The organism is Ancylobacter amanitiformis (assembly GCF_030814815.1).
Taxonomy (GTDB): Bacteria; Pseudomonadota; Alphaproteobacteria; order Rhizobiales; family Xanthobacteraceae; genus Ancylobacter; species Ancylobacter amanitiformis.
This window is the reverse complement of sequence record NZ_JAUSVR010000008.1, coordinates 56,972-171,847: the sequence shown is the minus strand read 5'-3', so window position 1 is coordinate 171,847 and position 114,876 is coordinate 56,972. Positions and strand designations below refer to the sequence as shown.

General features: G+C 68.7%; 95 protein-coding genes (2 of these 95 only partly in view). 43 read left to right on the top strand and 52 right to left on the bottom strand.

What is annotated here, in order from left to right; all coding sequences use genetic code 11:
• The 5 genes from QOZ99_RS13715 to QOZ99_RS13695 form a co-directional block, all read left to right on the top strand.
• On the top strand, positions 1-601 hold the 3' portion of the coding sequence (locus tag QOZ99_RS13715; RefSeq protein ID WP_306890548.1) for an amino acid ABC transporter permease. The gene continues 77 nt to the left of window position 1, outside the view; 601 of the gene's 678 nt are visible here — the last part of the coding sequence; its start codon lies off the left edge, out of view; it ends in the stop codon at positions 599-601.
• A gap of 14 nt (positions 602-615) precedes the next feature.
• Positions 616-1,794 carry a mandelate racemase/muconate lactonizing enzyme family protein gene (locus QOZ99_RS13710; protein WP_306890547.1) on the top strand — a complete coding sequence of 393 codons (1,179 nt, stop codon included), beginning with the start codon at positions 616-618 and terminating at the stop codon, positions 1,792-1,794.
• Positions 1,795-1,866: 72 nt separating this feature from the next.
• Positions 1,867-2,712, top strand: coding sequence for a fumarylacetoacetate hydrolase family protein (locus QOZ99_RS13705; RefSeq protein ID WP_306890546.1), 846 nt, complete (start codon positions 1,867-1,869; stop codon positions 2,710-2,712).
• A gap of 14 nt (positions 2,713-2,726) precedes the next feature.
• Positions 2,727-3,479: an SDR family NAD(P)-dependent oxidoreductase gene (locus tag QOZ99_RS13700; protein ID WP_306890545.1), complete on the top strand. Its 753-nt coding sequence runs from the start codon at positions 2,727-2,729 to the stop codon at positions 3,477-3,479.
• A 218-nt stretch (positions 3,480-3,697) separates the two neighbouring features.
• Positions 3,698-4,786, top strand: a complete 1,089-nt coding sequence (locus QOZ99_RS13695) for a linear amide C-N hydrolase (protein ID WP_306890544.1) — start codon at positions 3,698-3,700, stop codon at positions 4,784-4,786.
• A 57-nt stretch (positions 4,787-4,843) separates the two neighbouring features.
• On the opposite strand, the gene QOZ99_RS13690 is transcribed toward QOZ99_RS13695, so the two are convergent.
• The 11 genes from QOZ99_RS13690 to QOZ99_RS13640 form a co-directional block, all read right to left on the bottom strand.
• The gene (locus QOZ99_RS13690) at positions 4,844-6,565 is read right to left on the bottom strand and encodes a nitrilase-related carbon-nitrogen hydrolase (protein WP_306890543.1); all 1,722 of its coding nucleotides are present in this window, start codon (positions 6,563-6,565) and stop codon (positions 4,844-4,846) included.
• 151 nt (positions 6,566-6,716) lie between these two features.
• Positions 6,717-7,709, bottom strand: a complete 993-nt coding sequence (locus QOZ99_RS13685; protein WP_306890542.1) for an acetamidase/formamidase family protein — start codon at positions 7,707-7,709, stop codon at positions 6,717-6,719.
• A gap of 64 nt (positions 7,710-7,773) precedes the next feature.
• The gene (locus tag QOZ99_RS13680; protein ID WP_306890541.1) at positions 7,774-8,487 is read right to left on the bottom strand and encodes an ABC transporter ATP-binding protein; all 714 of its coding nucleotides are present in this window, start codon (positions 8,485-8,487) and stop codon (positions 7,774-7,776) included.
• Positions 8,480-9,247, bottom strand: a complete 768-nt coding sequence (locus QOZ99_RS13675; protein ID WP_306890540.1) for an ABC transporter ATP-binding protein — start codon at positions 9,245-9,247, stop codon at positions 8,480-8,482. Before QOZ99_RS13675 ends, QOZ99_RS13680 begins: the two co-directional genes overlap by 8 nt.
• Positions 9,247-10,311 carry a branched-chain amino acid ABC transporter permease gene (locus QOZ99_RS13670; protein ID WP_306890539.1) on the bottom strand — a complete coding sequence of 355 codons (1,065 nt, stop codon included), beginning with the start codon at positions 10,309-10,311 and terminating at the stop codon, positions 9,247-9,249. The genes QOZ99_RS13675 and QOZ99_RS13670 overlap by 1 nt, the downstream gene beginning before the upstream one ends.
• Before the next feature lie 36 nt (positions 10,312-10,347).
• A complete protein-coding gene (locus QOZ99_RS13665) occupies positions 10,348-11,220 on the bottom strand; it encodes an ABC transporter permease subunit (RefSeq protein WP_306890538.1) in 873 nt (290 codons plus the stop codon).
• A 309-nt stretch (positions 11,221-11,529) separates the two neighbouring features.
• Entirely contained in the window at positions 11,530-12,780 is a 1,251-nt protein-coding gene (locus QOZ99_RS13660; protein WP_306890537.1) for an urea ABC transporter substrate-binding protein, read from the bottom strand.
• 24 nt (positions 12,781-12,804) lie between these two features.
• Entirely contained in the window at positions 12,805-13,455 is a 651-nt protein-coding gene (locus QOZ99_RS13655) for an ANTAR domain-containing response regulator (RefSeq protein ID WP_306890536.1), read from the bottom strand.
• The gene (locus tag QOZ99_RS13650; RefSeq protein WP_306890535.1) at positions 13,455-14,600 is read right to left on the bottom strand and encodes a transporter substrate-binding domain-containing protein; all 1,146 of its coding nucleotides are present in this window, start codon (positions 14,598-14,600) and stop codon (positions 13,455-13,457) included. The genes QOZ99_RS13655 and QOZ99_RS13650 overlap by 1 nt, the downstream gene beginning before the upstream one ends.
• Before the next feature lie 294 nt (positions 14,601-14,894).
• On the bottom strand, positions 14,895-15,806 hold the full coding sequence (locus tag QOZ99_RS13645; protein ID WP_306890534.1) for an NAD(P)-dependent oxidoreductase: 912 nt from the start codon (positions 15,804-15,806) through the stop codon (positions 14,895-14,897).
• A gap of 40 nt (positions 15,807-15,846) precedes the next feature.
• On the bottom strand, positions 15,847-16,554 hold the full coding sequence (locus QOZ99_RS13640) for an enoyl-CoA hydratase/isomerase family protein (protein WP_306890533.1): 708 nt from the start codon (positions 16,552-16,554) through the stop codon (positions 15,847-15,849).
• A 149-nt stretch (positions 16,555-16,703) separates the two neighbouring features.
• Here QOZ99_RS13640 and QOZ99_RS13635 point away from each other — a divergent pair, with 149 nt between their 5' ends.
• Genes QOZ99_RS13635 through pcaC form a run of 3 tightly spaced genes read left to right on the top strand, consistent with a single transcriptional unit; the run spans position 16,704 to position 18,574 of the window.
• The gene (locus QOZ99_RS13635) at positions 16,704-17,477 is read left to right on the top strand and encodes an alpha/beta fold hydrolase (protein ID WP_306890532.1); all 774 of its coding nucleotides are present in this window, start codon (positions 16,704-16,706) and stop codon (positions 17,475-17,477) included.
• Complete coding sequence (locus tag QOZ99_RS13630; RefSeq protein ID WP_306890531.1) at positions 17,478-18,179, top strand: GntR family transcriptional regulator; 702 nt, start codon at positions 17,478-17,480, stop codon at positions 18,177-18,179.
• On the top strand, positions 18,176-18,574 hold the full coding sequence (gene pcaC, locus QOZ99_RS13625) for a 4-carboxymuconolactone decarboxylase (RefSeq protein ID WP_306890530.1): 399 nt from the start codon (positions 18,176-18,178) through the stop codon (positions 18,572-18,574). The genes QOZ99_RS13630 and pcaC overlap by 4 nt, the downstream gene beginning before the upstream one ends.
• A gap of 160 nt (positions 18,575-18,734) precedes the next feature.
• Here pcaC and QOZ99_RS13620 read toward each other — a convergent pair whose 3' ends face one another.
• From QOZ99_RS13620 to QOZ99_RS13590, 7 genes are all read right to left on the bottom strand, one after another.
• On the bottom strand, positions 18,735-19,778 hold the full coding sequence (locus tag QOZ99_RS13620) for a 2,5-dihydroxypyridine 5,6-dioxygenase NicX family protein (protein WP_306890529.1): 1,044 nt from the start codon (positions 19,776-19,778) through the stop codon (positions 18,735-18,737).
• A 62-nt stretch (positions 19,779-19,840) separates the two neighbouring features.
• Positions 19,841-20,395, bottom strand: a complete 555-nt coding sequence (locus QOZ99_RS13615) for a flavin reductase family protein (RefSeq protein ID WP_306890528.1) — start codon at positions 20,393-20,395, stop codon at positions 19,841-19,843.
• Entirely contained in the window at positions 20,392-21,696 is a 1,305-nt protein-coding gene (locus QOZ99_RS13610; protein WP_306890527.1) for an amidase, read from the bottom strand. Before QOZ99_RS13610 ends, QOZ99_RS13615 begins: the two co-directional genes overlap by 4 nt.
• Positions 21,693-23,183, bottom strand: coding sequence for an amidase (locus QOZ99_RS13605; RefSeq protein ID WP_306890526.1), 1,491 nt, complete (start codon positions 23,181-23,183; stop codon positions 21,693-21,695). Before QOZ99_RS13605 ends, QOZ99_RS13610 begins: the two co-directional genes overlap by 4 nt.
• Positions 23,180-23,659 carry a nuclear transport factor 2 family protein gene (locus QOZ99_RS13600; protein ID WP_306890525.1) on the bottom strand — a complete coding sequence of 160 codons (480 nt, stop codon included), beginning with the start codon at positions 23,657-23,659 and terminating at the stop codon, positions 23,180-23,182. The genes QOZ99_RS13605 and QOZ99_RS13600 overlap by 4 nt, the downstream gene beginning before the upstream one ends.
• Before the next feature lie 95 nt (positions 23,660-23,754).
• Entirely contained in the window at positions 23,755-25,239 is a 1,485-nt protein-coding gene (locus tag QOZ99_RS13595; RefSeq protein ID WP_306890524.1) for a 4-hydroxyphenylacetate 3-hydroxylase N-terminal domain-containing protein, read from the bottom strand.
• 479 nt (positions 25,240-25,718) lie between these two features.
• On the bottom strand, positions 25,719-26,222 hold the full coding sequence (locus QOZ99_RS13590; protein ID WP_306890522.1) for a hypothetical protein: 504 nt from the start codon (positions 26,220-26,222) through the stop codon (positions 25,719-25,721).
• Positions 26,223-26,260: 38 nt separating this feature from the next.
• Here QOZ99_RS13590 and QOZ99_RS13585 point away from each other — a divergent pair, with 38 nt between their 5' ends.
• From QOZ99_RS13585 to QOZ99_RS13570, 4 genes are all read left to right on the top strand, one after another.
• On the top strand, positions 26,261-27,289 hold the full coding sequence (locus QOZ99_RS13585) for a putative B6 ABC transporter substrate-binding protein (RefSeq protein ID WP_306890521.1): 1,029 nt from the start codon (positions 26,261-26,263) through the stop codon (positions 27,287-27,289).
• A gap of 154 nt (positions 27,290-27,443) precedes the next feature.
• Positions 27,444-29,075, top strand: coding sequence for a putative B6 ABC transporter ATP-binding protein (locus QOZ99_RS13580; protein WP_306890520.1), 1,632 nt, complete (start codon positions 27,444-27,446; stop codon positions 29,073-29,075).
• Complete coding sequence (locus QOZ99_RS13575; RefSeq protein WP_306890519.1) at positions 29,072-30,157, top strand: putative B6 ABC transporter permease subunit 2; 1,086 nt, start codon at positions 29,072-29,074, stop codon at positions 30,155-30,157. The genes QOZ99_RS13580 and QOZ99_RS13575 overlap by 4 nt, the downstream gene beginning before the upstream one ends.
• 13 nt (positions 30,158-30,170) lie before the next feature.
• Positions 30,171-31,106: a putative B6 ABC transporter permease subunit 1 gene (locus QOZ99_RS13570; protein WP_306890518.1), complete on the top strand. Its 936-nt coding sequence runs from the start codon at positions 30,171-30,173 to the stop codon at positions 31,104-31,106.
• Positions 31,107-31,126: 20 nt separating this feature from the next.
• On the opposite strand, the gene ppaT is transcribed toward QOZ99_RS13570, so the two are convergent.
• Entirely contained in the window at positions 31,127-32,302 is a 1,176-nt protein-coding gene (gene ppaT / locus QOZ99_RS13565) for a pyridoxamine--pyruvate transaminase (RefSeq protein WP_306890517.1), read from the bottom strand.
• 404 nt (positions 32,303-32,706) lie between these two features.
• Between ppaT and QOZ99_RS13560 the strand changes: the two genes are divergently transcribed.
• The 3 genes from QOZ99_RS13560 (at position 32,707) to QOZ99_RS13550 (ending at position 36,647) form a co-directional block, all read left to right on the top strand.
• A complete protein-coding gene (locus QOZ99_RS13560) occupies positions 32,707-33,462 on the top strand; it encodes a FadR/GntR family transcriptional regulator (protein WP_306890516.1) in 756 nt (251 codons plus the stop codon).
• 203 nt (positions 33,463-33,665) lie between these two features.
• Positions 33,666-35,213, top strand: coding sequence for a GMC family oxidoreductase (locus tag QOZ99_RS13555; RefSeq protein WP_306890515.1), 1,548 nt, complete (start codon positions 33,666-33,668; stop codon positions 35,211-35,213).
• 114 nt (positions 35,214-35,327) lie between these two features.
• Positions 35,328-36,647, top strand: coding sequence for a PQQ-dependent sugar dehydrogenase (locus tag QOZ99_RS13550; RefSeq protein ID WP_306890514.1), 1,320 nt, complete (start codon positions 35,328-35,330; stop codon positions 36,645-36,647).
• Between the two features lie 60 nt (positions 36,648-36,707).
• Here QOZ99_RS13550 and QOZ99_RS13545 read toward each other — a convergent pair whose 3' ends face one another.
• The gene (locus QOZ99_RS13545; protein WP_306890593.1) at positions 36,708-38,081 is read right to left on the bottom strand and encodes an aminotransferase-like domain-containing protein; all 1,374 of its coding nucleotides are present in this window, start codon (positions 38,079-38,081) and stop codon (positions 36,708-36,710) included.
• A gap of 346 nt (positions 38,082-38,427) precedes the next feature.
• On the opposite strand from QOZ99_RS13545, the gene QOZ99_RS13540 reads away from it, so the two are divergent.
• Positions 38,428-39,288 (top strand): DMT family transporter, encoded by an 861-nt coding sequence (locus tag QOZ99_RS13540; RefSeq protein ID WP_306890513.1) that lies wholly within the window; start codon positions 38,428-38,430, stop codon positions 39,286-39,288.
• 8 nt (positions 39,289-39,296) lie between these two features.
• Here the strand turns inward: QOZ99_RS13540 and QOZ99_RS13535 are convergent, their stop codons facing one another.
• The 7 genes from QOZ99_RS13535 to QOZ99_RS13505 all read right to left on the bottom strand — a co-directional run bounded on the left by QOZ99_RS13535 (position 39,297) and on the right by QOZ99_RS13505 (position 46,970).
• Complete coding sequence (locus QOZ99_RS13535) at positions 39,297-40,028, bottom strand: helix-turn-helix domain-containing protein (protein WP_183190765.1); 732 nt, start codon at positions 40,026-40,028, stop codon at positions 39,297-39,299.
• Positions 40,029-40,110: 82 nt separating this feature from the next.
• Positions 40,111-41,106, bottom strand: a complete 996-nt coding sequence (locus QOZ99_RS13530) for an ABC transporter ATP-binding protein (RefSeq protein WP_306890512.1) — start codon at positions 41,104-41,106, stop codon at positions 40,111-40,113.
• A complete protein-coding gene (locus QOZ99_RS13525) occupies positions 41,106-42,104 on the bottom strand; it encodes an ABC transporter ATP-binding protein (protein WP_306890511.1) in 999 nt (332 codons plus the stop codon). The genes QOZ99_RS13530 and QOZ99_RS13525 overlap by 1 nt, the downstream gene beginning before the upstream one ends.
• A gap of 2 nt (positions 42,105-42,106) precedes the next feature.
• Positions 42,107-42,895: an ABC transporter permease gene (locus tag QOZ99_RS13520; protein WP_306890592.1), complete on the bottom strand. Its 789-nt coding sequence runs from the start codon at positions 42,893-42,895 to the stop codon at positions 42,107-42,109.
• A gap of 104 nt (positions 42,896-42,999) precedes the next feature.
• A complete protein-coding gene (locus QOZ99_RS13515; protein WP_306890510.1) occupies positions 43,000-44,016 on the bottom strand; it encodes an ABC transporter permease in 1,017 nt (338 codons plus the stop codon).
• A gap of 17 nt (positions 44,017-44,033) precedes the next feature.
• Complete coding sequence (locus tag QOZ99_RS13510; RefSeq protein ID WP_306890509.1) at positions 44,034-45,668, bottom strand: ABC transporter substrate-binding protein; 1,635 nt, start codon at positions 45,666-45,668, stop codon at positions 44,034-44,036.
• 69 nt (positions 45,669-45,737) lie between these two features.
• Positions 45,738-46,970, bottom strand: a complete 1,233-nt coding sequence (locus tag QOZ99_RS13505; protein ID WP_306890508.1) for an aminotransferase class III-fold pyridoxal phosphate-dependent enzyme — start codon at positions 46,968-46,970, stop codon at positions 45,738-45,740.
• 181 nt (positions 46,971-47,151) lie between these two features.
• On the opposite strand from QOZ99_RS13505, the gene pncA reads away from it, so the two are divergent.
• The 4 genes from pncA to QOZ99_RS13485 all read left to right on the top strand — a co-directional run bounded on the left by pncA (position 47,152) and on the right by QOZ99_RS13485 (position 49,921).
• A complete protein-coding gene (pncA, locus tag QOZ99_RS13500) occupies positions 47,152-47,802 on the top strand; it encodes a bifunctional nicotinamidase/pyrazinamidase (RefSeq protein WP_306890507.1) in 651 nt (216 codons plus the stop codon).
• A gap of 74 nt (positions 47,803-47,876) precedes the next feature.
• Positions 47,877-48,653, top strand: coding sequence for an SDR family NAD(P)-dependent oxidoreductase (locus QOZ99_RS13495; protein ID WP_306890506.1), 777 nt, complete (start codon positions 47,877-47,879; stop codon positions 48,651-48,653).
• Positions 48,654-48,884: 231 nt separating this feature from the next.
• On the top strand, positions 48,885-49,394 hold the full coding sequence (locus QOZ99_RS13490; RefSeq protein WP_306890505.1) for a redoxin domain-containing protein: 510 nt from the start codon (positions 48,885-48,887) through the stop codon (positions 49,392-49,394).
• Positions 49,391-49,921 (top strand): DsbA family protein, encoded by a 531-nt coding sequence (locus QOZ99_RS13485; RefSeq protein ID WP_306890504.1) that lies wholly within the window; start codon positions 49,391-49,393, stop codon positions 49,919-49,921. The genes QOZ99_RS13490 and QOZ99_RS13485 overlap by 4 nt, the downstream gene beginning before the upstream one ends.
• On the opposite strand, the gene QOZ99_RS13480 is transcribed toward QOZ99_RS13485, so the two are convergent.
• On the bottom strand, positions 49,912-50,808 hold the full coding sequence (locus QOZ99_RS13480) for a LysR family transcriptional regulator (protein WP_306890503.1): 897 nt from the start codon (positions 50,806-50,808) through the stop codon (positions 49,912-49,914). The genes QOZ99_RS13485 and QOZ99_RS13480 overlap by 10 nt on opposite strands.
• Before the next feature lie 298 nt (positions 50,809-51,106).
• Here QOZ99_RS13480 and QOZ99_RS13475 point away from each other — a divergent pair, with 298 nt between their 5' ends.
• The 13 genes from QOZ99_RS13475 to QOZ99_RS13415 all read left to right on the top strand — a co-directional run bounded on the left by QOZ99_RS13475 (position 51,107) and on the right by QOZ99_RS13415 (position 69,089).
• Positions 51,107-52,231, top strand: a complete 1,125-nt coding sequence (locus QOZ99_RS13475) for an MFS transporter (protein WP_306890591.1) — start codon at positions 51,107-51,109, stop codon at positions 52,229-52,231.
• Between the two features lie 20 nt (positions 52,232-52,251).
• Positions 52,252-53,376, top strand: coding sequence for an FAD binding domain-containing protein (locus QOZ99_RS13470; RefSeq protein ID WP_306890502.1), 1,125 nt, complete (start codon positions 52,252-52,254; stop codon positions 53,374-53,376).
• Between the two features lie 157 nt (positions 53,377-53,533).
• Complete coding sequence (locus QOZ99_RS13465; RefSeq protein WP_306890501.1) at positions 53,534-54,142, top strand: DUF308 domain-containing protein; 609 nt, start codon at positions 53,534-53,536, stop codon at positions 54,140-54,142.
• A 232-nt stretch (positions 54,143-54,374) separates the two neighbouring features.
• Positions 54,375-56,030, top strand: a complete 1,656-nt coding sequence (locus tag QOZ99_RS13460) for a Na+/H+ antiporter (protein ID WP_306890500.1) — start codon at positions 54,375-54,377, stop codon at positions 56,028-56,030.
• A gap of 267 nt (positions 56,031-56,297) precedes the next feature.
• A complete protein-coding gene (locus QOZ99_RS13455; protein ID WP_306890499.1) occupies positions 56,298-57,359 on the top strand; it encodes a catalase family peroxidase in 1,062 nt (353 codons plus the stop codon).
• A complete protein-coding gene (locus QOZ99_RS13450; RefSeq protein ID WP_306890498.1) occupies positions 57,356-57,964 on the top strand; it encodes a cytochrome b in 609 nt (202 codons plus the stop codon). The genes QOZ99_RS13455 and QOZ99_RS13450 overlap by 4 nt, the downstream gene beginning before the upstream one ends.
• 291 nt (positions 57,965-58,255) lie before the next feature.
• The gene (locus tag QOZ99_RS13445) at positions 58,256-60,556 is read left to right on the top strand and encodes an FdhF/YdeP family oxidoreductase (RefSeq protein WP_306890497.1); all 2,301 of its coding nucleotides are present in this window, start codon (positions 58,256-58,258) and stop codon (positions 60,554-60,556) included.
• Between the two features lie 2 nt (positions 60,557-60,558).
• Positions 60,559-62,022: a cytochrome ubiquinol oxidase subunit I gene (locus tag QOZ99_RS13440; RefSeq protein WP_306890496.1), complete on the top strand. Its 1,464-nt coding sequence runs from the start codon at positions 60,559-60,561 to the stop codon at positions 62,020-62,022.
• Positions 62,023-62,025: 3 nt separating this feature from the next.
• Positions 62,026-63,081 (top strand): cytochrome d ubiquinol oxidase subunit II, encoded by a 1,056-nt coding sequence (locus QOZ99_RS13435; RefSeq protein WP_306890495.1) that lies wholly within the window; start codon positions 62,026-62,028, stop codon positions 63,079-63,081.
• 235 nt (positions 63,082-63,316) lie between these two features.
• Complete coding sequence (locus tag QOZ99_RS13430) at positions 63,317-64,594, top strand: glycosyltransferase family protein (RefSeq protein ID WP_306890494.1); 1,278 nt, start codon at positions 63,317-63,319, stop codon at positions 64,592-64,594.
• A gap of 1 nt (position 64,595) precedes the next feature.
• Positions 64,596-66,011, top strand: coding sequence for a glycosyltransferase (locus QOZ99_RS13425; protein WP_306890493.1), 1,416 nt, complete (start codon positions 64,596-64,598; stop codon positions 66,009-66,011).
• Positions 66,012-66,015: 4 nt separating this feature from the next.
• Positions 66,016-67,140, top strand: a complete 1,125-nt coding sequence (locus QOZ99_RS13420) for a glycosyltransferase family 4 protein (protein ID WP_306890492.1) — start codon at positions 66,016-66,018, stop codon at positions 67,138-67,140.
• Positions 67,137-69,089, top strand: a complete 1,953-nt coding sequence (locus QOZ99_RS13415; protein ID WP_306890491.1) for a glycosyltransferase — start codon at positions 67,137-67,139, stop codon at positions 69,087-69,089. The genes QOZ99_RS13420 and QOZ99_RS13415 overlap by 4 nt, the downstream gene beginning before the upstream one ends.
• On the opposite strand, the gene QOZ99_RS13410 is transcribed toward QOZ99_RS13415, so the two are convergent.
• The 8 genes from QOZ99_RS13410 to QOZ99_RS13375 all read right to left on the bottom strand — a co-directional run bounded on the left by QOZ99_RS13410 (position 69,071) and on the right by QOZ99_RS13375 (position 80,617).
• Positions 69,071-69,499: a class I SAM-dependent methyltransferase gene (locus QOZ99_RS13410; protein ID WP_306890490.1), complete on the bottom strand. Its 429-nt coding sequence runs from the start codon at positions 69,497-69,499 to the stop codon at positions 69,071-69,073. The two genes, QOZ99_RS13415 and QOZ99_RS13410, sit on opposite strands and share 19 nt — an antisense overlap.
• A gap of 14 nt (positions 69,500-69,513) precedes the next feature.
• Positions 69,514-70,656, bottom strand: coding sequence for an ABC transporter permease (locus tag QOZ99_RS13405; protein WP_306890590.1), 1,143 nt, complete (start codon positions 70,654-70,656; stop codon positions 69,514-69,516).
• A gap of 65 nt (positions 70,657-70,721) precedes the next feature.
• Entirely contained in the window at positions 70,722-71,720 is a 999-nt protein-coding gene (locus QOZ99_RS13400; RefSeq protein ID WP_183190958.1) for an ABC transporter permease, read from the bottom strand.
• 5 nt (positions 71,721-71,725) lie between these two features.
• Positions 71,726-73,696: an ABC transporter substrate-binding protein gene (locus QOZ99_RS13395; protein ID WP_306890489.1), complete on the bottom strand. Its 1,971-nt coding sequence runs from the start codon at positions 73,694-73,696 to the stop codon at positions 71,726-71,728.
• Positions 73,697-73,703: 7 nt separating this feature from the next.
• The gene (locus QOZ99_RS13390; protein WP_306890488.1) at positions 73,704-75,611 is read right to left on the bottom strand and encodes an ABC transporter ATP-binding protein; all 1,908 of its coding nucleotides are present in this window, start codon (positions 75,609-75,611) and stop codon (positions 73,704-73,706) included.
• Between the two features lie 3 nt (positions 75,612-75,614).
• Positions 75,615-77,357, bottom strand: coding sequence for an adenylate/guanylate cyclase domain-containing protein (locus QOZ99_RS13385; protein ID WP_306890487.1), 1,743 nt, complete (start codon positions 77,355-77,357; stop codon positions 75,615-75,617).
• A 9-nt stretch (positions 77,358-77,366) separates the two neighbouring features.
• Positions 77,367-77,885, bottom strand: coding sequence for a cyclic nucleotide-binding domain-containing protein (locus QOZ99_RS13380; RefSeq protein ID WP_306890486.1), 519 nt, complete (start codon positions 77,883-77,885; stop codon positions 77,367-77,369).
• Positions 77,882-80,617 carry an ABC transporter transmembrane domain-containing protein gene (locus tag QOZ99_RS13375; RefSeq protein ID WP_306890485.1) on the bottom strand — a complete coding sequence of 912 codons (2,736 nt, stop codon included), beginning with the start codon at positions 80,615-80,617 and terminating at the stop codon, positions 77,882-77,884. Before QOZ99_RS13375 ends, QOZ99_RS13380 begins: the two co-directional genes overlap by 4 nt.
• 104 nt (positions 80,618-80,721) lie before the next feature.
• Here QOZ99_RS13375 and QOZ99_RS13370 point away from each other — a divergent pair, with 104 nt between their 5' ends.
• A complete protein-coding gene (locus QOZ99_RS13370; protein WP_306890484.1) occupies positions 80,722-81,765 on the top strand; it encodes a polysaccharide lyase family 20 protein in 1,044 nt (347 codons plus the stop codon).
• On the opposite strand, the gene QOZ99_RS13365 is transcribed toward QOZ99_RS13370, so the two are convergent.
• The 4 genes from QOZ99_RS13365 to QOZ99_RS13350 form a co-directional block, all read right to left on the bottom strand.
• A complete protein-coding gene (locus QOZ99_RS13365; protein ID WP_306890483.1) occupies positions 81,755-83,107 on the bottom strand; it encodes a nucleotide sugar dehydrogenase in 1,353 nt (450 codons plus the stop codon). The genes QOZ99_RS13370 and QOZ99_RS13365 overlap by 11 nt on opposite strands.
• Positions 83,108-83,195: 88 nt before the next feature.
• Complete coding sequence (gene glyA, locus QOZ99_RS13360; RefSeq protein WP_306890482.1) at positions 83,196-84,491, bottom strand: serine hydroxymethyltransferase; 1,296 nt, start codon at positions 84,489-84,491, stop codon at positions 83,196-83,198.
• 36 nt (positions 84,492-84,527) lie between these two features.
• Positions 84,528-85,469, bottom strand: a complete 942-nt coding sequence (locus QOZ99_RS13355; protein WP_306890481.1) for an aminotransferase class IV — start codon at positions 85,467-85,469, stop codon at positions 84,528-84,530.
• A 145-nt stretch (positions 85,470-85,614) separates the two neighbouring features.
• Positions 85,615-86,676: a DUF2778 domain-containing protein gene (locus QOZ99_RS13350; RefSeq protein ID WP_306890480.1), complete on the bottom strand. Its 1,062-nt coding sequence runs from the start codon at positions 86,674-86,676 to the stop codon at positions 85,615-85,617.
• Between the two features lie 485 nt (positions 86,677-87,161).
• Here QOZ99_RS13350 and QOZ99_RS13345 point away from each other — a divergent pair, with 485 nt between their 5' ends.
• The 3 genes from QOZ99_RS13345 to QOZ99_RS13335 all read left to right on the top strand — a co-directional run bounded on the left by QOZ99_RS13345 (position 87,162) and on the right by QOZ99_RS13335 (position 91,645).
• Entirely contained in the window at positions 87,162-87,575 is a 414-nt protein-coding gene (locus QOZ99_RS13345) for an Hsp20/alpha crystallin family protein (protein WP_183190798.1), read from the top strand.
• A gap of 16 nt (positions 87,576-87,591) precedes the next feature.
• A complete protein-coding gene (gene lon / locus QOZ99_RS13340; protein WP_306890479.1) occupies positions 87,592-90,030 on the top strand; it encodes an endopeptidase La in 2,439 nt (812 codons plus the stop codon).
• Between the two features lie 169 nt (positions 90,031-90,199).
• On the top strand, positions 90,200-91,645 hold the full coding sequence (locus QOZ99_RS13335) for a phospholipase D-like domain-containing protein (RefSeq protein ID WP_306890478.1): 1,446 nt from the start codon (positions 90,200-90,202) through the stop codon (positions 91,643-91,645).
• A gap of 223 nt (positions 91,646-91,868) precedes the next feature.
• Here the strand turns inward: QOZ99_RS13335 and QOZ99_RS13330 are convergent, their stop codons facing one another.
• Entirely contained in the window at positions 91,869-92,903 is a 1,035-nt protein-coding gene (locus tag QOZ99_RS13330) for a glutamine synthetase beta-grasp domain-containing protein (RefSeq protein WP_183190801.1), read from the bottom strand.
• A 451-nt stretch (positions 92,904-93,354) separates the two neighbouring features.
• Here QOZ99_RS13330 and QOZ99_RS13325 point away from each other — a divergent pair, with 451 nt between their 5' ends.
• On the top strand, positions 93,355-93,543 hold the full coding sequence (locus QOZ99_RS13325) for a DUF2735 domain-containing protein (RefSeq protein WP_306890477.1): 189 nt from the start codon (positions 93,355-93,357) through the stop codon (positions 93,541-93,543).
• Between the two features lie 148 nt (positions 93,544-93,691).
• On the opposite strand, the gene QOZ99_RS13320 is transcribed toward QOZ99_RS13325, so the two are convergent.
• A complete protein-coding gene (locus tag QOZ99_RS13320; RefSeq protein WP_370876856.1) occupies positions 93,692-94,666 on the bottom strand; it encodes a glutaminase in 975 nt (324 codons plus the stop codon).
• Positions 94,667-94,934: 268 nt separating this feature from the next.
• On the opposite strand from QOZ99_RS13320, the gene QOZ99_RS13315 reads away from it, so the two are divergent.
• The gene (locus tag QOZ99_RS13315; protein WP_306890475.1) at positions 94,935-97,277 is read left to right on the top strand and encodes a Tex family protein; all 2,343 of its coding nucleotides are present in this window, start codon (positions 94,935-94,937) and stop codon (positions 97,275-97,277) included.
• A gap of 227 nt (positions 97,278-97,504) precedes the next feature.
• On the top strand, positions 97,505-99,040 hold the full coding sequence (locus tag QOZ99_RS13310; RefSeq protein WP_306890474.1) for a DUF1254 domain-containing protein: 1,536 nt from the start codon (positions 97,505-97,507) through the stop codon (positions 99,038-99,040).
• 43 nt (positions 99,041-99,083) lie between these two features.
• On the opposite strand, the gene serA is transcribed toward QOZ99_RS13310, so the two are convergent.
• The gene (gene serA / locus QOZ99_RS13305; RefSeq protein ID WP_370876855.1) at positions 99,084-100,352 is read right to left on the bottom strand and encodes a phosphoglycerate dehydrogenase; all 1,269 of its coding nucleotides are present in this window, start codon (positions 100,350-100,352) and stop codon (positions 99,084-99,086) included.
• A gap of 322 nt (positions 100,353-100,674) precedes the next feature.
• Between serA and QOZ99_RS13300 the strand changes: the two genes are divergently transcribed.
• Entirely contained in the window at positions 100,675-101,742 is a 1,068-nt protein-coding gene (locus QOZ99_RS13300) for a dipeptidase (RefSeq protein WP_306890473.1), read from the top strand.
• 63 nt (positions 101,743-101,805) lie between these two features.
• On the opposite strand, the gene QOZ99_RS13295 is transcribed toward QOZ99_RS13300, so the two are convergent.
• The 6 genes from QOZ99_RS13295 to pdxR form a co-directional block, all read right to left on the bottom strand.
• Entirely contained in the window at positions 101,806-103,437 is a 1,632-nt protein-coding gene (locus QOZ99_RS13295) for a GMC family oxidoreductase (RefSeq protein WP_306890472.1), read from the bottom strand.
• Positions 103,434-104,300 carry an ABC transporter permease gene (locus QOZ99_RS13290; RefSeq protein ID WP_306890471.1) on the bottom strand — a complete coding sequence of 289 codons (867 nt, stop codon included), beginning with the start codon at positions 104,298-104,300 and terminating at the stop codon, positions 103,434-103,436. Before QOZ99_RS13290 ends, QOZ99_RS13295 begins: the two co-directional genes overlap by 4 nt.
• Positions 104,301-104,303: 3 nt before the next feature.
• Positions 104,304-105,221 (bottom strand): ABC transporter permease, encoded by a 918-nt coding sequence (locus QOZ99_RS13285; protein WP_306890470.1) that lies wholly within the window; start codon positions 105,219-105,221, stop codon positions 104,304-104,306.
• The gene (locus QOZ99_RS13280) at positions 105,218-106,348 is read right to left on the bottom strand and encodes an ABC transporter ATP-binding protein (protein ID WP_306890469.1); all 1,131 of its coding nucleotides are present in this window, start codon (positions 106,346-106,348) and stop codon (positions 105,218-105,220) included. Before QOZ99_RS13280 ends, QOZ99_RS13285 begins: the two co-directional genes overlap by 4 nt.
• Before the next feature lie 127 nt (positions 106,349-106,475).
• Positions 106,476-107,546 carry an extracellular solute-binding protein gene (locus QOZ99_RS13275; RefSeq protein ID WP_306890468.1) on the bottom strand — a complete coding sequence of 357 codons (1,071 nt, stop codon included), beginning with the start codon at positions 107,544-107,546 and terminating at the stop codon, positions 106,476-106,478.
• Positions 107,547-107,671: 125 nt separating this feature from the next.
• A complete protein-coding gene (gene pdxR / locus QOZ99_RS13270; RefSeq protein WP_306890467.1) occupies positions 107,672-109,177 on the bottom strand; it encodes a MocR-like pyridoxine biosynthesis transcription factor PdxR in 1,506 nt (501 codons plus the stop codon).
• Between the two features lie 147 nt (positions 109,178-109,324).
• Between pdxR and QOZ99_RS13265 the strand changes: the two genes are divergently transcribed.
• On the top strand, positions 109,325-110,431 hold the full coding sequence (locus QOZ99_RS13265) for a mandelate racemase/muconate lactonizing enzyme family protein (RefSeq protein ID WP_306890466.1): 1,107 nt from the start codon (positions 109,325-109,327) through the stop codon (positions 110,429-110,431).
• Complete coding sequence (locus tag QOZ99_RS13260; RefSeq protein WP_306890465.1) at positions 110,428-111,951, top strand: aldehyde dehydrogenase family protein; 1,524 nt, start codon at positions 110,428-110,430, stop codon at positions 111,949-111,951. The genes QOZ99_RS13265 and QOZ99_RS13260 overlap by 4 nt, the downstream gene beginning before the upstream one ends.
• Before the next feature lie 51 nt (positions 111,952-112,002).
• Here the strand turns inward: QOZ99_RS13260 and QOZ99_RS13255 are convergent, their stop codons facing one another.
• The 3 genes in view from QOZ99_RS13255 to QOZ99_RS13245 are tightly spaced (at most 37 nt apart) and all read right to left on the bottom strand, a layout consistent with a single transcriptional unit that may run on beyond the window.
• Positions 112,003-113,463 carry an NAD-dependent succinate-semialdehyde dehydrogenase gene (locus tag QOZ99_RS13255; RefSeq protein ID WP_370876854.1) on the bottom strand — a complete coding sequence of 487 codons (1,461 nt, stop codon included), beginning with the start codon at positions 113,461-113,463 and terminating at the stop codon, positions 112,003-112,005.
• Positions 113,464-113,500: 37 nt separating this feature from the next.
• On the bottom strand, positions 113,501-114,496 hold the full coding sequence (locus QOZ99_RS13250) for a proline racemase family protein (protein ID WP_306890463.1): 996 nt from the start codon (positions 114,494-114,496) through the stop codon (positions 113,501-113,503).
• Between the two features lie 14 nt (positions 114,497-114,510).
• Positions 114,511-114,876, bottom strand: partial view of a GMC family oxidoreductase gene (locus tag QOZ99_RS13245; RefSeq protein WP_306890462.1) — the 3' end only. It continues 1,332 nt past the right edge of the window; 366 of the gene's 1,698 nt are visible here — the last part of the coding sequence; its start codon lies off the right edge, out of view; it ends in the stop codon at positions 114,511-114,513.

Genomic DNA, 114,876 nt, shown 5'->3' with positions numbered 1-114,876 from the left:
CACCGTCGTGGTGATCCTGCTCGCCGGCGTCCTGGCCATTCCCATCGCGCTCGCCCGGCTGTCGCCGCGACGCTGGATCCGCTGGCCGGCCGACTTCTATGTCGAGTTCATCCGCGCCACGCCGCTGATCCTGCAGCTGATCTATATCTATTACGTGCTGCCCAGCGCCGGCATCCGGCTGGAGCCGATGACCGCTGCCATCATCGGCCTCACCGTCAACTATTCCGCCTTCATGAGCGAGGTCTACCGTTCCGGCATCCAGGCGGTGCCGAGAAGCCAGTACGAGGCGGCGCAGAGCCTCGGCCTCAAGCCGACCGTCACCTTCGTGAAGGTCGTCTTCCCGCAGGCCTTCCGCGTCGTCCTGCCGGCGCTGGGCAATTATCTGATCGCGCTGTTCAAGGACACCGCGCTGGCCTCGGTCGTCACCGTGCAGGAACTGATGTTCTCCGGCCAGATCATCGCCGCGCGCAACTACCAGTACTTCACCGTCTATACCGTTACCGCGATCCTCTACTTCTCCGTCGGCTACCCCGCCGCGCTCATGGTCCGGCGGCTGGAGCGCTGGTCGCAGCGCGGCTGGGCGTCGGCGGGCCGCAAATGAACAGGAGCCATCCGTTGAGTGCCTCTTCCCTGCCCGCCTTGCCCAAGGTGACGATCCGCTCGATCCATGTCGCCCCGCTCTTCGGCGAGAGCCCGAAAGGTGGCTGGTCGGCGGAGATCCGGCCGGAGGATTCCGTGCATGCGCTCATCGCCGTGCACACGGAGGAAGGCCTCACCGGCCATGGCAGCGTGTTCACCGACGGGCGGCTGGTCGCGGCGGCGGTGGAGGTGCTGGAGCCGCTATGGCGCGGGGAGAACGCGCTGGAGCCGGAGCGCGTCACCGAGAAACTGCACCAGAACACCTTCTGGATGGGACGCGGCGGCAGCCTGACCCATGCCATCAGCGGCATCGACATCGCGCTGTGGGACATTCTCGGCAAGGCGCTCGGCCAGCCGGTCGGCCGGCTGCTGGGCGGCACCTATCGCGAGCGGGTGAAGCCCTATTGCTCCCTGCTCATGGAGGAGCCCGCGCGCATGGCCGATGTCATCGCCCCCCATCGCGAACGCGGCTTTCGCGCCTTCAAGATCGGCTGGGGTCCGTTCGGCCGCCGTGACGATGCCCGGCTCGACGAGGCGATCGTGCGCGCGGCGCGCGAGGCAGCCGGGCCCGATGCGCAGCTCTTCGTCGATGCCGGCGCCTCCGATGCACAGTGGCCGCAGGGGCTGAAATGGGCGCTCAACACCGCGCAGATGCTCAAGGACTATGGCGTCGGCTGGTTCGAGGAGGCGCTGCGGCCGGACGCGCTGGAGGATTTCTGCGTGCTGCGGCGCGCCAGCCCGGTGCCGATCGCCGGCGGCGAGGTGCTCACCCGCCGCCAGAGCTTCCTGCCTTGGCTGGCCAAGGGCGCCTTCGACATCGTCCAGCCCGATGTCACCAAGGTCGGCGGCATCAGCGAGCAGCGCCGCATCGCCTGGCTCGCCGACGAGTTCGGCGTGAAATATGTCGGTCATGGCTGGAACACCGCGCTTGGCCTTGCCGCCGACCTGCAGCTGGCGAGCGCCATGCCCCATTGCGACCTCGTCGAGTTCATCGGCGGCAGCCCCTATGTCGACGGCATCGTCTCCGAACCGTTCACCGTCGATGGCGAGGGCTACCTGCGCATTCCCGCCCGCCCCGGCCTCGGCATCTCGCTCGACCCGCACGCGCTGGCCCGCTTCACCCACGCGCCGGCGGCGCTGTTCGCCCCCGCGTGAAGGCGTGTTCAATTGGCAGACCGATAAGCGCGCCCGCACGGCCGCGACGAAAATAATGAGGAGGAAGATTCGATGAAACTGGTTCGCTATGGGGCAATCGGCGCGGAGCGCCCGGCGCTCCTCGACAGCCAGGGCGTGCTGCGCGATCTCGGTGCGCATGTCCCCGACATTGCCGGCGCCGCGCTGCTGCCGGAAACCCTCGCGAAGCTGCGCGCGCTCGATCCCGCGACGCTCCCGGCTGTCGAGGGCACGCCGCGCATCGGTGCCTGCGTCGGCTCCGTCGGCAAGTTCGTCTGCGTCGGCCTCAACTATTCCGACCATGCCGAGGAGGCGGGCATGGCAATCCCGACCGAGCCGGTGCTGTTCATGAAGCCGCCGAACTGCATTGTCGGCCCCCATGACAACGTGGAAATTCCGCGCGGCTCGGAAAAGACCGACTGGGAGGTCGAACTCGGCATCGTCATCGGCAAGCCGGCGAAATATGTCGGTGTCGAGGAGGCCTATGATCACGTGGCCGGCTATTGCATCGTCAACGATGTGTCCGAGCGCGCCTTCCAGATCGAGCGCGGCGGCCAGTGGGACAAGGGCAAGGGCTGCGACACGTTCGGCCCCATCGGCCCGTGGCTGGTGACCACCGACGAGATCCCCGACCCGCACGTGCTCGACATGTGGCTGGAGGTGGACGGCAAGCGCTACCAGAACGGCTCCACGCGCACGATGATCTTCAGCGTGCCGTTCATCGTCTCCTATATCAGCCAGTTCATGAGCCTGCAGCCCGGCGACATCATCACGACCGGCACGCCGCCCGGCGTCGGCCTCGGGCAGAAGCCGCCGGTCTATCTGAAAGCCGGCCAGACCATGCGCCTCGCCATTTCCGGCCTCGGCGAACAGCAGCAGACGACCGTTCCGGCGGTCTGAAGGGAAGACAGGTTATGAACGTCATCGACCTGAACGGGCGCGCGGCCATCATCACCGGCGGCGCACGCGGCATCGGCTATGCCGCCGCCGAGCGCTTCCTCGCATCCGGCGCCCGCGTCGCTTTGTGGGACATCGACCGCGCGCGGCTCGACGAAGCGGCGGCGGCCCTCCAATCCCGCGGCACGGTGTCGACCCACGTCGTCGAACTCACGGACGAGACCTCGGTGCAGGCCGCGACCGCCGCCACGGCCGCAGCCCATGGCAAGATCGACATTCTGGTCAACAATGCCGGCATCACCGGTGGCAACGGCAAGCTGTGGGAGCTGGACAGCCAGACCTGGCGACGCGTCATCGATGTCAACCTGGTCGGGCCGTTCCTCACCGCCAAGGCGGTGGTGCCGCATCTTCTGGCCAATGGCTGGGGGCGCATCGTCAATGTCGCCTCCATCGCCGGCAAGGAAGGCAACCCGAACGCCTCGCATTATTCCGCGTCGAAGGCGGGGCTGATCGGGCTGACCAAGTCGCTGGCCAAGGAACTGGCGACGTCCAACGTGCTGGTCAACGCCATCACCCCGGCGGCAGCCAAGACCGAGATCTTCAGCCAGATGAGCCAGGAACATATCGACTTCATGCTCTCGAAGATTCCGATGAACCGCTTCCTCGCGGTGGACGAGGCGGCCGCGCTGATCGCGTGGCTGTCCTCCGAGGACTGCGCCTTCTCGACCGGCGCGGTGTTCGACATTTCCGGCGGACGCGCCGTCTATTGAGGAGGCCGACCCGATCCGGACGCGGGGGAGCCCTCGCCAGCGTTCAAGCCGCAACCGTCAGGTTGTCCGGGCGATCCAGGCTCTGCCGATCGCCCGGAATGCGCCCTGCATGGCTCAGCGAGAAATCGACCGCGCGGCGCGGGGGTGGTAATCCTGTCGCGCCATATTCGTGGCGATGTGCCAACTCTGTTGGACACTTGAACAAGGCGGTATGAGTCATGAGCCGGATTTCACGTTTCGCAGCCGCGGCATCCGCGCTTGCCTTTTCCGTCGCGTCACTGACGCCGGCATTTGCCTGCACCCGCGCCATGTATGTGGCCGATAACGGCCTCGTCATCACCGGCCGGTCGATGGACTGGGCCGAGGACATGCACACCAACCTGTGGGCCTTCCCCCAGGGCATCACGCGTGACGGCGCCGGCGGCGCCAACACGCCGAAATGGACCTCGAAATATGGCAGCCTGATCGCCTCCGGCTACGATGTCGGCTCGGCGGACGGCATGAACGAGGCCGGCCTCGTCGCCAATCTGCTCTATCTCGCCGAATCCGACTATGGCCAGCCGGACGGCAAGCCCGCCATCTCGATCAGCCTGTGGGCGCAGTATGCGCTCGATAATTTCGGCACCGTCGCGGAGGCGGTGGAAGCGCTGTCCAGGGAACCGTTCCGCGTCATCGCGCCGAAGCTGCCCAATGGCCAGGGCGCGCAGCTCCACCTCGCCATCTCTGACGCGACCGGCGATTCCGCGATCTTCGAGTATATCGGCGGCAAGCTCGTGGTGCACCACGGCAAGCAGTTCAACGTGATGACCAACTCGCCGAGCTTCGACCAGCAGCTGGCGCTCAACGCCTACTGGAAGGGCATTGGCGGGCTCACCTTCCTGCCCGGCACCAACCGCGCCGCCGACCGCTTCGCCCGCGCCTCGTTCCTCATCGACGCGATCCCGACCAAGGTGGACCCGAACTATATCAGCGCGGTGCCGGAGCAGAAATTCGAGTATCAGGCGGCGGCCAGCGTGCTCAGCGTGATGCGGTCGGTCAGCGTGCCGCTCGGCATCACCACGCCGGGCCAGCCGAACATTTCGTCCACGCTCTGGCGCACCATTTCCGACCAGACCCACAAGATCTACTTCTTCGACAGCTCGACCAGCCCGAACTCCTTCTGGGTGCCGCTCGCCGATCTCGACCTGAAGGAAGGCGCACCGGTGAAGAAGCTGACCATTGCCGGCGGCAAGGTCTATTCCGGCAATGCGGCCGACAGGTTCGTCGCCACGCCCGCCTTCACCTTCCTGCCCTCGACCGGCCTGTGAGGGCTGAGTGACCCGCGCGCCGGGCGGCGATCTCCGCCCGGCCGCCTCGGTGACCGCTCAGCGGATCAGCGGCAGATAGTGGTGCGGCTGGCGCATCGTCACCAGATCCTTGCGGCGCACCACATTGGTGGGGTAGCGCGTATCGAGGTTGGTGGTGTCGATGTCGCTGGCGACCACGCCCTCCCCCTCGTCCCGTATCGCCTCGCGACGCGGGAATTCGAACGTGTCCGGCCCGAACACGCCGCTCTTGCCGTGATAGCCGGCGCCCTCGTCGATGACATTGGCGAAGGCGAGGAACACGTTGTTCTCGCCGGCGCGGGCGCGCATCAGGTGCCAGTGATGGGGATCGGCACCGGTCGGGATCGGGTAGTTCTGCGCCACGGTTGAGCCGGCATGCGCGGCGGTGAGGCTGCCGCGCAGCGCCGCCGGGCAGAGTATGAGGTCGCAGCCGCGCAGCGCCAGCACGCGCCCCGCTTCGGGGAAGGCGGCATCATGGCCGATCAGCACACCGACACGGCCGAACATCGTGTCGAACACGCCCCAGTCCGCGCCCGGCGTCGCCCAATTATGGTCGGACGCGTCGAGATGCAGCTTGCGATAGCGGCCGACAACACCCTGCGGGCCCACCAGCACGGCGCTGTTGTAAAGCCCCGCGCCATCCTCCTCCGCCAGACCCGCGATGATGTGCACCCGGTGGCGGGCGGCGATCGCGACCAGCCGTGCCACCGCCGGCCCGTCCAGCGGCACGGCGGCGGGGGCGTCGAGGCCGGTGAGCGCGCGCTCGGGAAATACAACCAGTTCGGCCCTCTCCGCGCGCGCGGCCGTCGCCGCCAGTTGCTCGATGCGCGCGAGATTGGCGCTCACATCGCCGGTGGGGGCGAACTGCGCCGCCGCGATGCGCGAGCGCCGGCCGGGCGGCAGCGGCCGGTGGCCGTACAGGCCGAAGAAGTCGAGCGGATTCCAGCTATGGGTGTGGGTCGGCAGTTCCATGTAGAGTTCGGGCCGGCGCTGCTCGAACACGCTCTCGCCGAACATGCGCCGCGCCCGCGCCCGCTCCAGGTCGATATCGGCGGTGGCGATGCCGTCGCCGTCATCGATCACCGCCTCGATCGCGCCATCCGGCCCGATCACGCAGCTGCCGCCGGAAAACTGCACCGTGCGCTCCAGCCCCCAGCGATTGGCTTCGATGAGATAGCAGCTATTCTCCACCGCGCGGGTGATCCAGTAGGGCGCCGGCGTGCGCTCGGCCAGCCAGTTGGAGATGTGGCAGATGATGTCGGCCCCGCCGAGCCCGGCCAGCCGCGCGGTCTCGATGAAATGGATGTCCATGCACACGAGCAGCGCGATACGGCCGATCGGCGTGTCGAAGACCTGATGGCCGAGATCGCCCGGCGCCGACCATTTCGGCTCCGAAATATAGGGATGCGTCTTGCGATGGGTGCCAACCACGCCCGACGGCCCGATCAGCACGGCGGCATTGTAGTAGAGCCCCGTCGCGGGATCGACTTCCGGCATGCCGATGACGATGTAGCACTCCTGCTCGCGCGCCAGTGCGGCGAACCGATCCGTGGTCGTACCGGGAATCGGCTCGACATAGGGCGCCACTTCCGCGCGGTCGAACCAGCAATAGCCCGTTGTGCCCATTTCCGGCGTCACGATCAGCCGCGCACCCTCCCGCGCGGCCTGCGCCACCATGTCGAGAAGGCGCGCAATGTTGCGCTCCTTCTCGAACAGCGTCGGTTCGAACTGAACGGTGGCGACCTTGACGAGGCTTGACATGGCGGTTCTCCGGGCAAGGCACGGCCATGCTCTCCCTTCGCGGGGAAAGGCGGCGGACCAGGCAGGCTGATGAGGGAACGCGGGGCGGGGCGAGGCCGGCGCCTCGATCAGCCCCCTCCCCGCCAGGGGAGAGGGCATTTGCCGCGAATGATCAGGGCGTCAGATACGATTTCAGGATGGAGGCGCCCATGGTGTATTTCGGATCCACCATGTTGCCGAGCCGCACGCGGCCGCACTGGGTCAGCAGCATATAGGCCTCGATCTCCTCGAAGCCGTAATCGGCCGCCATCCAGCGGATGAGGTCGCGATAGGCCATGCGGGTGGCATCCTCCATCGGCCGGGTGGAGCCGATCGACATGATGAACTCTTCCGTCTCCAGCCGCGGGGTGGAGATGGTCCAGCCCTTGATGAGGTCGATCTGGATGGTGGTGACGGTCGGGTGCTCCAGCGCGACGCCGCACAATTCGCCATCGCCCTGGGTGGCGTGGCAATCGCCGAGATAGACGAGGCCGCCCTTGGTGTTCACCGGCAGGTAGACGACGGCGCCGACGCCGACATCCGGCAGGTCCATGTTGCCGCCGTAATAATCCGGCTGCAGCGAGGTGATCGCCTCGATCTCCGGCGAGGTGCCGATGGTGCCGATGAAGGGCACGTAGGGCAGCGTGATCTTGTCGCTCCACTTCGTGCCGGTCTGCGCATCCACATGCAGCTTCTTCACCCGCACCGGGAGCGGCGTGTTGAGCATCGCCGTATCCTTGGTCGGCACCAGCCCGCCAAAGTCCGGCATGATGAGCGTGGTGCCCACCGGCTGCTCGCCGCGCGGCACGATGCTCTTGATGTAGACGGCGATGGTGTCGCCCTTTTCCGCGCCCTTGACGTAGATCGGCCCGTTCTGCGGGTTGAGATAGGGGAAGTTGAGGATCTCCAGCGGGTTGTCGGTCTCATGCCGGATCTTGCCCTCGAACGCGTCATGCGTCTCGGCGGCGACCACCGCGCCCGGCTCGATCTCCAGAACGGGAGGAACATAGGGGCCGTAGACATAGTGATAGGTGCCCTGCTCCGCCTCGGTCAGGGTGTGGGACGCGCCCGGCTGGCCCTTGGCGAGGCCTTTGCGCGCCATGATGGAAGTCTCGAGCCAGGACATGGTGTTCTCCTTGGTTGCTGGCTGTCGCGATCAGACGGCGAGGCCGCGACGCATCGCGTCGCGATCAGACGGCGAGGTGGCGGCGCATGGCCTCGCCATCGGCGAGCGCCTCGCGTTCGAGCTTTGCGACGATGCGGCCCTTGTCCAGCACGTAGCAGCGCTGCGCCATCGCCCGGATCATGTCGATATTCTGCTCGACCAGAACGATGGTGACGCCGGTATCCTTGTTGAGCTGCACCATGATGCGGGCGATATCCTGCACGATGTTGGGCTGGATACCCTCGGACGGCTCGTCGAGCAGGATGAGCGAGGGGTTCGCCACCAGCACGCGGCCGATGGCGAGCTGCTGCTGCTGGCCACCCGAGAGAGTGCCCGCGCGCTGGCTCCAGCGCTCCTCCAGAATGGGGAAATAGCCCAGCACGCGGCGGCGGTCCGCCTCGGAGACGCCCCCTTTGCGCATGCCGCCGACCGCGATGTTCTCGCCCACCGTGAGGCGGGGGAACACGTCGCGGCCCTGCGGCACGTAGCCGATGCCGAGCCGCGCCCGCTTGAACGCGGACAGGTCCTCCACCGGCTTGTCGCGATAGATGATCGAGCCTTCCATGGCCGGCACGAGGCCGATCAGGCTCTTCATCAGCGTCGACTTGCCGACGCCATTGCGCCCGATCACCGCGACGATCTCGCCCTCGCGCACGTCAAGGTCGAGGCCCTGCAGCACCGGCTTGCCGCCATAGCCGGCCCGCAGGCCCAGCGTGGAGAGCATGGTTTCCTTACGCATGGACGCCCCCGGTCTGCGCATGAGACGTGTCGTGCGCCGCCTCTTGCGCCGTCGCCTGGCCGAGATAGATGGCCGCAACCCGCTCATCGGCGACGATCGCGTCGATGGTTCCTTGAGCGAACACCTTGCCCAGATGCAGCACCGTGACCTGATCGGCGACCTGACGCACGAAAGCCATGTCGTGCTCCACCGCCAGCACCGTCATGCCCTCGGCGTTGAGCCGCTTGACCATCTCGCCGGTGGCGTGGGTCTCCTCCGGCGACATGCCGGCGGTCGGTTCGTCGAGCAGCAGCAGGCGCGGCTTCAGGCTGACCGCCATGCCGATCTCCAGCCACTGCTTCTGCCCATGGCTGAGATTGCCGGCGAGCCGGCCCGCGTCGGCGGTGAGGTTGAGGAAGTCGAGCAGCGCGCCGATCTCCTCGCGGAGCGTCGCCGGGTCGTAATGGTGCTGCATCGCGATTTCGAGATTTTGCCGCACGCTCAGCGCCTTGAAGATGCCCGGCACCTGGAATTTCACGCTCATGCCGCGGCGGATGCGCTGGAATGGCTTGAGCGCGGTGATGTCCTCGCCGGCGAACAGGATGGCGCCGGAGCTGGGCGGATGCTCGCCCAGGATGAGCCGGAACAGCGTCGACTTGCCCGCGCCGTTCGGCCCGATCAGGCAATGCACCTGCCCGACCTCCAGCGCGAGGTCGACATTGTTGGTCACGTGCAGGCCGCCGAACCTCTTGTTGAGGGCGCGTGTCTCCAGAAGCGGCATCACACGTCTCCCGGCTGGCGCTTGGCAAAGGGGCGGGCGACGAGCCGGGCCAGCGCGAAGATGAGCCCGCTCGGCGCCAGCAGCACGGTGAGCACCAGCATCGCCCCCATCACCACGAGCGCGTACTGGCTGCCGTGGATGGTGAGCGCCTGAAACACCGCGAGCACGGTCACGGTGCCGATCAGCGTGGTGGTGAGATCCGAGCGCCCCCCGACCGCGACCCACACGATGGGCAGGGCGGCGGCGGTCATGCCCATGCTGGAGGGCGTGATGTACTGGCCCCATGACGTATAGAGCACGCCCGAAAGCCCCGCGAGCGCCGCACCGATGACGAAGGTGCCGAGCTGGTACTTGCGGATGTCATAGCCCAGCATCTCGGCGCGTTCGGGATTCTCGCGGATGGCGACCAGCACGTTGCCGAAGCGCGAATTCACCAGGATGCGCAGGGCGAGGTAGATCACCACCAGCATGGCGAGCACGACATAGTAAAGCTCCACATCGGGAAACAGCACGATGTCGCCGCCCGGCCAGGGAAGGGTGAGCGGAGGCATGTTGCTCATGCCGTTGAAGCCGTTCAGGCGGGCGCTGCCGATCTTCCATTCCGGGCCGGCGGTCTGCGCCATGAAGCGCTCCAGAACCAGCGTCACCGACAGGGTGACGATGCCCAGGAACACGCCGGAGATCCGCCCGAAGAACAGGAAGTAGCCGATCAGCGCCGCGAACAGCGCCGCCAGCATCACCGCGAAGACCAGCGCGATGAAGGTGAAGCCGTAGGCGGCGCCGAAATTGATGGTCAGGATGCCGTAGCTGTAGCCGGCAATGCCGAAGAACGCCGTCTGGCCGAAACTCAGCGAGCCGCCATAGCCCCAGATCAGGCACAGGCCCAGCGCCATGAAGATCCAGGTGAAGAAATACACCGTGTTGCCGACTGTATAGCCGTCGGAGACCAGCGGGTAGGCCATGGCGCAGGCCACGGCGACGACGAAGCCGAGCCAGAACAGCGGCCCCCGGCCCAGTGTCTGCGGGCCCTCCAGGCGGCGAAAGAAGCGGGTGAGCGCATTCATCGTGTGATTCTCGTGTCCCAGTTCCCGTATGTGCGCTCAGGCGCGCTCGCGCAGCAGCAGCCCGGATATGCCGCGCGGCAGGACGCGGATGACGATGATGACGGCAACCAGCAGGCCGATCTGGCCGAACAGCTGGCCGTACCAGGAGGTCATGGTCGCCTTCACCACGGCGAGCAGCGCCGCCGCCGGCGCGGTGCCGAGGAACACGTCGGCGCCCCCCACCACGACGGTCACGAAGGCTTCCATGATGAAGGTCGTGCCCATGGTCGGCACCAGCGTCATGGTCGGGGCATAGAGCCCCCCGGCCAGCCCGGCGAGCCCGGCGCCGAGCGCGAAGGTGAGGCTGTAGACGAGGCGCGTGTCGACGCCGAGCGCCGCCGCCATGTGCGGCACCTGGATGGTGGCGCGGGCCATGACGCCGAAGCGCGTCCAGTTGAACAGCGCGTAGAGGCCGCCAAGCACCACCACCGCCATGACGAACAGCACCAGCCGATAGACCGAATAGGAATAGCCGCCCACGGAGAAGCTGCCGAACGGCGTGCCCACCCCGGCCATGGTGGAGCCGAGCAGGATGAGCGTTCCCTGCGTGCCGATGAGGCTGAGGCCCCAGGTGGCGACGATGGTATCCAGCGGCCGGTCATAGAGATGACGGATGACGACGATCTCGACCACCGCCCCGACCAGGCCGGAGACCACAGCCCCGAGAAGAATGGCGAGCGGCAGCGGCACGCCCGCATGCGCCGCGGAGACCGTGACATAGGCGCCGCACATGATGAATTCGCCATGCGCGAGGTTGATCACGCCCATCATCCCGAAGATGACGGCCAGCCCGCAGGCCGACAGCACCAGAAAGGCGAAGGCGTCGCCGAACTGGTAGAGCGCGGAGAAGGCGAGGGTTCCGACATCCATGCGGTGGGGGCCTTGCGGTTCAGTTGTTTGCGTCGAGAGACGGTGGCGCGAAGAGAGACGAAAACGGACATGGAGCACGGCCTTAGTCCCTCTCCCCAATGGGGAGAGGTGGCCCGCGTCGCGGGTCGGTGAGGGGTGCCTTGCAAACCTTGCGAGGGCCCCTCACCCCCAAACCCTCTCCCCGACCGGGAGAGGGAGAAGGCGACCGCACCGGGCAGAAAGCACCGCCCCGGCTCGGAGGGGGTCCGCCGGGGCGGTGTTGGCGGATGCCGCCGAAGGGACACGGCGGCATCCGCCTGATTCAGCCGATCAGGGCTTCGGCGGCGGGTTGGACGGGGTGTACTGGGCGCTCGGGTCGCTCTTGGTCAGGTCGCAACCCGCCTCGCCGAGCCAGTAGGGCTTGATGTCGGCCCACACCTTCGGGAAGGAGATCGAATGATCGGCTTCCACCTTGGCGAGGTAGATGGTGTGCGACATGTGCTGGCTCTTGGGGTCGATGCAGACCTTGCCTTCCGGCGCGTCCATGCAGACATCGCCGGCGGCGATCACCTTGCGGATATCCTCGCGCTTGGTCGACTTCGCGCGCTCCACCATCTGCTTGTAGAGATAGACCGCGAGGTAGGAATTCTCGGCTTCCTGGTTCACATAGGGCTCGTTGGGGAACTTCGCCTTGAACTTGGCGACGAACGCCTTGGATTCCGGCGTGTCGACCTCTTCGATATAGTTGGTGGTGACGTACATGTCCTTGAGCGATGGCGGCTTGAAGCGCTTGTGCTCATAGCCCTGGCCGACATTGACCGAGGAGGCCATCGGCAGGTTCACGCTGGCGGCGGCGGCCTGCTCGTAATAGGAGGCCTGCGCGGTGCCGACCAGCAGCGTCACCACGAAATCGGGCTTGGCCTTCTGGATGTTCTGGATGTTCTGCGAGAACTGCGAGACGCCGAGCGGGATGAAGTCCTCGCCCACCATTTCACCGCCATGTTCCTTGACGATGTTGCGCACCCACTCGGCCGAAATCTGGCCGAAATTGTAATCGGCGGCGAGCGTGTAGACCTTCTTGCCGTATTTCTCCATCATCCACGGGATGAGAGTGGAGAATTGCTGCTCGGGCACCGCGCCGGTGACAACCATATTGGCGTCGCACACGCCGCCTTCATACTGGTTGTTGTAGAAGGCGAAGCCGTCGAACTGGTTGACGATCGGGCGATAGGCCTCGCGCGAGGCCGAGGAGAAGCCGGCGAACACGGCATCGACCTTGTCGCGCTGGAGCACGCGGCGCATGAATTCCTGGTAGCGGGTATTGTCGGACTGGGTATCGTAGATCACCAGTTCCAGCGGGCGGCCATCGATGCCGCCGGCCTTGTTGATCTCTTCCGCCGCCAGCTGGATGGCATGCACCTTGCCGATGGTCGCGGCGGCGAAGTCGCCGGATTGATCCTCCAGCACGCCGAGCTTGATCGGGTCGGCGGCGAAGGCGGGGGTGAATCCTTGGGCGACGCTGAGCAAAAGCGTCCCCGTGAGGGCTGCGGCACGCAGCCCCCGCATGGTCTTCCCAGACATATCTAACTCCTGTGAAAGGTTATATTATTTCCGCGCCACGCCCCGGAGGGGTTCGTTGCCCGGTTGTTCGAAGGCTGGCGCCCTCTTTTTCATGAATGCATCGCAGTAATCTTCGAGATTCTGCCGCGAGCGCATGCTTTCGCGACGGAGCCACTCATAGGCTTCGTCATCATCGACGCCCGCATCGGTCATCCGGGCGATGATGGCCTTCACGACCGCACGGCGACCCCGCCGACGGCGATCCATGTCGTCGAGCCGCGCCCGAAGGTCGCCGCGCAACAGGAACTGGTTGATGCCGAGAAACAGCGCGGTGTAGACCGCGCCGCCCTGCACCGGCTTGCGCAGGAATGCCGTGGCGCCGAGATGGACCAGCTGCTTCAGCCGGCTCGGGGCTTCCACCCCGACAAGGCCGATCACCGGCACCGCCGGCTGGCGCGCGCCGGCATCGATGTCGAGCGCCAGCGGGTTGTCGAGGTCGCCATCGACGAAGAGAATGTCGCGGTCCGCCTGCAACGCCGCGAGGTCGATGCCGGCGCGCCCATTGACCAGCTCGACGATGCTCGCGCTGACCCCGAGCTTGCCGAGCGTGGCCAGCAGCGCCTCCACCGCCGAGGGACTGGCCGTGACGATGTGTGCCCGGCCGCCGTTGAAATTCTGGAGCAGTCGAGGAGCCATCACTTAACCACCCTCAGCGTCGAGTTGCGGGAAGCGACCGCGTAGCGCGGCGACGACTGGACGAGATAGGGATCGGGCGGCACCGGCCCCGCCGCCTCGACAAGGATGTCGAAGCGGGCGTCGCCATTGGAAATGCCGATGCGCGGCGTGAGATAGGCATGCAGGGTCTGCGGATCGATGCGCACCTCGCCCTGCGGGGCGAGGAGATGCTGGCGCGTCACGGCGGCCTTTACCGCCTCGACATCGTCGGTGCCGGCCTCGGCAAGGGCCAGCATCAGCAGTTTCATGGCGATATAGGAGGCTTCCGCATCGGCCGAGGTGGATGGCCCCTCCGGAAACGCCTCGCGATAGGCGCGGGTAAAGGCTCGGTTGGCCGGCGTGGCGAGCGAGGAGAAATACACGCTGGAACTGAGATGCCCCTCCACCGCGCCCTCGCCGATCTCCTCCAGCTCCGGCTCGGACAGCGTGCAGCTGACCACCGGGAACGTGCGGGGCTGGTCGATGCCGCGCGCATTGCAGGCGGCGCGGAAGGCGCGGAAGAAGGCGTAGTTGCTGGTGCCGATCAGATTGTTGAACACGAAGCTCGGCCGCGCCTCCAGGATGGCGTCCACCACCTGGTCGATCTCGGTGTCGCCCACCGCCACGTAACGCTCGGCCAGCACGCGGGCGCCGCGCGCCGTCATCGCCTCGCGGAAGATACGGGTATTCTCCCACGCCCAGATGTAGTTCGAGCCGATGCAGAAGGCGCGCGGGCCGACATGGGCCAGCATGTGATCCACCAATGGAAGCACATGCTGGTTGGGCGAGGCGCCGGTATAGATGACGTTGTTGGAACTCTCGAACCCCTCGTAATGTGAGGGGTACCACAGCAGGGCGTCATGTTTCTCGAAGCACGGGATCACCTCCTTGCGGCTGGAGGAGGTGTAGCAGCCCACCACATGGCGGATGCCCGATTGCAGCAATTCCCGGCTCAGCGCGGCATAGGCGGCGAGGTCGCCCCCCGGATTGACCACCACCGGCTCGACCGTGAGGCCCGGCAGCGCCTCGCGCACCGCCAGCAGCGCCCCGTTCAGCATGGAACGGGGAACGACGCTGTAGGGTCCCGTGGTCGAGAACATGACCCCTATGCGGTAGTGCCTGGACACGTTAGCGCTCCACCCAAAAACAAAAAACGCCCGCCGGTCGAAGGACCGTGGGCGTCGTTGCCGCCAACCTGCAGCGCCCGATGAGAAGCGCCGTCGTTGGAAATGTTCGTCGAGACTGCTGCGACATTGGGCATCCTTGCCCGCCGCTCTTTAATTAGGCTGAAGCGAATGCCGGCCTTTGTCAAGCGCTTTTCCGACACGCGCCGGCTCATCCTGTGACAGGGTGATGACGGCACGTATCCGGAAGTTTCGTATCCGGCAGCTTGGTGTCCGCGAGCCGGCAGGACATAAACGTCAGCCTTCCTCCGCCGCCGCCGGGTCGAGGATCGAGCCTTCGCCGTGGCCGCTCTCGCCGATCAGCCGGGCGATGGCGGTGATGTCCTCCTGTCCGCCGAGCCGGTCACGCGCGGCGGACCAGAAGGCGAACAGGGCGTCAAGGGTCGGCGTCTCCACCTGCGCGCGCCGGGCGAGATCGGCGGCGATCGAGATATCCTTGCAGAACAGCGTCAGCGTCTGGCCGAAATCATAGGTACCGGTCAGCACGTGATCGGGCAGTTTCACCTGCGTGGCATGGCTCGTGCCCGAGCCGGCGCTCCATACTTTGAGCATCACCGCCGGATCGAGGCCGAGGCGCTGGCCGACGATCAGCGCCTCGCTGGCGCTCCACAGCGTGGCGGCCGACAGGTAATTGTTGAGCGCCTTGATGACATGGCCGGACCCGAGCGGCCCGACATGGATCACCTCGCCGCACATAGGCGCCAGAAGCGGGCGCACCCGCGCGAAGGCCTCGGCGTCGCCGCCCGCCATGGCGGTGAGCGTGCCGGCGCGCGCGCGCGCCATGCCCCCGCTCACCGGCGCATCGAGCACCCTCGCCCGGTCCCCGAGTTCGGCGGCGAGCGCGAGGGTGCTGGCCGGGGACGCGGTCGACATGTCGACCACCACCGCGCGCGGCTGGCGGGTGCAGGCGCCCCCCTCCCCCAGCAGCGACTCGCGCACATGCGCATCGGTCGGCAGCATGGTGATGACCACGCTGCCGGGCAGATCGGCGGCATGGTGGCCGACCGGCAGGCCGCGCGCGCGGAAGGGGGCGAGCGCCTCCTCCGAGAGGTCGGCCACGGCCAGTTCCACGCCGGCATCGGCCAGCCGGGCCGCCATCAGGCCGCCCATCCGCCCGGCGCCGATGAAGAGCACGCTATCCCCGTTCATGACCGCCTCCTCGACGCCACGCTGATGCACGCCACGCCCCTCAATGAGCGCGCGCGGCGAGCGCGATCGCCATGGTGGCGACGCCATTGCGCGCCTCGCTATCGTCGCCGAGCCCCGCGACCCGGCGGGAGAACTCGCGCAGCAGCGTCACCGATTCGGCATCGAGCGCGGCAATGATCCGGGCGAACTCGATGGCCCTCGCCAATGCGCTGCCGGGAGCGACGATCTCGGTGACGATGCCGATTTCCTTCGCCTCGGCCGCGCCGAAATGCCGGCTGGTCAGGGCCAGTTCGAACGCCTTCTTGAACGGCACGAACGTGGTGAAATAGGACAGCACGATGAGCGGCGGCAGCTTGTGCGACATCTCGGGCAGCGCGAACACCGCATCGTCAGCAGCGATCGTGATGTCGCACTGGGTGGAGAAGCCGCAGCCGAAGCCCAGCGCCTTGCCTTCCACCGCCGCCACGAACGGCACCGGCGACGAGCGCAGGCGGTTGTTGACCTCCAGGATGAGGTTGAGATCGGCCTGCACGTCGGCGGCCGAGGTCAGGCCCTTGGCGCCCACGCGCCCGGCGCAGAAATGCTCGCCCTCGCCCGAGATCACCACGGCGCGAAGGTCGGGCTTCGCCAGCACCTGATCCAGCGCGTGCGCGAATTCGATCAGCTGAGCCGAGGAGACATGGTTGCCATCGGCGGTGCGGGTGAACTCGACGCCGTAAATGCCGTCGCCATGCGCTTGGATCTTCATGAGGCTCTCCTTGAGGCTGCGATGCCCGCCGCGGTCCCGTTGCCGGGCCGGGTGGTGCGGTGTTTGACTTGTATTAATGTACGACGATAATACACAAACGATTGAATCATGCGGCCCGGCCGCACCCTGCACGACGAGGAGCCCGCCCGATGGCGTCGATCGACCTGAACGGAGAACGTCTCGGCTTTGACCGCGCCGGGAGCGGCGAGACGCTGCTGCTGATCCACAGCCTCGGCACGGCCTCCTGGCTGTGGCGCGAGCAGATCCGCCGCTGGTCCACGCATTTCGACGTGATCGCGGTGGATGCGCGCGGCCATGGCCGCTCCAGCCGCAATGGCGGCTTCACCGTGCGCAACGTCGCCGCGGATATGGCCGCCGTGCTGGAGGCTTTCGGCGGCACGCCGGCCCGCGTGGTGGCGATCTCGATGGGCGGGCCGATCGCCGCGCATCTCACCGACATCGCCCCGCATCTGGTCTCGCGCCTCGTCATCGCCGACAGCTTCGCCAACCAGGGCGAGGCCGGCGCCACCCGCGCCGCCGCGATCGCCACGGCGATCGGCGCGGGCTCGATGGCGGCCTATGCCCGCCAGTACACCGCCGACACGCTGGTCGAGGATGGCGACCCCGCCCATGCCGGGGAACTCACCGCGAGCATCGCCGGCATGAGCGCGGAGGCCTATATCGAGGCGGCGCAGTCGGTGTTCACCGCCAATGTCGTCGACCTCTACGCGAAGATCGCGGTGCCGACCCTCGTCGTCGTCGGTTCGCGCGACAACCGCACCCCGCCCAAGCTCTCGCAGGAGATCGCCGCGCTCATTCCCGGCGCCGGCTATGCCGAGATCGAAGGCGCCCGCCATCTCGCCAATCTCGACCGGCCGGAGGCCTTCCACGCCGCCATCGACCCGTTCCTGCTGGCCCGCTGAATGAACGCGCCCCTCGGCATCGGCCCACTCGGACAGGAAAGCGCCCCGCTGCGCCGCAAGCTCACCGCGACGCTGCGCCGGCTGATCGAGACCGGGCGGCTGCCCGCCGGCCAGCGGCTGATCGAGAAGGACCTGACCGCCGAGCTCGGCGTCAGCCGCACCGTGCTGCGCGAAGCGCTGCGCGAGCTGGAAGCGGACGGACTGCTGGTGGCCGGCGCGCGGGGCCTCTCGGTCGCCGTGCTCAGCCGGGCGGAAGCGGAGAACATCTATGCCGTGCGCGCGGCGCTGGAAGCGCTGGTCGCGCGTCAGTTCTGCGCGCGGGCGGATGAGGGGGCGATGCAGGTTCTCTCCGCCGCCCATGCCGCGCTCGCCCGCGCCTACGCGGCCGGCGCGCTGGGCGACATTCTCGACGCCAAGCTCGACTTCTACCGCGCTTTGTGTGCCGGCGCCGCCAACCCGGTGGCGCGCGACCTGCTCGACCGGCTGAACGCCCGCATCCGCCTGCTGCGCGCGCGCTCGCTGGCCGACCCCGCTCGCCTGCCCGCCTCGCTCGCCGAGATCGATGCGCTGATGGAGGCCATCGGCCGGCGCGAGGGAGAACAGGCGGCCGAACAGGCCGGGCGCCATGTCGCACGGGCGGCAATGGTCGCCCTCGGTACCCCGCCCACTTCCCCGCTCAAGGACCCGGAGACCTCTCAATGACCGACGACCTCTATGACAAGGGACTTTCCATCCGCCGCGCCGTGGTCGGTGCCGCCTATGTCGACAAGTCGCTGGCGGAAGCCGACGATTTCACCCGTCCGCTGCAGGAACTGGTGACCAAATATTGCTGGGGCGAGGTGTGGGGCCGCGAGGGCCTCGCGCGGCGCGACCGCTCGCTGCTCAATCTCGGCATGATCGCCGCGCTGAACCGTCCGCACGAACTCAAGCTCCATGTGCGCGGCGCCCTCAATAACGGGCTAACGCGCGACGAAATCCGGGAGGTGTTCCTCCAGGTGGCGATCTATTGCGGCGTGCCGGCCTCGCTGGACAGTTTCCGCATCGCCCGCGAGGTGTTCGCCGAGGAGGACGCCAAGGCCGCCGCGGCGAAAGTGTGAGCATCGAGCGTTGCGTAGCGGAGCCCACCTTTCCCTCTCCCCGTCGGGGAGAGGTGGCCCGCGCAGCGGGTCGGTGAGGGGGGGGGCCCGGTCGCGGAGCGGCCGAAGGCCTCTCACCCCACCCCTCTCCCCGGCGGGGAGAGGGAGAAGTGGCCTCCCCTTACTTCTGGTCCTCGGGGATCACCCGGCCGTCGATGGTCATCGGCTCGCCGTCGAGAAACAGCGAATGGCCACGCAGCGGAATGTCCATGTGGCAGGGCGTGTCGCGGGTGCCGCCGGCCTCGGTGTTCGGGCCGCTCGACCACAGGAAATTGCCGTAGAACGAGCGCGCATCCATGGAGAGCCCCGCCTCCCGGTCATAGAGGCCGAGCGTAGTCCAGTGCGCCTTCTTGTGCAGGCCCCAGCCGACATGCGCCATGGCGTAGGCGTCCGGGTCGTTGAAGCTCTCCATATAGCTGCGCAGGTATTCCGCCTCGAAGCCGCCGACGATCCTGCGGATCCAGCCGCCCTCGATCTCGATGCGGATCGGCTCGCGGGCATAGCGCTTGAACGGCAGCAGGATGTCGCCGGTATCGATGACGATCACGCCCTCGCAGGAACCCTCATTCGGCCAAGTGGCGACGAAGCAGCTCGGCCAATGGTCCCAGCCGCCCTTGACGTCGACGAAGCCCTGCTGCTTCAGCACCGGATATTGCCCCACCGCGCAGCGGAAATCGGTACCCGCCTTCGAGGTGACGGTGAGCGTCTTCGCCGTGGCGAGGCGGGCGGCGCCGGCGCTGGCGCGGCGGGCGTCGTCCAGTGTCGGCTTCATGCGCAGCATGACTTCCGGCGGCTCGCAGGCCAGCAGCATGCGCGCGCCGGTCTTCAGAATCTCCTCCTGCTCCGGCGAGAACAGCAGCATCATCGTGTCGATGACGAGGTCGGAATGCTTCATCGCCTCCAGCGCCGGGCGGTTGCCCCGCAGCGCGGTGTGGCCGACATAGCCCGACTTGTCGCGCGAGAGCGCCACGTCGCCATTGAGCGGGGGCAGCTGCAGGATGGTGAGCACGCCGCCGAGCTGGCCGACCGCGATGCGCGCGGTGGAAACGAGCTGCGGGTTGCTGTCGTCGCTCACCAGCAGCGAGACCTGCTCGCCCGCTGTAAGCTTCGACAGGGTGAGCACGTCCTTCCACGCGTCGATGAGCGCCAGGTCACTGATTGCCATGATTGCCTTCCCTTTTGGGAATCCTCAGGAGGTTGGACGAAAGATCGCCCCGGGCGCCGGCCTCAGGCCAGCGTGCGATAGGCGCGGTCGAAATGGACGAGAGGCGGGGCTTCGGTGCCGAGACGCACGGCGCGCACCGTCCCGAAGAACACCGTGTGGGTATAGGCATCGACGCATTCGGCGACGCTGCAATCGATGCTGACCAGCGCATCGCCCAGCGCGGGGGCGCCGGTGGCGAGCGACAGCCAGTCATCATCGGCGAATTTCGAAGCCCCCGCATGGCCGTGACGACCGGCGAAACGGTCGGCGATCGGCCGGTCGTGCTCGGCCAGCACGTTGACGCAGAAGGCACCCGCCTCGGCAATGGCGCGGTGGGCATCGCCCTGGCGGTTGACGCAGACCAGCAGCGTCGGCGGCGCCATGGAGACGCTGCACACGGCGGTGGCGGTGAGCCCGCGCGCCTCCGGCCCATGGCCGGCGGTGATGACGCTCACCGCGCCGGCAAGGCGCCCCATCGCATGGCGAAAGGCCTCGGTCAGCGCCGGGTCGGCGTGGTGGGAATGGGCGGGCGCCATCGTCCCGCCGGCGGCATGGTCACGCGGCGCGCGCAGGGTCATGATGCCTGCGCCTTCAGCGCGTCCTCGATGAAGGCCGCCGCCGCCAGCGTGCCGACATCATCGCCGATACGGCCGACCACCTGCACCCCGACCGGCAGGCCGCTCGGGCCGAGGCCGGCGGGAACGGACAGCGCCGGCACATGCAGCAGCGTCCATACCTTGTTGAAAACCGGATCGCCGGTGGCGCCGAGGCCCGCCGGCGCCTCGCCCGGCGCCGCCGGCGTGATCAGCACGTCGCAGCCCTCGAGCAGCTCCTCGACCCGCGCCTCGCGGTGCTTCAGGACCGCCAGCGCAGCGTCGTAGTCGTCACGGGTCGCGCGCGCCAGCGTCGCGATGAAGCCGAGCGTGAGCGGCGAAAGGCGCGCGCCCAGACTGTCGCGCTCATAGGCCAGCGTGCGGGGCGTCTCCCAACCCATCACCGCGTCGAACAGCGCGAAATAGCTCTCGAAGCTCTCCGGCACGTCCAGTTCACGCACCGTGCCGCCGGCCGCCTCGATGGCGGCGGCCGTGCGCACCAGCGCGGCGCGGGTCGCGGGCTCGGCCTGCTCCCAGCGCGAGGTGCGGAACAGGCCGACGCGCAGGCCCGGTCCCGCCATGCCTTCCGCCAGCGCCGGCTTCTCCGCCAGCGCGGCGACCGCGAAGGCCGCGTCGCGCACGTCGCGGGTGATGAGACCGAGATGGTCGAGACTGTCGGAGAGCGGCTTCATGCCGGCGCGGTTGAGCGTGCCGAAGCTCGGCTTGTAGCCGACCACGCCGCAATAGGAGGCCGGACGCAGGATCGAGCCGGCGGTCTGCGTCCCGAAGGCGACCTGCACCATGCCCGCCGCCACCGCCGCGCAGGAGCCCGAGGAGGATCCGCCCGGCGTGTGGGCGGGATTGTGCGGGTTGCGGGTCTTGCCCGGGCTCGACATGGCGAATTCGGTCGAGACGGTCTTGCCCATCACCACCCCGCCGAACCGCCTGGTCAGCGCGACGATCGGCGCATCCCACGGCGGCCGGCTGCCCTCATAGGCCGCCGAGCCATAGCCGGTCGGCATGTCGGCGGTGTCGATCACGTCCTTGACGCCGAAGGTGACGCCGGCCAGCTCGCCCCCGCGATTGGTGCGCGCCTCTGCGAGCACCCGGTCGCGGTCGAAATGGGCGAAGGCCTGCACATCCGGCTCGCGAAGGGCGATACGCTCCATGAAGGCGGCACTCACCGCCTCGGCGCTCAATGTGCCGGCAGCCACAAGCGCCGCCGTCTCGCGGGCGGATAGATCGGCCGGGCCGGCGCCTTCGGAAAACGATGCCGTGTTGCTCATCCGTGATCTCCGCGACGGACGAGGGACGGGCGGCGCCCGAACCAGGGCCGCGCCCTTTCCAGTTGGCCGGCCAGCTGGAACAGCAGCCCGTCCTTGCCGAACCCGGCGCCGAAATGCGCGCCCACCGGCAGCGGGGCCGAGGAATCCCCAGTGGCAGAGGTGCCGAGCGGCACGCTCATGGCCGGGCAGCCGGAGGCATTGAACACGCAGGTGAACGGCGCATGCGTCCAGAACGCGTCATAGAACAGGTCAAGGCTCTTGCCCGCGCTGGCCAGCGTGCCGAGCGGGGGCGGCAATTCGCCGGCGGTCGGCGACAGCAGCACGTCATAGCTCTGGAAGAAGCGGCCGAGCGCGCGTGCGGTCTGGTGCAGCACGTTCACCGCGCCGACATAGGCGGTGGCCGGCAGGCCGCGCGCTTCCTCCACCCATTCGGCATTCACGCCTTCGAGATAGCGGAGCGGATCGGCAAGGCCCAGTGCCTGCCCGCGCATCGCCACGGCCGGCGCGACATTGGCGCCGACGATGATGCGCCACGCGGCTTTCAGCGCATGGGCATCATAGCCGGCATCGCAGATCTCGACGGTATGGCCGAGTTCCTCGCACAGTGTCGCTGCCTCCTGCGCCACGCGCACGCAGTCGGGATCGACCGGCGTGCCGAGCGGCGAGACGGGGGTGAAGCCGATGCGCAGAGGGCGCGGCTCGCGCGCCACCTGCGAGAGGTAGCTCTCCGTGCCGATAGGCGCGAGATAGGGATCGCCGATATCGGGCCCGCCGCTCGCGTCCAGCAGCGCGGCATTGTCGCGCACGGTCCAGCTCGCCGCATGCGGGGTCGACATGCCGGCAATGGCCTCCACCGCGACGGGGCCGAGCGGATTGACCATGCGGCTCGGCTTGAAGCCGAACAACCCACAATGCGATGCCGGCAAACGGGTGGAGCCGGCGCCATCGGAGGTGTTCGCCATCGGCACATAGCCGGCGGCGACGGCGGCGGTGGACCCGCCCGAGGAGCCGCCGGGGCTGAGCCGCGTATCCCACGGGTTGCGCGAGGGCCCGAACGCTTCCGGCTCGGTGGTGAAGCTCAGGGCGAATTCCGGTGTGTTGGTCTTGGCGATGATGACGAGGCCGGCCGCCTTGTAGCGGGCGACCAGCGTGCTGTCGCGCACCGACACCACATCCCTGAACAGCCGCGAACCGGTGGAGAGGATGGTGCCGGCCATCTCGAAGCCGGTATTCTTGAGAAGGAACGGCACGCCGGTGAACGGCCCGGCGGGCAGGCCGTCCTCGATCGCCTGACGCCCCTTCTCCTCGAAGCGATGGACCAGCGCGTGCAGCTGCGGCTCATGCGCCTCGATGCGCGCGATCGCCGCATCCAGCAAGTCGCCCGCGCTCACCTCGCCGGTGCGCACCAGATGCGCGAGGCCGGTGGCGTCGTAGGATTCATAGTCGGCGAAGCCCCCATGACGGGGCGCATCCTCCGGCGGGCTCATGCCGTCATCTCCGCGATCTGCCGCTGGAACGCGGCGGGGTCCCAATAGTCCCGCGTGCCGCGAAGGACCCCGTCGGCGAGGTCGAACAGGTGCACGCCCTTCAGCGTGATCGGCCGGCCGCGGGTCGGCAAGCCCTTGATATCGACGCCGAGCGTGCCGGTGAGCGTGTACACGACGGCGACATGGGCGCCGGCGTCGATGCGCTCGCGCGGCTGCCAATGCGCCTGCGTGACGAAGCCGAAGAAACGATCGAGCCCCGTCTGCAGCGCCTCGCGCCCCTGGCGACGCGTGCCGTCATGCGCTTCCTCATGCCAGCCATCCCCGGCATAGAGCGCCGCGGCGGCGGCGGCATCGTGGCCGTTATAGGCCGCGTAGAAGGCCTCCACCAGATCGGCCGCGCCCATATCGGTTGCGCCCGGCGCGGCGGAGGGCGCGGTCGTGGCTGAGGTCTTGCTGTCGGCTACGTGGTTGGCCACGTCGAGCCTCCGGTCATGCGTCGGCGGGAGCCGGCGTCGGCGAAAGGGGGGGGCCGGACCGCCCGGGGGGTGGCGGCCCGGCGAGGGCCCGCGGATCAGGGCATGCCCGCGAGGGTCTTCACCTGCTGGGTGAAGCGATCGCGCTTCACCTCGTTGTAGAGACGCTCGCGCAGGCGCGGCGCGGGGCTGGCATTGACGTTCTCGAACAGCGCCACGCGCCCCGCGAGGGACGAGGAGGTCATGTCCCACACGAAGTTCATCAGCTGCTCCTTGACCGCCGCGCTGACGCCCTTGCCGGGCAGCAACTCGTCGAGGTGGTGGCCGATTTCCGGGTTGTCGAACGCCGCCTTGCCGAAGCGCATGACGAGGCCCTGGCCGCACAATTCCTGCAGGATGTGGATGATGCGCGGATATTCCTCGATCGAGTAGAGCCGGCCGGCGGTCAGCATGCCGACATCGGGGGCCATCACCTCGCCCTCGGTGGGCTTGGCCAGCGCTTCGGCGGCGGTGATGAAAGCCCGCAGCGTCTGGGCGTACTGGATGATCTCGCCCAGCATGCCCTGCACGGCCGGGATATGCGCGGTGCCGAGCACGTCCAGCACCAGCTGGCCGGCGCCGACGAACAGCTCCGCCTTCACCGCGAGGCGGGTCAGCACGTGCCAGTGCGCGAACACGCAGACCGGCCCGTAATAGGACATGGCGGTCGGGTCGCCGAGATTGAAGATGCGGTCCTTCGGCACGAAGACATTGTCGAAGATGATCAGCTGGTCGGCTTCCTCGCCCAGGCGGGCGACCGGATGATCGAACGGATCGGCGCCGGGATGGGACACCATCTCGCGCGAGATCAGCTTGATGCCCTCGGAGTTGATCGGCACGGAGGCCCAGATGCAGGCTTCCGCCGGCGTGTCGCGGATGCCGCCGAGATTGGTGAAGAAAATCTCGTTGGCCTGCGCCGAGATCGAGCCCACCGTCTTGGCGCCGGAGACGCGGATGCCGCCGGCCTCGACGCTCTTCACCTTCAGCAGCGAGGCTTCCGCGCCCTTTGGCGACGAGCGGTCGTTCTGCGGGCCGGTCAGGCTCTCGGACGCGGTGAGGTTGTTGTCGCGGCCATAGGCGACATAGCGCTCGATATTCTCGCCGAAATCGGGCGAACAACCCTCGATCAGCGACTTCTTCGCCTGGAAGGTCGGGAGATAGGCGAGCAGGCCGACCGCGATGGCGGGCGCCAGATCCGGCGGGCGGCCGAACGTGCCGGCGGTCTTGAGGCTGGTATACTCGATCATCTTGCGACGGTCGGCGAGGTCCGCCTGCGTGCGCGGCACCTGCCACGCGCGGCTCGCCACCGCGCCGCTATCGTCGATATAGGTGGTGGCGTCCGCGAATTCCGGCTTGAACTGGTCGTCGAACATCGAGGCGATGAGATCGACACCGGCCGACAGCGCCGGATCGTCGAACACCTTGGCAATGCGCTTGCCGCCGACCCACAGCGCGCGACCGTCGTCGAGCGACTTCTTGAATTCATCACCGGTCTTGAGCTTGTGGCCTACGGGAAGTTCCCGCTTCGGCGTCTGCGCGTTCATCGTCCGCTCTCCTCTGAAGGACCCGTTTCCCAAACGCGTTCTGATGATGTCGTCGGGCCTTTCGGCGGGACGGCACGCCGACGATGGATCATCGGCAAGCGCCCCGTGTCGGTTCCGGGTGGCGGCAATCCAACCATTGAACCACCGAAATGGTCAAGCCCCTCCCGAGCGGCATTTGACCGCCCAATATTCATTCACTCTGCCACGATACAGAACAATATTGCGCTGCACACACCCGATAATGGCGAAAATTATAAGAGTTCACCCCAGAACAATGCCATTGTGCTGCATAAAACTTGTGCACGCAAACCAGACTCGGCCTTCGCAACCAAAATCGGTTGACCATTTCCGCCGCCGATTCGCTTGACCAAAACCGGTGGTTCTGGCTTTTTTGGTTGAAAGACGACGGACGCCGGGTCACGGCGAGCGCCTTCGCGGGAGACGTCGGCATGATGAGCGCCGGACCAGCACCCGACCAGTCATTGCGCGCCCGGCCGGCAGGCGAGCGCTGCCGTCCCGCCAGCGCGGCCGCATACAAGGTCGATGGCCGGCTCGGGCGCTCCGGCGCGGCGCGCCAGCGCGATCTCGCTGCGCGTCGAAACGTCCTCGCCGAGATAGCCGCACCACAGGCGCTGCACCGGCATGCGATCCTGCGTGGCGTTGAGCAGGAACACCTCGCCGCTCGCCGGCTTCGACCAGAGCGAGGCGTCCAGCCGCCCGTGCGGCGCGGCGGTGCCGATCTGCGCCGAGTACCAATGCGCGATCGCAGCAGAGCAGACGACCGGGCGATCGGTATCGTTGGCGATGCGGAAAGGGACGGCGGCCAGCCCCTCGACGCCCCGCTCGACCACGAGGACCTCCTCCGCCTGCGCGGGGAGCGCCATCGAAGGCAACAAAATAAGAATAACTGCAATAACAAACTTCAGCATCCGCCAAAACTCCGAGTTTTCGTCGCTTTCTGATAGAATAATTCTCTCAACCATGGAACATAAATTCCATGCAGCCAATAAAGGAACCTTCCATGAGAAAGATCATCCTGCACAGCTTCGCGCTGGCGCTGCTCGGCTCGGTGTCGATCGCGCATGCGGCGGATATCAAGTCGATCGCCATACTGACGCCCGAGCCCGGCACGGATTATGGCTGGAACCAGCAGGGCGTCGATGCCGCCAAGGCCGCCGGCAAGGCGGCTGGCGTCGAGGTGCTGGTGGCCGACAATCTCGGCTATGGCGACGTGCGCCCCACCCTGCGTGAAATGGCGCAGGACGGCGCCGGGCTGCTGATCGCCCATGCCAGCGGCTACAACACCTCCGCGCCGGAAATCGGCGAGGAGTTGAAGGTGCCGGTCGCCATCGTCGACCGTCCGGACGCCAGGAAGCCCGGCGCGGTGGCCGACTACACCGCCAGCGGCCATGAGGGCGCCTATCTCGCCGGCCGTCTCGCCGCCAAGACCAGCGAGACCGGCACGGTCGGCATCGTGGTGTCGGGCGAGCCGCCGTCGTGGAATTCGCAGTCCGCCGCCTTCGCGGAAGGCGCCAAGGCCGAGAAGCCGGGCATCAACGTGCGCTACGCGGTGATCGGACCGGCGGCCTATTCGGACGCCGCCGGCGGCAAGCGCGTCACCGAGGCGCTGATCGCGGCCGGCGCCGACGTCATCTTCGGCCAGGGCAACGGCTCCAGCTTCGGCATGCTGCAGGCGGTGGAGACCAACAAGGCGACCAATGGCGGCAAGGTCTATTTCATCGACGTGATCGGCGACAAGACCGCCATCGACAAGGGCAACCTGCTCTCCTCCGTGGTGTGGAACCTCACCCCCGTCTACGCCGCGATGATCGCCGACCTGAAGGCCGACAAATACGGCTCGCGCAACTACGACATCAACCTCAAGGACGGCTCGGTCACGCTGCTCAAGACCAGCCATATCCCGGCCGATGTCTGGACGCAGATCGAGGCGATCAAGAAGGACATCATCGACGGCAAGATCAAGGTGAGCGCGCATTACGATGCCGACACCGTGCACAAGATGGTCACCGCGCTGCCGACCACGCCGTGATGTCCCGTTCCGGCGCGGGGGCTCCCCGCCGCGCCGGAACGCCACGAGACCCATCGCCCATCCTTGTCGTAACGCCCGTCATCCACGGGCCCCCGCTTGCCGCACGCCCGGGTTTTCACGCCGGCGGCAGGCGGAGCCGGGCATTGTTCGGATCATGACCCAGACCCTCAACGCTCACGCGGCCACGGCCAACGCGAATGGCAAGGCTCTTTCGCACGGCCCGGCGCCTTCGCCCGGCCCGGCCTCCTCGCATGGCGCGGCCCGGCCGATCGTCACGCTCGACCATGTCACCAAGCGCTTTCCCGGCGTCGTGGCCAATGACCGCGTCTCCTTCGACCTGTGGCCCGGCGAGGTGCACGTGCTGCTCGGCGAGAACGGCGCCGGCAAGTCGACGCTGGTCGGCATGCTCTCGGGCCTGCAGCTGCCGGACGAGGGCGGCGTGCTGATCGATGGCCACGAGGTGCGCATCTCCTCGCCCGCCCGCGCGCTGGAACTCGGCATCGGCACCGTGTTCCAGCATTCCATGCTGGTGCCCTCGCTCAGCGTCGTCGACAACATGGCGCTCGGCGGCCGCTGGTGGTCGCGCCCCGACCGCGAGGGCCTCGCGCGCCGGATGGCCGCGGTCTGCGCCGATATCGGCGTCACCATCGATCCCCACGCCAAGGTCGGCGCCCTCTCGCTGGGCGAACAGCAGCAGGTGGAAATCGTGCGCGCGCTGATGCGCGGCTCGCGCGTGCTGATCCTCGACGAGGCGACCGCCATGCTCACGCCCAAGGGCGCGGAGGATCTCGGCGCGCTGATGGGCCGGCTGGTCAAGCTCGGCATCGCGGTGGTCTTCATCACCCACAAGCTGAACGAGGCGCTCGCCTTCGGCCATCGCATCACCGTGCTGCGGCTCGGCCGGCGGGTGGACGAGATTTCCCCCGAGCGGCTCGCCGCGCTCGGCCCCGCCGCCGCGACCGCCGAGATCATCCGGCTGATGTTCGGCGCGGATGCCGCCGCGCAGGCCACCGCGTCGCACCCGCGCCGCGCCCCGTCCACCCAGCCTTTGCTGCAGATCGAGGGGCTCGCCGTCGACGATGATTCGGTGCCGCTCGCCGGCATCGACCTTGAGGTTTCGCCCGGCGAGATTGTCGGCATTGCCGGCATTGACGGCAATGGCCAGAAGCAGTTCGCCGAGGCCGTGGCGGGCCAGCGTCGGCTGGCGGCCGGCCGTATCCGCCTCGGCGGCCAGCCGATCGAGCGGCTCGATGTCGGCGGCCGACGCCGGCTCGGCCTGCGCTACGTCACCGACGACCGGCTCGGCGAGGGCACGGTCGGCACCTTCCCGATCTCGCTCAACCTCCTGCTCAAGCAGGTGGGCGAGGCCCCGTTCTGGCGCCACGGCATCGACCAGCCCGAGACCATCGCCACCCATGCCCGGCGCATGGTGAGCGAGTTCGACGTGCGCACCCCGGGCATCGAGACCGCCATCGGCAAACTGTCCGGCGGCAACATCCAGAAGGCGCTGCTGGCGCGCGAGCTTTCCGGCAAGGCGCGGGCGGTGATCTTCGCCAAGCCGACCTATGGGCTCGACGTGCAGAACATCCGCGCCACCCGCCAGCGCATCCGCGAAGCGGCCGATGCCGGGCTGGCGGTAATCCTGATTTCCACCGACCTCGAGGAAGTTCTCGAACTCTCCGACCGCATCGCCGTGATGTCGCGCGGGCAAGTGGTCGGCATGGTTGGCAATGATGCCGCCGCCCGCAGCCGGGTCGGCGAACTGATGAGCGGCGCAACGCCATGAGCGACACCACACAGATCGGCAGCGATGCCCTCCCCGCCCCGCGCAGCGGCGTCTGGCGCGACCGCGCGCGCCTTCTCGCCCTGGCGCTCGGCCCGGTGCTCGGCGCGGTGCTGCTGTCCGGCCTCGTGCTGCTGGCGCTCGGCGTCAACCCGTTCGCCTATTACGGCTATGTGGTCGATCGCGGCCTGCTCAACCCCTATGGCCTGCAGGCCACGCTGACCCGCATGGGCCCGCTTCTGCTCATCGCGGCGGGGCTCATCGTCGCCTTTCGGGCGGGTATCTGGAACCTGGGCGGCGACGGCCAGTTCCTGCTCAGCGCGGTGATCGTCGCCGCGCTGGGGCCGCTGCTGGCGCCCCATATGCCGGTCTGGCTGGTGCTGCTCATCGGCCTCCTGGTCGGCGCGATGGTGGGCGCCGCGTGGTCGGTGCTGCCGGCGCTGCTCAAGGCCTATCAGGGCGTCAACGAGATCATCACCACGCTGATGATGACCTTTCTCGGCGTCTCGCTCGCCAATGTGCTGGTGAAGCTGTTCTTCCGCGACCCCGCCACCACGGTGCCGCAGACCCGCACGCTGATCGTCGCCGACCGGCTGCCGCGCCTGTTCGACACCACGATTTCCAGCGGACTGATCATCGGCCTCGTCGCCATCATCGTCGTGCACCTCGTCATGACCCGCACCGCCTTCGGCCTGAAGCTGCGCATCGTGGGGGCGAATCCACGCGCGGCCATCCATGCCGGCCTGTCGGTGCCCGCGCTCACGGTGGCGACCTTCGCCATCTCGGCGGCGCTGGCGGGGCTGGCCGGCGCGGTGGAGATCATGGGCGTGCAGGGCAATGTGCGGGCGGACTGGAACCCGGCCTACAGCCTCACCGTGGTGCCGCTGGTGTTCCTGGCGCGCTTCAACGGCTTCGCCTCCATCGCCTTCGTGTTCCTGTTCTCGGTGCTGTCGATTGGCGGCGAGAGCGCGGCGCGGCGCACCGGCGTGCCGAATTTCTTCACTCTCGTGGTCGTGGCGATCCTGCTGATCATGCTCGGCATCACCGAATATCTCGACCAGCGCCGCCGCGCGGCCGGCAAGTAGAGGGGGAGACGCGATGACCGCCCTGTTCACCGACGCCTTCCTCACCTCGCTCGTGCTCGGCGCGCTGACCGCCGGCCTGCCGCTCATGCTCGCCGGTCTCGGCGAACAGATTTCGGAAAAGGCCGGCGTGCTGAATATCGGCATCGAAGGCATGATGCTGTTCGGCGCCTATCTCGGCTTCCTCGTCGCCTACGATACCGGCTCGATCTGGCTCGGCTTCCTCGGCGGCGGCATTGGCGGCATGCTGGTGGCCGCGCCCATGGCGCTGTTCTGCATCCGCCTCGGCCTCAGCCAGATCGTGATCGGCATCGCCCTGACTCTCGGCGCCGAGGGACTGACCGCGCTTCTGCACCATTTCCAGTTCGCGCAGAGCTATCCGCGCCTGCCGGCGGTGGCGACACTGGCCATTCCCGGCCTGTCGAGCCTTCCCGTGCTCGGCCCGGCGCTGTTCGACCGCCCGCCCATCGTCTATCTCGCCATGCTCGCGGTGGCGGTGACGGCCTATGTGTTCCGCTACACCCAGGCGGGCCTCGCGTTGCAGGCGGCGGGCGACAAGCCGGCGGCGCTGGATGCGGCCGGCGTCGATGTCGGCCGCGTGCGCACCCTCGCCGTGCTCACCACGGGCTTCCTCGCCGGCATTGGCGGCGCCTTCATGTCGCAGGTCGGCGCGGGCATCTTCGTGCCGTTCATGACCAATGGCGCGGGCTTCATCGGCATCGTGCTGGCCATGCAGGCGCGCGGGCGCCCGCTCTTCGTGCTGGCCGGCGCGCTATTGTTCGGCGCCTGTCTTTCCGCCACCACCGCGCTGCAGGTGGCCGGGGTGAGCATCCCGACCGACGTGATCCAGATGCTGCCCTTCGCCGCCGTGCTCGCAGTGCTGGTGCTGTTCGGCCGCCGTGCCAGCCTGCCGCCGGCGCTCGGCACCCATTACGTACGGGGCGCGCGATGAGCCCGCCCCGCCTGGGCCCCTCAGCCCGCGTCGATCACGGCCAGCGCGGCGGCGGCGCCGGCGCCGACATCGACACCGTGGCCGAGCGCGCCCAGCGCCCCGCCGAGCGCGGTGAGCGCCACCACGGCATAGAGCGGCTGCGCGGTCGGGCCCATATGGCCGATGCGGGTGAGCCGGCCGAGCGTCTCGCCGCGGCCGGAGGACAGCACGACGCCGTAGCGGGCCCGCACCTGCGCCCGCAATTCGGCCTCGTCGATGCCATCCGGCGTGCGCACGGCGGTGGCGGTGGGCGAGGCGAAGCTCTCATCAGCCGGCCAGATGGCAAGCCCCATCGCCTTCAACCCGGCGCGGCAGGCGCGCGCGGTGAGCGCGTGCCGGGCCCAGACCTTCTCCGCTCCTTCCGCGAGATAGAGGTCGATGGCGGCTTCCAGCCCGTTGATCTCGGCGACCGAGGGGGTGAAGGGGAACGGCTGGTCGGCGCGCCAGGCGTCTTCCCAGTCGAGAATCGACAGGATGGACGCGCGCGGCGCCTGCGGATTGGCCTTCATCTTCGCCCAGGCGCGGTTGGACACGCCGAGGATGGTCAGGCCGGGCGGGCAGCCCAGGCACTTGTTGGGGCCGGTGACGAGAAGATCGATGGCGGCCGATTCGGCATCGACCTTCATGCCGCCGAAGGACGACACCGCATCGACCAGGAACAGCGCGCCATGCGCCTTGACCACCGCCCCGATCTCGGCGACCGGGTTGATGGTGCCCGAGGGCGTGTCATGGTGGCAGAGAGCGACCACGGTCACATCCGGGCGCGCGGCCAGCGCGCGGGCGACCGCGGCGGGATCGATCACCTCGTTATACGGCACGGCGAGTTCGACGATCTCGGCGCCCGAGCGCGCCGCCCAGGGCGCGAAGCCCTTGGAATAGACGCCGGAGACGAGGTTCAGCACCACGTCGTCGCGCCCGATCAGCGACACCGCCGCCGCCTCCAGCCCGAGCACCGGCTCGCCCTGCAGCAGGACCGGCATGGTCTCGCTCTTCACCATGCCGGCGAGCTTCTCGGTGACGCGCTGGTAGGTCGCCTGGAAGGCCGGATCATAGTCGTAGAGAACCGTGGCGGCGAGGCCGCGCAGCACGGCGGGATAGGCGTCGACAGGGCCGGTGGTGAGGGTGAAGACCGGCAGGTCGCTGGGCGCGTAACGCATGGCTTTGCTCTGGATGGTTGTCGGGACTGCCGGTCCTCCGGTGGCGCGGCTGGCATTTCCAACCAAAACACGACCGAAATGCCGACAATGGTTCGAGATTGGCACCACCCGCTGCTGAGAGCAACAGGCTTGGCACCGCGAACCTCAACCCGCGCAGGGCGCTGGCCGCTTCGCTTTTGCCGCGGGCGCGCCGTCGCGTGGGGCCTTTGCGCCGGCGACGAGACGGAGCGCCATCCACAACGCCCGGGGTGTATCGGCAACCAAAGAGTGCCGCGCGGCCTCGACCAGCCGGCAACCAATATTGTAAATGGGCGATCCCGCCCGTACATTTCGCGGCGGGGCCGATCCACGCTGCCCGATCCGACAGAATCGCAGCGGCCGGCGGCTCCCACACGAGAATGGACATGACCTCGATGGACGCGATAGCGGACAAGACCGGGCGCAAGCCGCGCCGGACACCCGAGCCCCAGAGCCGCGGCGCCGCCGCCGAAACCGGCGCTCGGGAACCGGCGGGCATTGAGGAACTGGTCGATTCGATTCGCGCCATCCTGGCCCGCAGCGGCAGCATGCCGCCGGAGCGGACGGTGGCCGAGGAACTGAACGTGAAGCGCCACACGCTGCGCCGCGCGCTCGGCGTGCTGCGCGCGCGCGGCGAACTGGAGCCGGCGCGCGCGGGCCGGCGCGCCTCGACCACGCCTGGCATCGACAGCAGCCGCAACCTCATCAACTCGACCAACCCGCTGGAGGTGATGGAACTGCGGCTGATGCTGGAGCCCTCGCTGGCGCGGTTGGCCGCGCTCCGGGCCAGCCCGGTCGAGATCGACCGCATCGTGCGCGCGGCCACCACGGCGCCGGATGCCGACCCGATCGCCGCCGACATGATCTTCCACAAGGCCATCGCCGCCGGCGCGCGCAATGCTCTCGCCTCCGAGCTTTATGTGCTGCTGCACCGGGTCGCGAGCGACGGGCGGCTGCGCTACACCGACAGCGACGCCACGCTGGTGCCCGAGCGCGTGCGGCTGCGCGATTGCGAGCACCAGCAGATCGCCGACGCGATCGCCTCGCGCGACCCGGAGGCGGCCGAGCGGGCCATGTGGCAGCACCTCGCCACGCTGCAGCAGAAGATCATGGGCCGGCTGGCGCCCGGCGGCTCCCCGTAGAGCGCTTTCGAGCGACATGGATGCCCGCTCGCGTGACGAAACGCGTCGAGAAAACCATCTGGCGCCATTCCGCTGAACCGGGATTGCGCGGGATGGCTCCAGAAGCGGCACCTGCGCCTTGACGTTCCATCTCGCGATGCTCCGCCGGCGCTCCGCCGCGCGGAAACGCCCCCTCCTTGCCTGATATCCGTGGAGAGACTGCGATGAAATCCTTCGATGTGCTGGTCATCGGCGCCGGTTCGGCGGGCTGCGTTCTCGCGGCGCGCCTCTCGGAGGATCCCGATCTCAAGGTCGGGCTGATCGAGGCGGGCGAGCACCCTTCCGATCCCGACATCGCCGATCCACTGAAATGGCCGGTATTGCAGGATCGGCCCTATGACTGGGCCTATCGCACCGTGCCGCAGCCGGGCACGGCCGGGCGCATCCATCCCTGGCCGCGCGGGCGCATCGTCGGCGGGTCGAGCTGCCTGCACGCCATGGCGCATGTGCGCGGCCATGCGGATGATTTCGCGCCCTGGGCCGCCGCCACGGGTGATGCCCGCTGGTCCCATGCCGGCCTGCTGCCGGGCTTTCGCCGCAGCGAGCGCTTCTCGAAGGGCGCGAGCGCCCAGCACGGCGCCGATGGTCCGCTCACCGTCTATCTCCCGGGCAAGGAACTCAGCCCGGTCGTGACGGCCTACATGGCCGCCGGCCTCGCGCGCGGCGTGCCATTCCTCGGCGAGCACAATGGAGGCCCGCTCAATGGCGTGGCGCCCAATTCCCTCACCATCCGCGAGGGCCGCCGCGTGAGCGCGGCCGACGCCTATCTGACGCCCGCGCGGGGTCGGCCAAACCTGACGCTCATCACCGGCGCGCGCGTGCACCGGCTCATCATCGAGGGCACCCGGATCACCGGAGCGCTCGTGGAGATCGGCGGCGAAACGCAGGCGATCCATGCCGAACGCCTGCTGCTCAGCACCGGCGCCATCGCCTCGCCGCTGCTGCTGATGCGCTCCGGCATCGGCCCGGCGGCGGAGCTGAAGGCGGCCGGCATTGCCTGCCGCGCCGACCGCAAGGACGTCGGCGGCAACCTGCACGACCATCTGCTCACCGCCGGCAATGTCTATCGCGCCCGCCGCCCGGTGCCCCCCTCGCAGTTGCAGCACTCCGAATCGCTCATGTATCTCAACGCCGACGACCCCACCCGCGCGGATGGCGCGCCGGACGTGGTGCTGGGCTGCGTGGCGGCGCCGACCGTGTCGGAATGCTTCGCCGCGCCGGCCTATGGCTCGGCCTACACACTGCTGTCCGGCGTCACCCACCCCACCTCGCGCGGGCGCCTCACCGTCACCGGCCCGGATCTCGCCGCGCCCCCGCTCATCGATCCCGCCTATCTCCAGACCGGGCATGACCGTCGGCTGGCGCGGCGCGCGCTCGAACTGGCGCGGGAGATCGGCCATGCCAGCGCGCTGGACGAGTGGCGGGCGGAGGAGATCTATCCGGGCATCGACGTGCGCGGCGAGGAGGCGATCGATGCCTTCCTCGCCCGCGCGGTCATCACCCATCACCACCCCGTCGGCACCTGCCGCATGGGGGCGGATGCCGACGCGGTGGTGGATGCCAATCTGAAGCTCAACGGTTTCGAGGGGCTGCACATCGTTGATGCCTCGGTCATCCCCACCATCACCTCGGGCCCCGTGCACGCCGCGATCCTCGCCATCGCGGAGACCTTCGCCGCGAATGTCGGCACGAGCGGCACGAGCGACGCGTAGCCGGCTACAACTCTCCGGCAGGGGAGTGTTTTCTCGGGAATGTTGTCTCGGGAAGGCTTGCGCGGGCCCAGGCATCCGAGTCAGATGGCGTGTCATTCGCAGCAGGAGCCGGCCATGGCCAACTATGTCAAGATCGCCGGTTTTCTGGGCGCCTGCGTCACCGGCGCGGCCCATTTTCTCGCCGATCTGCGCAAGACACCCGCCCTCGCGGAAGAGGCCGGCTATGGCGATGTTCCGAACCTGCCGACGCCCAAGCCGACGCTGATCCCCATCATGAAGGTCGCCGCCGCCGTCGGCTGGTCCGCGGGCCAGAAGCCCCGGCCCGCGGCTGGCTTCAAGGTCGGAGCCTTCACCGACAACCTTGCCCATCCGCGCTGGGTATACGAACTGCCGAATGGCGACATCCTCGTCGCGGAGACCGCCGCCCCGCCTTCCCCGCCCGGCGTGTTCAGCCTGCGCTGGTGGGTCATGGGCTGGGTCATGGCGCGTGCCGGCGCGGGCGTTGCCAGCGCCAACCGCATCACCCTGCTGCGCGACGCGGACGGCGACGGCGTGGCGGAGATCAAGACGCCCTTCATCGAGAACCTGTTCTCGCCCTTCGGCATGGCGCTGATCGGCGACCAGCTCTATGTCGCCAATGCCGATTCGGTGGTGCGCTTTCCCTATGTGGCGGGCGCGACCCGCATCACGGCCGCGCCGGTCAAGATCTGCGACCTGCCGGCCGGGCGCAACCACCACTGGACCAAGAGCCTGGTGGCCAACAAGGCCGGTACCAAGCTCTATGTCGGCGTCGGCTCCAACTCCAACGTCGCCGAATTCGGCATGGCGGAGGAGGAGAACCGCGCCGCCATTCTCGAAGTGGACATTGCCAGCGGCGCGGTGCGCGTGTTCGCCGGCGGCCTGCGCAACCCGGTCGGCATGGACTGGAACCCGGTGACGGGCGAACTCTGGACCAGCGTCAACGAGCGCGACGAGATCGGCGACGACCTCGTGCCCGACTACATGACCTCGGTGAAGGACGGCGCCTTCTATGGTTGGCCCTATTCCTACTGGGGCGTGGTCGACACGCGGGTGAGCCCGCAGCGTCCCGACCTCGTCGCCAAGGCGCTCAAGCCCGACTACGCGCTCGGCTGCCATACCGCCTCGCTCGGTCTCACCTTCGTCGACGACGGCCGCTTCGGCGCCCGCTTCCGCGATGGCGTGTTCATCGGCCAGCACGGCTCGTGGAACCGCAACCCACCGGCCGGCTACCGCGTGATCTTCATCCCCTTCGCGGAGGGCAAGCCGGCTGGCGCGCCGGAGGAAATTCTCGGCGGCTTCCTGGTCAACGGCAAGGCGCTGGGCCGTCCGGTCGGCGTTCTGGTCGACAGGCGCGGCGGCCTCCTCGTGGTCGACGATGTCGGCGATTGCATCTGGCGCGTGACTGCCGCCTGAACGGCGACGGGCGACAACGGGCGCTGTCGGGCGGCGCGCCGGGAGCGACCTCGATCGCCGTCAGCGCAGCGCCCGGCCGAGGACGCGCAGAACGTCCGGGTTCATCTGCGCCACGTTGAAGCGCATGAGATCGCCGGCCGACTGCGTGACGCTGAACGCGTTGCCCGGGGCGAGCACGACCCGCTCGGCCAGCGCGGCGCGTGCCAGTTCAGCCGCATCCCGCCGCTCCGGCAGATGGCACCAGAGGTAGAACCCGCCGCGCGGCAGGGTCCAGGCGTTGAAGCCCAGTCCCTCCAGCGCGCCCAGCATTTCCCGGCGCCGCCGTGCCAGCCGGCCGCGCAGCGCGGCGAGATGCTTGCGGTAGCTGCCATCGCCGAGCGTGCCGAGCACGAGTTCGGCCGCCACGGGGCTCGGCCCGCCGAAACTGGTCGCCACCTGCAGGTCGACCAGCCCTTCGATCCAGTCCGCCCGGGCGACGATGTAGCCGCAGCGTATCGAGGCGGACAGCGTCTTGGAGAAGCTGCCGATGCGGATCACGCGGTTGAGCCCCTCCAGCCCAGCAAGGCGCGGGGAGGGTTCCGGCTCGAAATCGGCGAAGATCTCGTCTTCCACGATGGTCAGGTCATGCGCGGCCGCGGCGGTGAGCAGGCGATGGGCGGTCTGCGGCGACAGCGTCGCCCCGGTCGGGTTATGCAGCGCGGAATTGGTGATGTAGAGGCGCGGGCGGTGGGTGGCGAGCGCCTCTGTGAAGCGTGCCACGTCCGGTCCCACGGGGGTGTAGGGCACGCTGACGATCTTCGCGCGGCTGGCACGAAGCAGCGCCTGGAAATTGAAATAGCAGGGATCGTCGACGAGAACCGTATCGCCGGGATTGAGCAGGAAGCGGCAGAGAAGGTCGATCGCCTGCGTGCCCGAGGCGGTGAGCAGGATCTGGTCGGTTCCCACATCGAGGCCCTCGGTCGCGCATCGGCGTGCCAGCAACTGGCGCAGCGCGCGGGAGCCCCGCGTGCCGCCATATTCCGTCAGCACGCTGTCATCGGCGCGGGCGAGCGCGCGGATCGCCCGGCGGATGGCCGGCCCGGGCATCCAGTCCGCCGGCAGCCAGCCGCAGCCCGGCCGCACCATATCCGGCGGCGCATCCAGCGATTGGCGCGACACCCATAACGGATCGATCGCCCGGTCGAGCCGAGGCCCGGCATCCGCCAGCGCGACGGGCGGCACGCCACCCGCGACGAAGAAGCCGGAACCGGCGCGCGAGCGGATCAGCCCTTCGGCGGCGAGCCGGTCATAGGCCTCAACGACGGTCGAGGGCGAGACCCGCATCTCGCGCGCGAACCGCCGAATGGAGGGCAATTTCTCCCCGGCCGTGAGGCTGCGACCCGCCAGCCGGCGGCGGATTTCGGCCATCACCGCTTCGGTGCGGGACATCGCCATGATGCGCGGCGCCAGATTGCCCCTTGCCTCGGTGCCGGTGGCCTCGGTGCCGGTGGCCTCGGTGCCGGTGGCCTCGGTGCCGGTGGCCTCGGTGCCGGTGGCCTCGGTGCCGGTGGCCTCGCTGCGGGCCGCGCGGTCATCTGCCGCCATCTCCAACACCTCCATGTTCCCCGCCGCCCGTCTCGCGCGTGGATCCTTCCAACTGTATGGCACTCCTCCACCACACTGTTCGGCCTCACCGTATGGGAGCGTGCCTGTCGCCGCAATGCATGCCGCGCTATTGGCCGGGCGGAGAGTGACGCCGGAGCGCAAATGGGCGCACCCAGCGCGACAGGGGGAGGCGAGCATGCCGCGCACGAGCGAGGGATGGGGCAGCGGCCTCATTGGCGTGCTCATTTTCAGCGGCTCGCTGCCGGCGACGCGGGTGGCGGTCGGCGGGTTCACGCCGCTGTTCCTCACCTCGGCCCGCGCGGTGATCGCCGCGCTTCTCGGCGCGGCGCTGCTGCTGGCCCTGCGCCAGCCGCGCCCGGCGCGGGCGGATCTCGCTCCGCTCGCGGTGGTGGCGCTCGGAGTGGTGGTCGGCTTCCCGCTGCTCACGGCGCTGGCGCTGCAGCACATAACATCCGCCCATTCGGTGGTGTTCATCGGCCTGCTGCCGCTGGCCACCGCGCTGTTCGGCGTGATGCGGGCGGGGGAGCGGCCGCGGCCGGCCTTCTGGCTGTTCTCGCTGCTCGGCGCCGCTTCGGTGGTCGGCTTCGCGCTGGCCAATGGCGGGGCCGCCTCGCCCGCCGGCGATCTGCTGATGATCGCGGCGATCCTGCTCTGCGGGCTCGGCTATGCCGAGGGCGCCCGGCTGTCGCGCCGGCTGGGCGGCTGGCAGGTGATCTCCTGGGCGCTGGTGCTGGCGCTGCCGGCCATGGCGGTCGTGGCGGCTCTCACCCGCCCAATGGCCTGGAGCGGCATTGGCGGGCCGGCCTGGCTCGGGCTGGGCTATGTCTCGGTGTTCAGCATGCTGATCGGCTTCGTCTTCTGGTATCGCGGCCTCGCGCTGGGCGGCATTGCCGGCGTCGGCCAGTTGCAATTGCTGCAGCCCTTCTTCGGCCTGGCCCTGGCCGGGCTGCTGCTCGGCGAGCCGGTCGCGGGCTCCATGGTCCTGGCGACGGGAGGGGTGGTGCTCTGCGTCGCCGGCGCCAAACGCTTCGCCTGAGGCCCGTTTCAGGAAACGGATGCGGGCTCGTCGCCCATGCCGGCGAGGCGTGTCGAGAGCATGGTGCGGTTGGACACGTCGAGCTTCTGGAACACGTGCAGAAGATGCGTCTTCACCGTGCCGAGGCCGATGTCGAGCGTGCCGGCAATGTCGTGGTTGGTCAGCCCGTTGCTGATCAGTTCGGCAATCTCGATCTCCCGGCCGGTGAGCCCGTAGACCACGCGCAATTGCTGCTGGCGCCGGTGGTCGCGGCGGCGCGGATGGTTGCCGAGGTTGAATTCGAGATAGGGCTGCAGCGACGAGGCGATCCGCAGCGTTTCCTCGGTGATCGAGGGATCGCCGGGCGCCTTGAGGATGCCGAGCCCGGCGAAGGGCTCGCCATCGCGCCAGAACACGAAGTCGAGCACATCGCTCACCTCGCTGTCGCGCAGGTAGCCGCAATAATGCTCGAACTCGCTGGCCGGTGCGAGGTGCCGGTCCTGGCTCATCGTGGCGATGCGCTTGCCCGACGAGACCAGACGTTCGATGTTGAGCGGGTCGAACGGCTTCATGTCGCGGATATAGCGATCGATATGGCGCAGGCCCGGCCCCACGATATCGGCCACCACCATGTGGCGGCGGTCGTCGATCCAGTACAGCACCGCCGACGACGCCTGGAACGTGCCCAGCGCGACGCCGCGTATATGGGCGACCTGCTCCTGCGCGGCGCACGGGGACACAGATCCCGACGGATGGGACATGATCTTCCTCCGTATCGAGCGAACAATCCCCCGCATCAAGCAAGAAGGCGGCCATTCGGCGACAGCCGGGCGGGCCGCGCGCTCACCCCGGGAAGTGGCAGCACACCTGATGGCCCGGCGCGCGCTCGGCGGGGGCCGGATCGACCTCGGCGCAGACCGCCTGCGCCCGGGGGCAGCGGGTGCGGAAGCCGCAGCCCGAGGGGCGCTCGGCCGGATTGGGAACGTCCCCGGTGAGCACCAGGCGCTGCCGCGCGCGCTCGCGCACCGGGTCGGGGATGGGCGCGGCGGAGAGCAGCGCCTGCGTATAGGGATGGGCGGGCGCGCGATACAGCCGGTCGCGCGGCGCGCTCTCGACGATCCGCCCGAGATACATCACCGCCACGCGGTCCGACATGTGGCGGATGACGGCGAGGTTATGGGCGATGAAGATATAGGCGATGCCGGTGCGCAGCTGGATGTCCTTGAGCAGGTTCAGCACCCCCGCCTGCACCGAGACGTCGAGCGCCGAGACCGGCTCGTCCAGCACGATGAGCTCGGGCTCGACCGCCAGCGCGCGGGCGATGCCGATGCGCTGGCGCTGGCCGCCGGAAAAGGCGAAGGGATAGCGGTCGGCCTGCTCGGGCAGCAGTTGCACCTGCTGCATGGCACGCACCACCCGCCGGTCGCGCTCCTCCCGCGGCAGGCCCAGCATGCGCAACGGCTCGGCGATGTTGCGATAGGCGCTCATGCGCGGGTTGAGGCACGCATAGGGGTTCTGGAACACCAGCTGGATGTCGCGGCGATAGGGCCGCATCTGCGCCGCCGTCAGGCCGACCAGATCCGTGCCGCGAAACAGGATGCGCCCCGCGCTGGGCGACACCAGCCCCATGATGGCACGGGCGAGCGTGGATTTGCCGCAGCCGGATTCACCGACAATGCTCAGCGTCTCGCCCGGCCGCACCGCCAGCGACACCCCCGCCACCGCGCCGATGGCGCCGACCTTGCGCGGAAAGACGAGGCCGCGCCGCACCGGGAACTCGACCCGCAGGTCCTCCACCGCCAGCAGCGGAACGTCATCGATGCGTGCGGCGGCGCCCATCAGGCCGGCTCCTTCAGCCGCGCGGCGAACGCGGGATCATTGGCTCGGTGGCAGGCCACGACCGAGCCGCCGACGCGCGTGAGGTCCGGCTCGCTCGCCCGGCATGCCGGCACGGCGAAGTCACAGCGCGGGGCGAAGGCGCAGCCCGGCGGACGCTCGCTGAGCGAGGGCGGCGTGCCGGGAATGGCATGAAGCCGCTCGCTGACATCGTCGATCGAGGGCACGGCGGCGAGCAGGCTCGCCGTGTAGGGGTGACGCGGAGCCGCGAAGAGCGGGCCAACCGGTCCGCGTTCCGCGATGCGTCCGGCATAGAGCACGCTCATGCGATCGGCGAGGCCTGCGACAAGGCCGAGATCATGCGTGATCAGCACGATCGCCATGCCGCGCTCGGCCCGCAGCCCGGCGAAAATCTCCATGATCTGCGCCTGGATGGTCACGTCCAGCGCGGTGGTCGGCTCGTCGGCGATCAGCAGGTCGGGATCGTTGGCGATGGCGATGGCGATCACCACGCGCTGGCGCATGCCGCCGGAGAACTCGTGCGGATACTGGTCAAAGCGCCGCTCCGGCGCGGGAATGGCCACCGCTTCAAGCAGTGAAAGCGCCTTCTGCCGCACCTGCGCCCGCGACATCCCGGCATTGTGCAGGCGGATCATCTCGGTAATCTGCGCGCCGATGGTCTGCACCGGGTTGAGCGCCGTCATCGGGTCCTGGAAGACCATGGCGATGCGCCGGCCGCGCAGCGCCCGCAGCCGCCGCTCGGGCGCGCCGGCAATCTCCTCGCCGTCGAAGCGGATGGAGCCGGAAACTCCGAACTGCCGCGGCAGCAGCCCCATCACCGCCAGCATGGACAGGCTCTTGCCGGAGCCGGATTCGCCGACCAGCCCCACTACCTCGCCGCGATCGACGGAAAAATCGACATTGGACACCGCCGCCCGCTCGCCGCCGCGGGTCGGGATGGTGACGGCGAGGCCCTTTATGTCGAGCAGCGGCACAGCCATGGTCAACCTCCCTGGCGCGTGCGCGGATCGGCGACATCGCGCAGGCCGTCGCCCAGAAAATTCGAGGAGAGCGAGACCAGGAAGATTGCCATTCCCGGCCCGAGCGCGATCCACCAGCAATAGAAATTGGACGCGCCCTCGGCGATCATCTGGCCCCATTCCGGCGTCGGCGGCTGGGCGCCGAGGCCGATGAAGCTGAGGCCGGCGGCCAGCAGGATCACCTGCCCGACATCCATCGTCATGTTGACGAAGATCGGGCTCCAGCACAGCGGCATGATGTGGTGGGTGAGCAGGCGCGCCGGCGTGACGCCGCCGACGATGGCGGCATCGACATGATCGAGTTTCTTCACGTTCAGCACCTGCGCCCGCATCAGCCGCGCATAGATCGGCCACCAGACGATGATGAGGGCGAGCGCGGTATTGACCAGCCCGGGGCCCAGGGAGGCGGCGATCGCCATGGCCAGCAGCACGGGCGGAAAGGCCAGCGTGATGTCGGCGAGCCGCATCAGCACATTGTCGACGATGCCGCCGAGGAAGCCGGCCAGCGCGCCGAGCGTGACCCCGATGCCGACCGCCACCACCAGCACCACCGCGGCGATCGGCAGCGAGTAGCGCGCCCCGAACAGCGTGCGCACCAGCACGTCGCGCCCCAGCGCGTCGGTGCCCAGCCAGTGCGCCGCGCTGGGCGGCTGCAGGCGGCGGCCGGCGAGGCCGATCGGGTCATAGGGCGTCCACAGCGGAATGGTCAGCGCCACCAGCACCAGCGCGACCAGCACCACGGCCGCGAACATCACCGGCACCTGCCGCCAGCCGAGTCGCGCGAAGAAGCCCCCGATCGCCCCGGCAAGGCGCGGGCGCGGGCGGACGTCCCGATGCGTCGTCGGCCCCATCAGCATCACGTGGCCTCCCGCATGCGCGGGTCGGCCGCGGCATAGGCGACATCCGTGAGCAGGTTGGCGACCAGGAAGCCGAGGCCGCCGATGATGGTCACGCCGGTGATCGCGGGATAATCGAGGCTGCGCGCCGCCTCGACCGCGTAGGAGCCGATGCCCGGCCAGGAAAAGATGGTCTCCACCAGCACCGAGCCGGTGATGAGATAGGCGAAGGTGAAGCCGAGAATGGTCAGCGCCGGGATCAGCGCATTGGCGAGCGCGTGGTGGACCAGCACGCGCAGGCGCCCGGCGCCCTTGGCCCGCGCCATGGTGATGTAGTCCTGCCCCAGCACGTCGAGCATCGAGGCCCGCACCATGCGCGCCACGATGCCCATGACCGACCAGCCCAGCACCAGCGAGGGCAGGACGAGGTGGCGGGCGGCATCGATGAAGCCCGCCACATTGCCGGCCAGCAGCGTATCGACCAGCATGAAGCCGGTGGTCACAGGGGGCGCCACCGCGCGGATGTCGAGCCGGCCGGGTCCGGGCAGCAGTCGTGTCTGGACGGAGAACAGGAACAGCGCGATCAGCCCGAGCCAGAACACCGGCAGGCAGGAGCCCATCAACGCCACCAGCCGCGCGACATGGTCGGCCAGGCTGTTCTTGAACTCGGCGGAGACGATGGCCAGCGCGATGCCGCCGGCGGCACCGACGATCATCGCGCAGATGACCAGTTCGAGCGTGGCCGGCAGCCGCTGCGCCAGATCCTTCAACACCGGCTGCTTCGTGCGGAACGACGTGCCGAGATCGCCATGGGCGAGGTTCCACACATAGATCGCGTAGCGCTCGGGCACCGAGCGATCGAGGCCCCAGCGCGCCTTGGCGGCGGCCACGACCTCGGCATTGTCGAGATTGCGCGCGCCGATAATGGAGACCAGCGGGTTGCCCTTGGTGAACTGGGCCAGCAGGAAGGTCGCCGTGACGATCCCGAGCAGCAGGAACGGCATCACCAGCAATCGCCGCACGACGACCTTCAGCATGGCGGGCTCTCAGCCTCTCACTTCTTCTCGATCTCGCCGAGCGGCAGGTTGCAGCAGGCGCTGTAGCGCACCCCGCTCACATCGTTGCGATAGGCGAGAATGAGGTTGGGGCTGACCAGCGGCAGGATGATCTTGTCGTCGATCATCTTGAGCGCGAGATCGCGATAGGCCGCCTCCTGCGCCGGAACATCGGTTGCGGCCAGCGCCTTGTGGTACAGCGCCAGCTGTTCCTTGCCATCGAGGCCGGGCTCTTTGCCGACGCCGGCGCGGTTGGCCCAGGGCATGTCGGGCAGCATGCCGAAATACTGCACATACTGGGCGCTGCCGAAATAGTCGGGGGCGAAGAAGCCGAGCGCGAAGGGCGTGCCGGGATCGTTGATGTCGCTGATCCACACGGTGAAGGGCACCGGCTTCAGCGACAGCTTGATGCCGACCTTGCCGAGATCCTGCTGCACCTTCTGGGCGAGCAGCGACAGGTCGACGCCGTAGACGTTCATGGCCGGGAATTCGAGTTCCATCGCGAAGCCGTCGGGATGGCCAGCCTTGGCGAGGAGTTCTTTCGCCTTCTCCACATTGGTGACCGGCGCGGGCAGGTCCTTCGTGCCGGGATAGCCGTTGGGAATGGCGGAGGACTGTTCCTTGCCCTCGCCGCCGACCGTGAAGTCGATGGCGCCCTTGTAGTCGAGCGCCAGCGCGATGGCCTGGCGCACGTCAGAGGTCAGCGGCACCGGCGCGCCCTTGGCCGCCGGGCTGATCGCGGCATAGACGAAATTGAACGAGGGCACCGAGGTGAAGGTGGCGTCCGGCGCGGAAACCGTCTTGGCCGTGTCGGGATCGATCTGCATGGCGATATCGGCGGTGCCGGACTGCAGCATCTGGGCCTGCGTCACCGCATCGGCCGTCTGCTTCAGCACGACGCCCGGCACGCCGGCCTTCTTGCCCCAGTATGTGTCGTTGCGGGCGAGGCGAAGCGAATCGTCGGCGGTATAGCTCTCCAGCACGAAGGGGCCGGCACCCGCCGAATGGGCGAGGAACCAGGTGTCGGACGCGTCGGAGGTCGCCGCGTCGGCATTGGCGTTGGCGCCATTGGCGGAAGCGAGCTTGGCATTGATGATGCCGGTATAGGGCGCGGCGAGGATGCCGAGAAATTCCGAATTGGGCGTCTGCGTGGTGATGACCACGGTCGCCGGGTCCTTCGCCTCGATCGACTTGAGGCTGTCCATCAGATAGGCGGGCCCGCCCTTGATGTTCTTCAGCCGTTCCAGTGACCATTTCACGTCCTGCGCCGTCACCGGGCTGCCATCGGAGAAGGTGGCTGCCGGGTCGAGGTGGAAGGTGAAGGTGGTCACGTCAGGGCTGACCTCCCAGCTCTTGGTGAGCATGGGGATGATGGTCTGGTTGTCGGGCGCCAGCGTCAGCAGCGTCGCATAGACCGCCGACAGGTAGATCTGGCAGGTATCGCAATAGGCGCGGGCCGGGTCGAGCGAATTGACGTCCATCGCCCGCGCCACCACGAGCGGCCCGTCGGCGGCCGGTGCGCTCCGCACATCGAGCGGCAGGAAGAAGACCGAGGCGAGCAGGGACGCGGCAAAGGACGTCGCGAGCGACGTCGCAAACGACCTTGACGGGGCGAGGCGGGAACGTCTGGCCATGGGGCAATGTCTCCGGACGAAGGGCGGACGGGCGGAAGGGGGTCGGCGGAAAGCGTTTCGCGGAAAGCGTCAGGCGGCGACGGGGGCGAGCGCGCGCACGGCGCGCAAGCCGAGCTCGGCCGCCTCCAGCGCCCGGGCGATATCCGCGCCGGTATGGGCGGCACTCAGGAACATGTTGTGCTGGGGGTGGAAATAGACGCCGGCCTTGAGCGCCGCCGTGCAGAAGGCGAAGCCCTTGCGCAGATCCGCGTCGTCCTCGAACAGCACCATGGGCATCTGCACCGGGCCGGTCTGGCGGAGCGGGATGGCGTGGCTTTCGCTCAGCCTGGCAAGCCCCTCGCGCAGCGCGGTGCCCATCGCCTCCATGTGGGCGAGCGCGTTGTCGCGGCGCAGGATGGTGAGCGTCGCCACCGCCGCCGCCATCGAGACCGCCCCGCACCAGAAGGAGCCGGTGGTGAAGATCGACTGCGTCGCCGCGCGGAACCGGTCATTGCCGGTCACGGCGGAAAGCGCGTAGCCGTTGGCGATGGATTTCGACCAGGCGGAAAGGTCCGGGCGCACGCCGACCCGCTCCCAGCTGCCGCCGAGGTCGAGCCGGAAGCCGGCGCGCACGTCGTCGACGATCAGCGCCGCGTCGGCCGCATCCGCCGCCGCACGCGCGGCCTGCGCGAAGGCGACCGTCGGCAGTTCCTGGTCCTTGCCGTAATCATGCCGGAAGGCGCTGACGATGATGCCCGCCAGGTCGCCGCCGGCCGCGTCCACCGCCGCGTTCAGGCTGTCGACGTCGTTATAGGTGTAGGTGAGGATATGCGCGCGATCCTCCGAGGTGACGCCGACCAGCGAGGGCGAACACCACGGCACCGCGCCGTGATAGGCCCCCTGCGCGACCAGGATCTTGCGCTTGCCGGTGCCGGCCCGGGCGATGGTGACGGCGGTGGTGGTCGCGTCCGTGCCGTTCTTCTCGAACTGCGCCCAGTCGGCATGCGGGATAAGCTCCACCATGAGCTCGGCGAGTTCCACCATGGCCTGCGCCGGGCCGTTCATGGCGTCGCCCTTCTGCAGCTGGGCGAGCGCGGCGGCGTCGACTTCCCGGTGGTGGTGGCCGAGGATGATCGGGCCCCAGCTGCACATGAAGTCGAGATATTCGTTGCCGTCGACGTCCCACAGCCTTGTGCCCTCGGCACGGGCGAAGAACTGGGGGTAGCCCTCGGGCAGATCCTTGGCGTGCATGTGCCCCCACATGCCGCCGGGAACCACGCGCAGCGCCCGCTCCCGCAATGTGCGATCCAGCGAGTTGGTCATTTTCGCCTCTTGCCTGTGCATGCCTAGAATTCAGCCGCAAGGGTGCGCAGGCGAGGACGGTGCGTCAATCTACCGAAAGTAAGACCCGCCGCCGAAACCGGGCGGGCGTGTCAGAATGGCCTGAGAGATTGTCGCAACAATTCAGTATGTTGATGCGATCAATGCAGGAGCAGATGATCCGATGGCGGCTTTCCAACCCCGTCCCGCCGACGCCCTCGTGGTGGTCGATCCGCAGAACGATTTCTGTCCCGGCGGCGCGCTGGCAGTGACCGGCGGCGACGAGATCCTGCCGGGCATCAACAGGCTGAGCGGGCAATTCCCGCTGGTGGTGGTGACGCAGGACTGGCATCCCGCCGATCACACGTCCTTCGCCAGCAACCATGCGGGAGCGGCGCCGTTCAGCACCATCGCGATGCCGTATGGCCCGCAGATCCTGTGGCCGGACCATTGCGTGCAGGGCACGGCCGGCGCCGACTTTCATCCCGCCATCCACGATGGCGCGCTGCGCCGCGCCCATCTCGTCCTGCGCAAGGGCTGGCACCGCAGCGTGGATTCCTATTCCGCCTTCTTCGAGAACGATCACCGCACCGCGACGGGCCTCGCCGGCTATCTCCGCGACAAGGGCGTTCGGCGCTGCGTGTTTGTCGGCCTCGCCTATGATTTCTGCGCCGCCTGGTCGGCGCTGGATGCGGCGACGCTCGGTTTCGACGCGGTCATCATCAAGCCGCTGTCGCGCGCCATCGCGCTGCCGCTTGCCGAGGGAGGCACCACCGAGGACGCCGCCGAGCGCGATTTTCACGCCGCCGGAGTGCAGGTGGTCATTTCCCTGTGATGGGCCCTGTGCTGGTGCGGGGGTAGCTCCCCAGATGAGGCGCCAGCCGCAATCAGGCGCGCAAAGGACAACCCATGAAGATCGATCTCTCGGGCAAGACCGCCCTCGTCACCGGCTCCACCGAGGGCATCGGCTTCGCCATCGCCAAGGGGCTCGATGAAGCCGGCGCGAGCGTGGTGATCAACGGGCGCACCGAGCCGAAGGTGGCGGCCGCCCTGGCGAAGCTGGGGCCGAACGCGCGCGGGCGCGCCATCGATCTCGCCACGCCCGAGGGTCTGGCCGCGCTGGTCGCCGCCGAGCCGGCCTTCGACATCGTGGTCAACAATCTCGGCATCTTCCAGCCGGTGGATTTCTTCGCGGCGGACGATGCGGTGTGGGACCGGCACTGGCAGGTGAATGTGATGAGCGGCGTGCGCATCGCCCGCGCCTATCTGCCCGGCATGGCCGCGAAAGGGTGGGGCCGCATGCTCTTCCTCGGCTCGGAATCCGGCTACAACATCCCCGTCGAGATGATCCATTACGGGGTCAGCAAGACCGCCGACGTCTCGCTCGCCCGCGGCCTTGCCAAGCGCATGGCCGGCACGGGGGTGACGGTCAATTCGATCCTCCCGGGCCCCACCCTGTCCGAGGGCGTGGCGGAAATGCTCAAGGACGAGGTCGCCAAGGGCAAGACGCTCGAACAGGCCGGCATCGACTTCGTCAAGGCGCACCGGCCCTCCTCCATCATCGGCCGGCCCGCCACGGTGGAGGAGGTGGCCAGCATGGCGGTCTACATCGCCTCGCCGCTTGCCTCCGCCACGACGGGCGCCGCGCTGAGGGTCGATGGCGGGGTGGTCGAGTTCATCGTCTGACCCTCCCGGCGCGGGCGGTTGGTGGCGCTCTGCGGCAATCGCGCGGAACGGGGCACCCCAACGTATGGGTCCGGCAACCGAACGGGCGATTCCGGAGCGGCAGGCCAGCCCCTAGCCTTGGTCGTATCGAACGGGTGCGGCGTGCCGCGGCACCGCCTCCGCCGCCGGCTCGACGCCCGGCGGCGGGGAGGCTGGCGGCGCACGGCCCGGCATCGCCCAAGGAGCCCGACCATGGACCAGCAGCATTCCGGCACCGCGCTCGCGCCCGGCCAAACGGCGCCGGACTTCACCCTGCCCGCCACGCCCGACCAGAACCTCTCGCTCTCGGACCTCAAGGGGGCGCCGGTCATCCTCGCCTTCTACCCCGCCGACTGGAGCCCGGTCTGCGGCGACCAGATGGCGCTGTACAACGAGGTGCTGCCGGAGTTCCGCCATTACGGGGCGCAGCTGGTGGGCATCTCCACTGACGGCGTTTGGTGCCACAGCGCCTTCGCCGCCGAGCGCAAGCTGCATTTCCCGCTCCTGGCCGATTTCGAGCCGAAGGGCGAGGTCGCACGCGCCTATGGCGTCTACCGCGCCCATGAGGGCACGTCGGAACGCGCGCTCTTCGTCATCGATTCCGCGGGCCGGATCGCCTGGAGCCATGTCTCGCCGGTGGGCATCAATCCCGGTGCCGACGGCATACTCGGCGCGCTCGACCAGCTGGCGACGCCTCCGCAGCCGACGGGAGTCGCATCATGAGCCAGCTCAATCCGCCGGTAAGCGCCGACGACCATGCCGCCGGGCCTGAGGATGCGCCTGTCACGCTGGTCGAATATGGCGATTACGAATGCCCCTATTGCGGCATGGCCTACCCGGTGCTGAAGGCATTGCAGGAGGCTCTTGGCAGCCGGCTTCGTTTCGTCTTCCGCAATTTCCCGCTGACCGAAGCCCACCCGCACGCCTCCCGCGCGGCCGCCTTCGCCGAGGCCGCGGCGACGATCGGCAGGTTCTGGGAGGCTCACGACATGCTTTACGAGCATCAGGACGCGCTCGATGACCGCAGCCTGCTCGCCTATGGCCACGCGCTCGGGCTGGATCGCGCCGCCGTGCTCGCCGCCTTCGAGGGGGCGTATGACGAGAAGATCCGCCGCGACTTTCGCGGGGGGCTGCGCAGCGGCGTGAACGGCACGCCCTGCCTGTTCATCAACGGCCGGCGCTATGACGGCCCGGTCGACCTCGACACGCTGGTCGATAGCATCCAGCGGCTGGGCGACAGCTATGCCTGAACGCCTTCGCCGGCCGGCCTCAGCCGCACCGCCAGCGCCTCGATGAACAGCCGGACCTTGGCGGGCACCAGCCGGCGGCTGGGATAGACCGCCCAGAGAGCGAGCGGTTCGGGGGTGGCATCGTCGAGCGTGATCGCGCGCAGCCGCTCCCGCGCGAGGTCGTCCCGCACATTCCATTCCGAGAGATTGGCGATGCCGAGCCCGCCCACGCAGGCTTCGTGGATGGCATCGATCGAATTGGTGGTGAAACGGCCGGCGAGCCGGACGACATGATTGCCCGTCGCGGTGTCGAAGCTCCATTGCGGCTGGGCGATGCTGGTCAGGCAGGCGTGGCGCGACAGGTCCGCCAGCGTGGCGGGCATGCCGAACCGCGCGACATAAACGGGCGACGCCACCAGCCGGCGCGGATTGTCGGCGAGGCGCCGCGCAATGAGCGTGCTGTCGCCGAGTTCGGCGATGCGGATGGCAAGGTCGATGCCCTCGGCGACGATGTCGACCAGCGCGTCGGTCAGCCGGAGTTCCACCTGCACCTCGGGATGCGCCTCCATGAACTGTGCCACCAGCGGGGCGAGCACCTGCCGGCCGAAGGAAAGCGAGGCGTTCACCCGCAGAAGTCCGCTCGCGCCGGCGGTCGAGCCGCGCACGCTCGCGAGCGCGGCAGCCTGTTCCTCCACCAGCGCGCGGGCATGCGGCAGGAAGACGAGCCCCTCGTCGGTCAGCGAGAGCGCCCGCGTGGTGCGGTGAAGCAGCCGCACGCCGAGTTCGTCCTCCAGCGCGGAAATCAGCCGCGTCGCCTTCATCGGCGACAGGCGCAGCCGCCGCGCCGCCTCCGCCAGGCTGCCGGCGGTGACGGTCTCGATCAGCAGGGCCAGAGCCGCGAAATCCATTCTAACGAAATCCGATACGACTGAAGCTCAGATAATATCACTATAACAAAAACGCCGCCGGTCTATCTGTAACTCAACCCAACCCACATTCCCCCGCCACGTTTTGGCAGGGGCCGGGAGACCTCCCATGTCCATGCAGAATACGCTCGGCGGCGAGCGGTTGCCCCACGCCGCCCCATCCAAGCTCACATCGGCCCAAGCCACGAACTCCAAGGCGGGCGGGGCCAAGGCAGACGAGACCAAGGCACCCGCGACATCCGCCGCGGGCGCGGTGCTCGGCTTCGGCGCCACGTTCGCCATGGCCGCCGCCGCCGGCGTGGCCGTCGCCAACATCTATTACAACCAGCCCATGCTGGCGGTGATCGAGCAGGACCTGCCCGGCCGGCTGTCCGGCGCCATCCCCACGGCGACGCAGCTCGGCTATGCTGCCGGTCTGTTCCTGCTGGTGCCGCTGGGCGATCTGGTGGAGCGCCGCCGGCTGATCGTCATCCAGTTCGCGCTGCTGGCCGTTGCCCTCGCCTTCGCCGCGCTCGCCCCGGCCTCGCTCGCCATGGTGGCGGCGTCGCTGATGATCGGGCTCACCTCCACCGTCGCCCAGCAGATCGTGCCGCTGGCGGCGCATCTGGCGGCGCCGGAAAAGCGCGGCGCCACGGTCGGCACCGTGCTGGCCGGCATTCTCACCGGCATTCTGCTCAGCCGCACGCTGGCCGGCTTCGTCGCCACCCATGGCGGCTGGCGGGAAATGTTCTGGCTGGCGGTGCCGATGGCGCTCGCCGCCGCCGCGCTGATGGCCGCCATCCTGCCGCACAGCCCGCCGGATTCGACCATGAGCTACGCAAAGGCGCTGCGCTCGATCGGCCATCTGTGGACCGAATTCGCCGCGCTGCGGCGGGCGGCGGTGACGCAGGCGGCGCTGTTCGCGGCCTTCACCACCTTCTGGACCATCCTCGCCTTCCAGCTGGAGCAGCCTCAATTCGGCTTCGGCGCCGATATTGCCGGCCTGTTCGGCCTGGTCGGCGCGGTCGGCATCCTCGCCGCCCCGCTCGCCGGGCGCTTTGCCGACAAACATGGCGCGGCGGGCACGGTGCTGGTCGGCGCGCTGGTCACGCTGGCCTCCTGGGCGGTGTTCGGCCTGTGGGGCTCGCTGATCGGCCTGGTCGTCGGCGTCGTGCTGCTGGATTTCGGCATGCAGAGCGCCCTCGTCTCGAACCAGCACATCGTCTTCGCCCTGCGCCCCGCGGCGCGGGCCCGGCTCAATACCGTGCTGATGGGAGCGATGTTCCTCGGCGGCGCGGCAGGCTCGGCGGCCTCCACTCTCGCCTGGAGCACCGGGGGCTGGACCGCGGTGAGCCTGCTCGGAACCGGCTTCGCGGCGCTGGCCGCCGGGGTGCAGCTGCGCGAAGCGCTCCGTCGCCGGGCCTGACCTAAGGGAAGGACACCACCATGAAGCCCACCCGCATCCTCATCGTCGGCGGTTCGATCGGCGGCCTGTTCGCCGCCAACCTGCTCCACCGCGCCGGCTTCGACGTCACGGTGTTCGAACGCTCGGTACACGGGCTGGAGGGGCGGGGCGCCGGCCTCGTCGCCCAGCGCGAGGTGTTCGACATCCTGCGCGAGGTCGGTGTCGAGCGCCTCGCCCATTTCGGCGTGGTGGCGCAGGAGCGGATCCATCTCGACCGCGCCGGCGCCGTCCTCCAGCGCCAGCATGCCCCGCAGACCCAGCTCTCCTGGGACGTGCTGTTCCGCACCTTCCGTGACCTGCTGCCGGCGGCGCGCTATGTCGGCGGCCGGCAGGTGGTGGAGGTCGGCGAGGAGGCGCACGAGGCCTGGGTGCGCTTCGCCGATGGCGGCATCGAGCGGGGCGACCTGCTGATCGCCGCCGATGGCATCGGCTCGCGGCTGCGCGGCGCGGTCGCCGGGCCGGGCTCGCAGCCCGCCTATGTCGGTTATGTCACGTGGCGCGGGCTGGTACCCGAGCGCGACATGCCGGAGGAAGCCGCTCGCCAGCTGTTCGGGCGCTTCGCCTTCTTCGACGCGCCGGGCGCGCACATGCTGGGCTATCTCGTGCCCGGCGCGGATGGCTCCACGACGCAAGGCCAGCGCCGCTACAACTGGGTGTGGTATCGCGGCGTGGCGGCCGATGCCCTGGACGAAGCCCTGACCGACCGGGACGGCGTGCGCCGGCCCTATTCGCTGGCGCCGGGCCGGGTGCGGCCCGAGGCCGTGGAGGCGCTGCGCGCCGATGCCGGGCGCGCACTGCCGCCCGCCTTCCACGCGGCGGTGCTGGCGGAGCGCGCACCCTTTCTCCACGCCATCTTCGACTATGCCACCCCGCACATGACCTCGCCCCGCATCGCGCTGATGGGCGATGCCGCCTTCGTCGCCCGCCCGCACACCGCGATGGGCGTCGCCAAGGCGGCCGGGGACGCCTTCGCGCTGCGCGACGCGCTGAGCGGGCATGACGACCTCGCCGCCGCGCTCGCGGCCTATGAGGCCGCGCGGGGCCCGGCGGGACGCGCCATCGTCGCCTATGGCCAGCGTCTCGGCCGCTCGCTGGAGATCGGCTGAACGGGTGAACCGTGCTGCCCGGACAGCCTTGTCCGGGCGCCATCGCACGGCGCCACCGCACGGCGTCATGTCATCCGGCAAGGACGCCCGCGATCGGGAAAGAAGCCGGGCCCGTCCGGGCCGACCCTGCGGCACCCTTTCGCGACAGGAGATCCCCATGGCGAACGTGCTGGCCACCGGCCATTTCGCCCGTGACACCGCCTCGGCCGCCCCCAGGACGCCGTCGCGCCGGTGGGGCGGCTATCTGGCTCTCGGCTCCATCCAGCTGATGGCGGCCGGCATCGCCGCCGGCGACCTCACCGACGCGACCGCCGCCCTGCCCGCCGTCGCCGCCATGATGACGGTGGCCGGCGCGGCCGAGGCGGTACACGCGCTGGCCAGCGCAGACCGGGCGCAATGGCCGGCCCGGCTTGCCGGGGGGCTGGCCCTCGCGCTCGCCGGCGTGCTGATGCTCACCGACCCGTCCCTCGCCTCGCTCCAGCACACGCTGGCTCTGGGCGTGCTGGCGACTCTCGCGGGCGGATGCCGGCTGGCCGCCGCCTGGCCCCTGCGCCACCGGCCGGGCGAGAGCTGGCTGGTGGTCAGCGCGCTCGCCAGCATGGATGCCGGCATCCTCATGCTGGCCCTGTGGCCGGCGGCACCGCTCGGGCTGCTGGGCGCCATCATCGGCGCGGATCTGGCGGTGCGCGGGGCCGGTTTCATCGCCTTCGCGCTGGTGCGACGCGGGCAGGCTGAAGCTCGGGCACGGCGGTCGATTCCGCATTGACGATGCCGAATGGAAAGAACCCGCCGGCCCGCTGCGCGATAGTGGCTTCCGACAGCCACGCTGTCGTCCCTCCCCTCTCCCTTTCGCGGCGGCGCCGGATCCACCTCCGACGCCGCCTCTTTTCTTTCAGGCCGGCGGAACGAGCGCATGGCGCACGCCCCGGCACAGGCGCGAACGCTGCAATGGCCCCCGCGCATTCCCTTCCAAGCCCCGCCGAGCACGCCGCGCCGCCATGAACGCCATCGCGATCATCCTCGTCCTCATCGTCGGCGTCGTCGTCACGCACTGGTTCTCCCGCGCGCTGGGCGGGCGCATCGCGCTGCCGCTGGTGCAGATCGCCGCCGGCGCCGCCATCGGCCTCACCACCTCGTTCGGCGTGAAGCTGGAGCCGGAGATGTTCTTCGTGCTGTTCCTGCCGCCGCTGCTGTTCCTCGACGGCTGGCGCGTGCCCAAGCAGGACCTGCAGGACAATGCCGCCACCATCCTGTCGCTGGCCTTCGGGCTGGTGTTTCTCACCGTGCTCGGCGTGGGCCTGCTGCTCAACCTCATGATCCCGGCCATGCCGCTGGCGGTGTGTTTCGCGCTGGCGGCGGTGCTCTCGCCGACCGATGTCGTCGCCGCCACCGCCATGGTGACGAATGTGCCCATTCCCCGCCGGGTGCTGCGCATTCTCGAAGGCGAGGCGCTGTTCAATGACGCGTCCGGCCTCGTCTGCCTGCGCCTCGCCGTCATGGTGACGATGACCGGAACTTTCCCGATCTGGTCCTCCATCGCGGACCTTGTCTGGGCGGCGGCGGGCGGGATCGCCATCGGGCTGGCGTTCAGCCGGGCGATCGCCATCGCCAAGATGTGGATCGCCCGGCGGATCGGCGAGGATTCCTCCTCGCAGATCCTCATCAGCCTTCTCACTCCCTACGGCGCCTATCTTCTCGCCGACGCGATCCATTGCTCGCCGGTGCTCGCGGCGGTGGCAGCCGGCATCATGATGAGCCGGATCGAACTCAGCGCGCAGACGCTCGCCGTCACCCGCATCCGCCGCAACGCGGTGTGGGAGACGCTGCAATTCGCCCTCAACGGCTCCATCTTCCTGCTGCTGGGCGAGCAGTTGCCGGGCATCGTCGCGCGGCTGCACGCCAGCTCGGTGGAGAGCGGCCATGCCGGGCTCGGCTGGCTGGCAATGTATGTGCTGGCGGTATCGGTGGCGCTCGCCGTGCTGCGCTTCGGCTGGGTGTGGGTGTCGATCACCATCTGGCTGCGTCGCCATGCCGAGCAGGCCGGCGGCCGGCGCAAGCCCGACTGGCGGCTCACTCTCGCCATGTCCACCGCCGGGGTACGCGGCGCGGTCACGCTGGCCGGCGCGCTGAGCCTGCCGCTGGCGCTGCCGGACGGGGCGCCGTTTCCCTCGCGCGATCTCGCCATCCTCATCGCCGCGGGCGTGATCCTGGTCTCGCTGCTGCTCGCCAATGCCAGCCTGCCCAGCCTGCTGCGCGGCGTCTCGATGCCGCCCGAGCGGCACCCCGACCAGCAGGAGCGGGACGCGCGCATCGAGGCGGCCAACGCCGCCATCGCCGCTCTCGCCCGTGCCGGTGCCGGTGCCGGTGCCGGTGCCGTGGATCGCGGCACGAAGGGCGACCACCTCGCGGCCGTGGCGCAGGTCGCCGATTATTATCAGCATCGCCTCTCGCAATTGCAGCCGGAGGCGCAAACCCTTCCCGCCGCCAACACGCTGCATGAGGAGGAGCGCCTGCATGTCGTCGGGCTCACGGCCGAGCGCACCGCCATCGTCAACCTGGCGCGCGGCCACCGCATCACCGCCGACCTCGCCCACAAGCTGCTGCGCGAGATCGACCTCGCCGAGGAAGCCTTCCAGACCGCCGCCGATGGCTAGAGCATGTTCCGCAAAAGTTGAATGACTCTTGCGATCAGAACATGCTCCAGCCCATTGAATCTAGAGCATTTTCTTGTCGATCAGATGGTTCCATCTGATCGGAAAAGGCTCTCAGGCGTGATGGACCCGCGGGCAAACGCCATGCTTTTTTGGAATCGTTATCACAAACGGGGAATATCCGGCGTGCGATCCGAGTAATGGATAGGGTCCGATGCCGGGGATCTGCCCGGCCGGTCAGTCTCAAGACAATCAGGGGCGGAGTGGATCATGCCGGGAACACCTATCCGACGAGGCGATGTGGCAAAATTCGCCATCGGCGCCGCCATCATCGCCGCGGCTACCGGCGCCTTCGCCTATACGGCGGGCTGGCTGTCGCCCGGCCGCCTCACGCCCACCAGGCTCGTTGCCGCGCTCGCCCCGCCTGGCGGGCCCGCGCTCGGCCACCGGCGCAACCACGCCAAGGGCATCTGCTTCACCGGCGTGTTCGAATCGAACGGCAAGGGGGCCGAACTCTCGCGCGCCGGCATTCTTGCCGCCGGCACCTATCCCGCGCTCGGCCGTTTCAATCTCGGCACCGCCGATCCCAACGCGCCGGACGCCACGGTGCGGGTGCGCGGCATGGGTCTTCAGCTGACGGCATCGGACGGCACGCTCTGGCGCGCCGCGATGATCGACCCGCCCTTCTTCCCAGTGTCGACGCCGCAGGCCTTCTACGACCTGCTGACCGCCTCGCACAGCAAGGATCCGGGGGCGATGAAGGGCTTCATCGCGGCCAACCCGGAATTCGGCACCTTCGCCGGCTGGGCGAAGGGCGCGCCGTGGACGGCGAGCTATGCCGAGGACGCGTTCAACAGCCTCAACGCCTTCATCTTCATCGACGCGGCGGGCGCCCGTCATGCCGTGCGCTGGTCCTTTGTGCCGCAGGCGCCGGTGACGCCGATCACCGACGCGGAACTGACCGCGCTCGGCCCCGATCACCTGGAGCAGGAGATCGCCCAGCGCGTGGCGGCCGGCCCGCAGCGCTGGAATCTGGTCATCACCATTGCCGATGCCGGCGACCCGACCAACGATCCCTCGAAGGTCTGGCCGGCGGACCGGCGCACCATCGATGCCGGCACGCTGGTCGTGCAGAAGATCGAGGAAGAGCGCGACGGGCCGTGCCGCGACATCAATTTCGACCCCACCATCCTGCCGGACGGCATTGCCGTCTCCGATGACCCGTTCCCGGCGGCACGCTCGGCCGCCTATGCGCGCTCGTTCAACCTGCGCACATCGGAAGTGAAGGACTATCCCTATAACGCGACCGCCACGACGGGAGCCACGCCATGACAGCCAGCGCCATGACCCGGAACACCGTGACGGGAAGATCCACCTCCGCCACCCCGCGCTTCTCCGCCCTCCAGCGCCTGCTGCACTGGCTGATGGCGGTCTGCATCCTGGCGATGCTGTTCATCGGCGTCGGCATGAACTCCACCGTCACGCCGAAATACCTGCCGCTGGTCGAGACCCACAAGACGCTCGGCTTCGTCATCCTGCTGCTCGCGCTGATCCGGCTCGCCGTGCGCCTCGTCGTCGGTACCCCGCCACTGCCGGCCGACCTGCCGCCGCTGATCAAGCTCGGCGCGCATCTCTCGCATTACGGGCTCTATGCGCTGATGATCGGCATGCCGCTGCTGGGCTGGGGCATGCTGTCGGCCGGCGGCTATCCCGTGGTGCTGCTTGGCCATATCCAGCTGCCGGCCATCCTGGCACCCAGCGACGCCCTGCACACCGTGCTGTGGAATGCGCATTTCTATCTCGCCTTCGCCTTTTTCGGGCTGATCGCCCTGCATGTCGGCGCCGCTCTGTTCCACGGCTTCATCCGCCGCGACGGCGTGCTTGAGAGCATGGCATCGGTTTCCGCCCCGCGGGAGGCGACGCGGCCGAGGAAATAGCGGCCGGCGCTCCCTGTTTTCCCGGCCGGCCCCTGGCAAAGCCCCGCCCGTTGCAGAACGGAGCGGGGTTTTTCGCGTCTTGCACGCATCGTCTTGCACACATCGTCTTGCACACATCGTCCCGCACCCGTCGCGCTGCGTGCCGGGGCGGATGCCGCTCGGGTCCTTCGGTTTTGCGAAGCGCCACACGGGCGGTGTGTCATCCCGCAACAATGGGGGCCATTGCGAAAGAACCCGGACCCCGCTCCCCGCATCATCGCCTGCAATGGGGTTATGAGCGGAGATCGATCCATGTCCGGGAAAAAGAGCATCCGACGGTATGACGAACCGGCGGGCGGCTGGGGAGCGCTCAAGGCGCTGACCGAGCACCTCGTCGAGCAGGAGATTCCGGTCAAGGGCGCGACCACGCTGCTGCGCATGAACCAGCCCGAGGGCTTCGACTGCCCCGGCTGCGCCTGGCCGGACCCCAAGCACACCTCCTCCTTCGAATTCTGCGAGAACGGCGGCAAGGCCGTGGCCTGGGAAGCCACCGCCAAGCGCTGCACGCCGGAATTCTTCGCCGCGCACACCGTCGCCGAGCTGTCCACCTGGAGCGACTACGAGCTGGAAATGGTGGGGCGGCTCACTCATCCCATGGCCTATGACGAGGCGAGCGACTGCTACCTGCCGGTGAGCTGGGCGGAGGCCTTCGCCACGGTGGGCCGGCACCTCGCCGCCCTGCCGAACCCCGACATGGCCGAGTTCTACACGTCCGGCCGCGCCTCCAACGAGGCGGCCTTTCTCTACCAGCTGTTCGTGCGCGAGTTCGGCACCAACAACTTCCCCGATTGCTCGAACATGTGCCACGAGGCGACCAGCGTCGGGCTGCCGCAATCGCTTGGCGTCGGCAAGGGCACGGTGCTGCTGGACGATTTCGACAAGACCGACTGCATCTTCATCTTCGGCCAGAACCCCGGCACCAACAGCCCCCGCATGATGACGAGCCTGCGCGACGCGGCGCGGCGCGGGGCCTCCATCATCTCCTTCAACCCGTTCCGCGAGCGGGCGCTGGAGCGCTTCCAGTCGCCGCAGAACCCGGTGGAAATGGCCACCCTGACCTCGACGCCGATCAGCGGCCGGCTGCACCAGGTGCGGGTCGGCGGCGACATCGCCGTCATCAAGGGCCTGATGAAGGTCATGGTCGAGGCCGACGAGGAAGCCCGCGCCAGCCGCGGCATCGAGGTGCTCGACTGGGACTTCATCCGCGGCCACACCGCCGGCATCGACGCGCTGATGGCGGATGTGAAGGCCACGCGCTGGGACGACATCGAGCGCCATTCCGGCCTGACACGCGCGGTGATCGAGGAAGCCGCGCAGATCTACATGAAGGCCGAGCGCGCCATCGTGGTGTTCGGCATGGGCATCACCCAGCACCGGCACGGCGCGGGCAACGTCCAGCAACTCGCCAATCTCTGCCTGCTCAAGGGCAACATGGGCAAGGACGGCGCCGGGCTGTGCCCGGTGCGCGGCCATTCCAACGTGCAGGGCGACCGCACGGTGGGCATCACCGAGATCCCCACGCCCGAGTTCCTCGGCCAGCTGGAAAAGCGCTTCGGCTTCACCCCGCCGGCCAAGCACGGGCATAATGTCGTCACCGCGCTGGAAGCGATGGTGAAGGGCGAGGTACGGGTCTTCGTCAGCCTCGGCGGCAACATCGTCGCCGCCATTCCCGACTGGGAGCAGACGCACCAGGCCTTTCGCCAGCTGGACCTCAGCGTCCACATCGCCACCAAGCTCAACCGCAGCCACCTCATTCACGGCCGCGAGGCGCTGATCCTGCCATGCCTCGGCCGCACCGAGATCGACGTGCAGGCGACCGGCCCGCAATCCATCACCGTGGAGGATTCCATGTCGATGGTGCACGCCTCCACCGGCATGAACCAGCCGGCCTCGGACCAGCTCAAGAGCGAGCCGGCCATCATCGCCGGCATGGCGCGGGCCACGCTGGGCCGGCGCTCGGTGGTGGACTGGGAGGGCTTCATCGCCGACTACGACACGATCCGCGACGCCATCGAGGCGGTCATCCCCATCTTCGAGGGCTACAATGCCCGCATCCGCGTGCCGGGCGGCTTCCACCTCGTCTCCTCCGCGCGCGAACGCATCTGGGCGACCGCCTCGGGCAAGGCCAATTTCCTCCTCTATGCCGGCCTCGGCGAGGACCCCGCCCAGCACGATCCCGATGTGCTGTGGCTCACCAGCGTGCGCAGCCACGACCAGTACAACACCACGATCTATTCGCTCTCCGACCGCTATCGCGGTGTGTTCGGCCAGCGCGACGTGCTGTTTCTCGGCCCTGAGGAAATGGAGAAGCGCGGCCTGAAGGCGGATGAGCGGGTCGACCTCGTCACCGTCTGGGCCGACGGAATCGAGCGCGTCGTGCGCGGCTTCAAGGTGGTGCCCCACGCCTTCCCGAGCGGCAGCTGCGCGGCCTACTACCCCGAGACCAACCCGCTGGTGCCGCTCGGCGCGCACGATCCGCAGAGCTTCACGCCCTCCTACAAGGGCATCCCCATCCGCATCATCCGCTCGCAAGCCCGGACGGAGGCCGCCTGACCATGGATCCCGTCGCCCTCGCCCGCGCGCAGTTCGCCTTCACCATCGGCTATCACATCCTGTGGCCGACCCTCACCATCGGCCTCGCCTGCTTCATCACGCTGCTCAGCGGCCTGTGGTGGCGCACCGGTCGGGTGCTCTACCGCGATCTGATGCAGTTCTGGCTCAAGATCTTCGCCCTCGCCTTCGGCATGGGCGTCATCACCGGCGTGGTCATCAGCTACGAGGTCGGCACCAACTGGGCCGGCTTCTCGCGGTCCGTGTCGAATGTGATCGGCCCGCTCTTCATGTATGAGACGCTCACCGCCTTCTTCCTTGAGGCCGGCTTCATCGGCATCGTGCTGTTCGGCCAGGGCCGGGTGAGCCGGGGGGCGCATTTCTTCGCGTGCTGCATGGTTTCGGGTGGCACGCTGCTCTCCGCGACCTGGATCATCGCCTCCAACAGCTTCATGCAGACACCGTCCGGCGCGGTGGCGGACGCCCAGGGCATTTTTCACACGGTGAGCTGGTGGAACGTGATCTTCTCGCCGTCCTTCCCCTACCGGCTGGCCCACATGGTGTGCGCGAGCCTCATCACCGGCGCCTTCGTGGTGGCGGGCGTCTCGGCCTTCCATATGTGGCGCCGCCACTATGTCGAGGCCAACCGGCTCGCCTTCTCCATGGCGATGTGGCTGGCTCTCATCCTGGTGCCGCTGCAGATCTTCATCGGCGACCTGCACGGGCGCAACACGCTCGAATACCAGCCCACCAAGCTGGCGGCGATGGAAGGGCTGTGGGACACCACGCGCGGCCCGGCCATGACGGTGATCGCCTGGCCGGACATGCAGGCGGCGAAAAACCTCTATGCCATCGAGATTCCGCATCTGGCGAGCCTCTACCTCACCCATTCCTGGGATGGCGAGGTCCAGGGCCTGAAGGCGGTTCCGGCATCGGAGCGGCCCAACGTGCCGATCGTGTTCTTTGCCTTCCGCATCATGGTCGGCATCGGCCTCATCCTGCTCGCCACCGCGATCACCGGCGCCGTGCTGCGCTGGCGCGGCCGGCTCTACCAGACACGCTGGTTCCAGTTCCTCACCATGGCCACCACCCCGCTCGGCTTCCTCGCCGTGCTGGCCGGCTGGACCACCACCGAGGCCGGGCGCCAGCCCTGGGTCGTCTATGGCCAATTGCGCACGGCCGATGCGGTCTCGCCCGTCACCGCAAATGCCGTGACGCTCAGCCTCGTCGGCTTCATCGTCATCTATCATCTTCTGCTGCTGAGCTTCCTGTGGTTCGCCGGACGGGTGGCGATCCGTGGGCCCCGCCCCAGTGGCCCGGCATCCGGCACCGGCGATCGCGAGATCGAGCGCCTGCACCCCGGCATGGACCGCGCGAGCGCGACACTGGTGGGCGGCCCGCTCGTCCAGCCCACCGTCGGCGCGCCGCTGTCCCCCGCCCTCTCCCTCGACAACCCGCACGGAGCCTGACCCATGCTGGCGCATCTCAACGAGATCCATGTGCTGTTCGCCGCGGCGGTGGCGTTCTGCGTGACGGTCTACGTGCTGGCCGACGGTTTCGACCTCGGCGTGGGCATCCTGTTCCTGATCGCCCCGCGCGAGGCCGACCGCGACCTGATGATGGCCACGGTCGAACCGGTGTGGGACGGCAACGAAACCTGGCTGGTGATGGGCGGCACGCTGCTGCTCGCCACCTTCCCGGCGGGCTATTATGTGCTGCTGCCGGCCTTCTACCTGCCGATCATCTTCATGCTGTTCGCCCTCATCTTCCGCGGCATCGCCTTCGAATTCCGCCTGCAGACGATCGAGTTCCGCTGGGTATGGGACATCGCCTTCTCCGCCGGCTCGATCGTGGCGACGCTGTGCCAGGGCTTCGTCCTCGGCGGGCTGATCGGCGGCGTGAACGTGCAGGACGGCATGTTCGCCGGCGGCACCTTCGATTTCGTCACCCTGCTGGGTCTTGCCTGCGGCGCGGGGCTGCTCGGCGGCTATGCCCTGCTCGGTGCCGGCTGGCTGATCTGGAAGACCGACGGGGCGACCCAGGTCTTCGCGCGGGAAGTGGCGCATGCCGCACTGATCCTCACCGCCGCCATGATGGCGCTGGTCAGCGCGTGGAGCGCCTGGAGCGTGCCGGAAGTGGCGGCGCGCTGGTTCGCCTGGCCCAACATCGCCTTCCTCGCCCCGGTGCCGCTCGTCACCATCGGCGTGCTGACGATGATCTGGCGCGGCATCTGGACCGGGGGGGAGACCCGCACCTTCCTCGGGGCCATCGCGGTTTTCCTGCTCGGCTTCCTCGGCCTCGTGATCAGCCTGTTTCCCTATGTCGTGCCGCGCCACGTCACGGTGTGGGACGGCATTGCCGATCCGCAGGCCCTTCTGTTCGTGGGGGTGGGCGTCGCCGTCATCCTGCCCATCGTCCTCGCCTATCAGGCGCATGCCTACTGGGTGTTCCGCGGCAAGGCGCGGGTGCATCATGGCTATGGCGGCGAGGATCACAGCACCGGCAGCGCCCGCCAGCCTGCGGAGTGAGCCGGCACCCGGGCCCCGGCGCTGTAGCCCCGGCACCGGAGCGCCGGCATCTCGGGGGCTGGCGGGCCCGTCCCCCCGGCGGGCGAGATGCCGCAAAGGTCATGGGGGATTTTCCTCACCGTCTCGACATAGGCAGCCGGCCTATCTTACGATCCTGCGACAGGCCATGTAGAACTGGCAGTATCATCGGACCGGTTGCCGCTTCACGGTGGCCTCCCCCCTATCGGGTATATTGATGGAACGTGTTCCCAGCCCAGCGTCGCCGCCGGAAGCCATTCGGGCGGGCAAGAAGACGCCGCGCATCCTCATGTACAGCCACGACACCTACGGGCTGGGACATATCCGTCGCTCGCGCGCCATCGCCAACGCGCTGGTGGGCGCCCATGGCAACGTGTCGGTCCTCATCATTTCGGGCTCGGCGCTCGCGGGCAGCTTCAATTTCGCGCCCGGCATCGACTTCGTGCATGTGCCCGGCATCGCCAAGAGCGAGAATGGCAGCTATGGCAGCGCCAATCTGCGCCTCGACCTCGCCGAGGTCACGGCCATCCGCGAATCGCTGATCCGCCAGACCGCCGAATCGTTCCGCCCCGACATCTTCATCGCCGACAAGGAGCCGGCCGGCTTCCGCGGCGAATTGGTGCCGAGCCTCAAATTGATGGGCGCCATGGGCACGCGCCGCATCATCGGCGTGCGCGACGTGCTCGACAGCCCCGAGATCATCCGCGCCGAATGGCACGACAAGGGCGCGGTCCGCGCCATGACCGATTATTACGACGACGTGCTGGTCTATGGCTCGGAAGCGTTCTACCGCCCGCTCGACGCCATGCCGATGCCGGCGGACCTGCATGCCCGCATCGTCTATACCGGCTATCTGCGCCGCTCGGTGCCGGTCGGCAATTCCGGCGTGCGCTATCCGCGCAGCACCAAGGGGCCCTTCATCCTCGTCACCACCGGCGGCGGTGCGGACGGCGCAGGGCTGATCGACTGGGTCATTTCGGCCTATGAGGCCAATCCCGACATTCCCTTGCCGGCGGTGATCGCGTTCGGGCCCTTCCTGTCCAACACCCAGCGCAGCCACTTCCAGGAGCGCATCGACCGGCTCGCCAAGGTGGACGCGATCGTGTTCGATCCCAAGATCGAACAGCTGATGAGCCGGGCCACCGCCGTGGTCGCCATGGGCGGCTACAACACCTTCTGCGAGATCCTCTCCTTCGACAAGCCGGCCCTGCTGGTGCCGCGCTCGCGCCCGCGCCAGGAGCAGCTGATCCGCGCCACGCGGGCGGAGCAGCTCGGCCTCATGCGCATGCTGGTCGATCCGGTGGAGGAAGGCGCGGCGACGCGCGATCCGCAGGTGATGGCCCGCGCCCTGGAGGCGCTCGCCCACCAGAAGCCGCCCTCGCAGGCCGCCACGCCCGGCATGCTGGACGGGCTCGCCAGCATCTCCAACCATCTGGCGCCCTATATCGAGGAACCGGCGGACGCCTGTGGCGCGTCCATCGGCCTCGGGGGCTGAGGTGACGACACCCGTCTGCGCGGCCACCTCTCCGGTTCCCGCCGGTGAGGCGCCCGCACGCCTCGCCATCGTGCTCAAGGGCTATCCGCGCCTGTCCGAGACCTTCATCGCCCAGGAGATCCTGGAGCTGGAGCGGCGCGGCTTCGCTTTCGACATCTGGTCGCTGCGCCGTCCCACCGATCGCTACCGTCACCCGATGCATGAGGAGATCGCGGCCCGTCTCCTCTACCTGCCGGAATATCTCAAGGATGATCCGCGCCGCGTCTGGAAGGGCCTCGTCCACGCGCTGCGCCATCTCGCGTGGCGCCCGACGCTTGCCCTGTTCCTGCGCGACCTGCGGCGCGATCCGAGCGCGGGGCGCCTGCGCCGGCTCGGCCAGGCGCTGGTGCTGGCGCGTGAGATCGATCCGCGGATCCGCCATCTGCACGTGCATTTCCTGCACACGCCCGGCTCGGTGACGCGCTATGCCGCGCGGCTCACCGGCCGCAGCTACTCCTTTTCCGCCCATGCCAAGGACATCTGGACCACCCCGGAATGGGAGCGGGCCGAGAAGATCGCGGATGCCAGCTGGGGTGTCGCCTGCACGAAGGATGGCTGCAACGAACTGCGCCGCGTCGCCGGGCCGGCGGCCGGGCGCGTGGAGCTGGTCTATCACGGGCTCGACCTCGCCCGCTTCCCCGCGCCGCCGCCGCGCACCCGCCAGGCCGACGGGCGCGACCCCGCCGACCCGGTGCGTCTGGTCGCGGTCGGGCGGGCCGTCACCAAGAAGGGCTTCGACAAGCTGCTCGACGCACTCGCTCAGCTGCCGGCCGATCGGCACTGGCGCCTCGTCCATATCGGCACGGGCGAGTTGCTCGCGGGGCTCAAGCAACAGGCGGAACGGCTCGGCCTGTCCACCCGCATCGACTGGCGCGGCAGTCAGGCCCAGACCGCCGTGGTCGCCGCGCTGCGCGAGGCGGACCTGTTCGTGCTGCCGAGCCAGCCGGGCGAGGATGGCGACCGCGACGGCCTGCCCAACGTGCTGATGGAGGCGGCGACGCAGGCCCTGCCCGCCATCTCCACCCGTTTCGCCGGCGTGCCCGAATTCATCGACGATGACGTGAACGGCCTCCTCGTCCCCCCGGGCGACGCCGAAGCGCTCGCCGGGGCGCTCGCGGCGCTGATCGGCGATGCCCCGCGGCGCCTGCGGCTGGGTGCCGCCGCGCTGGCGCGGCTGACCGCCGATTTCACCTTCGATGCGGGCATCGACCGGCTCCAGACCCGGCTTCAGGCCTCCTCGGGCGGCACCGGCGGCCGGCCCGCGGCCGCGTCGCCGGTCGAGAACACGCCGGTCGAGAACACCTCGGCCGAAAACACGCCGGCCGAAAACACGCCGGCCGAAAACACGCCGGCCGAGACTCTGGCATCCGGGCGCTGATTGCATGCGCTGCCTGTTTCTCGCGCCGCTCAAGGCGCCCGACCATCCGGTACCCTCGGGCGAACGCACCATGGCACGGCTGTTCGTGCGGCTGCTGGAGCGCCTCGGCTACACCGTCGAACTTGCTTCCCACCTCACCAGTTTCGCGCCCGATCCCGATCCCGCGCGCTGGCCGGCGCTGGATGAACGGGCGCGCGAGGAGATCCGGCGGCTTCTGGCGGCGCGGCACGGCGAGGACGGGATCGCCTGCGTCTTCACCTACCACGTCTATTACAAGGCGCCGGACCTGATCGGCCCCCGGCTCGCCGCCGCGCTCGGCGTGCCCTATGTGATCGCCGAACCGTCGCGGGCGCCCAAGCGGGCCAACGGCCCCTTCGCGGAAGGCCACGCGCGGGCGGAAGCCGCCATCGCGGCAGCCGACCTGCTGCTCACCCCCACCGCCGCCGATCGCGACATGCTCGACCGCCTGAAATCGCCACACCAGCGCATTTTCGACCTCAAACCCTTCATTGACCCTACGGAATGGCCAAATCGGGGGCTGCTCCGTGCCATTTCGAAAGATCGGCCGGCGCGGCTGCTCACCGTCGCCATGATGCGCCCCGGCGACAAGCTCGCCTCCTATCGCCAGCTCGGCGCGGCGCTGGCCGGGCTCGACGGAGAGGACTGGACGCTCGACGTGGTCGGTGACGGGCCGGCGCGGGCGGAGGTGGAAGCCGCCCTTGCCCCGCTCGGCGCGCGGGTGCGCTTTCGCGGCGCCATTGCCGGGCGCGCCGCGCTCGGCGAGGTGTTCTCCGCCGCCGACCTGTTCGTCTGGCCCGGCGTGAACGAGGCATTCGGCGCCGTTTATCTCGAAGCGCAGGCCCATGGCCTGCCCTGCATCGCCGGCAACCATGGCGGCATTGCCGACGCGGTGAAGGCGGGCGAGACGGCCCTGCTCACCCCGCCCGGCGATATCCCGGCCTTTCGCGCGGCCGTCGCGGAACTGATGGTGGACGGAGAGCGCCGTCGTGCCATGGGCGAGGCCGCCGCCCGCTTCATCGGCGCCGAGCGCACGCTGGCCGCCGCCGCGACAACGCTCGCGCAGGCCTTCCGCGCCAGCGGCATCATTCTGCCGGAGATAGCGGCATGAGCGCGACCGACACCCCCGCGGGGACACCATCGCGCGTGCTCATCGTCGTCACCCATCTGCTGGGCGTCGGCCACCTCGCCCGCATGGCGGCGGTGGGCCGGGCCATGGCGGCGGCGGGGGTCGATGTCACCCTCGCTTCCGGCGGACGGGCGGCGGCGACGGTCGACACCACCGGCTGCCACCGGATCCAGCTGCCCCCGGTGCACTGTGTCGGCACCGATTTCCGCACGCTCTACGCGGCACCCGGCATTATTGCCGATGCCGCGTATCTGGCGGCACGGCGGGCGGCGCTCATCGAGGCCTTCGACGCGGTCCGGCCCGACGCGCTCATCACCGAGCTTTACCCGTTCGGCCGGCGCTCGCTCGCGGCGGAGTTCGACGCGCTGCTGCGGCATGCCCGCGCCGCGACGCCGCGCCCGGTCATCCTCGCCTCGATCCGCGACGTGCTGAACCCACCCTCAAGGCCGGAGAAGGCCGAGGGCGCGCTCACCACGCTCGCCGCCTTCTATGATGGGGTGCTGTTCCACGGCGCGGCCGCACTGGTCCCGCTCAGCGCCTCCTGGCCGGTGCCGCCAGCACTGGAGCGGCGGCTGATTGAGACCGGCTATGTGCATGACGGTGCCCGCGCGGCCGGCAATGGCGGCACCGATGGCACGGACGAGATCGTCGTCTCCGGTGGCGGCTCGGCGGCCGGCCTGCCGCTGGCGCGTCAGGCGCTGGCAGCGGCGCGTCTCGTGCCGGAGCGGCAATGGCGGCTGCTGGTGGGGTCCGGCGTAGCCATCGAGGCGTTCGAGGGGCTGGTGGCGGACGCGCCGGCCAATATGCGGGTCGAACGCGCCCGGCCGGACTTCCCCGCGCTGCTGGCGCGCGCCGCGCTCTCCATCAGCCAGGCCGGCTACAATACCGTGCTCGACCTCGCGGCGGCGGGGGCCCGCGCCATCCTCGTTCCCTTCGCGGAGGGCGCGGAGCAGGAGCAGACCCAACGCGCCGGCGAACTGGCGCGGCGCGGCCTCGTGCGCAGGCTCGCGGCGGCGACGCTGACCGGCGCGGAACTCGCCGCCACGGTGCGTGCGGCGCTTGGCGAGCCCCGCCCGGACTGGTCCGGCATCGGCCGCGACGGCGCCGCGCGCACCGCCGCACGGGTCGAGGAGGCCATCATCCGCCGACGCGCCGCCGGCCACGCCTGGGCCCGGCTGGAGACCACGCTGGCCCGCGCGCGAAAGGCGGGCCGCCCCCTCGCCTTCTGGTGGCGCGACGATGATGCGATCGCCCCGACGCCGGCGCTCGACACGCTGCTGGCGGCGCGCGCCCGCTGGGCCGTGCCGCTTTCGCTCGCCGTCATTCCTGCCCGCGCGACGCCGGCGCTGGCCGAGCGGCTCGCCGGCGAGGCGCAGGTGGACGTGCTCGTGCATGGCTGGGCGCATGTGAACCACGCGCCGGCGGGCGAGAAGAAGGCCGAATTCGGCGCGCACCGGCCGCGCGCGTCGATGATCGCCGACATCGCGGCCGGCCGGGCGCGGCTCGATGCGCTGTTCGGCGCGCGGGCGCTGCCGGTCTTCGTGCCGCCATGGAACCGTATCGCCCCGGAACTGGCCGAAGGCCTACCCGCTCTGGGGATCGCGGCGCTCTCCACCTACAAGCGCCGCCCCCCGGACGGACCAGCGGCACCGCTCCGGCTCAACACCCACTGGGACCCGATCGACTGGCGGGCCGGCGGCGGACTGGCGGAAGAGGCCGGGCTGCTCGACGGGCTGGTGCGGCGGATCGAGGAGGAACTGGCGAGCCAACCGGACGTGCTGGAACCGATCGGCCTGCTCACCCATCATCTCGTCCATGACGGCTGGATTGATCGCTTCCTCGGCGAGGTGATGGACCGGCTGCTGGCATCGGGCACGGTGCGCTTCACCAGCCCGCGCGCGCTCCTCGCCGCTCAGGCGGGGCGGCGGTAGAGATAATAGCAGCCCTCGCGCAGGCCCGCCGGCCGGGGCGGCTCCTCGAAGCCCTCCAGCGCCAGCTGCCGGTTGCAGTCGCGGTCATGCGAGCCCAGATCCGCATTGGCCAGCACCACCCGGCCGGCCAGCCGGCCCGCGAGCGCCGGCACTGTCTCCTCGATCTCGCCGAGATGCAGAAGGGCGGGATCGGGCTGGCAGTCCTCATAGGCCCCGTTCACCCGGTCGAACACATGGATCTCGCGCTCCGGCAGGTGGCGGCGCAGATGGTCGAAGGTGCGCCCGAGCCCGAGGCCCAACTCCACCACCGGCCCCGGCCGGCTGGCGATCGCGGCGAAGGCATGGGCAAGGCAGGCATGCTGCGCCTGAAGGCGGAACAGTGTCTTTTCCAGCCGCGACAGCGTGGACATCGGTTGGCTTTCCGTCAGCGATAGGGATCGGCCGCGTCGCGCAGGCCGTCGCCGAGGAAGTTGAAGGCAAGGATGACGCAGATCACCGGCACGACCGGCAGGATCAGCCAGGGGTAGAGAACCACGATATTGATGTTCTGCGCCTCGTTCAGCATCACGCCCCAGGAGGTGATGGGCGGGCGCAGGCCGAGGCCGAGGAAGCTCAGCGCGGTCTCGCCGAGGATCATGCCGGGAATGGCGATGGTGGCCATGGCGATGAGGTGGCTCATGAAGCCCGGCACCAGATGGCGGAACACGATGCGCGGCGTGCGCGCGCCCATCAGCTGGGCCGCGACGACATATTCGTCCTCGCGCAGCGACAGCAGCTTGGAGCGCACGGCGCGCGCGAGCCCGGTCCAGTCCATCAGGCCGAGAATGACGGTGATGCCGAAATAGACCAGGATCGGGCTCCAGTCCGGCGGCATGATCGCCGAGAGCGCCAGCCAGAGCGGGATATGCGGCAGCGACTGCACCACCTCGATGGCGCGCTGGGTCAAGAGGTCGAAGATGCCGCCATAATAGCCGGCAAGGCCGCCGATGACGATGCCGAGCGAGAAGCTGACCGCCACGCCGATCAGGCCGATGGTGAGCGAGATGCGCGCGCCGTAGATCATGCGCGAGAGCATGTCGCGCCCCAGCCGGTCGGTGCCCAGCAGGAACAGCGTGCCCCCCTCGCCGGGGCACATGAGGTGCAGGTTGCTCTCGATGAGGCCCCAGAACCTGTAGCTGTCGCCGCGGCAGAAGAAGCGCACCGGGTAGATCCGGCTCTCATCCGGCGTGTAGGTGCGCCGCAGCGTTTCGAGGTCGAGCTTGTAGTCGAGCCCGTAGGTGAACGGGCCGATGAAGCTGCCCTCGTGGAACAGGTGAATGCCCTGCGGAGGGCTGCGGATGAAGTCGGTATGCCGGGCCTGGTAGTCGTAGGGCGCGAGGAATTCGCAGAACAGGATCGAAAAATAGACCACGAGGAGGAAGATGCCGGAGATCAGCGCCAGCCGGTGGCGGCGGAACTTCCACCACATCAGCGTGAGCTGGGAGGCGAGATAGACCCGCTCCTGCGCCTTGGTCATCGGCTCGGTCGCGTTCGGATCGAACGGGCCGGTCGCCACGTAATGCGTCATCGGCGCGCCGGAGGGCGGCAGCCGGACGGTGGACGGGGCGGCATCGGACAGGGCGGCGTCGGCGTTCACTTGGTGCTCCCTCCCTGAAGCCGGATGCGCGGGTCGAGGAAGGCGAGCGCGATGTCGGAGATCAGCACGCCGACCACGGTGAGGCAGGACAGGAACAGGAGAAACGAGCCGGCCAGATACATGTCCTGGCTCTGCAGCGCGCGCAGCAGCAGCGGCCCCGTGGTTTGCAGCGAGAGCACCACCGCGGTCAGTTCCGAGCCGGAAACGATGGCCGGCAACACATCGCCAATATGCGAGATGAAGAAATTGAGCGACATGCGCAGCGGGTATTTCGTCAGCGCCCGGAAGGGCGGCAGGCCCTTCGCCTTGGCGGTCACGTAGTACTGCTTCTGCAATTCATCCAGCAGGTTGGCGCGGATGGCGCGCACCATGGAGCCGGTGCCGCCGGCGCCGATGATGAGGACCGGGATCCACAGATGGGCGAGGATCGACTGCGCCTTCTCCCAGCTCATCGGCTGGTTCAGGTAGACCGGGTCCATCAGCCCGCCGATCGACAGGCCGAACCAGACATTGGCGAAATACATGAAGATCAGCGCCAGCAGGAAATGCGGCACGGCGATGCCCAGCAGGCCGATGAAGGTGAGCCCGTAATCAGCCCAGCTATACTGGTGGGTTGCGGAATAGATGCCGATCGGGAAGGCGACGATCCAGGTCATCAATATGGTGCAGAACGACACGAGGATGGTCAGCGCCAGCCGGTCGCCCACCACGTCCCGCACCGGCATCTCGTATTCGAACGAGTAGCCGAAATCGCCCTGCACGAAATTGGCGATCCAGTAGAAGTAGCGCTCGATCGGCGGCCGGTCGAAGCCATATTCCCGCTTGAGGAACTCGATGCGGCTGGTATCGGCCTTCTCGCCCTGCGCGGCCATTTCCGCCACATAGGTCTCGAAATAATCGCTCGGCGGCAGTTCCATCACCGTGAAGATCAGCGCGCTGGTCACCAGCAGCGTCGGGATCATGATGAGGATACGGCGGAGAATATAGCGCAGCAGCATCCTCAGTCCCTCGTCACTTCAAGGCCGGAGGTGCCGTCGTCGAACCAGAACGTGTCCGGCATGTAGATGCCGAAATAGGCGCCGGGCTCGAAACTGTAGATCCCCGTTTCCGGCACGTTGCGCAGCTGGCGGCTCACCACCACCGGCTGCGAGGTGCGGTTGATCACGCCGATGGTGAAAACCTGGTCGGCATTGATCTCCAGCATGCGCTTCCAGATGGCGCGCCGTTCCTGCGTGCTCACCGAGCGGCGCCATTGCAGGGCGAGATCGGCCAGTTCGGCCGCCGCCGCATCATCCGGCTTCTCGCCCTCGCGCCCGCCGCTATCCACATATTGCCCCCAGAGCGGCCACTGGAACTGCATGGAATTGGTCGGCGCCAGCGCATCGGGCGGCATGTCGGGACCGGGCACCGCATTGTCGAGGCCGGGCCAGATCGACATCATCACGTTGCCGGCGATGACGCTGCGCCGGAGCAGGTTGGTCTGCGCGCTGTGCACGAACAGCTTGATACCTATCTTCTGCCAGTCATAGCCGACCAGTTCGAGAATGTCGGTCTGCTCGGTACTGTCGCCCGCCGTGTCGACGGTGATCTCGGCGCGCCGACCGTCGGGCAACAGGCGGATGCCGTCATCATCGCGCCGGTCGAGCCCGGCGGCGTCCAGCAATTTGTTCGCCAGCGCCGGATCATATTGCGCCCAGGCCCGGTCATATCGCGAATCGTAGAGCGGGCTGCCCGGGATCACCGTGTTGGCGCCCTCATGGCCGAGCCCGAAGAAGATGACCTGGTTGATGTCGCGCCGATTGATGGCGACGGAGAGCGCGCGCCGCACGTTCACGTCGCGCAGCACGGTGCGCCAGCCCGGGTCCTTGACATTGAGGTTGGGCAACAGCGCCACATAGGCGCCTTCGCCGCGCTCCCACAGGCGCACCTTGTAGCCGCCGCGCGCCTCCCCCTCCTTGAGGAAGGTGTAGTCGGCGAAGCTGAGATAGCGCGCCTGCAGATCCGCCCCGCCGGCCGCCACCTTGGCCGCGATCAGCGAGGCGGTACCGATCGAGATGGTTATCTTGTCGATATAGGGCAACTGGCGGCCGCGCTCGTCGACCCGGTGAAAGAACGGGTTGCGCTCGAACACGAAGAACTCGGCCGGCGGCGAGGTGCGCGGGATCCATGGGCCGAGCAGCGGCAGGTCCGGGTTTTCCGGCCGGTAGGAGCGCGACATGCGGTCGTGCAGCGCCGTCCAGTCCTTCACCCGCACTTCCTTGATAAGGCTGGAGAGCTTCAGCGGGTCGGCATAGCGCTGGTGGAACTGCTTCATGTAATGGGCGGGCATGACGATCACGAGCGGCTGCGCGCCCGCCAGCGCCGGCAGGAAGCCGGGATTGGGCTTCGACCAGCTGTAGCGCACGGTCGTCTCGTCGATCACCTCGAAGGTCGCCGGCTCGCCCTCCACCAGCATCTGCAGCGGCGGCCCGCCGGGATTGAGCTTGGGATCATTGGCGACATCCTCCCACCAGTAGCGGAAATCCTCCGAGGTGAAGGGTTGCCCGTCGGACCAGCGATGCCCCGGCCGCAGATGCAGGGTGAAACGGCGCCCCTCCTCGACATCCACGTTCAGCAGGATATCCGGGACGATATGGCCTTCCAGATCGAACACGACGAGGCGCGCATAGCCGTAGAGCGTGACGAAGCGGATATCGCGCTGGTCGCCCATCAGCGCGCGCAGCGTGCCGCCATAACGGCCCGGTTCATTGCCGGCCGCCTTGAGGTCGATCACCCGCGGCACCTGCGGCAGCCGCTGGGCCAGCGGGGGCAGGCGGCCCTCCCATATGTCGCGCACGAAGATCGGCGGCTCGAGCGAGAGGTCGATCGCCTCCGCGCGCGCCACGCCGCTCACCGCCGGCGCGAGGGCCGGAGACAGGACCAGCGCCGCCAGCAGCCCGGCGATCAGGAGAAGCCCCCGCTTCAGCATCATCGGCTCCTCATGCCGCGGTCAGGTCGCGAAGGGTGCACGCCGGATCGGCCAGCACCCGATGCCCGCCGCCCAGGTCCACCATGGCGAGCTGGCCCGGCGCGCCGCCGCGAAAGCTTTCCGGCCAGTTGGCCGGGTCCGACATGCTGGCGCTCGGCACGCAGGTCGCGAAGTCGAGCCGTCGATCGAGATCCGGCAGCGGCACCGCCTTCAGCAGCGCCTGCGTATAGGGATGCGCCGCGCGCTCGAAGATGGCATCGCGCGGGCCGATCTCGACAAGGCGCCCGCGCGCCATCACGGCGATGCGGGCGGCCATGTAGTGGACGACAGCCAGATTGTGCGAGACGAACAGATAGGTGAGCCCGAGCGAGGCCTGCAGATCCTTGAGCAGGTTGAGCACCTGCGCCTGCACCGAGACGTCGAGCGCGGAGACCGGCTCGTCGCAGATGATCAGCTCGGGGTTGAGCGCGATGGCGCGGGCAATGCCGATGCGCTGGCGCTGGCCGCCGGAGAAGCTGTGCGGGTAGCGGCTGAGGAAGCGCGGATCGAGCCCGACGCACTCCATCAGTTCCACCGCGCGGCGCTTCTGCTCGGCGTCGGTGCCCGCGCCCTGGATGATCATCGGCTCGCGAATGATGTCGAGCACGGTCATGCGCGGCGACAGCGAGGAGACCGGATCCTGGAAGATCATCTGCATGCGCGGGCGGAACGCCCGGAGCGCGGCCCCCTCAAGGGCACGCACGTCGATCGGGCCGGCGGGATCGTTGACGATGATGGAGCCGGAATCGGCGCTGCGCGAGCGCATGATCATGTGGCCGACGGTCGATTTTCCCGAGCCGCTCTCGCCCACCAGACCGAGGCACTGGCCGCGCAGCACGTCGAAGCTGACATCGTCCACCGCGACGACGCCGGCGCCCTTCTTGGCCCCGTAGGTCTTGCGCAGGTTGCGCACGCTGAGCAGAACCGGCGGCGCTGCCGGCCGGACCAGGTCCGTCACCCGCGCCGGGGCCTCGTCGGCGCCCCGGGCGAAGTCGCGCGGCAGCACCGGGGCAATCTCGCGCAGCGCCACCAGCCGCTCGCCCGGCTTCATGTCGAAATCGGGCGAGGCCTTGAGCAGCGCCTTGAGATAGGGATGCTGGGGCCGGCGGAAAATGTCCTCGGCCGTGCCCGCTTCCATGATCTGCCCGCGATAGGCCACCACCACCTCGTCGGCCATGTTGGCGACCACGCCGAGATCATGGGTGATCAGCAGGATCGCCATGCCGATTTCCTGCTGAAGATCCTTCATCAGCTTCAGCACCTGCGCCTGGATGGTCACGTCCAGCGCGGTGGTCGGCTCGTCGGCGATCAGCAGCGCCGGCCGGCAGATCAGCGCCATGGCCAGCATGGCGCGCTGGCGCAGGCCGCCCGACAGTTCGAACGAATACTGGTCATAGGAGCGGTGCGGGTCGCGGAAGCCCACCAGATCGAGCATCCGCTCGGTCACGGCGCGGGCCTCGCGGCGCGGATGTGGACGGTGGAGCTGCAGCGCCTCCTCGATCTGGTTGCCGATCGTATGCACCGGCGAGAGCGAGGACATCGGCTCCTGGAAGATCATGCCGATCCGCCCGCCGCGCAGCTTGCGCATCTTGCGCCCGTCACGATCGAGGCTGGCAAGGTCGATCACCTTCCCAGCCTTGGCCGGATCGGCGAACAGGATCTGCCCTTGCGTGATGAAACCGTTGCGCGGCAGCAGGCCCATCACCGCCTGCGAGATCACCGTCTTGCCGGATCCGCTCTCGCCCACCAGAGCGACGGTGCGCCCCGCCGGGACGCGCAGCGAGACGCCTTTCACCACCTCGTTGGGCTGGCCGTGCAGCGTGAACGAAATGCGCAGATTCTCGATGCGCAGGACATCGGCGGGACCCGGCTGCTCCACGCCTCAGGCCCTCGCCATGTTGAGAATGCCGAGCACCGCCTTGCCCGCCATGACCTCGCCCAGCGTGGCCGCATCGGCGATCGCATAGACCGAAATGCTCGCCCCGCTGATGTCCATCGTCACCTCGCGCGCGGTCAGCCGGGAGAAATCGAAGCCGGAGGCCTCCGCCGCCTCCTTCGAGACGACATAGTCGGACAGGAATTCCTTGGAGGCGCTCTCCAGCGCCGCCGCCACCGCCACCGTGTCGCCGATGGCGTGCAGTTCATTGGCGCCGAGCCCGTCGCTGACGCGCGCCAGCACGACGCGGCCCGTATGAATGCCGATGCCGGCGCGGATCGGGATGGGCAACGCCCCGCGCATCTCGCCATTCAGCAGTTCGAGCACGCGCGACATGTCGCGCGCCGCCCGCAGCGCGGCACGGGCGCCCGTGGATTTCTTGTCCGACGTGTCGAACACCGCCATCAACCCGTCGCCATACATCTGATCCACACGACCGCCATGGCTTTCCACCGCCTGCCTCATCTCCGAGGAGAAGCGGTTCACCAGCACCGCGATCTCATAAGGAAGCCGGTTGTGCGTCAAGGTGGTGAACGCGCGAAGATCGAGTACGAGGATGGTGGCCTCGCGCTCCAGCGCCCATTCCATCGCCGCCTCATCCTGGTCGACGTCGAAGCGCCGGCCGAGCACCGGCATCAGGATGCGCACGCCAAGGTCCTGCGTCGGGCGCAGCTGGCAGGCGAGACGGATATTCTCCGGCGCGCCGAGGCTGGCCAGCACCATGCGCTCGCCGCCGAACGGCTCGGTCACATGCTCGCTGCCCGAGAGCACCTGCACCCGGCAGGTCGCGCAGCGCCCACGCCCCCGGCAGGAGGAAGGGTGCGGAATATGGTTGATGCGGCTCGCCTCCAGCACCGAGGTGCCGCGCGGCACCTCCACCCGGCCGAAGCCGCGATAGGTGATGGTGACGGTCGCCCCCACCCGTCGGCGGATATAGAACACGCCGATGAGACCGGCGAAGGCGGCGACGAAGCCCGCCACGCCCCAGTAGAGCGTGCCGCCGGCCATGGCGAGGCGTCCGGCCTGCGCGGCGGTCAGAGCTTCCGGCGCGGCCCCCAGCGCCGCCTCGCGCCCGCCGGCGAAGAACCCCATCAGCGCCAGGCAGGGAATGAGCACGGCCAGCACCAGCCCGGCAGTGCGCCAGCGCGCGGTGTACCAGTTCTGGTAGCGCATGGCGTGATGCATCCCGATCACGCCATGGCTCCACGCCACCACCAGCAGCAGGCTCTGCGAGAACACCGCGCCGGGCCACAATTTGTACAGCACCGCCTGGTAACCGGTATCGACGCCGAACCAGGTATGGGCGATGCGCGTCTGCACCACGTGGCTGACGACCAGCAGCGGAATGGCGAGGCCGGACATGATCTGCCACGCCTCGTCGCGCGGCATGCGCCAGGTGCGCCGCAGCGTGACCCGGTAGGCGGTGAGGCCCATATGCGCCAGCGCCGCGCCGTAGAGCAGCAGCGTGCCGGGCAGCGACTGCCAGATCAACCAGCGCCATTGCTGGACATGCTGCATCGCCTCGACCCCGAACACGCCCACGGCGTGGTTGAGGAGGTGGGTCAGCACGAAGGCGAACAGGATGATGCCGGACCATTGCCGCGCCCCGCACGCCCATGGCACGTCGCGCAGGTGCGTCCGCTTGTGCCCGGCATCCTCAGCCGGTCTGGTCGTCGAACTCAGCGACATGGGTGACCGTCAATGCACCTGTTCATGAGTCGCCGTGAGAGCGACCTTGTGGCCTGCATCGACGGCCGGCGTCCCCTTGGGAAGACGTTCCACCAGCTGGGCACAGATATTGTTGAGTTCCATGATCTGGCGGCCCAGTTCGCGCACGACCGCATGGTTGAACGGGCGCGATTCCTTCAGCAGCTGGAGGAACGGCTCGCGATCGACCCGGAGCGCGACAACCGGCGTCTCCGCCGTGATGGTGGCCATGCGGTTCTGGTCGCACAGCACGCCGGCCTCGCCGAGCAGCACGCCGCGCACATGCTCGGCGAAGTCGATCACCCCATGGCCGGTGACGAGCGACACCTTGAACTGGCCTTCCAGCACGATGTAGACGGCATCGGACGCATCGCCCTGCGCGTAGATCACCTCGCCGGGCTGGAACACGACACGGTCGCTGATCATGGCGAGCAGCTTCAGCTTTGCACCTTCCACATCGCGGAACATGCGGAACTTCTGAAGCGACCGGACTTCGTCCTCGATGGTCATTTCATAGCCTCCTGCGGCTGTTGCTCGCGAACCGGCGCCACTGGCCGACCCTCCTGAGCCTGCGTGCCGGACGGGGAGCCCTTGCGCTCGGCTCCCGCCAGCTTGGCTCCCTCGAATGTCAACACCAGATCGAACGCGTCGAGATCATCATCGTTCGACTGCGCGACGATGACGGTCCGGCCCGCCATCGCCTCGAAGATATTCTCCATGATCATATGCGCCTCACTCGCTCCGAAGCTAGAGAGAGCATCGTCAAGAATGAGAATGTCGGGCTGGCGCAGCAGAGCGCGGGCCAGATGCACCGTCACCCGCTGCTGCACCGAGAGCAGGCGGCCGCCCGGGCCGGCATCCTGCTCAAGGCCCTTGGAGACCACGAAGCTCTCCAGCCCCAGTTCGTCGAGCACCGCATGGGCGGCGTCCAGCAGCTTGTCGCGCGCGTGCATCTTGCCGTAGCGGATGCGGCCGAACAGCAGGTTGTCGCGGATCGTCGCCGCCGGCATCAGTCGCTCGGGATCGTAGAACTCGATCTCGCCGGCATCCTTGGCCGGCAGGAAGTCGCGGAAACTGCCGCGGGCGCGCAGCACGCGGGCGACGAGATGCTCGTCGATCAGGCTGAGCCGGTGGCGCGGCTCCACATACATGAGCGCGTAGCCGACCAGCTTGTCGCGCAGTTCCGGCGAGAACTGGCGGCGCTGGCCGCGCTGCCACGTGCCCTGCAGCTGCGGCCACAATTCGCTGAGCTCGGCCTCGTCGATGAACGAGTAGCGTTCGCGCAGCGGGTTGTCCGCGGCGAGGCCCTGGAAGGCCTCCGCCACCGTCTCCACCATCTTGAGGCCGATATTGGTGAGCGGGGCCACCAGCGCCTCGGCGGCGATGATCGAGCGCACGAACGGATCGTGGGCCAGTTTCTCCGCCGCGAACCGCTTGCCGATCGACACGCCGAACAAGAGGTTCTCGCCGATCGTGGCATTGGCGTTGAAGCGCTCGGGCTGGAAGGTCTCGACATAGCTGGCGAGGCCCAGTTGCTCATAGCGCGCGTAAATGGCTCCGCGCGCGCCCAACAGGCGCTCGGCCAGATCCTCGCCAAGGTCGTCGCCCAGCTTGCTGGTCAGGCCGACGCGGAAGATGTCGTCATAGCCGCGCACGGTGCGCAGCGCCTGGATGATGGCGGCATCGAGATCGGCCGGCCCGGAAAGGCCGCTGGCATGATAGTCGATCCAGTCGGCATCGGGCGAGACGATCGGGTTGTTGGTGGCGAGCGCTTCTTCCCGCCAGTAGCGGGCGGCGGCATCCTTCGGCTCGTCCGGCACCGGCAGCGCCCGGCGCAGCGCGAGGCACAGATTGTCGCGGATCGAGCCGGACATGATGAAGGGTTCGCCGGAGGCATACAGCATCACGGCGCTCGCCTCGCGGTCCGACATCGCCCCCACCTCGTGCCCGCCAATGGTGACGCTGCCCTGATAATCGGTGATCTGGCGCCCCATCACCTTGGGCAGGATGTCGCGTCCGCTGCCGGCGGCACCCACCAGCGCGACGCGGCCCGGCCGGCCGATGGCGGCGGACATGCGGTCGATCTGCACGAGGCCGCGCCCGTTCATCACGCGCAGCCCGACGATGGTGATCGGCGCGTCGCGCGGGATCGGCTCGGGGTCACGCACCGGATCGGGCGGCAGCAGGGTCTCCTTGTAGAAGGCCCCCACCACCTGCTCGTATTTCACCGTCACGTCGGCGCGCTGCTGGTCCCAGTCGATCAGTTCCTTGATGGGCCCCGGCAGGTCGCGATAGGCGGCGATGACCGCCACCAGCTGGCCGATGTCGAGCCGCCCCTTGAGCGCGAGATAGCCGCCCAGCGTGTAGAAGATGAAGGGGGTGAGCTGGGACAAGAGGTTATTGAGGAACTTCACCGCGAACTTGCGGCGGTAGAGCTGCAGGCGGATGTGGAACAGCGTGCCCAGGCGCTGGCCGATCTCGGCCGCGCTGTAGAGCGCCACGCCGAACACGTGCAGCGCCGGCGCCGCATCGATCATCTCGCCGATGCGCCCGGCCAGCCGGCGCGATTCGATCTGCCGCATCCGCCCGAGGCGGATCTGCTCGCGGCGCAGATAGGGGATCACCACGCCCTGCACCAGGATGAGCGAGAGCGACAGCGTGCCCAGCCACATGTTCTGCGCCAGGATGAAGGCCATCGCGGTGATGGCCTGGGTGCCGAGGAAGGCCGGCGTGATGAAGGCCTCGCCGAAGAAGCCGCCGATCGGCTCCACCTCGTCCTTGATCATCGAGGTGACTTCGGCCGACTTGGTGGTGCGCACATCCTCCGGCCGGAAGCGCATGACCAGCTCGAAAAGTTCGAAGCGCAGCCGCCGCAGCATCCGCTCGCCAAGCACGCCCTTGCGGATGTTGATGACGTATTTGAACCAGCCGTTGATCAGCGTGAGCACGAGGAAGACCATGCTCAGCGCGAACAGGTAGGGCACCTGCGCCAGCAACAGGCCATCGGTGATCTGCCAGGTGGCGCCGCCGAGGAAATCGGGCAGCGAGAGCGAATAGTCGAACAGGCGCGCGCCCGCCTCGCCGTGCTTGAAGACGTTGCCCTGGATAGCCTCGTTGACGATGCGCTTGGGCACGTCGAGCGACCACCAGTAGAAGGGCAGCGACGCCACCACGAAGATCAGGACGATCAACTGCTCCCGCCGGCTGTGGTGCCAGACATAACTGAAGAAATTGAGGGACAAGGCCTTTGCGCCCTTCGCTGGCAGAACCTAAAATTCCGATCGTCATAAATAGGCAGCCGACCACCCACGCGCATGCACGATCACCAAATCCTGAGAAGGCTATCATGATCGCAACGATTCCGCTCTACCCCGGCCGGCGCAGTGCGTTGAAGCGGCTCGCTCTTTGCGGGTTCGCGCTGCTTGTCGCGACGCCCGGATCCGCGCTCCCCGCTTCAGCCGGGCAGGACGGGCGCGACCTCGTGCTGTCCGACGGCTTCGAGGGCACGGATTTCGCGCCAGCCGGCGGGCTCTACTACAAGGACAACCACGAGCAGGAGGCCGGCAGCTACGCGTTTGAGCCCGAGATCGTGCGAAACGGCAAGCAGGCCATCGAACTCTCCGTCCGCTCGCAGTGCAAGAAGCAGAACGGGCTGTGCAGCGAGCGCGCCGAGGTGTGGGAGAGGCCGGAAGTGCTGGTGCTCTATGGCAAGCCGGTCTGGTACGCGCTGTCCATGCGCATGGCGACGCCGATCCCCACCGAACCGCACCGCTACGTGATGGCGCAGTGGAAGCGCGAGATCGATCCCGGCGCGCATGGCGACTACTCGCCGCTTCTGGCGCTGCGCATGGTGGACGGACGGCTCGTCGCCACGGTCGACACCGACACCGGCGCGTTCCAGCCCGTCGGCACGGCGGAGCGCCCGTCCGCGTGCCGGCCCGGCGAGGCGCCGGCCGGCACGCCCGACGAGTTCAACCAGTTCCGCACCCTCATCGCCGCGGCGCCGGGCGAGCGACCGCCGGCGCAGATCGGCTTTCCCGGCTGCTCGCCGGACCTCGTCATCACCCCGCGCGGGGGCACCCTGCCGGCGCTGGATTCGGGCTGGATCGACTTCGTGTTCCAGGTGAAGCCCGGCCCCGGCGGCGACGGGCGCATCGACATCGTGGCCAACGGCCAATGGATCGTCACGGTGGAGGGCAAGATCGGCCACGAGGGCGACGGCCTTGGCGACCACATGTATTTCAAGTTCGGCCCCTACCGGGCCGGTCAGGACGGCATCTGGAAGATCTGGTACGACGATTTCCGCCGCGGGCCGGCCTGCACCGACGTGGCGAGTGCCGAACTCTGCGCGACGCTGGGGGCGGGGGTGAAATCCGCCCTCACGCCTTGACGAGGCCGGCGGGGGAAAGCCCCGCCTTCGCGAACACGTTGCGCGTGTCGACCAGCACGCGCGCGTGGGCCGCCACCAGCGCGTAATCGACCTCGTCATGGTCGGTGGCGACCAGCACCGCGTCGACGCTGTCCAGCAGTTCGGCGGTCAGCGGCACCGATCGCTTGCCGCTGAGCCGGCCATGGCGGCGGGTCGGCGGCAGCGCCGCGACGAAGGGGTCATGGAACGCGCATTCCCCGCCGCGCTCGTCGATCAGTTCCATCAGCTTGAGCGCCGGGCTCTCGCGCACGTCGTCCACGTTCTTCTTGTAGGCGACGCCGAGCACGAGGATGCGCGCGCCCGAAAGCCCCCGCCCGGCCAGCCGGTCCAGCGCTTCCGCCAGCGTGTCGACCACGAGATAGGGCATGCGCGTGTTGATCTGCCCGGCCAGTTCGATGAACCGCGTCTCGATGTCGAACTCGCGCGCCTTCCAGGTGAGATAGAACGGGTCGATCGGGATGCAGTGCCCGCCCAGCCCCGGGCCGGGATAGAACGGCATGAAGCCGAACGGCTTGGTCGCCGCCGCCTCCAGCACCTCCCAGATGTCGATGCCCATGGCGGCGTAGACGGTCTTGAGTTCGTTCACCAGCGCGATGTTGACCGAGCGGAAGATGTTCTCCGTCAGCTTCGCCGCCTCGGCCACCTGGGTCGAGGATACCGGCACGACGCGGGTGACGAGATCGCGGTAGAGCGCGCTCGCCAGCCGGCCGGCCGCCTCCCCCTCGCCGCCCACCACCTTCGGGATGGTGGCGGTGGAATAATGCGCATTGCCGGGATCCTCGCGCTCGGGCGAGAAGGCGAGGAAGAAATCCTGCCCGCACACCAGCCCGCCGGCTTCCAGGATCGGCTTCACCACCTCGGCCGTGGTGCCCGGCCAGGTCGTGGATTCCAGCACCACCAGCTGGCCCGGCCGCAGCGTGCGGGCGATGGCGCGGGCGGTCTCCTCGACGAAGGAGAGGTCCGGCTCGCGCTGACGGGTGAGCGGGGTCGGCACGCAGATCAGGATGGCATCGCATTCCGCGAGCGGCGCGAAATCCTCCGTCACGGCGAAACGGGACGTGGCGAGCGCGGCCGCCATCCGCGTGGCGGGAATGTACTTGATCACCTGCCGGCCGCTGGCGATGTCGGCGACGCGCTGCGGATTGATGTCGAAGCCGGTGACGGGGAAGCCGGCCTCCACCGCCACCAGCGCCAGCGGCAGGCCGACATAGCCGAGCCCGATCACGCCGATGCGCGCATGGCGGGCGGCGAGGCGCTGCTCAAGGCGGGCGGCGGGGCTGTCATCACGGCTGTCATCACTCATGGAACGGCTCGCGCTGTGCGGGATGGCGAGCGCGTGGTCTAGCCGCCCCGTGCCCGGCGCACAACGCCCGGTCCTCGGCTTCGCACGGTCAAACTCTGGCACGGCCCCCTTGACCCGGCCTCAGCGATAGATTCGGGAAGCGGGCGCACAGCGCGCGCACCTGCCCGCCGACCTCGGCGATCACCTGCGCATCCGCCGGGGCGCGCAGGATCCGGGCGATCCATTCCGCGAGGGTGGCGAACTCGGCCGTGCCGAAGCCGCGCGCCGTGCCGGCATTGGACGAGAGGCGCAGGCCCGAGGGCGCCTCCGGCGGGCGCGGGTCGAACGGGATCAGGTTCTTGTTGACCGCCAGCCCCGCCTTTTCCAGCGCCTTGGCCGCGACATCGCCCGTGGTGCCCGTCTCCGACAGGTCCACCAGCATCAATCCGCAATCGGTGCCGCCGCCGACGATGCGCAGCCCCGCCCCGGCGAGCCGGTCGGCCAGCACCCGCGCATTCGCCAGCACGGCGCGGTTATAGGCGGTGAATTCCGGCCGCAGCGCCTCGCCGAAACAAGCCGCCTTGCCGGCGACGATATGCATCATCACCGAGCCCTGCACCCCGGGGAAGATGCCGTAATGGATGCGGTCGCTCAGGTCCTCGTCATTCCACAGCACGATGCCGCCGCGCGCGCCGCGCAGCGACTTGTAGGTGGTGGAGGTCACGACATGGGCGTGGGGGAACGGGTGCGGATAGAGCCCGGTGGCCACCAGCCCGGCAAAATGCGCCATGTCGACCATCAACAGCGCGCCGACCTCGTCGGCGATGGCTCGCATGCCAGCGAAATCCAGCGCGTGCGGATAGGCCGAGCCGCCGGCGACGATGAGCCGGGGCCGATGCGTCCGCGCCAGCGCGCGCAGTTCCTCCAGCTCGATGCGCTCGCTCTCCCGGCTCACGCCGTAGCGCACGATGGTGTAATCGCGCCCGGTCAGCGTCGCCGGGTGGCCGTGGCTGATATGCCCGCCCGCCGCCGTGTCCATGGACAGGATGGTATCGCCCAGCTTCAACAGGCCGAGAAACACGCCGGCATTGGCGTTCGATCCGGAATGGGGCTGAACATTGGCGAAGCGGCAGCCGAACAGCCGTTTCGCCCGCTCGACCGCCAGCGCCTCGATGGCGTCGGCAAATTCCGCCCCGCCATAATAGCGGCCATAGGGCAGGCCCTCGACAGTCTTGTTGGTCAGCACCGAGCCCTGCGCCTCCAGCACGAGGCGCGAGACGATGTTCTCGGAGGCGATCAGCTCGATGCCGTCCTGCTGGCGGGCCTGTTCACCGCGAATGGCGGCGGCCAGTTCGGGATCGGCGTCGAGGCCTTGCGTGAAATAGCCGGCGTGAAGCGTGGACATGGCACTCGCGGGAAACGGGAAACGGGAGGGTGCAGCCTAGCGGGCGAGCGCCGCCTCGGCGAGGTCGCGGCGCACCGGCGTCAGGTGCCAGCCGGCCTCGTGGCGACGCCAGTATTCCTCGCGCAGCGCGGCCGAGATCGGGCCCGGCCGGTCATTGCCGAGAATATGCGTCGTGCGGCCGGTGCTCACCCGGGCGATCGGCATCACCCCGCCCGCCGTCGTGGTGGCGAAGACCTCGTCGGCACTCTCCAGCAGCGCGCGCGGAATGGGCGCGATCGTCGCCTCGATGCCGAGATCGCTGCAGATTTCCAGCACCGAGCGGCGGGTGATGCCTTCCAGGCTGCCGCGATCGGGCGTCAGCACGCGCCCATCCTTGACGACGAAGAGGTTGAAGCCGGGCCCCTCGGTGAGAAAGCCCTCCGCGTCGCACAGCACGGCGGTGTCGAAACCCTGCCCATGCGCCTCCAGCAGGCCGGTGGTCAGGTCGCCCCACTGGAAGTTCTTCACCGTGGGGTCGACGCTGGCATCGGGCACGCGCGGCACGGAGCTGATGAGCACATGCGCGCCCCGCGCCTGCACCTCCGGCGGGATGACGTCGATCCACGGGGCGGCATAGGCCATGAAATGATTGTCGCAATCGGCGGGGCGGCGGGAGCCGCGCACGCGCGGACGGCCGCGCAGCGCCATCATCGAGACATAGGCATCATTGAGCCCGGCAAGCGCGACGCAGGCGTGCAGGATGTCGTCCATCTGCGCCCGCGTCTCCGGCGGGGCGAGATGGCGGGCCTGCATGGCGCGCTCGAAACGGTCGAGATGGTCGGGAAGCCGGAAAAAGCCGCCGTGATAGACGTGCACGACGTCATAGACCACGTCGGAGCGGGTGAAGCCCCAATCCGTCACCGGCACCGCGGCGTCCATGAGCGGGACGAACCGGCCCTTCACATAGGCCGCACCTTGGCTGAAATCCCGATCGGGCACGCGTTCCTCCACATGGCTGGACACGCGAGCATCGCAGCCCTGCGGCAGGCGGTTCAAGTCACCCGATGCGCCGGGCGCCCCCGACTTAAGGCGCAGAGGCGCCGCCGGCCGGGCCCCGCGTCGCGGCCGCAGCCGCAGCCATCGTTCAGCCGCGCTTGCCGGTGAGCCAGGAAATGAGCGGGCTGCTCGGCTCGGACGTCTTGGGCATGGATTCGACCACGACGATTTCGTTCACCTGGCCCCGCTTGAAGGCGGTGAGGAAGGTCTCGTACTCGGCCAGCGACACGCAGCCATTGGAATCGCCACGCGGCCCCAGCATGTAGGGATGCACCAGGAAGCCGTTGCGCCCGTACATCTTGCCGTCGCCGATCGGCGTCATGCGCACGGCCTCGACGCCGTGGAAACGCGACTCGCGCATGGTCAGCTTGTAACGGTTGGGCGGGGTGGGGCCGAGCATCTTCACCGCGACATGGCGCGGATCGTCGAACTTGTCGCCATAGCCCGAATGCGCCTCCAGCTTCTTGCCGCCCGGCATGTACAGCTTCTTGGCGCGGATGTCGTAGATCGCGAACTTGTCCCCCGCCGCAGGCAGGCGCAGTTCATCGGAGACTTCCGGCGGCGCGGCGGCGGGAGGCGTCGACGGCTCCTCCGGCGCGATATCCTCCTCCATGGTCGGCGGCAGCATCGCCAGCTCGGCGGAAGCCGAGGCCGAGGCGGAAGCTGCGGTCGGCGCGTCCGCGAGCGGCAGAAGCGGCTTCTTCGGCGGAAGGGGAGCGAGGGTCAGCGTGTCCTCGGGTTCATCGCCCGGCATCACGCGGCCGGCATAGAGCGGATTGGCCATGGGCAGCGGCACCGCGCTCACCGTCTCCACCGTCGGCGGGGATGTGGGCGGCGATGCCGGCAGGGCAGCCATCACGGTCGGGCGGGTCGGCGTCAGCGCGGGGTTGAACAGCCAGCCATCCGGCTGGCCGATCTCGCCGGCGGCGCGGAAATTGCGGACATCCATCACCGTGTGAACCGGGGCGGGCGCCGGCCCGTCCACCACTTCGGCGGTCACGGCGGGCACCGCCGGCCGCAATTGCAGCTCGGGGTCGACACGGGCGGCATCGGCGCGGGTCGGAAGGAACGCGTTGGAGACCCAAGCCGCCGCCACCGCCATCGCGACGAAACTCGCTGAGCCGATGAGGAAGGTTCCGACAAAGCGCATAGGCGTCTCTACATAGGTGGCGAATCAGACGGATGCGTCGGCAGACCGGGCCGAGACCCGAACTGTACGTGCAGTCCATTCCTTCGAACAGTCCCCCAAGATCCCGGCTCTTTTCCGGCCGGTTGGCGGCGCTGAACGCGTCGACCCTAGATTTGTTTAGGTAATATTTCATTAATGCCGCTGCGACAATGCCTCTCGGGCCGGTATGCACCGGCCGGATGCCCGATGCCGCCGGATCGCGCCCCGGCAACGGCCGCCGCACGCTCACGGGCCCCGGATCTCCAGGCCGCGACACTTTTCAAGCCGCGACATTTTTTCGCTGCCGAGCGCAGATAGCTGCGCGCCCCGCGAAATCGCATGCCTGTTTCGAGAGCGCCCGACAGGCGGACGGGGCGCTGTTCGGCTCTCTGGCGCGACGGCGAACCGTCACCATATGAGCCTCGCAAGCCGAGGGCGGCGTCCCCCGGCCTGCCCAGGAGAACCCCATGAAGAAGACTGACCCCCGCGCCTGGATGTGGTCGGAAGCGCTCGACATGCTGAACCGCGCCGAGCGCATGCACCGGCAGATGTTCCAGCCGGCGCCGGAGCCCGCGCGCCGCCCTGGCGCGCTTCGCTGGGAGCCCCCGGTCGATGTGCTGGAGACGGAACGCGAACTGCTCGTGCTCGCCGCGCTGCCGGGCGTCGACCCCGATCGCATTACCGTGGCGATCAATGGCGGCGTGCTCACCATTGCCGGAGAGCGCGTGCTGCCGCCGGAGCTCCATCGCGCCACCATCCACCGCATGGAACTGCCGCAGGGTCGTTTCGAGCGCCAGCTGGCCTTGCCGCCCGGCCGCTACGAGGTCGCCCATCCGCGTGTCGTGAACGGCTGCCTCGCCGTCGTGCTGCGCAAGGTTTGAGAGCGGGGATAGAACCATGACACACCCCAATTATGAGACGATCGCGCCCGTTCATGCGGCCGATGCCGGCGGAAACGGCGGCGCCGCGAATGGCAGTGGCGGCGTGCCCGCGGACCAGCTGATCATCCTGCCCGTGCGCAATTTCGTGCTGTTCCCCGGCGTCGTCATGCCGGTGGCGGTGCAGCGGCCGGCCTCGCTCGCGGCCGTGCAGCAGGCGATCCGCGAGGGGCGCCCGGTCGGCATCCTGATGCAGCGCGATCCGCAGCAGGAGGAACCGGCGAGCGGCGACCTGCACCGCATGGGCGTCGTCGCCAACATCCTGCGCTACGTCACCGCGCAGGACGGCACGCATCACCTCGTCTGCCAGGGCGAGCAGCGCTTCCGCGTGGAAGAATTCGTCAAGGAACGCCCCTTCGTCACCGCCCGCGTGACACGGGTGGAGGAGGTCGAGGAGAGCACGTCCGAGATCGAGGCGCGCTTCGTCCACCTGCAGGGGCAGGCCACCGAGGCGCTGGAACTGCTGCCGCAGGTGCCGGGCGAACTGGTCGCGGCCGTGCGCGGCGCGGAATCGCCCGGCGCCCTCACCGACCTCGTCGCGGCCTATATCGACATCTCCTCCGACGAGAAGCAGGAACTGCTCGAGACGGTCGACATCGTCGCGCGCATGAACAAGGTCTCGCGGCTGCTGGCGCACCGCATCGAGGTTCTGCGCCTGTCGCAGGAGATCGGCCGGCAGACTCGGGCCTCGCTGGACGAGCGCCAGCGCGAGGTTTTGCTGCGCGAGCAGATGGCGGCGATCCAGAAGCAGCTGGGCGAGGATGGCGGCAACAGCCAGGAAATCGCCGAGCTGGAGACGCAGGTCGCGGAGGCCGGCATGCCGGACGACGTGGAGCAGATGGCCCGCAAGGAGCTGGGCCGGCTGCGCCGCATGTCCGACGCCGGGCCCGAATACGGCATGATCCGCACCTATCTCGACTGGCTGATCGCCCTGCCGTGGAAGCTCCCCGAGGAGCCGCCGATCGACATCGGCGAGGCGCGCCGGGTTCTGGACGAAGACCATTTCGGCCTGCCCAAGATCAAGCAGCGCATCATCGAATATCTCGCCGTGCGCAAGCTCGCGCCGAACGGCAAGGCGCCGATCCTGTGCTTCGCCGGCCCTCCCGGGGTCGGCAAGACCTCGCTCGGCCAGTCCATCGCCCGCGCGCTTGGCCGCAAGTTCATCCGCGTCAGCCTAGGGGGCGTGCATGACGAGGCGGAGATTCGCGGTCACCGGCGCACCTATATCGGCGCGCTGCCCGGCAATATCATCCAGGGCATCCGCAAGGCGGGCACCCGCGACTGCGTGATGATGCTGGACGAAATCGACAAGATGGGTTCCGGCATCCAGGGCGACCCGTCGGCGGCGATGCTGGAAGTGCTCGACCCCGAGCAGAACGGCACGTTCCGGGATAATTATCTCGGCGTTCCGTTCGACCTCTCGCGCGTGGTGTTCATCGCCACCGCGAACATGCTCGACACCATCCCCGGCCCGCTGCGCGACCGCATGGAGATCATCACCCTGTCGGGCTACACCGACAGCGAGAAGCTGCAGATCGCCAAGCGCTACCTCGTGCGCCGGCAGCTGGCGGCCAATGGCGTCAGCCCCGAGCAGGTCACCGTCGCCGACGACGCGCTGCAGACCATCATCCGCGCCTATACGCGGGAGGCCGGCGTGCGCAACCTGGAGCGTGAAGTGGGACGCGCGGTTCGTCACGTCGCGGTCGGCATCGCCGAGGGCAGCGTGACGCACGCCGACATCACGGCCGAGGGCGTGCCCGACCTGCTGGGCCCGCCGATCTTCGAGGACGAGGTGGCACTGCGTGTCAGCGTGCCGGGCGTGGCCACCGGCCTTGCCTGGACGTCGGTCGGCGGCGACATCCTGTTCATCGAGGCGACCAAGGTGCCGGGGCGCGGCGGGCTGATCCTCACCGGCCAGCTCGGCGACGTGATGAAGGAAAGCGCGCAGGCGGCGATGAGCCTGGTGAAGAGCCGCGCCGCCGAGTTCGGCATCGACCCGGCGGTGTTCGCGACCAACGACGTGCACGTTCACGTGCCCGCCGGCGCGACGCCGAAGGACGGGCCGAGCGCGGGCGTCGCCATGTTCACCGCGCTGGTCTCGCTGCTCTCCGGCCGCACGGTGCGCAAGGACACGGCGATGACCGGCGAGATCTCCCTGCGCGGTCTCGTGCTGCCGGTCGGCGGCATCAAGGAGAAGGTGGTGGCGGCGGCACGGGCGGGGCTGACCCGCGTGATGCTGCCCGCCCGAAACCGGCGCGACTATGAGGATATTCCTCAGGATGCGCGGGAGCGGCTGGACTTCGTCTGGCTGGAGCGGGTGGACGACGCCATCGCCAACGCGCTGGAGCCGGCCGAGGCGACCGACGCGCCCGCCCTTCCCCTGCGCGCCGCGGTCTGAAGGCCCGCGAGCCTCGGCATCCTCTGCATCGACAGGCCCCGGGATTCGCGCCCCGGGGCCTTCTCGCGGCGGGACCGGGCCCGGCCGCCGGCCGGCGCGGCCCCGTTGCCGAATTGTTCAAACTCCGCGCGCATCATTGCCGCCCCGCACGGAGTCGCAGGACCGGGTCTTGACCAGCCAGACGTACAGCTTCCTGTCGACCTACTGGCCGCATATCGCGCTGGTCATCAGCACGGCCATCGGCCTCGTCGCGGCCATCCATGCGGCGATGACCAAGGACGATGTGCGCGCCGCAACCGGCTGGGTCGGCGTCATCCTGCTCTCGCCGGTGATCGGGGCGTTCCTTTACCTCGTCGCCGGCATCAACCGCATTCGCCGCACCGCGGCCAAGCGCCGCCGCGCCAGCCAGGACCGGCGCCGGCACCATGAGCGTCCGCCCATCGCCATCGCCCTGTCGCCCGGCCTCTCCGCCATGAAGCGGCTGGGCGACCGGGTGAGCGCCTTTCCGCTGACCACCGGCAACGCGGTGCGGCTGCTGGACAGCGGCGACGCGGCCTACCCGGAAATGCTCGCGGCGATACGCGGCGCCCGGCGCCATGTCGCGCTCTCCTCCTATATTTTCGACAATGACCCGGTCGGCGCCGAGTTCGCCGATGCGCTGATTGAGGCGCACCGGCGCGGCGTTGCCGTGCGGGTGCTGATCGACGCCATCGGGGCGCGCTATTCGCGTCCCCCGATCGTCGGGCGGCTGCAGGATGGCGGGGTGAATGTCGATCTGTTCATGGGCAATCTCATCGGCCTGCGGCTGCCCTATGCCAATCTGCGCAGCCACCGCAAGATGCTGATCGTCGACGGCGCGCTGGCCTTTACCGGCGGCATGAACATTCGTGCCCAGTTCACCAGCCGCCATGGCGGCGCCGATGCCGCGCGCGACACGCATTTCCGCGTCGAGGGCCCGGCGGTGGAGCAGCTTCTCGCGGTGTTCGCCGAGGACTGGACTTTCACCACGGCCGAAATTCTCGAAGGCCCGGCCTGGGCGGAAGCGCCCGAGGGGCCGCCCTGCGGCGACGTGGCGGTGCGCGTGGTGCCCTCGGGGCCCGACCTCAACCTTGCCTCCGCGCACAGCGTGATCATGGGCGCGCTGGCCATGGCGCAGAACCGCGTGCGGCTCTGCTCGCCCTATTTCCTGCCCGACCTGCAGCTGATCGGCAGCCTGTCCGTGGCCGGGCGGCGCGGGGTCGATGTGGACATCGTCATCCCCTCCGCCAACAACCTGAAACTGGTCGACTACGCCATGACCGCCCAGCTCGACCAGGTGCTGGAGGGCGACTGCCGGGTGTGGCGCGCCGGCGGCATGTTCGACCATTCCAAGCTGATGGCCGTGGACGGGGTATGGGCCTATGTCGGCTCCTCCAACCTCGATCCACGCAGCCTGCGGCTCAATTTCGAGCTTGACCTCGAACTCTACGATCCCGCCATTGCCGGGGCGGTGGAGGCGCGCATCACCGCCATGATGAGCTCGGCCACGCCGGAGACGCTGCAGACCCTGCGCGCACGCCCCTTCCTCAAGCGGCTGCGCAACCGCGCCATCTGGCTGGCCTCGCCCTATCTGTGAGGCGAGCGCGCGCCCCTCGCTCCCGCGCCGGAGGCAATCCCGGATAGAGCCAGCCCTGACGCGACATGCGGATAAAGGGCCGGCGCCGGGTCGGCAACAGGATCGGCCTGAACAAACAAAAGCCAGCCCCGTTTCCGGGACTGGCTTGAGGCAGACGGTCAGCCCGTCCGGGAGTTCGGGAGAAGCGCAAGGCGGCGCGCAAGCGCGGCACCCCACTGGAAGATCACGCCGCGACGGCGGCCTTGGTCGGGACTTCCGAAACCGTCTTCAGGATCTGGGACGCGATCGCATAGGGGTCGCCCTGCGAGTTCGGGCGGCGATCCTCAAGGTAGCCCTTGTAGTCGTTCTTGATGAACGAGTGGGGCACGCGGATCGACGCGCCGCGATCGGCGACGCCATAGCTGAACTTGTTCCACGGCGCCGTCTCGTGCTTGCCGGTCAGGCGCAGGTGGTTGTCCGGGCCGTACACGGCGATGTGGTCGTCCAGGTTCTTCTCGAAGGCGGCCATCAGCGCCTCGAAATAGTCCTTGCCGCCGACTTCGCGCAGGTACTTGGTCGAGAAGTTGGCATGCATGCCCGAGCCGTTCCAGTCGGTGTCGCCGAGCGGCTTGCAGTGGAACTCGATGTCGACGCCATACTGCTCGGTCAGGCGCAGCAGGAGGTAGCGGGCCATCCACACCTCGTCGGCGGCCTTCTTGGAGCCCTTGCCGAAAATCTGGAATTCCCACTGACCCTTCGCGACTTCCGCGTTGATGCCTTCGTGGTTGATGCCAGCTTCCAGGCAGAGCTCAAGGTGCTCCTCGACGATCTCGCGGGCCACGTCGCCGACATTCTTGAAGCCGACGCCGGTATAGTAGGGACCCTGCGGAGCGGGATAGCCATGCTCGGGGAAGCCGAGCGGACGGCCGTCCTTGTAGAAGAAATATTCCTGCTCGAAGCCGAACCAGGCGCCTTCATCGTCCAGGATGGTGGCCCGGGCATTGGTGGCGTGCGGGGTGACGCCGTCCGGCATCATGACTTCGCACATCACCAGGGCGCCGTTCTTGCGGGCCGGGTCGGGATAGACCGCGACCGGCTTCAGCACGCAATCGGAGCTGCGGCCCTCGGCCTGCATGGTGGACGAACCGTCGAAACCCCAGAGAGGCAGTTCCTCGAGCGTGGGGAAGTGGTCGAATTCCTTGATCTGCGTCTTGCCACGCAGGTTCGGCGTCGGCTTGTAACCGTCGAGCCAGATGTACTCGAGTTTGTACTTCGTCATTGCGTGTCTCTCATAGCTTGTGACCGGGTGCCGAAGAACCCACGTCGCTCTGCCGGCCGCGTGAGGAAGGATCGACCGTCAACGGCTATCGATCCTACAAGCATGCCGCGTGCCAATTCGCCCCGACCCGTCGCGCCGGGCCTTGCATTCGCCCGGGCGGCAACCGGCGGCGGCGCGCGCCGGGGTCCCGCGCCATGGCGATTCGCCTGAATTCACGCGGCTTGGCGCGGCCCGGCCGCACCCACGCGCCGGGTGCACCGCAGCGGGCGGAGGAACCCGCATGGCTCATCCCGCGTTGAACCAGCGCCCATCGCAGATGCGTTCGGCACTGCACAAATTTTGATCTTCTTGTGATCTCAAAATATGCATATTGCGCAAACGCCATGCATAAGATGCTATATTGCCATTGGTGGCTGACGCGGGAACGCGCAGCCCAATAAGGAGAAACACAATGAATAGCCCGACCCAGCGCGAGAGCGCCCAGATCGTCCAGTTCCCCACCGGTGGCCGCGCCGGCCTTGCCGCGCGTCAGGCCGTGGCCCGCCAGACGGCCGAGATGCCGGCCAACCTCGCCAGCGTGGCCTTCGGCAGCTGGTACCATGAGGAAGCCATGAAGGAAGAGCGCAACCCGAAGAACTGACCGCGCAGCCGATGACATCTCTATGCGCGACGCGCCCTGTTTTTGAGCACTGAAGAGGACCAGCGTCTTTACGCCCGGCCCTCTTCCTCCCCTCGGCCCGCTTTCCGCCTTCCATCCCGCGGCGGCCCGCCATCCCGCGGTGCCCCGATCAGCCGAACACCGACCAGCCCAGCCGCTGGGCGAGGCGTTCGAGCGCGATCCGCCCCAGATGCGAGTTGCCGCTGGCATCCAGCCCCGGCGACCACACCGCGATGGAGGCCTTGCGCGGCGCGATGGCCAGGATGCCGCCCCCCACCCCGCTCTTGCCCGGCAGGCCGACACGATAGGCGAACTCGCCCGACCCGTCATAATGGCCGCACGTCATCATGATGGCGTTGATGCGCCGGGCGCGCTCGGGCGAGACCACGGAATGCCCCGTCGCGGGATTTCGCCCGCCATGGGCGAGGAAACGCCCCGCCAGCGCCAGCTGCCGGCAGGACATGGCAATGGCGCAGTGGTGAAAATAGACGCCCAGCGTGTAGTCCACCGGGTTCTCCAGCACGCCGAACGCCTTCATGTAATTGGCCAGCGCCCGGTTGCGGAAGCCGGTGCGCTGCTCGGACGCCGCCACCGCATCGTCCATCGAGATGGTGGGATCGTCGGCGAGAAAGCGCATGAAGCGCAGGATCTCGCCGAGCGCCTCCTTCGGCTGGTGGCCGGACAGGATGACGTCGGTCACCGCGATCGCCCCGGCATTGATGAACGGGTTGCGCGGAATGCCGCGCTCGTTCTCCAGCTGCACGATGGAGTTGAACGGGCTGCCCGAGGGCTCGCGCCCCACCCGCTCCCACAGCCGGTTGCCCACCTTGCCCAGGGCCAGCGTCAGGGTGAACACCTTGGATATGCTCTGGATGGAGAAGGCGACATCCGCGTCGCCCCCCACCGCGACATGGCCATCGACATCCACCACCGCGAGCGCGAACGCGGCCGGGTCGACGCGGGCCAGTTCGGGAATATAGGTGGCGACATCGCCGCGATCGGGCCGGGCCCGCATTTCCTCGGCGATTTCGCGGACGATGAGGTCGATATCAGGCACGACGGGCGGCCTCCCCGATTTCTGGCGGCTGTGGACAATGCGAGCCATAGCGCAAGCCCGGACCCGCCCGCCAGCGTGCAAATGGCGGGCCGTGGCGCCCGGCAAACGCTTTGGCGAATGCTCGCGGGCGAACGCTCGCGCCGGCGGGCGGGCGGACCTTGGGCCCATCCGGCCGCATGAATACCCCGGCACGCCGGAGCGCGGCGCCGCGAACGGTGCCGGGGTATCGCTTATGCGGCGATCCGGCCGACCGGCGTGGCCTTTGCCCGCGCGGCTGACTATTCTGGCTGGCCCCGCCAGCGATTCCGTGAGCCGCATGACCGCCGATACCTCTTCCCTCGCCGACCGCATCGCCCGGCAGATTGCCGGCGAGATCGGCGCGCGCCCGCAGCAGGCGCAGGCCGCCATCGCCCTCTTGGACGAGGGCGCGACCGTTCCCTTCATCGCCCGCTACCGCAAGGAAGCGACCGACGGGCTGGACGACACCCAGCTGCGCCAGCTGGGCGAGCGGTTGATCTACCTGCGCGAGCTGGAAGCCCGGCGCGGCGCCATCCTGCAAGCCATCCGCCAGCTGGAAAAGCTCACCCCCGAGCTGGAAACCTCCATCCTCGGTGCCGCGACCAAGGCGGAGCTGGAAGATATTTATCTCCCCTACAAGCCCAAGCGCCGCAACAAGGCGGAGATCGCCCGCGAGCGCGGGCTCGGTCCGCTGGCGGAGACCATTCTCGCCAACCGCGCGCATGTGCCGGCCGAACTGGCACAGGCCTATCTCACCGACGGGGTGGCCGACGTCAAAGCCGCGCTGGACGGCGCGCGCGACATCATCTCCGAGCAGTTCGCGCAGAATGCCGAGCTGCTGGGCCGGCTGCGCGGGTATCTGCGGCAGAATGCCAGCCTGCGGGCCCGGCTGGTCGAGGGCAAAGCGGAGGCCGGGGCCAAGTTCTCCGACTATTTCGACCATGTTGAAAAATGGGCCAATGTGCCCAGCCACCGCGCGCTGGCCATGCTGCGCGGCCGCAACGAGGACATGCTGACGCTGGAGATCGAGGTCGATGCCGAGGATCCGCGCCCGCTCAAGCCCGTGGTGCGCATGATCGCGGAGGCCTATTCGATCGGCGCCACCCTGCCCGGCGATGCCTGGCTGATGGAGGTGGCCGGCTGGACCTGGCGGGTGAAGCTCGCGCTGCACCTCTCGCTCGACCTGATGACGGACCTGCGCATGAGGGCGGAGACCGAGGCGATCAATGTGTTCGCCCGCAATCTCAAGGACCTGCTGCTCACGGCACCGGCCGGCTCGCGCGCCACCATGGGGCTCGATCCCGGCATCCGCACCGGCGTCAAGGTCGCCATTATCGACGGCACTGGCAAGCTGGTGGCCACGACCACGGTCTATCCCTTCCCGCCGAAGAACGATGTGCGCGGCACGCAAGGCGAACTGGCGCGCCTCATCCGCCTGCACAAGGTGGAGCTGGTGGCCATCGGCAATGGCACCGGCAGCCGCGAGACCGAGAAGCTGGTGGCGGAGATGCTGGGTGATCTGCCGCCGCCCAAGCCGATCAAGGTCGTGGTGTCGGAGGCTGGCGCCTCGGTCTATTCGGCCTCCGAGGCCGCGGCGATGGAATTCCCCACTCTTGACGTCTCGCTGCGCGGCGCGGTCTCCATTGCCCGCCGCCTGCAGGATCCGCTGGCCGAACTCGTCAAGATCGAGCCGAAATCGATCGGCGTCGGCCAGTACCAGCATGATGTGGACCAGTATCACCTCGCCCGCGCGCTCGACGCTGTCGTGGAAGATGCGGTGAACGCGGTCGGCGTCGATCTCAACACCGCCTCCGCCTCGCTGCTGGCGCGCGTCTCGGGCCTCGGCACCGCGCTGGCCGAGGCCATCGTCGCCCATCGCGATGCCAACGGCCCGTTTGGCAACCGCAAGCAGCTGCTGGATGTCACACGGCTCGGGCCGCGCACGTTCGAGCAATGCGCCGGCTTCCTGCGCATCCGCGACGGCGCCGAGCCGCTCGACGCCTCCTCGGTGCATCCGGAGGCCTATGGCGTCGCCCGCAAGATCGTCAAGGCGTGCGGGCGCGACCTGCGCACGCTGATGGGCGACAGCGCCGCCCTGTCCTCGCTCAATCCACGCGATTTCGTCGACGAGCGCTTCGGCCTGCCCACCGTGCGCGACATCATCGCCGAACTGGACAAGCCCGGCCGCGACCCGCGCCCGGCCTTCAAGACCGCCACCTTCGCGGATGGCATCGACGACATGAAGGACCTCACGCCCGGCATGGAGCTGGAAGGCACCGTGACCAACGTCGCCGCCTTCGGTGCCTTCGTCGATATCGGCGTGCACCAGGACGGGCTGGTGCACGTCTCCCAACTCGCCGACCGCTTCATCAAGGACGCGCACGAGGTGGTGAAGGTGGGCGATGTGGTGAAGGTGCGGGTGCTGGAAATCGACATCAAGCGCAAGCGCATCTCGCTATCGATGCGCAAGGACGCCGCCGCCGGAGCCCGCGGGGCGGGCCAGCCCGAGCAGGGCCCGCGCGAGGCGCAGGGTACGAGCGGACACGGTGCGGCGCCAAAGCCCGCCGCAGCAAAGCCCGCCCCGCGCGAGACGCAGGGCGCGCTCGGCGCCGCGCTGCTCGACGCCTTCAAGCGGCGCTAGATCGGTCGCACCGCGTTATCCGCGCATGCGAACGCCTTGCTGCGTCGGGATTGTGGAGTGGGTCGGGACAGTTCGTGTCCCGAGCTGTCAAGAAAGCGTTGCGGGATATCAAGCCGACGGCCCGTCCCCTGTGGTAGAAGAGGGACGGTTCGCCTGCCGCGCCCGGGCGTGCCGCGAAAGCCGGCCTCGGTGCGGCCGGTGGGATGGCGCGCGTGAGGCCCGCACGCATGATTGCGCCTTCCCGCCATCTCACGGCCGGCGTTCTCGCCACGTTGCTCGCCCTCGTACCGGCATTGGCGCAGGCGCAGACGACGACCACCAGCACTGCGCCGCGCTACGCCCCGGACGTGCCCGCGAAGATCCTCACGCCCGACACGGTCGAGACCCGCATCGGCACGCTGCGCTTCAAGGATGGCGCCCCCGACGCGCAGACGGTCCAGTTGCTGCGTGACCAGATCGACTTCACCCGCGGCATCGATGCCTTCCTGAGGGGCATTTCTGCCACCTCGGTCTATGCCGCCTGCCGGGGACTGGACGAGGCGGGCGTGAAGGCCAACGGGGGCATCGGCATTTCTGAGGATCTGCTCGACGCGCGCTCGCTCTTCCTCACCGCCAACACGACGACGGTCTACACCCTGTTCTGCCTCGATCTGAACGCGGGGCCAATGGTGGTGCGGGTGCCCCCGCGCGTGCTCGGGCCGGCGGACGACGCCGATTTCCGCTGGGTGACCGATGTGGGCCTGACCGGCCCCGACCAGGGGCGCGGTGGCAACTACCTGTTCGTGCCGCCGGGCTATACGGGCCCGCTGCCGCGGATGGGTTTCCACATCGCCAGGCCGCGCACCAACCGGGTGGCCGTGTTCTATCGCGCCTTCGTCGAGAAGGGCGATGTCGCCGCCGCCGTGGCCGGGGTGAAGGCGGAAGCGGCCGTGTTTCCGCTCGCCGATGCGGCCAAGCCGCCGGCGACCACGTTCGTCAACCTGTCCGGCCGCAGGTTCAACACGATCAGCGCCAACGATTTCAGCTTCTTTGAGGAGCTGAACGGCGTGGTGCAGAACGAGCCGGCCAACTGGGTCGATCCCGACGAGGTCGGCCTCTATGCGGCGATCGGCATCAAGAAGGGCCAGCCCTTCGCGCCGGACGCGCGGCTGAAGGCGATCCTCAGCGATTCGGTGGCCGTGGCGAACGGCATCGCCCGCGCCGACCTGTTCGCCTCGCGCGACCCGGCGGCGAAGATCTACAGCGACCGGCAATGGCTCACCGCCTTCATCGGCGGCAGCTACCGCTTCCTCGACGGCGCCGCGCGCCTGCTCGACGCCCGCACCATGTTCTTCTACTACGCCACCGGCATAACCCCGGCGATGACGCAGGCCCAGCCAGGCACCGGCTCGGCCTATGCGCTGGGTCTGCGCGACGCGAAGGGCGAGTATCTCGACGGCGCCCGCACCTATTCGGTGACGCTGCCCGGCCCGGTGCCGGTGAACGCCTTCTGGGCCTTCACCGCCTATGACAACAACACGCGTTCGCTGCTGCCCACCGACCAGAAGCTGGCCGGCGTCGACAGCACGCGACCCGACCTCAGGACGAACGCCGACGGCGGCGCCACCGTCTGGTTCGGCCCGACCGCGCCGGCCGGCCATGAAGGCAACTGGGTGCAGACCGTGCCGGGCAAGGGCTACAACGTGCTGCTGCGGCTCTACGGCCCGCTGGAGCCGTGGTTCGACCAGACCTGGCGGCCGGGCGACTTCGAGCCGCAGCCTTGAGCATGCCCTCGCCGCCCGACCAGCCGGGCGGTGGGCGCCCCGCTCACGCCTTGTATTCGTAGAGCAGCCGGGCGCGGATCGTGCCCTCCAGCTTGCGGATGTCGGCCAGCACGCGCTCGCTGTCGGCGGCGGAAGCATCCGCGTCGAGCACGACATAGCCGACATCGGCATAGGTCTCGTAATACTGAGCGGCGATGTTCACCTGGTGGCGCGCCAGCACCTCGTTGAGCCGCCCGAGCATGCCCGGCAGGTTGCGCTGCACCTGGATGAAGCGCGTGCCGAGCGGGCGTCCGGGAAGCTGCACCTCGGGGAAATTCACCGCGCCCATGGTGGAGCCGCTGTCGCTGTAATCCACCAGCTTGCGCGCCACCTCGGAGCCGATGCGCTCCTGCGCCTCCTCGGTGGAGCCGCCGATATGCGGGGTGAGGATGACATTGTCCAAACCCTGCAGCGGCGAGACGAAGCGCTCCTTGTTGGAGCCGGGCTCCTCCGGGAACACATCCACCGCCGCGCCGCGCAGCCGGCCGGCTTTGAGCGCCTCGGCAAGGGCGGCGAGATCGACCACCGTGCCGCGGCTGTTATTGATGAAATAGGCGCCGTCCTTCATCGCCGCGAATTCCGCCGCGCCGATCATGTTCTGCGTCGCCGCCGTCTCCGGCACGTGCAGGCTGACGACATCGCTCTGCGCCAGCAGCTGGTGCAGGCTGCCGACCGGCTCGGTATTGCCGTGGCGCAGCTTGGCGATGTGATCGAAATAGATCACCTTCATGCCCATCGCCTCGGCGAGGTTGGACAGCTGGCTGCCGATATTGCCGTAGCCGACAATGCCCAGCGTCTTGCCGCGCACTTCATGGCTGTCATGGGCCGACTTGTCCCACAGCCCTTCATGGGCGGCGCGCGAGCGCTCGGGAATCCGCCGCAGCAGCATGACGATCTCGCCGATCACCAGTTCCGCGACGCTGCGCGTGTTGGAGAAGGGCGCGTTGAACACCGGGATGCCCTGCGCGCGCGTGGCGTCGAGATCCACCTGGTTGGTGCCGACACTGAAGCAGCCAATGGCGATCAGCCGGTCCGCCGCCTCAAGGATGTCGGCGGTGATCTGGGTGCGCGAGCGGATGCCGATGAGGTGCACGCCCTTCATCGCGTCCTTGAGGGCGTCGCCGTCCAGCGCCTTGGGCAGGCGCGTGACATTGGAATAGCCGGCCGCCGTCAGGGTCTCGACGGCGCTGTCATTGACGCCTTCGAGCAGCAGCACCCGGATCTTGTCCTTGGCGAGCGAGAGTTGCGGCAAAGCGGGAAGAAGATCGAGCACGATCGCGGTGTCCTTCGTCGGCGGATAGGCGCACGGCGGTGCCCGTCCGGTGCGCGACAAGCGCCATGGCCCGGCTCGGCCCGCCGCCCGGCAGCGCGGGGGCCGCGGGCGGCGCGAACTTAACCTTTTGGCGCCCGCCGTCTAGCCATGCGGCTCGAAACCATCGGTCGACGCGCCCAGACCTTGGTTTGAAGCGCGGCGGTGGGGTTCGCGCAAAACGCCTGGCAAAAGCCACAGCGGCGTGGCTCAAATCGCCCCACGAGTCGCGGCCGGCGGCATCAGAGCCGAGGTCGGTCGGGCATTTCGCGGCAATGGGTTCAGCATGTCCTTTCCGAAACAACTGGTCTTCGACGGTCACAACGATGTCCTGCTGCGGCTGTGGAGCCACGCCGCGCGCGGGATCGACCCGCTGCGCGAATTCGCCGATGGCACCAGCGCCGGCCATATCGATCGGCCTCGCGCCCAGCGCGGGGGGCTGGCCGGCGGGTTCTGCGCGATCTTCATTCCCTCGGGCGAGCTGATCCTCAAGACGCCCGACGCGAACGGGCACTATGTCACTCCCATGCCCGGCCCGCTCGACCGGCTCAAGGCACTCGATATCGCGCTGGAGATCGGCACGATCGCCTTCCAGCTGGATCAGGCCGGCCTGTGGAAGATCTGCCGCAGCACGGCCGACATTCGCGGCGCCATGGCCACCGGCACCTTCGCCGCCGTGCTGCATCTGGAAGGCTGCGAGCCGATCGGTGCCGACCTGTCGGTGCTGAAGAGCTTCCACGCCGCCGGCCTGCGCTCGCTGGGCCCCGTCTGGAGCCGGCACAACATCTTCGGCCATGGCGTGCCCTTCGCCTATCCCATGAGCCCGGACACCGGGCCGGGACTGACGGCGGCCGGGTTCGAACTGGTGCGCGAATGCAACCGGCTCGGCATCGTCGTCGACCTCGCCCATATCACCGAGCAGGGCTTCTGGGACGTGGCGAAGACCACCGACCAGCCGCTGGTGGTGAGCCATTCCAACGCCCACGCGCTCACCCCCGTGGCGCGCAACCTGACCGACCGCCAGTTGGATGCCGTGCGCGAAAGCGCGGGCGTGGTCGGCCTCAACTACGCCACCACCATGCTGCGGCCGGACGGGCAGGAGAATGCCGATACGCCGATCGCCCGGATGGTCGCCCATATCCGCCATATGGTCGAGCGCATGGGCATCGACGCCGTGGCGCTCGGCTCGGATTATGACGGGGCGACCATTCCGGCCGATATCGGCGACGCGGCCGGCCAGCAGACACTCATCACGGCGCTCGCCGCCGATGGCTTCACCGCCGACGACCTCGCCAAGATCTGCCGGGAGAACTGGCTGCGGGTGCTGGCCCGCACCTGGCGCGAGGCGCCCTGACCCCGCGACGCCGGCTCTCGCCCCACGAGGCGTCAGCACGCCTCCTCAAGCAGCCACGAGGTGTCAGCGGGCCTCCTCAAGGAGGAAGTCCGCGCCGCGCTCACCCACCATCATGGCCGGGGCATTGGTGTTGCCGGACGTGACCAGCGGAAAGATCGAGGCGTCGACAATGCGCAGGCCGGCGAGCCCATGCACGCGCAGCCGCGCATCGACCACCGAGCTGGCGGGATCGGGGCCCATGCGGCAGGAGCCGCAGGGGTGGAACACCGAATAGCCGCGCGCACGGATGTCGGCGAGCAGCTCCGCCTCATCGGTACACTCGGGCCCGGGCTTGATCTCCTGCGCGATGATCGCGGCGAGCGCCGGCGTCGCCGCCAGACGGCGCAGCATATGCACGCCGAGGAGAGCGACTTGCTGGTCCTCCGGCGTGTCGAGATAGCGTGCGCGCACTTCAGGCGCCACATGCGGATCGGGCGAGGCGAGCACGATGGCGCCGCGGCTGGTCGGGTTGCAGGGGGAAATGCTCATGGAGAAGCCGGAAAAGGCGTCCGGCTTCATCAGCGCCCGCACGCCCGGCACGGCACGCTCATAGGAGAGCGGCGAGAAATAGAGCTGGATGTCGGGCTGCGGCGCGTCCGGCGCGGAGCGCACGAAGCCGCCGGCCTGGTTGACGCTCAGCGCCAGCGGGCCGCCCCGCGTCATGAGGTAGCGCAGACCGACGCGGATCTTGCCGGCGAGCGGCAGCAGGTCGTCATTGAGGCTCGGCAGGCGCGAGCGATAGACATGGTCATGGCAGAGGTGATCCTGCAGATGCGCGCCCACGGCCGGCAGCGCGTGCCGGACCTTGATGCCGAGCGCGCGCAGCGGCTCACCCGGGCCGATGCCGGAGAGCATGAGCAGTTGCGGCGTGTTGATGGCGCCCCCGCACAGCACCACCTCGCGCCGCGCCCGCACCGCATGCGTCGCCCCGCCCTGCTCATAGGTGACGCCGACCGCGCGCCGGCCGTCCAGATCGATGCGCGTGACCAGCGCGCCCGTCTCCACCCGCAGCGCCCTGGCGCGCATGGCCGGCCACAGCCAGCCCCGGGCGGCGGACATGCGCAGGCCGCCCTTCGTGTTGATCTGGTAATAGCCGATCCCCTCGATGCTGCCGCCATTGAGATCGGGATTGAAGGCATGGCCGGCCTGCTGCCCCGCCGCGATGAAGACATGCGCCAGCGGATGGGCCTCGCGCGAAATCTCCTTCACCGCCAGCGGGCCGCTGCCGCCGTGCCAGCGGCTGTCCCCCAGCGCGTGGGATTCGATGCGCCGATAGGCGGCGAGCACCTCCTCCCAGCCCCAGCCGGGATTGCCCATCGCCGCCCAGGCCTCGAAATCGCTCGGCTGGCCGCGCGAATAGACCATGGCGTTGATCGAGCTGGACCCGCCGATCACCTTGCCGCGCGGCTGGTAGATGACCCGCCCGTCGAGCCCGGGAACCGGCTCGGTGCGGTACATCCAGTTGACGCGCGGATTGTAGAACGACATGCCGTAGCCGATCGGCAGGTGGATCCACGGCGAGCGATCGCGCGGGCCGGCCTCCAGCAGCAGCACGCGGAAGCGCCCGTCCATGGCCAGCCGCCCGGCCACGACCGAGCCGGCCGAACCGGAGCCGACGACGATGTAATCGACCTCGTCCTCGTTCGTCCCGCTCATTCCGCGGCACCCCTGCCGCCGCGCTGGGCCATGACGGAGACGAGCCCGAGCAGCGCCGAGCCCAGCATGAGAAACACCGAGACGGCGTTCAGCACCGGGGTCGAGCCCTGTTTCATGCGGTCGAACATGGTGATGGTCAGTGGCGCGTCGGAGCCGACCAGCATGAGCGTCGTGTTGAAATTCTCGAACGACATCAGGAAGGCCACCAGCGCCGAGCCGATCAGCGCCGGCGCGAGATAGGGCAGCGTCACCGTGACGATCGCCATGAACGGGCTGGCGCCGAGATTGAGCGCGGCCTCCTCCAGCGAGCGGTCGAACTTGCGCAGCCGGGACGAGATGACCAGCGTCGCGATGGTGGCGATGAAGGAGAACTGGCCGAGCGCGACCAGCAGGAGGCCGGGGCGCAGCGCGTTGAGCTCGATGCCGAACGCATCATCCGCCGCATTGGCGATCTGCGACGAGAAGGCCAGGATCGAAATGCCGAGAATGACGCCGGGAATGACCAGCGGCGCCAGCATCAGCATGTAGCAGAGGCCCTTGAAGCGGAAATCGTAGCGCTCGAACAGGAAGGCGGTGGTGGTGCCCACCAGCACCGAGGCGGCCGTGGTGGCAAAGGCCACCAGCAGCGAGTTGACCAGCCCGCGCAGGATGGCGCGATCGTGGAACAGCCCGATCTTCGGCGCGCTCGCCCCGAAGAACCAGTCCAGCGTGAAGCCCTTCCATGGCAGCGAGGGATAGAGCGAATCGTTGAACGCGAACACCGCGACCACGACGAGCGGCACGGCGAGATAGACGAAGAACAGCGCCACATAGGCCCGATAGGCGAATGTCACGAAGCGGGGCGCGGGAATCGACGGCAGCATGGCTCAGCCCTTTCCGATCGTGCCCGAGAGGGTCTGGCCGCTGGCGCGCAGGGCGAGCCACACGATGAGGCTCGATGTGACGAGCAGCACGAAGCCGAAGGCGGAGCCCGACTCCCAGTTGAAGCGGGTGATGAACTGCGAGTAGATCTGCGCGGTGAACCACTGGCTGTTCTTGCCGCCCAGCAGGGTCGGGGTGAGATAGTTGCCCAGATTCAGCATGAAAACGATGATCGCCCCGGCGACGATGCCGGGCTTGGCGTGCGGGATGACGATTTCCCACAGCACGACCAGGCCGTTGCCGCCGAGGTCATAGCCCGCCTCCACCAACGCATCGTCGAGGCTGTCGAGCGTGGAGACCAGCGGCACCACCATGAACAGCATGGAGGTGTAGATGAGGCCGACCATGACGGCGACATCGTTATAGAGCAGCTCCACCGGGCCATCGACGAGACCGAGGCCCTGGAGGAGCCGCGACAGCAGCCCGGTCTCGCGCAGGATCAGCATCCAGCCGAACACCCGCACCAGCTCGCTGACCCAGAAGGGCAGCAGGCAGCTCATGAACAGCAGCGTGCGCGCCCGTCCACGGGCGATCTTGGCGATGTAATAGGCGATGGGGAAACCGATGATCAGCGTGGCAAAGGTCGCCAGCAGCGACATCACCACCGTGCGCACCAGCGTCAACACATAGACGCTCTCGCCGAACAGCTCGGTATAGTTGCGCGGGCCCAGCACATAGACCTGCGGGCCCACCTTCTCGCGCAGCGACAGGAAGAACAGGTTGAGCTGCGGCACCAGGATCACCAGCGCGATCCACAAGGCGAAGGGCGCGAAAACGAGGATGAAGGACAGGCGCCGTGCCGCCGCGCCTTCCTCGCGCGGCGCCGAAGCGCCCGAGGCCGCCGGGTTCAGGGGCGCATTCATGGCGCGTCCCCACCGAGCGCGTCCCCGCCGGCGGGAAAGGCCAGCGTCGCGGCGGCGGCGAAGCGGATTTCCACCGCGGCCCCCTCGCCCAGCCGGGTGCCGAGCAGGTTCTGCGGCAGCACGGCGCCGATCAGGTCGCCGCGCGCCAGCCGGATCATCGCCCGGCTGTTAGCGCCATTGAACAGAAGGCTTTCGAGCCGGCCGGCGAACACGTTGACGTCGGCCAAGGCCGGCGCCGGATCGGGGCGCCCGTCGGCCACCCGCACCTCGATCGCCTCGGGCCGCACGAACACGCTGCTGGCCGCGCCTTCCGCGAGCGGGACGACGGCGCTCGCCCGCAGCGCCAGCCCGGTGCTGGTTTCGACGCGGAGGTCGCTGCCCGCCTGCGCGGTGATGCGCGCTCCCCAGCGGTGGCTGTCTCCGACGAAGCCGGCGACGAAGGGCGTGGCCGGGCGATAATAGAGATCCTCCGGCGTGCCGACCTGCTCGAAGCGGCCGGCATTCATCACCGCCACCTGATCGGACATGACGAGGGCTTCCGACTGGTCATGGGTGATATAGACGAAGGTGGTGCCGAACTGGTGCTGCAACTGCTTCAGCTCGACCTTCATATGCTCGCGCAGCTTGAGGTCGAGCGCGCCGAGCGGTTCGTCGAGCAGCAGCACGGTCGGCTCCAGCACCATGCAGCGGGCGATGGCGACGCGCTGCTTCTGCCCGCCGGAGAGCTGATCGATGCGCTTGGGGCCGGAATCGGCGAGATCGATGCGCTCCAGCACGGCGCCGACCCGCCGGGCGATCTCGGCCTTGGCCATGCCGCGCCGGCGCAGGCCGTAGCCGATATTGTCGGCGACATTCATCATCGGAAACAGCGCCAGGTGCTGGAACACCATGTTGGCCGGCCGCCGGTTCGGCGGCACGCCGCGCATGGAGCGCCCGCCGATCAGGATCTCGCCGGCGGTCGGTTCGATGAAGCCGGCGATCATCCGCATCAGGCTGGTCTTGCCGCAGCCGGACGGGCCGAGAATGGAGAAGAACGAGCCCTTGGGCACGGCGAGGGAAACCCCGCTCACCGCCGTGAAGGCCCCGTAGGATTTGACGAGTGCGCGGCACTCCAGATCATTGGCCATGCGCTTCTTTCCGAAAACCTCGCCCTTCGGCCGGAACGCGCCCGGCACCTTGCGGCCGACCCGGTCGGTCCGCCCTCGCGTGGATGCCCGGCCGGGGCGCGCCCGGCCGGGACAGCGGACCGCCGCGTCAGTTGCCGGCGGCGACCTTGTCGAGCACCTTGCCCTCCATCTCCTCGAGACCGGCGGGCACGGCGGGGAACCACTTGATCTGCGCGATGACTTCCGGCGGGAAGGCCTGCTGGAAGGCAGCGCGCAGCTTGGGCGAGACGAACTGGTCCGAGCCCTTGGAAGCGGAGAAGCTGCCGGCGGAATCGACGATCATCGCCGCGATTTCCGGCTGCATGACGAAGTTGATCCACTTGTAGGCGGCGTCGTCATTCTTGCCCTTGGCCGGCAGGGCGAAGGTGTCGATCCAGCCCAGCGCGCCGGCGGCGGGCGCCACGAAATTGATGTCGGGGTTCTCGGCATTCAGCTTGAAGCCGGTGGAATCCCACGCCTCGGCCGCCACCACCTCGCCCGATCGGATCATGTTGAGCAGGTCGTCGGAGCCGCTCCAATAGGCCTTCACATTGGCCTTGCAGGCGGCGAGCGCCGCGCCGGCCTTGTCGATGATGGCCTGGTACTTCGCCTTGTCGCCATAGGCGGCGAAGGGATCCTCGCCCAGCGCGAAGGCCATGCCGAGCAGAGCCGGGCGCTTCAGGCGCATCGACACCCGGCCCTTGTACTCGCTCTTGCACAGATCGAGGAAGCTCTTGATGTCCGGCGCCTTTTTGCGGTCGACCACCAGCCCGGACGTGCCCCACAGATGGGCGACGCCATAGACCTTGCCGTCGATGGCGGTGTTCTTCTTCGCGGCGTCCAGCAGTTCGGGAATGAACAGCCCGGCCGTGATCTTCGAGAGGTCCATCGGCTTGTAGATGCCGAAATCGGTCTGCGGCCCGAGAATGCGGTCCTGGCTGGGCTGGGCGAGATCGAAGCCGGCGCCGCCGGTGGCGCGCAGCTTGGAAATCATGTCCTCGTTGTTCGAAATCGTGACTTCGACATCGATGCCGGTCGCGTCCTTGAACTTCTTGATCACCGCCTCGGGCGCATAGTCGCCCCAGGTCAGCAGGCGGAGCGTCTCGGCCCGCGCCGGTACCGCGGCCGTCAGCATCACCGATGCGAGGAGACCGACGATAATCCCTTTCACGTCGCGCATGTTCATCTCCGAAGGTTCTTGGATCGATCTTCTGGCGGCCCCCTGGCCGCGGATCGTCTCATGGCGACGTTACGGTTTGATTGGCCTGCCCGGCAGGTCCATTCTGAGAAAAACGTCCAGTCCAGTCAGCGCATTCCGCCGGGCGCCGCGTCACCGGCACAGGCCAGCACCGCCTGCCGCAGCAGCGGCATCCCGGCCCGGATCTGCGCCGGCGAGAAGCCGGAGAATCCCAGCACCACGCCCTGGCGCGGATAGGGGGCGATGCAGAATCGGCTGATCGGCGCCACCGTCAGCCCCAGCCGCGCGGCTTCCGCGCACACGCGCTCGGCATCGAGCCCCTGCTTGAAGAAGCCGACCGTGTGCATGCCGGTCGTGGTCGGCACGATGTCCAGCCAGTCGCCCAGCAGCGTCTGCGCCGTCTCGACCAGCGTCTGGTAGCGCTCGGCATAGAGCCGCCGCATGCGCCGCACATGGGTGGCGAAATGGCCCTCGGCGATGAAATCGGCCACCGTCGCCTGCAGCGCGGTCGGCACGCCGGGAGAGGTGGCGGCCAGGCTGGATTCGAAGGTCGGCACCAGCGAGGGCGGTGCCAGCAGGTAGCCGAGCCGCAGCGCGGGAAACAGCGATTTCGAGAAGGTGCCGACATAGATCACCCGCTCGGCGGCATCCACGCCCTTCAGCGTCGGCAGCGGCTGGCCCTCGAAACAGAACTCGCCGTCCCAGTCATCCTCGATGACGAAGGCGCTGGAGGCGGCGGCCGCCTTGAGCAGGGCGAAGCGCCGCTCCAGGCTGAGCTTGGCGCCGAGCGGCTGCTGGTGCGAGGGGGTGACGAAGGCCAGCGCGAAATGCGGCGCCAGTTCCAGCCCCCGTTCCACGTTCAGCCCGGCGTCATCCACCGGCACCGGCACCAGCCCCGCCCCCTGCATGACCAGCGAGTTGCGCGCGCCGATGGCGCCGGGATCCTCGAACCACACCGTGTCGCCCGGGTCGATCAGCGCCCCGGCGATCAGCTGGAAGGCGTGCTGCGCGCCGGCGACGATGAAGATGCAGTTCCAGTCGCAGTGAATGCCGCGATTGGTGCGCAGATGCGCGGCGATCGCCTCGCGCAGCGGACGATAGCCGCTGGGGTCGGGATAGCCGAGCACCTGATGGCGCGGATTGCGCCAGTGCCGCGCGGCCAGCCGCGTCCATTCCCCCATCGGGAAGGCATCATAGGCCGGCAGCGCCGTGGTGAAGGGGCGCGGCTCGTGCGGCAGCCGGGCGACGAAGCGCTCGGCGGCCAGCGTCATCGAGCGGGCGAGCCGCGCGCTCTGGATCGGCACCTGTGGCGCGCGCGGCGGCGGGGTCGGCCGCTCGGCATCCACCACCAGGCTGACAAAGGTGCCCGAGCCGATCCGCGTCTCCAGCAGCCCCTCCGCCACCAGCCGCTCGAAGCTCTCGACGATGGTCGCCCGCGCCACGCACAGTTCCTCGGCAAGCGTGCGCGTGGCGGGCAGCCGCTCACCGGGCTTCAGCGCCCCGCCGAGGATCATCTCGCGCAGGCCGGCAGCGATCTGCAGGGTCAGCGGCGGCTCGCTGTCGCGGTCGATCGGGATCGCCTGCAGCAGCACGCCCTCAGCCCATTTCACCATCACGCGGCTCCCGCGCCGGCTGTCGCCGCGCTCAAGTGGTCTGCCCCAATATTCAGAATGGCCCTTAGCTCCAGACCATTTCCGGCCGAATATCCCCCACGCCTTCGGCTTTGCCAAGGTGAACCATCGCGGGAAAGCGTCAGCCTCATGAAGATCAAACGTCTGGAAACCTTCTCCAATCGCGCCGTCGGCTTCGTGCGGGTGACGCGCGAGGACGGCCGTCAGGGCTGGGGGCAGATGTCGACCTACAATGCCGACATCACGGCCCAGGTTTTCCACCGCCAGATCGCCCCCCACGCGCTGGGCGCGGAGGCCGACGACATTCGCGGGCTGGTGGAGCGGATCCCCGAGCGCGAGCATAAATTCCCCTGTTCCTACCTGTTCCGCGCGCTCGGCGGGCTCGACACGGCGCTGTGGGACCTGCGCGGCAAGGTCGCGGGCAAGAGCGTGTGCGAGCTGCTCGGCGGCACGCCGCGCGCCTTCCCGGTCTATGCCTCCAGCATGAAGCGCGGCGAGATCACCCCCGAGGCCGAGGCCGAGCGGCTGAAGCGGCTGCAGGGCGAGTTCGGCTACACCGCCTTCAAGTTCCGCGTCGGCCGGGAATGCGGCCACGACCTCGACGAATGGCCGGGCCGCACCGACGCGATCGTGCCGATGGTGCGCAAGGCGCTCGGCGACGGGGCCCGCCTGCTGGTGGACGGCAACAGCGCCTATTCGCCGGCCAAGGCGATCGCGGTCGGCCACTTTTTGCAGGATCACGGCGTCGTCCATTTCGAGGAGCCCTGCCCGTACTGGCAGCACCACTGGACGCGGGAAGTCACCGCCGCGCTGGACCTCGACGTGACCGGCGGCGAGCAGGATTGCGACCTGATGCTGTGGCGCTACATGATCGAGAATCGCGTGGTCGACGTGGTGCAGCCGGATGTGAGCTATATTGGCGGCGTCGAGCGCATGCGGATGGTGGCGCAGATGGCGGCCGAGGCCGGTATCCAGGTGACGCCGCATTCCGCCAACCAGCTCATGGTCACCTGCTTCACCCTCCACATCATGGGCGCGCTGGCCAATGCCGGCCCCTATGTCGAATTCTCCATCGAGGGCGAGGATTACTACCCCTGGGAAGTCGGCGTGCTGCGCAACCCCTTGCAGGCCAAGGACGGCAAGGTCGATATCCCCGCCGGGCCCGGCTGGGGGCTGGAGATCGAGCCCGCCTGGCTGGACGCCGCCACCTATCAGGTGAGCGAGGTGGAGGCATGAGCACATCCGCGAACGTGCTCCCTGCCGGCGTCGCCCTCGCCGATGGCATCGCCGAGATCCGCGCCACCGGCACGCTCAAGGGCCTGCCGCGCGATCATTTCATCGCCGGCCGCTGGACCCCGCCCGCCAGCGGCGCGCGCATGGACAGCGCCGATCCCGGCCGCGGCGCGCCCTTCGCCGCCTTCGCCAATGGCGATGCGCAGGATGTGGACCGCGCCGTCGCCGCGGCCCGCGCCGCCTTCACCGGGGCGTGGGGCGAGGCCACCCCGGCCGAGCGCGGCCGCGTGCTCCAGCGCATGGCGAGCCTGCTGCGCGCGGAGGCGGACCGTTTCGCGCTGGTCGAATGCCTCGACAGCGGCAAGCGGCTCAGCGAGGCGCAGGGCGATGTGCGCGGCGTCATCCGCGCCTTCGAATATTACGCCGGCGCCGCCGACAAGCTGGAAGGCGCCAGCCTGCCGCTCGGCCGGAACTATCTCGGCTTCACCCTCGACGAGCCGGTCGGCGTGTGCGCGCAGGTCATCCCGTGGAACTACCCGCTCTCCACCGCCGCGCGCGGCATTGCCCCGGCGCTGGCGGCCGGCTGCGCGATCGTCGCCAAGCCGGCCGAGCAGACCCCCTTCACCGCGCTGATGCTGGCTGAACTCGCCACCCGCGCCGGCCTGCCGGACGGCGCGCTGAACGTCGTCACCGGCACGGGCGCGCGGGCCGGCGCGCCGCTCGTCGCCCATCCCGGCATACATCACATCACCTTCACCGGCTCGGTACCGACCGGCATCGCGGTGATGCAGGCGGCGGCGCAGAACGTCACCCGGCTGGTGCTGGAACTGGGCGGCAAGTCGCCGCTGGTGGTGCTGGCCGACGCCGATCTCGACATCGCGCTGGAGGGCGTGCTGGAGGCGATCTACGAGAATGCCGGACAGATCTGTTCGGCCGGCTCGCGGCTCGTGCTGGAACGCTCGATCGCCGACGAATTCCTTTGTCGGCTGGTGACGCGGGTGCGCGCGCTGCGGCTTGGCCATGGGCTGGATGGCGTCGATGTCGGCCCGGTCAATTCGGCGCTGCAGCTGGCGCGCATCGACGCGCATGTGCGGCGCGCCGAGGCAGCCGGCAACGCGATCCTCGCCGGCGGCGGCATCGTTCACCCGGCCGGCGCGGAAGGCGGCTGGTTCTTCGCGCCCACCATCGTCGCCGCGCGCGGCGTCGAGGACCCGATCGTGACCGAGGAGATTTTCGGCCCCGTGCTGGCGGTGCAGGTCGTCGGTGATCTCGACGAAGCCATTCATGTCGCCAACGCCACCGAATTCGCGCTGGTGGCCGGCATCTACACCGCGAGCTTCGACAAGGCGCAGCGCTTCGCCCGGCGTGTGGACGCGGGGCAGGTCTACATCAACGAATATTTCGCCGGGGGCATCGAAGTCCCGTTCGGCGGCAACCGCAAGTCCGGCTTCGGCCGTGAAAAGGGCATGGAAGGCCTGCGCAGCTATTGCCGCACCAAGAGCATCGTCGCCCGCCTGCGCTGAACGGCGGCGGATCGGAGGCGCGGCCCGGGCGACGCGCCTCCGTGTCGTCGCTCAGAGCGCGGCCAGTTCGGTGACGAACTTGGTGCGCAGGAAGGCGTCGAGGCCCTCGATGCCGCTTTCCGAGCCGTAGCCGGATTCATTGACGCCGCCGAACGGCGTCTCCGGCGTGGACACCGCCATGTGGTTCACCCCCACCAGGCCGGCGTCGAGCGCCTCCTCGGTGCGGGCGGCGAGCGCGCCGGAGCGGGTGAAGACGAACGAGGCCAGCCCGTAGGGCAGCGCGTTCGCCCGCGCGACGACGTCGTCGAAATCGGCGAACGGGGTGATCGGCGCGATCGGGCCGAACGGCTCGGTGGACAGGATCGCGGCGTCGGCCGGCACGTCGGCCAGCACGGTCGGGGTGAAGAAATGCCCCTGATTGCCGATGCGACGGCCGCCGAGCTTCAGTTCGGCACCCTTGGCCACGGCATCGCCGACCAGTTCCTCCATCACCGCCAGCCGGCGGCGGGCGATCATCGGGCCCATCTGGATGCCGGCCTCCAGGCCGTTGCCTACCTTGAGCACCGAGGCAAGCTCGACGAAACGCTCGACGAAGGGGCGGTAGAGCGATTCGTGCACGAAGAACCGCGTCGGCGAGGTGCAGACCTGCCCGGCATTGCGGAACTTGAAGGCGACCAGCGTCCGCGTGGCCAGATCGAGATCGGCGTCGCCATGGACGATGACCGGCGCGTGACCACCCAGTTCCATGGTGCAGCGCTTGAGCGTGCGCGCGGCGAGGCCCTGCAGCACCTTGCCCACGGCGGTCGAGCCGGTCAGCGTCACCGCCTTCGGGATGGGCGAAGCCAGCAGCACCTCGCTGACATGGGCGGGCACGCCGAACACGACATTGAGCACGCCGGCGGGCAGCCCGGCCTCCTGGAAGCAGCGGGCCATCGCCACCGCCGTGCCGGGGGTTTCCTCGGCCGGCTTGATGATGATTGAGCAGCCCGCGCCAAGCGCGCCGGAAATCTTGCGGATCACGTTGGACGCCGGGAAGTTCCATGCCGCGAAGGCCGCGACCGGGCCCACCGGCTCCTTCAGCACCAGCTGGCGCACATTCGGCATGCGGGCCGGCACCACGCGGCCATAGGCGCGCTTGCCCTCCTCGGCATACCAGCGCGTGGCGTCGGCCGCGAACTGCACTTCCGGCACCGCCTCGGCCAGCGGCTTGCCGTTCTCCAGCGTGAGCAGCCGCCCGATCTGCTGCTTGCGCGCCTCGATCAGTTCCGCCGCCTTCATCATGATGACGTAGCGCGCCTGCGCGGTCATCGACTTCCACACCTTGAAGCCGCGCTGGGCGGCCTCCAGCGCGCGGGCGAGATCGGCGTCCGAGGCATGCGGCACGGTGCCGAGCGCCTCGCCGGTCGCCGGATTTTCCAGCACCTCGCTCGCGCCGTCGGAACCCTGGCACCATTCGCCGTCGATCAGCAGCTCGATCGTCTCGTCGTAAAGCGCGGATACGCTCATCGTCATCTCCTGAAGGCCCCTCGGAGAGGGCCGATTATGGTCGTCAGCGGCAGAGGAAGCCGTCGGGCAGCGGATCGTCGGCGGCGAGCCCGAAGCGATGCTCGCCGGTGATGTGGGCGAGGCCCACGATGTGCGGGCGGATGGCATCGCCCCGGCCCTCGATCGCCATCGCCGTGGCGGTGAAATCGACATCGAGAATGTTGCGGGTGCGGATGGTCTCGCCGGGCGCGATCACCCCGCGCGCCACCAGCTGGGCGAGCCGGGCGGACGAGCCGGTGCCGCAGGGCGAGCGGTCGAACTTGTTGGCCTCCAGCACCACGAGCTGGCGGCTGACGAGGCCATCCGCGTCCTGCTGCGTCGCGTGGAACAGGATGCTGTCGATCGGCTCCACCGCGCCCGGCACCTCGCCGGCCGCGATCATCGCGTTGAGCCGCGCCTTGAGCGCCGCCCCGATCGCCATCGCATGGGAGACGCCGCGCGGCTCCAGCACGATGCCCGCCGCCTCGGCCGGCACCAGCCCGTACCAGTTGCCGCCCCAGACGACATCCGCCGACACGGCGAGGCCGCCGGCCGAAACCGTGACATCGGTCGCGACCACGCGCGCCGGCACGTTCTCGAATGTCACGGCGGCCACGGTACCGCCCCGGCGGGTGACATGCACGGTGACGATCCCGGCCGGCACCTCCAGCGTGAAGCGGCTCTCGCGCTGCCCGGACGGGCCGATCAGTCCCATATGGTCGAGCGTGACGGCGAGGCCGATCGTCGCGTGGCCGCACATTTCGAGATATTTGTAGCTGCCGAGGAAGAAGGCGCCGAAATCGGCCACCCGGCTCTCGGTCATGACCACGCCGACCATCGCCGCATGGCCGCGCGGCTCATGCAGGAGGAAGGTGCGCAGCGGATCGAAACGGGCGCGGAAATCATCCCGCCGCGCCGCGACGCTCTCGCCGTGCAGCACCGGCACACCGCCGGTGACGACGCGGGTCGGGTGCCCCGCGGTGTGGCTGTCGATCGTGGCGATCCAGCGCCGCTCGGCCATGGCCTCGCTCCCCCTCACTGCCCGGCCTTGATGGCGTCGGCGATCTTCTCGCCGGCCATCACGGTGGTGAGCATGGTGTTGCCGCTGATGACCGAGGGCATGATCGAGGCATCGACCACGCGCAGCCCCTCGACGCCGATGACGCGGGCGCGGCTGTCGACCACGGCGCGTGGATCGTCGACACGGCCGATCCGGCAGGTGCCGGAGGCGTGCCAGCTGCCGCAGGCATTCTCGCGGATCCACGCGCGCAGTTGCCCGCGGTCGCCCATCATCTCGCTCGCCTTCAGACCGGGGGTGATGATTTTCTCGATCATCAGTTTGCGCGACAGCGGACCGGTGCCCATGATGCCGGCGGCCATCAGCGTCATGAACCAGTTGGC

Bases quoted from the DNA above. Each gene is read 5' to 3' on its own strand.
- QOZ99_RS13365 (WP_306890483.1), bottom strand. From the start codon at position 83,107: ATGAGTGATGACAGCCGTGATGACAGCCCCGCCGCCCGCCTTGAGCAG.
- QOZ99_RS13525 (WP_306890511.1), bottom strand. From the start codon at position 42,104: ATGGCTGTGCCGCTGCTCGACATAAAGGGCCTCGCCGTCACCATCCCG.
- QOZ99_RS13320 (WP_370876856.1), bottom strand. From the start codon at position 94,666: ATGGCTCGCATTGTCCACAGCCGCCAGAAATCGGGGAGGCCGCCCGTC.
- lon (WP_306890479.1), top strand. From the start codon at position 87,592: ATGACACACCCCAATTATGAGACGATCGCGCCCGTTCATGCGGCCGAT.
- QOZ99_RS13530 (WP_306890512.1), bottom strand. From the start codon at position 41,106: ATGGGCGCCGCCGCACGCATCGATGACGTTCCGCTGCTGGCGGTGGAG.
- ppaT (WP_306890517.1), bottom strand. From the start codon at position 32,302: ATGCGTTACGCGCCCAGCGACCTGCCGGTCTTCACCCTCACCACCGGC.
- QOZ99_RS13415 (WP_306890491.1), top strand. From the start codon at position 67,137: ATGAGCGCGACCGACACCCCCGCGGGGACACCATCGCGCGTGCTCATC.
- QOZ99_RS13395 (WP_306890489.1), bottom strand. From the start codon at position 73,696: ATGATGCTGAAGCGGGGGCTTCTCCTGATCGCCGGGCTGCTGGCGGCG.
- QOZ99_RS13470 (WP_306890502.1), top strand. From the start codon at position 52,252: ATGAAGCCCACCCGCATCCTCATCGTCGGCGGTTCGATCGGCGGCCTG.
- QOZ99_RS13295 (WP_306890472.1), bottom strand. From the start codon at position 103,437: ATGAGCGGGACGAACGAGGACGAGGTCGATTACATCGTCGTCGGCTCC.
- QOZ99_RS13645 (WP_306890534.1), bottom strand. From the start codon at position 15,806: ATGAACGGGGATAGCGTGCTCTTCATCGGCGCCGGGCGGATGGGCGGC.
- QOZ99_RS13590 (WP_306890522.1), bottom strand. From the start codon at position 26,222: ATGGTTGAGAGAATTATTCTATCAGAAAGCGACGAAAACTCGGAGTTT.
- glyA (WP_306890482.1), bottom strand. From the start codon at position 84,491: ATGTCCACGCTTCACGCCGGCTATTTCACGCAAGGCCTCGACGCCGAT.
- QOZ99_RS13505 (WP_306890508.1), bottom strand. From the start codon at position 46,970: ATGACCAACTCGCTGGATCGCACATTGCGGGAGCGGGCGCTGCGCGTG.
- QOZ99_RS13605 (WP_306890526.1), bottom strand. From the start codon at position 23,183: ATGAGCCCGCCGGAGGATGCGCCCCGTCATGGGGGCTTCGCCGACTAT.
- QOZ99_RS13260 (WP_306890465.1), top strand. From the start codon at position 110,428: ATGAGCACATCCGCGAACGTGCTCCCTGCCGGCGTCGCCCTCGCCGAT.
- QOZ99_RS13705 (WP_306890546.1), top strand. From the start codon at position 1,867: ATGAAACTGGTTCGCTATGGGGCAATCGGCGCGGAGCGCCCGGCGCTC.
- QOZ99_RS13660 (WP_306890537.1), bottom strand. From the start codon at position 12,780: ATGTCTGGGAAGACCATGCGGGGGCTGCGTGCCGCAGCCCTCACGGGG.
- QOZ99_RS13385 (WP_306890487.1), bottom strand. From the start codon at position 77,357: ATGTCGCTGAGTTCGACGACCAGACCGGCTGAGGATGCCGGGCACAAG.
- QOZ99_RS13535 (WP_183190765.1), bottom strand. From the start codon at position 40,028: ATGTCCCATCCGTCGGGATCTGTGTCCCCGTGCGCCGCGCAGGAGCAG.
- QOZ99_RS13515 (WP_306890510.1), bottom strand. From the start codon at position 44,016: ATGCTGAAGGTCGTCGTGCGGCGATTGCTGGTGATGCCGTTCCTGCTG.
- QOZ99_RS13380 (WP_306890486.1), bottom strand. From the start codon at position 77,885: ATGACCATCGAGGACGAAGTCCGGTCGCTTCAGAAGTTCCGCATGTTC.
- QOZ99_RS13685 (WP_306890542.1), bottom strand. From the start codon at position 7,709: ATGTCCTGGCTCGAGACTTCCATCATGGCGCGCAAAGGCCTCGCCAAG.
- QOZ99_RS13445 (WP_306890497.1), top strand. From the start codon at position 58,256: ATGTCCGGGAAAAAGAGCATCCGACGGTATGACGAACCGGCGGGCGGC.
- QOZ99_RS13585 (WP_306890521.1), top strand. From the start codon at position 26,261: ATGAGAAAGATCATCCTGCACAGCTTCGCGCTGGCGCTGCTCGGCTCG.
- QOZ99_RS13695 (WP_306890544.1), top strand. From the start codon at position 3,698: ATGAGCCGGATTTCACGTTTCGCAGCCGCGGCATCCGCGCTTGCCTTT.
- QOZ99_RS13430 (WP_306890494.1), top strand. From the start codon at position 63,317: ATGGAACGTGTTCCCAGCCCAGCGTCGCCGCCGGAAGCCATTCGGGCG.
- QOZ99_RS13510 (WP_306890509.1), bottom strand. From the start codon at position 45,668: ATGGCCAGACGTTCCCGCCTCGCCCCGTCAAGGTCGTTTGCGACGTCG.
- QOZ99_RS13700 (WP_306890545.1), top strand. From the start codon at position 2,727: ATGAACGTCATCGACCTGAACGGGCGCGCGGCCATCATCACCGGCGGC.
- QOZ99_RS13455 (WP_306890499.1), top strand. From the start codon at position 56,298: ATGCCGGGAACACCTATCCGACGAGGCGATGTGGCAAAATTCGCCATC.
- QOZ99_RS13555 (WP_306890515.1), top strand. From the start codon at position 33,666: ATGAAATCCTTCGATGTGCTGGTCATCGGCGCCGGTTCGGCGGGCTGC.
- QOZ99_RS13560 (WP_306890516.1), top strand. From the start codon at position 32,707: ATGACCTCGATGGACGCGATAGCGGACAAGACCGGGCGCAAGCCGCGC.
- QOZ99_RS13315 (WP_306890475.1), top strand. From the start codon at position 94,935: ATGACCGCCGATACCTCTTCCCTCGCCGACCGCATCGCCCGGCAGATT.
- QOZ99_RS13300 (WP_306890473.1), top strand. From the start codon at position 100,675: ATGTCCTTTCCGAAACAACTGGTCTTCGACGGTCACAACGATGTCCTG.
- QOZ99_RS13540 (WP_306890513.1), top strand. From the start codon at position 38,428: ATGCCGCGCACGAGCGAGGGATGGGGCAGCGGCCTCATTGGCGTGCTC.
- QOZ99_RS13580 (WP_306890520.1), top strand. From the start codon at position 27,444: ATGACCCAGACCCTCAACGCTCACGCGGCCACGGCCAACGCGAATGGC.
- QOZ99_RS13410 (WP_306890490.1), bottom strand. From the start codon at position 69,499: ATGTCCACGCTGTCGCGGCTGGAAAAGACACTGTTCCGCCTTCAGGCG.
- QOZ99_RS13255 (WP_370876854.1), bottom strand. From the start codon at position 113,463: ATGACGATGAGCGTATCCGCGCTTTACGACGAGACGATCGAGCTGCTG.
- QOZ99_RS13615 (WP_306890528.1), bottom strand. From the start codon at position 20,395: ATGACCCTGCGCGCGCCGCGTGACCATGCCGCCGGCGGGACGATGGCG.
- QOZ99_RS13275 (WP_306890468.1), bottom strand. From the start codon at position 107,546: ATGCGCGACGTGAAAGGGATTATCGTCGGTCTCCTCGCATCGGTGATG.
- QOZ99_RS13405 (WP_306890590.1), bottom strand. From the start codon at position 70,656: ATGACGCATTACGTGGCGACCGGCCCGTTCGATCCGAACGCGACCGAG.
- QOZ99_RS13550 (WP_306890514.1), top strand. From the start codon at position 35,328: ATGGCCAACTATGTCAAGATCGCCGGTTTTCTGGGCGCCTGCGTCACC.
- QOZ99_RS13330 (WP_183190801.1), bottom strand. From the start codon at position 92,903: ATGACGAAGTACAAACTCGAGTACATCTGGCTCGACGGTTACAAGCCG.
- QOZ99_RS13475 (WP_306890591.1), top strand. From the start codon at position 51,107: ATGGCCGCCGCCGCCGGCGTGGCCGTCGCCAACATCTATTACAACCAG.
- QOZ99_RS13490 (WP_306890505.1), top strand. From the start codon at position 48,885: ATGGACCAGCAGCATTCCGGCACCGCGCTCGCGCCCGGCCAAACGGCG.
- QOZ99_RS13420 (WP_306890492.1), top strand. From the start codon at position 66,016: ATGCGCTGCCTGTTTCTCGCGCCGCTCAAGGCGCCCGACCATCCGGTA.
- QOZ99_RS13640 (WP_306890533.1), bottom strand. From the start codon at position 16,554: ATGAAGATCCAAGCGCATGGCGACGGCATTTACGGCGTCGAGTTCACC.
- QOZ99_RS13630 (WP_306890531.1), top strand. From the start codon at position 17,478: ATGAACGCGCCCCTCGGCATCGGCCCACTCGGACAGGAAAGCGCCCCG.
- QOZ99_RS13465 (WP_306890501.1), top strand. From the start codon at position 53,534: ATGGCGAACGTGCTGGCCACCGGCCATTTCGCCCGTGACACCGCCTCG.
- QOZ99_RS13570 (WP_306890518.1), top strand. From the start codon at position 30,171: ATGACCGCCCTGTTCACCGACGCCTTCCTCACCTCGCTCGTGCTCGGC.
- QOZ99_RS13265 (WP_306890466.1), top strand. From the start codon at position 109,325: ATGAAGATCAAACGTCTGGAAACCTTCTCCAATCGCGCCGTCGGCTTC.
- pncA (WP_306890507.1), top strand. From the start codon at position 47,152: ATGGCGGCTTTCCAACCCCGTCCCGCCGACGCCCTCGTGGTGGTCGAT.
- QOZ99_RS13325 (WP_306890477.1), top strand. From the start codon at position 93,355: ATGAATAGCCCGACCCAGCGCGAGAGCGCCCAGATCGTCCAGTTCCCC.
- QOZ99_RS13480 (WP_306890503.1), bottom strand. From the start codon at position 50,808: ATGGATTTCGCGGCTCTGGCCCTGCTGATCGAGACCGTCACCGCCGGC.
- QOZ99_RS13595 (WP_306890524.1), bottom strand. From the start codon at position 25,239: ATGAACGCGCAGACGCCGAAGCGGGAACTTCCCGTAGGCCACAAGCTC.
- QOZ99_RS13635 (WP_306890532.1), top strand. From the start codon at position 16,704: ATGGCGTCGATCGACCTGAACGGAGAACGTCTCGGCTTTGACCGCGCC.
- QOZ99_RS13290 (WP_306890471.1), bottom strand. From the start codon at position 104,300: ATGCTGCCGTCGATTCCCGCGCCCCGCTTCGTGACATTCGCCTATCGG.
- QOZ99_RS13460 (WP_306890500.1), top strand. From the start codon at position 54,375: ATGAACGCCATCGCGATCATCCTCGTCCTCATCGTCGGCGTCGTCGTC.
- QOZ99_RS13495 (WP_306890506.1), top strand. From the start codon at position 47,877: ATGAAGATCGATCTCTCGGGCAAGACCGCCCTCGTCACCGGCTCCACC.
- QOZ99_RS13440 (WP_306890496.1), top strand. From the start codon at position 60,559: ATGGATCCCGTCGCCCTCGCCCGCGCGCAGTTCGCCTTCACCATCGGC.
- pdxR (WP_306890467.1), bottom strand. From the start codon at position 109,177: ATGGTGAAATGGGCTGAGGGCGTGCTGCTGCAGGCGATCCCGATCGAC.
- QOZ99_RS13350 (WP_306890480.1), bottom strand. From the start codon at position 86,676: ATGCGCTTTGTCGGAACCTTCCTCATCGGCTCAGCGAGTTTCGTCGCG.
- QOZ99_RS13620 (WP_306890529.1), bottom strand. From the start codon at position 19,778: ATGGCAATCAGTGACCTGGCGCTCATCGACGCGTGGAAGGACGTGCTC.
- QOZ99_RS13370 (WP_306890484.1), top strand. From the start codon at position 80,722: ATGATCGCAACGATTCCGCTCTACCCCGGCCGGCGCAGTGCGTTGAAG.
- QOZ99_RS13675 (WP_306890540.1), bottom strand. From the start codon at position 9,247: ATGCCGCTTCTGGAGACACGCGCCCTCAACAAGAGGTTCGGCGGCCTG.
- QOZ99_RS13690 (WP_306890543.1), bottom strand. From the start codon at position 6,565: ATGTCAAGCCTCGTCAAGGTCGCCACCGTTCAGTTCGAACCGACGCTG.
- QOZ99_RS13670 (WP_306890539.1), bottom strand. From the start codon at position 10,311: ATGAATGCGCTCACCCGCTTCTTTCGCCGCCTGGAGGGCCCGCAGACA.
- QOZ99_RS13485 (WP_306890504.1), top strand. From the start codon at position 49,391: ATGAGCCAGCTCAATCCGCCGGTAAGCGCCGACGACCATGCCGCCGGG.
- QOZ99_RS13655 (WP_306890536.1), bottom strand. From the start codon at position 13,455: ATGGCTCCTCGACTGCTCCAGAATTTCAACGGCGGCCGGGCACACATC.
- QOZ99_RS13450 (WP_306890498.1), top strand. From the start codon at position 57,356: ATGACAGCCAGCGCCATGACCCGGAACACCGTGACGGGAAGATCCACC.
- QOZ99_RS13610 (WP_306890527.1), bottom strand. From the start codon at position 21,696: ATGAGCAACACGGCATCGTTTTCCGAAGGCGCCGGCCCGGCCGATCTA.
- QOZ99_RS13285 (WP_306890470.1), bottom strand. From the start codon at position 105,221: ATGAATGCGCCCCTGAACCCGGCGGCCTCGGGCGCTTCGGCGCCGCGC.
- QOZ99_RS13250 (WP_306890463.1), bottom strand. From the start codon at position 114,496: ATGGCCGAGCGGCGCTGGATCGCCACGATCGACAGCCACACCGCGGGG.
- QOZ99_RS13435 (WP_306890495.1), top strand. From the start codon at position 62,026: ATGCTGGCGCATCTCAACGAGATCCATGTGCTGTTCGCCGCGGCGGTG.
- QOZ99_RS13680 (WP_306890541.1), bottom strand. From the start codon at position 8,487: ATGCGTAAGGAAACCATGCTCTCCACGCTGGGCCTGCGGGCCGGCTAT.
- QOZ99_RS13545 (WP_306890593.1), bottom strand. From the start codon at position 38,081: ATGGCGATGTCCCGCACCGAAGCGGTGATGGCCGAAATCCGCCGCCGG.
- QOZ99_RS13345 (WP_183190798.1), top strand. From the start codon at position 87,162: ATGAAGAAGACTGACCCCCGCGCCTGGATGTGGTCGGAAGCGCTCGAC.
- pcaC (WP_306890530.1), top strand. From the start codon at position 18,176: ATGACCGACGACCTCTATGACAAGGGACTTTCCATCCGCCGCGCCGTG.
- QOZ99_RS13520 (WP_306890592.1), bottom strand. From the start codon at position 42,895: ATGTTCGCGGCCGTGGTGCTGGTCGCGCTGGTGCTGGTGGCGCTGACC.
- QOZ99_RS13310 (WP_306890474.1), top strand. From the start codon at position 97,505: ATGATTGCGCCTTCCCGCCATCTCACGGCCGGCGTTCTCGCCACGTTG.
- QOZ99_RS13575 (WP_306890519.1), top strand. From the start codon at position 29,072: ATGAGCGACACCACACAGATCGGCAGCGATGCCCTCCCCGCCCCGCGC.
- QOZ99_RS13280 (WP_306890469.1), bottom strand. From the start codon at position 106,348: ATGGCCAATGATCTGGAGTGCCGCGCACTCGTCAAATCCTACGGGGCC.
- QOZ99_RS13665 (WP_306890538.1), bottom strand. From the start codon at position 11,220: ATGGATGTCGGAACCCTCGCCTTCTCCGCGCTCTACCAGTTCGGCGAC.